Below are 106,384 nucleotides of genomic sequence, written 5' to 3'. Positions count from 1 at the left end.
ATGGTATTGTTGTTTATCTACGGAAGTATAATTTAATTAAAAGATGAAAAATATAATAATAACCGGCTCTTCAGGAATGTTAGGCAAAGCCGTATTACAAGAATGTATAGAAAATCCAAACATTGAAAAGATCCTCATTATTAATAGAACACCACTTGGTGTAAAACATGACAAGGTAGAGGAAATTGTTTTGAATGATTTTTCGAATATTGATACACTTAAAGAACAATTAAATGAATATGATGCATGTTTTTATTGCATGGGTGTTTCTGCTGTAGGAATGGATGAAGAAAAATATACCAAGATTACCTACAACGTTACAAAAGCATTTGTAGATATCCTCTACTCTGTCAACCCTAATATGATATTCAATTATATTTCAGGTGCTGGAACTGATACATCAGAAAAAGGAAATGTCATGTGGGCAAGGGTTAAAGGTAAAACCGAGAACTACATTTTACAAAAAGGCTTTAAAAAAGTATATATGTTTAGACCTGGTTTAATCATTCCTGAAAAAGGCACAAAATCTAGAACTGGATGGTTGAATATAACATACAAAATAATGAGTCCTTTGTTTCCTCTACTCAAGAAAATGAGTGGAGTAACCACATCAACAAATATTGGATTAGCTATGATAAATACTCTTTTCTTTGATGTTGAATCGAAATATCTTTCAAATAAAGATATTAATATAATAGCTCGTAAAAAAATGAGTTAAGATATTCTATTTTGGCACAACATTTGAGAAATAAAACCAATTAATAACCACAATTTCGGAATACAAAAACGCATACGATTTACTGTTTTAAGTGTTAAAAACAAAACATAAGTTACTGAAAATCAATACACATATTTTCAAAGTTGGTTTTCATAACCCTGAGGTCACGGGTTCAACTCCCGTCTTCGCTACAAGGTTTATAAAAATCGTAAAATTAGATTTTATGCGGGATTAGAGCAATTTAATCCCGCATTTTTTATGTCTAATTTATTGAAATTTTTGTACATTGAACACGATTTTGAACACGATTTGAAAAAAAAGAAAAGATACTCGGAACCTAAACTATATGACGCAAATGGAGATTTATCCAAGCGTTGGTATGTTTATTTTTCATTTAGAAAAATAATAGATAGCCCTTTGGAAAGATATCCTAACAACATTTATGCTCCGCAACATTTTGATAAAAAAGAACGTATTGAATGGTTGAAAACTATTCAGCGTAATTTATCGGTACTTTTAAAAGATGGTTTCAATCCTTATAATCCTGAAAACAAATTTAGTTTTGATGAAGAGCAACAAGGAAAATCGATTCAAGATGCTTTTGAATTTGCTCTTACCATTAAAAAAAACACTTTAGCTCTAACCTCTTATAAAGGACTTGAAGGAAGAATAAAACGCTTTGAAAAATGGTTAAATGAAAATGGATTTAAGAATCGATTAATTGATTCTGTGAATAAAAAGGTTGTAACTACTTATTTGAATGAAATTTTAATTGCTACTTCAGCTAAAAACAGGAACAATACTCGTGCCGATATTAGTACTATTTTTTCAACTTTAGAACAAAATGAAATTATAACACAAAACTTTGTTCAAAACATTCCTATACTTAAAACGAATCCTGAAAAGAACAAGTCCTATTCTAGTGCTGAAGAGTCAAAAATTTTTACGTATTTAGATAAAAACAACAAGTTATTGTCTTTATATGTAAAATTCATTTCTTACAATTTTTTAAGACCAGTGGAAGTGAATCGAATTACAATTGCTGATATCGATTTAAAGGATAAAATTTTAAAAATTAAAACCAAAACTGGATTTCAGTTAAAAAGAATTCCTCAACTCTTAATTGATGAGATTCCTGATTTATCTAACTACCCCAAAGACGCTTATTTATTTGGTAGAAAAGATTTTGGACAATATTGGGAAGCCAATGAAACTAGCCGAAGAAATGATTATTCAGATTATTTCTTAGAAGTGAAAAAGAAGTTTGGATTAAGTAAAGATTACGGATTATATAGTTTTAGACACACTTTTATAACCAAGCTCTACAATACTTTCATAAAGGAAATGACTCCAGAAGAAGCTGAATCAACCATTATGTCAATTACAGGACACACTACAAAAACTGCTTTACGTAAATATTTAAGAGAGATAAACGCTTATATTCCTGATGATTATTCGAAGTATTTGTAAATACTATAGTATAAATTAAACATGAATATAAATTTTATAAATAAAAAGATTATTTATTACTAAAAAAATATAAACATATTTTAATAAACTCTATTAATTTTTAAATATTGATAATAGATTTCTTTATTTTCAATAGGTGTTTTTCCTGAGTTCTTTCTTATCTTAATTTAATTAAATAATTTATATACGGAAATTAGTAAACCATTTAGTATATTTTTTAACCATAAAATATACTATTTAGCATATAATATATTATATTTGCGTAACACTACACATTGTGTAGTAAATAGCAAACAAAATACACTAGTGAAAACAGGAACTCAAACATATAATTATTTAGAAGAATATATAGACAGTGTAAGAGCTAAAGGAAGATATGCTTTCACACTTGAAGAACTAAAAGATAAATTAGAAGTAACAGATAAAGCAATTCTTCAAAGCCTATATAGACTTAAAGTAAAAAATAAGATTGTTCAAATACGTAAAGGTTTCTATACTATACTTCCAGCAGAATATTCGAGATATGGTGTAATTCCAAGTAACATGTATCTAGATGACATGATGGTATCGCTAAAGAAAAACTATTATTTGGGTTTAATTTCTGCAGCTGCAATTCACGGAGCATCACATCAACAAACAATGGAAACATTCGTAATTACAGAGAAGCCAGCTTTACGAGATATTAAAAATAAAAAGCTAAAAATAAATTTTTTAGTAAAAAATGAGTGGAACAAAGAAGATATTAAAAAAGTAAAAACGGAAGCCGGATATATAAATGTTTCTTCTCCAGAACTGACAGCTTTAGATTTACTTTACTATGTTGAAAAACTAGGAATGAATCGTGTGATTACTATTTTAAAAGAATTAGTAGAAGTAATAAAACCAAGTTCATTAGCAAAAACAGCTAAAAACTATTCACAAATTGCAGCCGTTCAACGATTGGGTTATTTATTAGAATATGAACTTGAAAATGAAAAACTGGGTCAAGTTGTTTATAATACAATAGCAGATAAAAAAGGAGTAAACATACCCTTAATGCCAGGGAAAAATAAAAAAGGAATTACTAATACCAAATGGCGTATTATAAACAATATTAAAATCGAGAGCGATTTATGATTCCAAAAAGATATATAGAAGAATGGCGTGAGTTTGCACCTTGGCCAGAGAACGGACAAGTTGAACAAGATCTTATCATTGAAAGAGCAATTGTAGAAATATTTGCTGACCCATTTTTAAATGAAAACCTAGCGTTTCGTGGTGGAACAGCCTTGCACAAACTATTTCTAAAGCCTCAAGCAAGATATTCAGAAGATATAGATTTAGTGCAAATAAAAACAGGTCCTATAAAACCTATTTTGGCAAGAATTAGAGAAGTCTTGGCACCATTCTTAGGTACAAAAAGAAATATTGAAACAAGTGTACATAACAACACGGCAACCTATCGCTTTGAAACGGAAATTCCACCAATAATACAGATGAGACTAAAAATTGAAATCAATTGTAGGGAACATTTCACTGTGTTAGGATTGCAACAAGTACCATTTGAAGTAAATAATGGTTGGTTTTCTGGAAAATGCATGATTAACACCTATCACGTTGAAGAACTATTAGGAACTAAATTAAGAGCATTATATCAAAGAAGAAAAGGAAGAGACCTCTTTGATTTAGATTTAGCAGTAACAAATCTTGAAATTGATGAAGGTAAGTTAATCCAATGCTATAAAGAATACATCAATTTTTCTGATGGAGTAAATCCAACGAGTAAAATGTTTGTAGCAAATATGGAAGAAAAAATGAAAGATGATGAATTTCGAAACGACATCTTTACGATTCTTAGACCAGATATTGAGTACCATAATGATGTAGCATATCAAAAAATAAATGAAAAAATAATTAGTAAAATTTAATAATCATCTCAGTAGTAGCCTTAACTACTAGTTTAAGTCGCATGATTTCTAAAATCATTTAGAGGATTAAAAATGAAAGAACTAAAAGAACAATATAATTTACCCACAGGATGGTCAGTTGCTACAATTGAGGAATTAATTGATGGGAAGGATGGTATATTCAAAGACGGTGATTGGATTGAAACCAAAGACCAAAACCCAGACGGAGAAGTTAGGTTAATTCAGCTAGCAGATATAGGAGATGGTTTTTTCAGAAATCGTTCCGATAGATATATGACAAAAGAAAGAGCTTTAGAGCTTAATTGTACATTTTTAAAGAAGGGTGATATCTTAGTAGCTAGAATGCCAGATCCATTAGGAAGAGCTTGTGTTTTCCCTTATACTGATGAAGAAAAATATGTTACAGTTGTTGATGTTGCCATAATAAGAACTGGACAAAACGGCGTAGATAGCCGATATCTTACTCATTTTATAAACTCCCCACAAATAAGAAAGCAAATAGAAAAAATGCAAACTGGTACAACCAGAAAAAGAATATCTAGAGGAAATTTATCAACTATAAAAATTCCTGTTCCTCCATTAAATGAACAAATTAGAATTGCATTAAAAATTGATGAACTTTTTAGTGCTTTAGATAATGAAATTGAAAACCTTAAGCTTATTCAAAATCAGCTCAATATATTTCGACAAGCATTACTAAAGCATGCTTTTGAGGGTAAATTAAGTGAGTTTTGGAGAAGTGAAAATAATATAAAACCAGCTAAAGAATTATTAAAAATAATCAAAGCTGAGAAATTGAGATTTTATGAAGAAGAATTAAACAATTGGAAAGTTAACTGTAAACATTGGAGTGATTTAGGTAAGTTAAACAAGAAACCTACTAAACCATCAAAGCTCAAGGAAAGTTTAAAAGTCGATAAGCAAGATGTGAGTGATTATAAGGTCTTGCCTGACAATTGGTTGTGGACTAGAATTGCTGATGTTGTATATAAAGTTGGAGATATCAATCATAAGATGCCGAAAAGTCAAAATTATGGAATACCTTATTTATCCACTGGAAATATTAATGAAAATGGAACTTTAAATTTCTCAAACACAAAGTTGATTTCCGAAGAAGACTATCTTGAATTATCAAAAAAAATAAAACCAAATTTAAATGATATTATTTTTCCAAGATATGGAACAATCGGAAAAAATGTTTTGGTTAATACAGATAAGAAATTTTTAATATCATATTCTTGTGCAATTATCAAAACAATTCCACACCTAATAAATCCAAAGTATTTGTATTTATATACACTTTCACCTGTTTTAAAAAGTGAAATAGAAAAATACATTGTACAAACAACACAAGCAAATATAGGTATCTCCTCTATTGAAAAATTTGTTTTTCCATTGTGCAATTTAAAAGAGCAAGAAAAAATTGTTTCGGAATTAGAAAAGGCTCTTTCTTTAATTGATAATCTTGAAAAAACAATAAATAATAGCCACATTAAATCTGAAATCTTAAAAAAAGTAATTTTAAAAATGGCATTTAATGGTAAATTAGTTAGCCAAAATTTAGAAGATCGACCAATAACTGAATTACTTACAAAGATTGTTTTGGAGAAAAAAAATAGATTGGAAGCATTAAGAAAACAAAAGAAGCAAACACCTAAAAAAAAAATAAAAATGGCTAAATCTTTAATTGAAATAATTGAAAGTGAGTTTAATCACGATGAATTTAATTATGATGAATTAAAGGCTAAAACTAATTTGCCTTATGATGAAATAAAGAAGCAATTATTCGCTCTTCTTGAGAAAGGGGATAAATTAAAATCTTTTTTTGATGAAAATGTTGAAACAATTAAATACCAAGTATTAAAATGAAATTAACTTCAATTAATATTTTTAATATTAAACATAGACCATTAATGAATGGAATATCCCTAAATTTTCCAAGTAATGGAGATAATTATATTAATACAAATTGTTTTATAGGAATTAATGGGTCAGGTAAATCTCAATTGCTTGAAACAATTGCCGAAATATTTTTGTACCTAGATAATTCTTGTAGATCTATAAATCCGGTTAAAAAGTTAACTTCACCAGCACTTTTTGAAATAGAATATTCATTAAACATTAAAGAAAATGATGTAAAAGTTAATGTTTTATATGATAATTATAAAAACAAACTTCCAAAATTTAAGATTACAGAAAATGGAAATGATAAGCTTGTAGATTCTGATGATTTAAATACTTATTTGCCTTCAAAGATAATTGGTTATACATCAGGATCTAATGAAACTATTAGCAATCCATTTTTGTCTTATTATGATGTCTATGCTGATTTCGTTGCTACTCGCGCATTTGGTGGTAGTAAAGAAGAGGATTATGAGCCACGATTCTATTTTATGGATTATAATACCAATTTAGGTATTGCAATCAGTAACTTAGTTTTTGATATTGATAAAAAAAACACAGATGCGAATAATCCTTTAACTAAAGTTAAGAAAGAACTTAATATTGAGAAGATAAAAAGTTTTCAAATAGTAATTCAAACTATGCAGCCAGCTGCTCCTAAATTAGTTTCTGATTCAGGAGAAACAGGGGTTATATTAACTACGGAATTAAAAAAATGGTTGAATGAACTAAAAAAATCTTCAACATGCTATGATTATTCTGTTAAATATAACAGGTATACTTTTGATTTTTTATTAGATAGTGCTTCAAAAGAAGCATTAGCATACTTCTTTAAAACTCCATATAATTTGTATAGTGCGCTTTATAAATTTGAAATTTTAAATAATTTAATTATTGATAAAGCTACAAGGAAAAGTATAGAATCGCAAAGAGCACAAAGAAAATTAACTGCAAAAATGCCTGAAGTACCTGACAAAGATAAGGTTCTGAAGTATTCTGAATTAAAATTAAGATTAACTAATGGACAGACTGTTGATTACTTGAGTTTAAGCGATGGAGAGCATCAATTTTTTAATGTTCTCGGCACACTTTTAATGATCAAAGATGAGAATGCACTTTTTCTTCTTGATGAGCCGGAAACGCATTTTAATCCAAAATGGAGAAGGTTATTTATTAGCAAGATAAATTCAATAACCCAAGGAAGAAAACAAGATCTATTCATTACATCTCACTCGCCTTTTATTATTTCTGATACATCTAAAGAGTTTGTTTATATTTTTAAAAGAAAATCTAAAGATGAGATTGAAGTTGAGTTTCCTAAACTAGAAACATTTGGTGCTTCATTTAATCATGTTTTAAAAATGGCTTTTGATTTAGATGATTCTATGTCAGAAGATTCTGCTCAATTCATAGAGATGCTTCTTAAAAGTGAAGATCCTAAAGAAATAGAAGAAGGAATAAATAAATTAGGAGACTCTCCTAAAATTATGACTCTTTACAGACGATTAGATATGCTTGAAAATAAATAAGATTATATGTTATTTCAATATACATACCCAGAAAATCACACTTTAGGTCATCTCAATGATTATTTGGTTCAATTTGTAAATTCCATACAAGAAACTAATGAAAATAATAATTTTGATTTAGAAGCGTATTTTCATCCTGATTTTGTTGATATTTTAAGAGAATCACCAACATTATTAGTAAAATTTGAATCTTTTTTCGATACTTTCAAATTGCTTCCTGAGGTTTCAAAAAATCAATTTTTAACAATTTTATCTGATTCTCAAGATATTGAAAGTTTATTTTTAAATGAAAATATTGATTGCAACATATACAAAACTATAAATATTGAAAATCTGATTGGGAATAATACATTTAAAGATTTAGCAGATTTTTTATTTACTTGTGTTAAATACGATCGATGGAATATTAAGGAGCATTATGAACTAATTTATAATGCTCTTGAATATAAAGTTTGTCCTTTTTGTGGCGTACATCCATTACATAAAACTTATAGAGAAGATTATGATCATTTAGCTCCAAAAGCAATTTATCCATTAGTATCTATTAATCCTAAAAATTTGGCACCAATGTGTCATGATTGTAATTCAAAAAATAAGGGCCCTAAAGATGTTCTTTATTTACCAAATGGAATTAGAAGAGCATTTATATACCCATATACCCATCATATAGCAGTAACAATAAATTTTGTAAATTCAATAATACCACAAACAGACAATGAAAACCCTAATGGGAAATGGTCAATATCTTTAAATCCAGATAACGATAATACTAAAAACTGGGATGATATTTTTAATATAAAAAAAAGATATCTAGTAGACTTTATAATTCCAAGTTATGAAACTTGGCTAAAAGATTTTGTAACTGACTGTATTGAAGATAAAATTGATCTAAATAATACCGATACTATAAAAATTGAATTACAAAGATTAGGCTTAAGATTTAGAAGAAAATGGTATGACCAAGCAAATATAATTAAAGGCCCATTATTTGAATATTTAGCTAATTGTGATAACCAGCTTTTTTATAATTCAATTAAGAAATTATACAATAGAATAGTAAATTCTACTAAATAATGAACATAGAGGTAATCAACGACATACGCATTAAAGAAGCTTCTTTAATAATTGATAAACTAGGAATCCCTAAAAAATTTGTTTGGAGTCAATATTATGTCATAGTGAATGATAAGGAATATCCGTTCAAATATTTAATTAGATTAGCATATCAATTAGCTACTAATGAAGAACTTGACTTTCAATCAAACAATATAACAAGAAAATATATTGAAGATTTAGGTTTTGAAATTAAATACTATGAAGGAGGGTATAACTTTTTTACAAAAGAAGAATTAGCATTTTACAACTCAATCGTTAATACAGACTATAGAAAAGCTAATTCCGAACATAAATATTATGGACAAAAATTATATCCAATAATTGCAAAAGCTAAATATTGGGCAGAACAATTGTTAATTGATGACTTTAAACTTCGCAAGGATGGTAATTGGTTAAATGGTCATGTAGCTAAAATAAAACCTTATTTCTGGCCAAGAATTTACAGTGGTGAGGATAAAGACATTTTTTTTAATGTCGAGGTTAATGGATCTAATAAATTTATTGGGTACAAACTTGATGGTTATTTTGAAACTACTAAGAGACTGCCAGATTATAAAATTAAATTATTACAAGAATATAAGGAAATAGTAAATTGGAGTTGGCCAAAAATTTCATTTGATAATATAGATGAATATAATTGGGATAAGCTTATTGAGGAGAGTAAAGCATACATAAATAAACATTTATCTAATCATAATCATTTAAAGAGAATTTTGTCTAAAGAATCTAAAATCTGTAGAATAACATGGAATAATAATGGTTGGATAAAGCCATCTGGTCTTTCAGGAAAATCAAAACACCCTAGTTTTGAAAAAGAGAATGGATTTGGGCACGAGGAATGGCTTTTTGATGGAAATAAAATAATTGATGGTTATAAATATGGATTTCTGGAGCCTATCCATAAATTTAGAACTAAATATCAAGCGAAACTTTTTGACCTTTTATTATATACTAGAGATTCTGATTCAAATCAAAACTATTGGGTAACAACACTAAAAGATGTAGAAGTTATTAATACTGAAGAATCTGAAAAAGTATTAGTTCATTACAAAAATGAAGGTTGGTATGATGAAATGAAATCAGATTTATATAATCTTAGTTTAGATTCAAAACAGTTAGACACATGGATTGACGAAGGAGCGCAGCAGTTATTTAATATTAAATTTAAAGCATCACAAATAAATGAAATACCTAATGATTTAATTTTAGTAGAAAATCCTAATGAAATTCCATCGAGTAGATATTTATTAATGGATTTTAAAAATGATATAACAGAAAAAATTAAACAAAACATCAAAACTAAATTTTCATTTGATAATTCAGGTAGTGAGGAAGCAGAACTTGAATCAAAAGGAAAAAGAAAGAAAAACAGAAAAGATATTGAATTAGAATTTAAACATAACCTTCTACAAAAAAAATTCCTACAATTTTTACAAAACAAATATGGTAAAAATGCAGTTAAAAGAGAATGTACAGCTTATGGAGCTTCGCGAATTGATATAACCAGAAAAACAAATACAGGTTTTGTTTTTTATGAAATAAAAACATATAATAGCTTGCGTTCTTCAATTAGAGAAGGTTTAGGGCAATTACTAGAGTATTGCTTATATCCTAATGTAAATGAAGCGGAAAGCATTGTGTTAGTTTCTCATGTAGAACCATCCACAGAATTAAAAGAATACTTAATTCACATTAAAAAATTTATTAACCTTCCTTTTTCTTATATTCATTTTGATTTAGATAAAGAGAAAATAATGTCAGAAATATAAAAATATGTCAACAAATAATTTAATAACTAAAATTTGGTCATTTTGTGATACATTACGAGATGATGGTTTAGGATACAATGATTATCTTGAGCAATTAACCTATTTGCTTTTTCTTAAAATGGCTGATGAGAATACAACAAAGTATAATCTACCTGCAATATGTGACTGGAAAAAATTAGTAGAAAATTCAAGGGGTGAATTGCTTGAACAGTATGAAGAAATATTAAAAACATTGGCTGAATCTGGTGGTATGCTTGAAAAAATATTTGCTGGTGCTCAAAATAAAATTCATGATTCCGTCAAGCTTAAAAAATTATTACTCTTAATTGACGAAGAAAATTGGTCTTCTACAAATGCAGATATTAAAGGGGAAATCTATGAATCGTTACTTCAAAAAAATGCAGAAAATAGCGGTGCTGGTCAGTATTTTACACCAAGACCAGTTATACAGGCAATGGTCGAATGTATAAAGCCTTTACCTATGGAAACAATTGCTGATCCATCATGCGGTACAGGAGGTTTCTTCTTAGGTGCACTAAACTATATACGTGAAAATAATAAGTTAACAGTGGATAAAGAAAATTTTCTAAAATTTGAAACATTTCATGGTTGGGAAATTGAAAAGGCAACGGCGAGGTTATGTTTAATGAATCTATATTTACATGGAATTGGAGACTTAAAAAAAACACCCGATATACAAGTTTCTGACAGCTTAAATCCGCGAAAAGTTGGTAAAGAAATTCCAAGAGTAAAAATTGTTCTTGCAAATCCACCTTTTGGTAGAAGTAGTAGCGATATACCAACAATAGACAAGAACCAAGCACAAAAAGATGGATATTTTTTACGTGAAGATTTTTGGGTTACAACCGGTAATAAACAATTAGCTTTTCTTCAGCATATTGTATCAATGTTAGAAGAAAACGGTAGAGCTGCAGTAGTATTGCCTGATAGTGTTCTTTTTGAAGGAGGAGCAGGTGAAATTATTCGAAAAAAAATGCTTGATGAGGTTAATTTACATACAATATTAAGATTACCAACAGGAATTTTTTATGCTCAAGGCGTCAAATCAAATGTTTTATTTTTTGAAAAAAAGAAAAATGTAAAAAAGAATGGAACATCTGAAGTTTGGTTTTATGATTATAGAACCAATATTCATCATACTCCAAAAAACAATCAAATTGCGTTTAAACATTTGAAAGAATTTATTGATTGTTATAATATTGGTTCAGAAAATAAACGTTCCGAGACATGGTCAACTGAAAATACAAAAGGGCGTTGGAGAAGATATTCTTATGATGAAATTATTGAGAGAGATAAAACTAATTTAGATATTTTTTGGCTGAAAGATGATAGTTTGATAGATATAGAAAATTTACCAGAACCAGAAATGTTATTAGAAGATATTATTGAAAATATTGAAAGCACTTTAGCAAATTTTAAAACCATTAAAGATTCTTTGATTTAAATAGTAATTCAAAATGTCAATTATAAAAAATAAATTCTATCATTTGTTTTGGAATAATCCATCATGTCAAAACTTGTTCTTACTTTCAAAAGAAGAACTATTAGAAACAAAAACTTTTGGTGAAGATAAATCTCCATTCACATTTTCAACCAATAGAATTATAGTTTCTAATGCACAAGATAATCAAAATGAATTTTTTGATACAATCAAAACTAGAAGTGAAATTTACAATGTAGAAATTGATAGTTTACTAAACGAGAAAATTGAATATTTTAAACCTCTTATAGAACAATTCTTTGACTCAAAATTTAAAAAGTCAATAGAAAGATTAATGCTTGATATTGAAAAAAAACCTTTAAAATTCTTATCATTTATTTTAAAAGTAGCAGCTGATGAAGAAAATAGAGAAGTTAAAACAATAGAATTCCTTCAAAAATATGGCTTTATCGGAAAAAATTTAAATTCTTTTAAAGAAATTGAGACTAGTATTGGAAATTCTTTAATTCCTAGTAAAAACAATGAATTAATAAATGAAAATACTATAAATACATTTTTTGAAGGAGTTAAATTTGTTAAAGAACTCTATGTAAATCATTCTTATAAAAATCTTTATAATACAAATCAAATTTTAATTAACACATTAAATTCTGAAGATAATTTCCAATCTAGAATTAAGCTTTTTGGAGAACTCTATGATTCAAAAATTATTGCACCTTCAAAAGACGATGCTTTTATTGAATGTTCACATTGTGATCCATTAACATATAGAGGTGTATTCCAATTAAGATTAAATCCAAAAAAACTGAAAGATTTAAAATGTCCTGTTTGTTCAAATGAACTTACCTATTTTGTACCTTATAAATTACACGAAGATATATACAAAATTGTAAAAAAACATGATGGCTTAATTCTTGATGCACTTCAAAATAAATTATATTTAAATGGAATTAAATATGAAATAAATAAAAAATTCTTAAATGATATTGAGGTTGATTGCATTTTTAGAGATGGTAATAGAATTTTTATAGTTGAAACTAAAATGTACAAACAGAACAATACAACCGAAAAAAAACTTATAAGTAAGATTAAAGAACATTTTAGTAAATTAATTAAAGATGTAGAACGTATTGAAAAAAATGAGGAATTTCTAGGATTAGAAATAGTTCCATTTTTAATTACAAACATCAATAATCAGAATATTTTAAGAGCTTCACAACAATATTTTAATTCAATTATTACAGAAAATAAATATTATGATAATGGCAATATAATCAACTTAAATTTGTTAAAAATTAAGTCATAAAATAGGGATAAATATCATTTTGTAAGTATTATTTATAATTTTATTAAATCCTTCCCAACTTCCTCAAAAGATATTCAGTTGCTTCCGCATCTGAGAGTAGCGGTTTCTTTTTCGGTTTTTTTGTAGTAGTAAAAGTAGCCGTAACAACACCTAACATTTTATACAGCCTTTCGACTTCCTGTTGAGGAAGAGCTTGTATAACGTTATATGCTGTTTCGGCTTTCATTGTAATTTATTTTCTTCTAAATTTTATGAATGGTTTTTTGTTTACTCTTTTTTGTTGATTTTCTCCCAAATTACTTTTTGGTTTTTGATTATTGTTTTGGTTGACTCGCTCAGTTGTTCTGAGAGTTTGTCTTGTCTTTTGTTGATTTTCTGTAATTCTTCCAGTACTTTGGAAAATAATTGAATGGTCTCTGTCTTGTTCATCAAATTTTGTTTTTAAAGTATTCCAGGATAGTTTTCTATTTACTTGACTTCCTTTGTAAGTCTTTCCGTTGTACTCAAAAGAAATACCAGATATTACACCTTGCTTGCTTGAATTGAATTTCACATTTATTTGTTTGCCCTTAAGTTGCTTTTCAAATTCACAAAGTGAAACATTATATTTTATAATTTCATTAATAATTCTTTGTAGCTCTAATCTTTCAGGTTCTTCACCGGTTCGTAAACATTTTTCAATTTCGCCTTTAGATAGCACATTAGATTCTTCTCTTTCTTCCAATACCGTTAAATTGTATTTTAATTCTAACTTTCTTATTAATGCTTCACTTCTTTTATAATCTTGACTATCACTCACCACATTACCTGAGAAAGCTACTCTATTAGCTACAATATGAATGTGCGCATGATCTTGATCGGTATGTTTGTAAATAATGTATTGATTATCATCAAAGCCCATACCTTCAAAGTAATCCTTGGCTAAATAGGTAAACTCTTGGTCCGAAAGTGTATCGGAATAGGGCAAACTTAGAGAAGTATGATAAACAGCTTTAGATAAATTTGGGCGCAATTGTCTAATTACATTTAATTCTTTAGTTTGCATTAGAACTGAGTTGGCAGCTAAGTTGGTATCTAAAACACACCCTTGTCCTTTATCTATTTTCTTTTGATTATAAGATAAAACACCATAAAAATCTTTTCCTTTTATTTGTTTACCAATCATCTATTCTAAAATTTTACTTTTTATTTGGTATAGCATTTCTTTTAATAGATTTAACTCTTTGTCCATATCATTTCTATCAATAGCATTTTGATTTGACTTTTTTGTTAATTGATTAATGTTATTCCCAATGCGACTTAATTCAACTAAAAATTCTCTATTAAGCGGTGAAATAGCTTGCTTTGGTAATTGCTTATTTAAAGACCTTCTCCTTACATATTGCACCACAGAAATACCATAAGTATTAGCCTGACTTTCAATAAATATTTGTTCGTCGAGAGTTAATCTTATATTGACTTGAAAAACTTTTAATGCTTTCACATCACTCTTTGGTCTTGCCATAATAATTACATTTTACTAGGTTTTTGATAGCGATAACATGAACTAAAAAACCCACTTAAATTCATTTCATTGAACAAATTTAAATGGGTTTAATTTTAAAATCTAAGGCTATCGTACAAGTAGAGTGTACGGTAGAATTTTCTAAACCTGTAATCTTTCGTAAAGTTGCACTATGTCTTCCCTAGCCTCTTTTCCATCAATATAAAAATCTGACATACAAGCTAACAGTTCAATCGCTTCCATATAATGACGAAAGCTATTCATATCATCACCATAGTATTTAAAAGCATTTTTAGGATGCGTTTCTTGAGGCGAATTAAACTTTGTTCTATCTCTATTCTTTTGATTAAACCGTTGTTTTGATATTTCTTCAATAACATTAAAATCTATATTTTTTGCTTCATAAGTGTTCAATTCAAAATATTCTTCTTGAAGAATTACTATTAAAGCTCTTCTTCTTGATAAATTGGATTTTATGGTAACCCCATTCAGTTTATTTGCAACTTCTTTTAAATCCTTAAAAAAAGATTGCAATTGATTATAGTTAAATGTTAAGTCCTCCCTTATAACACTATAATTCACTTTATCATATTTTTCAAGAATCTCAATTACTTCATTTAAAGTCATTATAATTTTGGCCCTCCTCTACCTTTATTTTTACCGTTAGCTAAATTCCAATTTAATGAATAGGTTTTACTTAATACTTTCTTATAAATTGCTAAATTTTTGACTAAATCTACGATTTTCTGCTTAGCAATTTTACTGATTAAACCATATTCCAAAGAACTACATCGTGTATCAATTAATTTTTGTTTAAGTGTAAAAGCAAGCAACATATTTTCTTGAAGAGAAAAACTATACTCATTTGCTTTAGTTAATTGCTCACCTATTTTCTTAAATGGTTGCTGTTCTTTTTTTAAAATATTTTGAATCTTTTGCAGATTAAGATTAGATTCATTTTCGTTAACAACTTCCTTTGTGAATTTTTGTAAAAATAGTTTCCCATATTCAAAACTTCTTAAAGGCATGTAATCTAATAAAACTATATCTGTAAATTCTAAGATATCATTGTTAGTTAAAATCTCTTTTAAATAATATTCCTTTCCTAGTATCGACTCTAAATAGCTTAATTTAAAATCTTCAAGATTTTCTAAAACTAATCTACCAAATTGCCGAGTCGTATTTACAATAGTATGCTTTTCATAAAGAATATATTTTTTGACTTCTTTATTTTTTTCTTTATCATCATGTTCATGATATTGAATGGCAAATAGTAATGAAATAATAGACTTTAATTCATCTGGAGTAAATTGAATCAAATTTTCATTGTCTTTATACTTGTTTAAAATATAACTATAAGTATAATGTGTATAATTTTTAAACTGTATTGCTTTGATAATCTTCTATTTTAAGTAAATCAAAAATAAATAAATATTTTAAAAAAAGAAATTGTCTAATTAGAATTTAATCTTCGTTTACGAGTAATAAACATAACATCTTATTTATCTTGAAGAGTTAAAAACTGTTGAATTTAAATTAAATATTAAAATAACAAAATTTAGATTTATCTTATAACCTTAAATAAAAAAATCAATTTTAATTTAACGGGGTGTGGGGTGTAACCCTGCCAAGCCATGAGACCGAAGGGAGCAGTTTTTGCTATCAAAAACATGGCTTGCTTCATGACAACCTAAAAATTATTATTTCTGAACAAATTATCAATTCTATTTTTAAAATGGAACAAAAAAAGACTTCATCATAGAAGTCCTTTTGATTTATTTAATATTGTTTTTACTTTTAAATTAGCTTGATATTGTTTCAATTACATCTAAAATTTCTTCAATTGATTCATCAGTAATTATACTTAAATCTAATTCATTTGCCAATCTCGAAATTTTCTTCAACAACATTTTTTCTACATCATCTCTTAAACCGCTTTTTTCAGGTTCATAAAGTTTGTATGCAAATTCTCTACCTAATTTTATTTCAAATAAATCTTCATCCTCTTGAAACTCTTGCTTAATAAAATCATCATTATACTTAAAATAATTTTCATTCAATGATAAAAAATATAATGCCATCATATCCTGCTCATCTAAACTATTTAAAAAATAATTTAAATAATTTATTACTTCGGGTAGCGTATCCAAATTAAAATCTCCTTGATGGTAATTTAAAGTTTCTAAAAGTGGATTAACATTTTCTGTATTTAATTTATTAAATCTTTTTGAAAAGTGAGTAAATGAAAAGTGGTAGAAAAAATCTTTTAGTAAGATTTGCTTGGCATACCGACACATTATTTCATTTACTTGCTTGGTAACAATTAATTTTTCATTGACAGAAATCATAAAATCTATTTTAATTAAACTAAAGTTTTTGGATTGGTATTTCTCGAATAAATTTCTAAATATTCATCTTCGGTAATTTGATTATCATAAACATATTCAAAATAAAATAGTTCTTCAAAATAGAGAGCAAAAAATCTTTTAATGTAAAAATTGACGTTGTCATTTTGAATATAAATAAATAATTGTTTAATAATCTCTTCTCTAATATTTTCAATATTACTAATACTAATACCATTATTATTAACTTTTGCTTGAAAGATTATTATATCAATATAGAGAGGATCAGCTATTATGATTTTAAAAGTGGAAAATCTATCTTCTTTTGAAAAATTATTCAAAATAATTTCGGTTTGCTTTCCAATATATTTTTCTATTATCCAACTGTCCTTTTCATAATTACTTCTCGTTTGCAAAAAATCTTTGCATATATCTGTTTTACCATTATCAAATACTGGTTTATCTGATTTTCCAAATAAAATTTGGTTAAGAAGAGGTTCTAATATTTGGTAATTGATTTTTTCAGTTTCTTTCATTGGAGATATATTGAAATTTATCATTTCAAATATAATAAAAAATGCAATACATACAATCCCTAAAATACAATCACTTATAAACTATGCATTTTGATGATTTTTGCATAATGCCTAGAGAAAGAAAAAATCCTATACCAGAAATTGTAGTTTTATTTGGAAAAAGAATAAAACAATTGAGAATTGAAAGAAAAATGTCTCAAATGGACGTGGGTGCTGCTCTTGGAATCGATAGAGAAAACATAAGAAAATATGAAAAAGGTTTACAAGAGCCTAAACTATCTACAATTGTTAAATTTGCCGAATTATTTGAGGTTGATTATAATAATTTAATTCAACCAAAAAAATGTAATGAACTTTAAACTAATAAAAGAACTGTTTATTCTTAAACAGTTCTTTTATTAGTTTAACTTAAATCGTATTTCTATGCAAAAATATTTTTGTATGTCTATACAGTATAAAACTTTAATTTTTAATAATCTTTATTGGCTTTTGAATACCATTGGCATAAACTAAAGCAAAATATACACCTTGATCAAGTCGGCTTAAATTAATTTCTACATTAGTATCATTTGTAATTTCATTATAAATTTCTTTCCCAAATACATCAATAATAACGATACGTTCAATGGAAACAATTGACTCAATAGTTAATTTATCTTTAATAGGATTTGGATAGACCTTAATAGATGTTTCAGTAGTAAACTTTTCATTACTTAAAACACTAGGACAAGACACAAGTAAAGGTAATATTGATGAAGTACCTGAGCCACCGTTTCCAAGTTGCCCATCAAAATTTGAACCCCACACATATAATTCACCATTATTGTTTATTGCTCCAGCACTTTCACCTCCAACGCTAACTAATTTCCAGTTATTTGCTGAACTTAGTTGAAAATCCCCAGAAGTTTGACCTGAAGATCCTAAACGATAACCTGCAGACCTTAAAGTACCATTATTTAATGGAATGTATACAAGGGTACTATTCCCTGTATCTAAATGCTTCACATATGCAGGATTGTTATTTAGTGGATCATTTGGATTTATCACTAAATTATTTTCATTCACATCAAAAGACCTTCGGTCACCCGTTGTTGTATACTTAACATTTGTACTAAAATTTTTTTTAGCTGGATATTGAATATTGTTTGTAATAACCGAACCAAATGGAACATCTAAAAAATTATCATGATTCCAACCCCAACACCAAACCGTTTTATCTGATTTAACAGCAACAGTTACTCTATCATGAGCTGATGCTTGAACCCAATCTGTATCCATATTTCTTTGTTCAGGAACTAAAACATTGATACCACTTGGAAACCCAATTAAAGCAAATCTTTCTGAACTTCCCCAACCCCATAAGGTTCCATTTTGTTTAATGCCAATTGAATGAGTAAATCCAGCTGTAACAGTTTTCCAGTCTGTATCAGATCCTACCTGAACAGGAGAATTTCTATTTAGTAATGTCCCGTCTCCTAACTGCCCTCTTTCATTATTTCCCCATGCCCATAATGTGCCATCTGTTTTTACACCTAGTGTAAAAGATGCAATAGGATTTATACTTGCAGAAATTTCTTTCCAATTAGTATCGGTTCCAATTTGAACTGGAGTCGACCTTTGACTATTGGTTCCTTCTCCAAGTTCGCCGTATGTATTCCTTCCCCATGCCCATAACGTACCATTTTCAGCTATTGCAAAAAAATTAGAATTGCCTGCCGTAATGGATTTCCAACATTGACTATATACACTTGAATAGATTCCTGCAATAAAGAATAAAATTAAGAATGTCTTTTTCATATCAATTAAGTTATTAAATTTTATAATAGCAGGTTTTGTTTTATAAAGTTACTAATTATTTTTTCCTCTTATTATTTAATTTCCTAAATTAATTGAATTACAGCTGAATAAATACTTTTAATTTACGGCACCCACAGTTTCAACAGTATTACTGCCAATTTCAGTAAGTTCTATAAAACTGCCTATTTTCATTTGATTAGTACCTCCTGGTGCTGTAGAAAAAGCTAATTGAGGAGTTAAAATACCTCCCGTAGTACATCTCAACACTCCTTCAAATTCAATGGTTGTGGTAACTGCTGTATTAGCAGCATTCAAAACTTTACTCCCTATTCCACTAACTTGAACATTTGAGACGGTAGTAGCTATTCCGTTTAATGTAGATGAAAAAAGTCTAGCTACATATTCCATAGATGTTATATTTAACCCTGATGCTACAAGCCATCCCATTGATGTAGCATGGCTTATGGTTCCATTTCCTACTAAGAATTTCCCTTTAAGAAAATAAGTCTTATTTGCCGATAAAGTAAATGCATCGCTTGAAGTTGGAAATGCGTTTTGTAACACATTTGAATTAGCAAGTGTAAAATTTGAAGACAGAACACCAATTAATTTTACTGGTCCAGATACTGATAAATCCCCACTACCTGTAATAGCTTGTCCATTAATCGTTTTAATATTAGTTCCACTTACTAAAACATCTTGCTTATTATTCAAGTCAGTTTCTAATCCTGTAACTTGGTTTTTAGTTATAACACCTGTTATTGATGAAGCTGTTCCATTTATATCTGTGACAACAATATTACCATTTAAATCAGGTGTGATATTATTTACTTGTTTTACAGGAGCAAAAGCTTCAACACTTTTTTTTGCGGTTTTAGGAGTCAAAAATTTATTATCAATTAGAGCATTTTGAGCCTCTGCATCAGAAGCTTTATCTTCTTCAATATTAAGTTTACTATCAATCAAATCTTCAAATTCTTCTTGAATTGGCCTTTTACCTGTTTCAAAATATGATTTTAATTCTCCTCTATTTTTTGTTGCCATAATTTATTTTTATTTATTTATCTTATATAAAATGTTCCTCCTACAATCATATCTCCAATTCCTCCAATATCTTTCCAGTTTTCTTCATTATAAACTGTTAAAATATTTTCTTCGCTACTCATCATACCTGCAGTATTTTCGGTAATAATTTTAAAATGATGATATATCGAATTATTTTCACTATCCAAGATAGATAATGTACTAGAATTTAAGTCTGTAAATTCCAATGGTAGATATGTGTCTTGGTCATTTGTTTCTAGTTCATATATTTTCACCCAATTGCCTTGTGAATTCATTTTGTATAAATGATATTTCCCTTTATAACAAGTTTTTTCCCAGTGAAGCACAATTCTTGTTAGGTCATTATTTGAATTTAAAGGTTCTGAATAATAATCTAAAATTGGAGAATTAGGTGTATAGTTCTCAACTAGGTTAGTAATAATCAATTTTGAAGCTTCAGATGGAGCGTAATCTATTACATTTATTAGTTCTTTATCATTATAACGAATTCTTCTAGAAACAGTTAATCTATAAAATAAAGGGTCGCCAAATGGTACTTCAGGCAAATCTGAAAAATCATCTTCAAAAATCCATTTACTTTCCTCTAATAAATTTTCAACTTCTAAATCAAGAATTTTAACTAATTCCATAGTTCTTATCGATAATGCATCGGATGGATTATCAGCTCTATAAATTGAAACTTTTGCTATATTTTGAGCTTTAGGATAAGCGTTAATTTGTAATTGTATGGAAGGCGTTACACCTAATACTCTGTTTTCTAAAACAGGAATAACTTTAATAATCTCAGGAGCGACTGGCGGTGCAGTATTTACTAAACTTATTGGGCCCAATACCTCACTATAATCACTGGTTTTCATTTGATTATTAATCTCTCTTACCGCATAAAAATATTTTGCATTAGAGGCTCCGTCAAGTCCAAAATCTGTAAATTGAGATTCATACTGGCCACCTTGAGGATCTATTCTACACATCATTGGTGCCATATCAAAATCAGATTCTGGGTCAAGCGTAGGTTGTAATAGATTTCCATTTCTATCTCTTACAACTTGCTTCTTAGGAATTGGTTTATAAGGAATTGGCTTTACATAATTATACAATACAGGAATTTCTGTTAAAGGAACAAAACAATTCATTAAAACATCTTTAAGAAAGTCTTTAATCTTTAATTCAGTATTCCTAACATCTCCATTAGATGTAAGCACTTCTGGAATAACTGTTTCATTAAGATTTATAATAGGGACAGAAATATGTTCAACTTGATTAGGTGAATTATTATAAAACACATTATGAGCATCAATAAAAGCATTAATACTATTAATAAAAGAAGGACTATCAGGTAATGGTAAAGTTCTTTCATCGAAAGTAGCAAAATTTCCAGTTGGATAATTAAAGCTCAATAAATCATTCCATCTATTTACATAAAAATTTTCTTCACCATTTAAGAAAATATTTTGCATCACCTCCTGAACTGTGTTTAATATAGGCAAGCCTGTTTCTACATTATAACCTAAAACATCTTTATTATAAATTGCAGATAAGAATTGAATATCACTCGCTCTATTAAATTGAACAGAATAAGGTTTATGAATTTGTTCTGGTGTCCCGTATTTTGTAGTAAAGGTATAAGATGATTTTCCAAAATAATCAGGACGCGTTGCATACATACCTCCTTTTGGTTTTTGTGGCTGAACAGGTTCTATTACTGCATTAGCAAACATTAATGCTGGAACTGACATTTTAGAAAAGAAATGTTCCGTATTATCATAGGGAAACTCATTTGGAAAATCCCAACTTCTTAATCCAAAAACAGTATAACGCACCTCATCATCTCCTTGAGGCATTACACTATCTTTATTTAACCCTAAATTATCATCTTTATATAAATACACTTTATAACCAGGATAATAATTAGTCATTTGATTAATTGAACTAACTTCATCAGCCATTAATTTTCCTTTGTAGGTATCCAAATCACTTAAATTATTTGGAAAAGCTAAATCATCAATATAAAGAACTAAATCATCAGTTGTGGAGCCAATGTGTTCTGTTTTAATTACTTTAAATTCTTTTCTTAGACCATTATTATCAGACAATGTATGTAATCTAACCATCCCATTATACCACTCAACGGAATTACTACCAGGATTACTTTCAAGATAATACTGAGAATGTTGTTGAAGTTTAAGCCCTGGGAAAGTAATTTTATACAATCCTAAATGTTTAAGTATGAAATTGCCATTTACATCAGTATCATATTGACCATCTCCATCCTCATCAATTTTTTCCATTATTTTTTCTATAATGGCATTTTGATAGATTCCTCTAAATTTTTGTATGTGAGTTTCTGTACTACAATCTATATTTTTTATAATTATATCGTCTTCTCGGTGGATTATATTTTGATCAATGTTTACACTAAAACCTGAATTAGTTGGTATTCCCCAATTAGATTGATTTTGCATATTTTCAACAATCACAAACATACTTCCAATTTCTGGAACTAAAACTTCAGTTTCTGGATTAGAAAAAGAACCTATATTCAAAATAGCTCCGCTTGCATCTGCTTTAAAAACAGTAAATTTTGGATATAAGCCAGAATTATCAATTTCATGAATAACATATTCTATATTGTTAACTAACATAATACTTCCAATATAATTACTTTCTGTTCCATTTTGTATTATCGGAATCAAACTTTCATTGTATGTCGGAGGTATTGTTTGTGGTATGATACTATCATTTATTCCAGAGCTATAAATTGGAAATGGCTCAGTATCCAACTCAATTAACAAAGGGTTGCTATTATCTGAAAGAAATTTAATTTTTCCAGAAACACTATTAGGCGCTTGATCTTTAAAGAAAATTTGTATTTTTTCTGCAAATAATTCTTTACTATTTTCAGTTTCAAAATAAGTTGGGATAATTTCTCCATCTATTTTTTGATGATAATCAATTAATTCTTGTGCATAGTTATAATCAAAAGTTAAACGAACTAATGTTTTATCTAAATTTGCATTTTGCGTGAATAACCCCTGCTCTTCAGAAGATGTTAAAAACAGAGGAATTTCTTTTTGAATTAAAGTTGCTGTTATATTTGTTGGAGGTAATAATTCATTAATAGTTGGCAATACAGTTTCAACAAGATGAACAACTGAACTAAGAGCGCTTCTACTGAACCAATTTATTCCATAAGATGAATAGTTTAACTTTCCATTTTGTTTAATTGCATGAGTGAATAATGGCTTACCTTCCTCAGGTATTACTAACTCAACTGTTTCATTTTTTAATTCAGAAGCTACTCCACTAGTATCAATATTAAAATAGTTTGGATGGTGTGACAACTCAGGTTTAATCCAATTAATATCTCCTGCATTTCTATACTCTAAACCAGCAAAAACAGCTTCTGTATATTCTGAAGCTATAAATTCATTAGAAATGTAATAGAATGGAGCATCAGCTAATTCATCAATTTCATATTCTGGAAAAAGTGTATAATATTTTGTTTTACCATCCTGAGAATAGCCTTCAGCGGTAACTAAATTGATTTGCTCACTTTCATTAAATTCTTCTTCGTTTTCATCTACATCAGAATTGTCATAACTATTTGGAAAAAAGATTCCTGGAACAGGTTCTTTTAAATCTACTGGGATAGGTAGACGTTGATCTTCTAGAGAAGTTGGTAATGAGCAATATAAATGTTGTACTTCTCGTGCTCCTAAACCGTCATGTAAATCTCCAAAAGTAACATATTCAGAAAGATACATATATTCACCCTCAAATACCATTGGATTTAAATCCAAGGTTCCTAATCCTAACATTCTAGCAACATGATAATCTAAAGAGCCTAACTTAAGAACTTCTAAAAAAGGTATTACGATTCCTGTATCTTCTGTAGGTGTATCTGGAATATATGGGTCATATTCAGGTTCATTTGGGTCGTTATTTGGATAAGTAAGATTACAAGCGTCTACATCATTACTATCTACAAAAGGGAATATTTCTTCTGCTGTAGGGTTGCTAAAACTATCACTCAATTCTATATATTTTTCAACTGAAAAAAGAATTCTTTCAAGTTCTGGAATACTTTCTGAATTCCATTTTGTATGATAATTTTCAACATTTACGAATGCTTGGTCATTATATCGCAACCATTTTTTTAAACAATCTGCTTTTGGCTCTAATCTTTGATAGGCTACATTCGTTTCTTTAGTTAATGCGTATTTTCCAAGAAAATTCCATTTCCTAAGTTTTTTAGTATTCGTTATAAAATCAGCATAAAATTCAAATTGTAGTACTACAATATGTGCACCACTACTACTAAATCGAATACTTCTTATGTTTTCAGAAAGTAATGGGTTATCATTCAGTTCTGCTACTGTATATTGCTTTCTTAAAGATGCTACTTTTGGAGATGAAATAGTATTTTCTGATACAGAAAGTACTTCAGTCTTTACAAAATTATTGCTGTTTAAAATTTGAAATACTGGTGTAATTTTGAAACTTAATACTCTTTTAGTTTCTACCTCAAGAACACTATCACCATAATTTTTGATAAACTGTAATGTATTACTAATTGGATTTAAACTAGCTCTAACCAGATTGTATTTATCAATATCTCTGAAATGAACATGAAAAACTTTACCATTAATCTTGTAAATCCAGTTTTTTCTATTAACGAATTCATTTACTTGAAGAGGTGCATTTCTAAAATCAAGTCTTGTAATGTAAGGAACATATTTTGCTCTATAAATTTTTACATAATCCTCATTTTTGTTAAAATGATGTGTTGTAGTAGCATAATTTGCTTTTGGCAAATGGTTAGACAATGCATCTTTAAACGCCCATCTTAAATGAATCCCTTCTGTACTATCTTGACCTTTAGAACCTGCTGATTGCAAATATAAATTTCCAGATTGAATAGAAGAATGGTCTGATAATTCTAAAACATTTTCGCAATTACAATTGCCTAATTGCGATAGATAATCAAAAATAAATTCAACTGAACTTAGAGCATCATAATAATAATCTTCAATACCATCATCACCAATAAAATTATTATAAATTGTTATGGCTTTTATTTGAAACCGCAATTGTTCTTCAAGACTATATTGAGGAAAGTTACTGTTAATTTGCAATAAAGTTTCTATAAATTGTCTAAAACAATTTTGAAATAAACTCAACTTTTCAATATAGTTAGAATTACTGTTCTTAACTTCATCAACACATTGATTAAATGCCCCTTGTAATTTATTATGTTCAGCACAAATCGCATCATCTTTTATACATGTTTCTAAGTCAGGATCGAGATTAGAGCTACATATTTTTTCTGGCTCAATAGAATTGTCAAAGACATGGAAATCTTCTATGACATCTGTTCGATAAGAAATTAAATTTGTATCTAACAATCTGTTAACAACATTAAAAGTATTAGAACTATTTAAAGTATAATTTAACAAAACGGTTATACATGTTGACAATTCCAAATTTGAATCAAATAATAATACTCCGTCAGAACTTGGATAAATAAAAATGGGATTAATTTCTGACTTTACAAGTCTTTTTACACCATAATAATCATTATTAATTTTAAACGTCTTTGACCAAATAATCTGTAAACGAGAAAAATCATTAATGTTTATTTTATGTATTACTGAACCTTGCTCTTCATTAGTCCCTCTAAAAACATTAAGATAAAGCTCATTATCAACGATAATCATATTAGAAGAACCAGATATACGCGTATTTGGGATCTCTGTAATATAATTTTGATTCGTTCCATCTAAACAAAGTAAGAGTATTTCTCCCGATCCTTTACTACCAGATATAAAATACCTATTTCTTGTATAATCTAATAAATCATTGGATACAATTACTACATCATGGCTATAAAAATCAGAATTTTCATTATTTCCAATATGAATTTCCTTATCAATTTTTACTGTTAAATTATAATTTAAGTCTAGTAGATGAGTATTTCCACCTTTATGATCAAATACAATTAATAAACCTTCTTCATATGATTTTACAGAATTTAAAATCATTTCTGATGCACTTCCTGAGTAATAATAATTCTGATTCACTACATTAATTTCATTATCAAACTCCAAAACCATTAATTGCTTTAAACTCATACCTCCATAAGTTACTTCTGGACCTCCATATAATCCTGAAAAAGCAAGGTAAAAATTATTGTTTATTTTAGATTCTACTAAAAAAGCTCCTGATGTGCCTATTAAATCTATTTTATGTACCGCTAATAATACTCCATTACTATTAATCTTTACAATATAATCATCAATATTATTTGTTCCATAAATTACATATTCTATCTGTTGAGAAGAATTTATAGATTGTATAATCTCTTTAAAAACAATATTATTCCATTCTGAGTGAAAATATTCTTTCTTCCAAACAACACTTCCATCTGTTCTAGATTTAAGAACAGTGGGATAAGTTGCAGAATTACCTACAGAATAATTAAAAAGTTGATTACTTTCTAAAAATTCTTTAGCAGATTGGATTAGTAAATCTGAATTATTATATCTGTTTACAAATGACATACTTTTTCTTATTATATATTTAATAAATCAATAGGTAAAATAACTTCCGCCATAACGGGATAATTGATCACTGCATCATCTCCGGGTTCCATATCTCTATAAACCTTGTATTGAAACTTCAAACTAATGTTTTCTGAAATAGCTTTTTCAGAATTCATAATGATAGCTTGCGAGTGGTCTTTAGAGAATAGAATCATATAAGTGCTATTCACATTTCCGTCTGTCATTACCTGAATAGTGTCTTTTATAACCTCCTGTCTAAATTTAGGGTTATTAAATGGTTCAGGATTTCTAACAATCAAAGCTATATTAACTCCAGTGTTACTATCTTTAATGACATTTACTTCAGTTCCAACCGCTTCATTCCATGGTTTTAAACCTAAAACACCTTCAAAAACACAATCAAACGGATGTTGATAATAATTTCTTAAAGTTGCAATTATTTCTGGGGTAAACCCTGTTAAAGGCAATATATTATTTGGATTATTCCAATTCCAGATAGTTGTATAACTAGCTTCAATTTCATCTTGAGTAAATGATTTTTCAAAATTAAAAATAGCATCACGTTGCACCAGATCCCCTTCAAACTCTCTTTCCATAAAATAACTCTCCACCTGTTCTTTAAAGTCTTTATAGCGCGAAGTTTTAAATACGAATTTATGAACTTCTCTTGTTTCTTCAACACTTGCAGTAGCATCAAAATCTCCATTATGATTGACATCAAACAAATTATTTACAATTGCTGTATAAAGTTTATTAGGCTTCAAATGCTTTGGATATATCTTCACATATTCTGATGCTGGTTTTGTAATAGTAACTTGTCCTATACAATTTTGTGCTTCCATTAAATTAAAGTAGTGGCTAATTGCAAATGGCACTTGTGGATTTTCTTCAGGATTCCAAGTCTCATCAGATTGAGGAATATGAATGTATTCTGTATCATTTGGGTCATAATCCAAATAAGGTGGATTCTCAATCGAAATATCTTCCACTGGATCTTTTATCACAATCTTTAATCTTCCAGCGAAACTATTGTCTGTTGAAGGTGCGTTTTTATAAGACTCCCATTTATGGAAGAAATGAGTAGCATAAGCTTTACTAAAGAACAACTGAATTTGTGTAGTACTAGCAATTTGTCCATTTATCATTGAGATCTGATCATCATAAAATAATGGTTTTGAACTTAACAAATTACCATCAGCATTTGGGTAAGATCGATTATAATCTATATATTGTTTTAAAGTAGTTAACGAGTATTTATCTGGATGCGCAACAACTCTTAATCTTTCCGAACTATTTGGTTTTAAAATGAATTCTCCAGTTACGGCATCTTTTAAAAATCCTGTAGTATCTTCAAAAATAAAACCGTTAGTATTACTTATGTATAAACTATTGTCTTCATTTTCTAAACCATTGCTACTAACTATAAAATAATTAGTATCGTCTTTTAATAATTGATCTCCATTTTTCAATTTAACATCACCGTAAGTGGATTTATCATGAGTATGGAAATAGCCAACTGGTCCAGCTGTAGTAAAACCATAAGTATAGGGATAGGACTCGATATGACTGCCATTATCTACATTGTCTTTCAATACAAAATGGATATAATAACTTGTATCGGGTCTCCATATTGGCTGAATATATTTTGTTATGCCATCTATTGCAGCTAATGCATCTTCTCTAATATCTTGTTGTGAAGGAATATTTATATTATATTCATAATCTTCAAGAGATATCCAACAAACTTGATGAATCAATGTAAACTCTTTAGGGGAGCATTTACAAATACAATCTCCAACCTCTTCCAGATAATTAAGTATAGAAACCACAGCATTCCATGCCAGTCCATAATTCTGAATGTTTTTTATATTTAAAAATTGGGTGATTAATTGTAATTCATTACTAAGACTTACTGGTAAATTAAAAATAGTATTAGAAGAGTTAATTTGTTCTTGTATTTGCAAATAACATAACGATACTGATTCAAAATTAGCTACATTTATAAGAGAAGGACTAATTAAGCAATTTTGATATATACTTAAAACGCTATTATAAATTAGACAAACTTTAATGTCTCCTCCCTCACATTCTTTTACTTTACAGTATTTTTTTATTTCAGAGGATACATTATTTGATTCACAAATTGATTCCTTTAAACCATATTCATATGCTTTGGTTGTTACACCTTGTAATTTGATTAAATTAACATTAGTAATAGCAACTAAAGGAGCATTTAATACATTTGTCTTACAACTTTGTAAGTGAGAGTTAGTGTGGACTACCAACGAACCTTCAGTTTGATTAAAACAGTTTAATGTGATAAAATTACTAACTCTGTTAAAGGTGAAATTTCTTATACCATTTGTACCGCTATTAAAATGTATTTCCTTACTCCAAATTATATCAAAACTAAAAGTTATTTTGTGTAAAATTCCATTATAATCATTATTTTGAAGTAAATAAAAACCGTCATTACTTAATTGAATGGAAGAATTATGATGCTGAGTTGCCGGAAACTGATACGAATTATAAGTACCTTCACCATTTACTAGTAATGCAAAAATACCATCTTGTTTATTATCATAACCCGATAATAAATAAGCTCCATCATCAGTAACTTTAATATCATGTATGGTTGTGTAACGTTTATCAATTTTTAAAGAAGATATATATTTTAAATCATGATTTAATTTTATAATACTACCAATAGAATCTTCATAATCTCCTAGCATGTATCTACCTACTAAAACAAAACCATCACTATCTTCACAGATAGCACTCACAATAAACTCCTCATTTTCAATTACTAACAAATTAGCTTTAATCAATTCTCCAGTAGAATCAATAGTTGCTACAAAAGGTTCTTTTTGGGTATCAATTTGATTTCTATCTGAAATTGTTAAATAGAATTGGAACGCAACTTTTGAAGGTGCAATATGAACATAGACATCTTCATCTTTCCAATTAATATCTTTACACCAAATGATTTCACCATTTTCATAATCAAAGTTTAATAAATAATGTTGTTTACCTATAGCAGCATGGACCACATACTGAAACTTATTCGTACTATTATCTTTAATTTGGATGATACGCTTAAAGGTTAATTTTTCTTCTGTATTATCTGGTAAAACATAGGTTCTTTCCCAAAGGACAGTGCCATCTAAAGCCAATTTACTAATTAGACCTTTTTGTTCAGTTGTTCCAATAGCATAAATAAATTGCGTAGTATTTTCGGTAAATTCTTTAGAATAATAGTAATTCAATAAATCTTTTTTAGAATATCTATTTATAAATGATTTAGCATCTCCTCCTCCACTGGCTCCACACAATATTTGTTCCAATTCAGATTCTAAAGACGCAGTTGAAAGTATTTCACCTTCTATTATACCAAGAGCAATCAAATTATTATCATTTTCAATGGTAGCAATTTGGTTGTTAAGTAACGTTATTTGTGAATTAATATTCTCATCAAAAATAGGTTCAATTACGATTCGTGAAATAGGTCTCCAATTTTCATTTATAGGCTCCCACTCATCTTGAAGGTTTATTGTATAATTATATTTTATTTCATCTTGTAAATCTTCAGCAAACAATATCATTTCATAGGGTTCGTTTATATTAGAAACTGCTGGATTTGGGTTTCCATAAACCACATTAAATAACACATCATTTTCTGGACTTTGAATTACAGCATAGAATTTCACTTTTACTCCATTACTAAAATTACTCAATTTTAATGCTGTCATTATAGTGGGCTGAGGTAATACAATTTCCAAACTATTCCAATTATTAAACCCTAATGATTTAGAAAAATTATAGGGGTTTACTTCATCTGTTATATAAGTATAATCTTCATCAGGATTAGGAGTAATCAGTTGAAAAGATACATCATTTGAAAAAAGTGGGGTATTCACATCACCGCAAAAATATTTAGCGTTTAAAGGCTTAAATAAAAAATTAGCACATTTTAGTTCTCTTTCTTCTGATTGACAAAACAATGTTGACGCAGAAACTCCATATTGTTCAGGCACGTACCAACCTGGCTCACCTTGTTCAGTATAAGAAAACGGAGTTGTTGCAAGTAATCGCACCGCATTATAAACACCATCTATTTTTTGAAACTGTCCTATTTTTAAATTAGCTATACTAGGGTCATTAGGATACAAAGCTTCATAAGGATGATAATTTTCCCATAAATTCTTAGTTTCATTCCAAAATTTTATTTCTAAATGCTCGATGGTGTATTGATGTTTTACTTGTCTAATACTCCTACCTTTAATCGTGCTTACAGGCGGAATTAAATCCAAATAATTTGCTGGTGCATTAGTAATACCGCCGATTAATTTTCGAACAGAATTATTAGGATCTTGCACATTACCTGGTAACAAACCTTTTTGCGTTTTTATATCAATGTAAGTATCTAAAGGAATAATGTGTTCTAAGATTAATTCATTTGGTGCTCCAATTGGAGGTGAGCTCAAATACCCTAGTAAGAATGGCTCATTAGTCAACATACTTATCCCTTGAACCAATTCTGGTATAGCTGAGACATTAGATATATTAATTAATGGATTAATTGGAGATCGGTCTACATTTTTATCAAAATTCCAAACTACTTCAAGGTTACCACTAAATTTAAATAAAGTAATACGTTTACCAAATATCTTAATTCCAACTTTTACTCTAAAATAGAATTTACCATAGATTAAGAATGGTTTAGGTGCTTCTACTCCAAATAAAATTCCAATATCTAAACTTAAAGTAACAAATAATACTCTTATTCTTGCGCTTACTCCTGCCATTAAATAAGCTCCCATTTGTGGTCGTTCAAAACTCACTTTTCCTCCAACCTCTATAAAGGCATGAGCTTGTACTTTTATAACTCCATAATTTCTATTAAAATTGAATTCTCCTCTTGCCCCAGCTTCAATACCTTTTGCCGAAAGCATAACATAACTCTTAATAGTAAGTAAGGTTAAAATTCTAGCTGTAATAGGATTAACATTTGTACCAATATTAACATACCACGGCTTCTGATTTTTAAAGAAGAAACCAGCTTGAACCTCAGCCTGTACTGTTAGTATTTTCCCATTACCAGGTAATTTATAGTCTGCACCAAACCCAATTTCCAATGAATCATCACCTACTGCTACAAAAGCAAAAAACGGAGGGTCTTGAGTACTATCTAGACCTAAACGAGCCGCAAGAATATTTGCCCTTCCATCAATCATAAATAAAGATGGAATGGAGAATAATGCCATTGCTTTTATACTAAAAGTATAACCATCATCGGCCGATGTTCCTAAAGTAGCTCCTGCTCCTAATGAAACTAGTGTATTATAATTGACGCTTCTATCTGGTCCACTAAATTTTCGAACATTAATTCCTGTTCTCGGTGATTTATAATATTCATACCAAGTGTTAGTAGAAGTTAATCCTATAGCTTCTTTTTCCGCAACATAACGATATCCTAATAATCCTCTAAATCCATATACTGCAAAGGAACCCAATGGAATAGGAACTGTTGGTTCTATTTCGCAATCTATCATAAAAGCAGGATATTTTGGCATCAACTTCATTTCTGCTTTTCCTGCAAGTTTTGCTTTAGGAATTTGTAAGGTAATACCTCCTGCATATTCTTTAGAAACCCCAGGTTCAGGTATAGTTACCCATCCATTAATTTTAGCTAGAGAGCCTGAATTAGCAGGAATTACTAAATCTAAATATAAAGTCTGAATGTGTAAATAAGGATGAGGTTTATCCTCTAAATCATCAACGCAATAGTAATACTTAACTCCGTCTCCTCTTACTTCTATTCCTAGTGGGTCGATACTAACACCACCATCAAAACCAAAATAGTTAAATTTGCGCATTACACCATTAACCTCTTTTTGATGAGAACCATAGTGAATAGCAGAAACGGTAATCTCTACAGGTCCTAATGGTAAAACTATTGGATTTATAAGTTGTACGGAACCTCCTTTAAATTCTATAGATCCATCATTATAAATACGCAATCGCTCTATCTCAATAGGTCCTAATTGCAAAGTCTCTTTTAAAAATCCCTCAAATTGTAAAGTTCCTGAGGTACCAATATAAAAATCATTATCCTCTTTACCTAATTCTACACTTTTCATGCGATAGGTAAAAACATCAGGAAACTCAATAGGATAAGGAGGTTGTGCAGATGCCGTTAAATTAAAATCACCGTCATCGCTTAAATGACCATCTACACCTATTTTTACAGTAGTAGGATAAGGAATTACTTGACCATTCTCATTTAAACTATTTTCTGGATAAACAAATTTTTTAATTTCTAAAGCCCCTTTTATATGGGAAGATATAACCTTATTTTGTTTAAAAATGATATCGAATTTACTAAAACCTATTTTGAAACCAGTAGTTTCTGATCCAATTATAAACCAGAAGTAATCGTTTTCTGTTATTGGGTTACCCAAAACAACTGCTTCCAATCCTATAATTCCAGATATTCCACCTGTTCCTACTAACAATCTTTTCCCTGTTAGTTTTAATGTTTGCTGAATGGAATTATCCTTTGAAAACCATTTTTTTGGTAAATAAATATCAATTTTATCACTGTAGAACCCCATAAAATCATCTGGTCTTCCATCCGCTTCAGCTTCTATGATATTATTTTCTTTACTTAGGTCTAATTTAAGATTTTGAATATTGATAATTAATCCAGTATTTCCTATTTGAGCAGGGACAATGGTGTTTAAAACTAATTCCATATTGTAACCAAATCCCTTTTCAGTATCGGCATAGAATAAAGCTTCTGCAAAAGTAAAAAGCACTTTTGGATACCCATTTGCATCTGCTGGTATTACAGACAGTCCTCTTGTGCTATTTGGACTTGCAACATCACTAGGATTATATGGATTTATACCATTTTCATCATATACTGGTTGTAGTAAACTTCTTGGAAATTCTACTCCAGCTATAAGTGTTAGTGTTGCTCTAAATTTTGGTATTAAAATATCTTTGATAAACGCGTCTAAATCATCAGGTATAAAGCTTTTGAAGAAAAGTTTAACTCTATTTAATGTAGTATTCAAATCATCATCTAGTAGATAAACACCAAAAGCAGTTAAAGAAGCATATTGATTACCTCCTTGAGTATATATTTCTTGAACAATTTCTGTGAGAGTTGTGTTATTTGTTGGTGGTGGTAAAACAATAGTTGTTTCTTCATTTATATCTATTACAAACTGTTGCAAAGGTGTAATATTTGCATCTGATGGAGTAACAAATACATTTATAAAGTTTGCTAGTACTTGTTCTTCTGATATATTTAGAACTAACAATGCCATTTCAAATAACTCTTGGGGTGCGAATGAAAAGGAGTCAATATTAAAAGCGCGTAAATAGCCTAATACTTTCCATTGGTACTCCACTGTAATAGGGAAAGAAGAAATGCTAAAATCATTTCCAGTTACATCTGGATTTAATACTAATGAAATTCCTGTACCTGGTAATTCTATAGCTAATCTTTTTGGAGAAACAATATTCAAGCTATAAAACGCAGCATCTCCTCTAGGACTTTTAGTATATTGTAAATCTTTATAGTGAATTTTACCTAACAACCCCACTAAACCTTCTTTTATGAAACCTAATATTTCTGGAATATCTTCTTCATTCAAAATTGTGGATAAAGTAGGATAATATCTTTTTGTTACGGCAACAGAAGGTGTTTGTGTATTTGGCATATTTCGAAAATTAATTGCTTCTAAAATCTTATTAAGATTCATTTTGTAAAAATCACATGAATATCATATTAAGATTCATTTGTAAATTTAACGCCAAATTCATTGCCAGTCAATCCGTATTTACACGGAATTTTGCGTTACGTGTAAACACGTAATATTTATATAAAACACTTTTTTTATGGTGAATTACTATTCTCTTAAATAGATGAAATACTACTAAACAAAAACCGCAAAGTCAAAAGAGGTTTGCGGTTTCGTATTGTTTTAAAGTTATAAACTTAGTTTTTTAGAATTTCCCTTAAAATTTTCGCAATATTATTAGCATCATCCTTACCTCTGTGATGAGTACCTTCTAATGGAATTCCTAATTCTTGAAGTGAGGCGTCCATACCTAATTCATAAGGTAATTTCTGTTTTAAAGCAAAAAGCGTTTTTACATTAATATGTGATGGACTAAATGGATAACCTTTGCCTAAATCGGTACATTGTCTTTGAAATTGTTTCAAATCATACGCGCCATAACTAGCCCACGCTCTACTTTGAGTATCATATTCTTTTTTAAGAATGCGAAGTGCTTCTTGAAAAGTTACTCCTTCTTTTTCTATCATTTCTGATGTTATTGTTGTAAGCTGTGTACAAAATGAACTTATAACTGAACGTTCTGGTTTAACAAAAACACCTCTGTTATTTGTTATCTCTCCAGTATTTACATCTAACAAACATACCCCTATTTCAATAATATCATTCTCCATTCCTTCTGGGTTTTTACCTTCCCAACAGGTGGCTTCTATATCTACTACTACTATTTTATCTAATAATTTTGCCATGATTTATAATTGCATGGGAGGAACCAGAGGTTCTGGATTTGTAAAATATGCTAAAATTTCTGGTGTCATAAAAGGTAATCTTTCATAATATGTACCGTAAAATAAATTTATATTAGTAAAATTTCCTTCTGCAACATTATGAGAAACATTAATAGTTAAATTTCCATCTCTAAAATCAAAAAATATTTCATCATCTTCTTCATAAACAAAATCCAACTCTTCTTCAACATTTACCACATGTTTACCTTCTAAATAATAAACTTTACGAATATGATTCGGATTTTCTTCAGATTTATAGACTATTCTCCTTTTATTTGAATCAAATACATCTATACTAATCAATGATCCTAAAACTCCATTTTTATATTCATAAAACCTCCAAACTGTATAACCATTTATTATTTCTAAATCTTTTGCAATAGTATATGTTAAATTACCATCTAGTTTACCCAGTTCAGTATTTAAATCTTCATCTGGATATATATATATATATATAATTTCCACCTCTTTGTCCCAATAAACAATAGAGCTTTTAATACGATTATTCTCAAAAGCAATTTCTTTATAATCATCTAATTGACTTGCTTGTTGTGGCGTAATTAAAATTCCGTCAGTATTTTTAAATTCTTTATATGTACTCATTTTCTTTTGTGCATAAATTAGTTAATATTTTAAAGACATTACTGGATCAACATCATAAGGAGATCCTTTGATAATAATTGAAAATCCAATTTCAGTTTCATCAGCACTGTTTTTTGGATAAAAAATATGCGTTCCATCGTCTCTTTTTACTGCTTGTTTTAGATTATCTAAAAAACCATCTGGTTTAATATAATCTTTTCTAATCATTCCCTTATTAATTCCTTTTTTCACATTTATTAAAATTATATCAACTTCCTCATTTATCATTTTTGAGTTCCATGTAGGATTTTCTAATCTTAATTGTTTCCTATAATCTTTTTCAAGTCCTTTTAAATAATTATTAGCTTGATTTTTTGATATATATATTCTACCATCAAAATCATCTGGTTTAATAATATTACCATCTCTTGTTAAAACTGGAACATCATTTACATTAGGATCTAAATCATGTGATTTAAATTGTACCGAACCTTGAACTTCATACTTTGCATTAGAAATCCCTCTTTTTTTACAAAAATCATCTAAAAAAACTTTTGCTTTCTGCGAGAATAATTTATAGTCCTGTAAATTGTAAAAACCTGTTACAAATCCTCTTTTTAAAATTACATTTGCGTAATAATTAATAATAATTCTTGATTCAGTAAATGTATAACCTTTAATAATTTTTCCCACAAGCTGTCCAGTAACTGGGTCTATTATTTTTTGATCAACTCTACATGCAAATGTAACAAAGTCTTCTATTATTTTTTGATCATTTATTCCATTTTGAATAAAATCTTGTATAATTATTTTTAAATTATTTTCATCAAAATTTAAATTAAAAAACTTCTTATTAAATACACCATTACCATTACTAATTCGATTTAAAATCTTCGGTTGGATTTTATCATAAATTTTATCTACTTGAACTAATAGGTCAGCTGCATAATTTAAATACTTACTTTTCCCTAAATCAGTAATTTTTTCTGCTGTCTCATCTATAATTTGTTGACTAGCCCCCGAAGTGTTAGTGTTTTCTAGTTTATCAATCAAATTACTTTTTATCGTTACATTATCAACTCCACCTCCAGCTTTTTCAATAACTCTAGCAGCTTGTTTTTTTAATGCTAAAGAAGCTATTGTATCACCAGCTGAAATAGACAAAGTTGCTAATTGAAAAATCATGATAAAGGTATGCATATTTTGGCAAAACCTATAATCATCCCACACTTGCGCATTTTCAGGAGTATCAGGCACTGTAGGTAGTGTACAACTTACAAAACTGGCAAAAAATCCTATAACACCAGAAGAAAATTCTACTCCACCTAAAATTACTCTAAAACCAGTTTTTGTGAATAGTCCTACTTGCCCTTCAGCTAAAGCCGCCCATCTTAAATGACGTAATTTTGATAAATTTCCAATTCCTGAAAAAGTTAAAATCCCATCTATTAAATACCCTAGCATATTTTCAGTATCACTCTGATCTCCAGCATCGTCTATATATTTCAACACAAAAATTGGGATAAATGAATTGATTGTGTTACCATTAATTTCAGTTTCCTCTCCTGTGGTTGTCAACAAAGGCGCTTTTGTATCTAAATTTGTATTAATTAGAGTCACTGGCTGATATATATCATAAGTACCATATTTTATATATTCCTTTTTTAGAATATAATTTTGTTCATCCCATATATCTTTGTAAGCAATTATCTTATTTTTTTCAAAAGAAAACATAAAATTATCTCTAAACATCCCTAACTCTTTTGTAGATTCATAAGGTATAACAATAGGTGATGCGTCTTCATAAGCCACTGAAAAATCTATTATACCAAATTCATTGATTGTTTTTCTGTAAGCTATTTCACTAGTATAATAAAACAGACAACCTACATTCGCAGGATTATTTTCATTATCAAATTTGGCTAATGAATCATCTGAATAATCTAATATTTTAGACCCTAATGTATTCGCTCGTATATTATTACTAATATAGTCATAAGGATTATATTTACTAAACTGCCATAAAAAATACAGTCCTTGGACAAAAGCTCCTCTAGTATTGTTGGGTTTATAATTAGTTTTAAAAACCCAATTTGTTATTCCTACTATACCTTCTGTTATATTAAAGGATTGATTTAAATTTTTATATATTACCTCATAAAGAGTTATTGATTCTTTGAATATTATTCCATCTTTTTTATCTTTTAGTAACTCTTGAAGAAAATAATCGACAGCTGATTCACCACTTTGGTCAACTTGAAGGTCATTAGAACCAAATGAGTAGGTAAGATTCACTATAAAGTTTTGAATGGCAGTTTCTGATAAATAACCTCTTTTACCAATAGTATCATAAAAAGCACTTTTATGTTCAATTATCTCATCTACAATTAAAAATTCATCTGCAATAAAATGGAGCATCTTAATCTTCTTTTCGATTGCTACATTTTGTAGTACTAAAGGATGCAAACTTGAAGCCAAAGCAATAGTCTTAATTATATCAGAACCGTCACTAATATAATTTAGATAATTTGATACTGAACTATAATAATTCTTTAAATCACTGTAATAGCCAATATAATAATTCCTTATGGCTTGATAATCGGTAGGATTAATAATTAATGACAGCTCCCATTTGTCTTTTTGATGTTGTTTTAAACTGTCATCAAAATCATTAGAATTAAAGGCATCATAAATCTTCTCATCAATGTTATTAATCAATTGTGTTATATTTGCAATTGTATTAATTAATTCAAAATCATCTATATTAGAATTAATAATGTTGTTTACAAAAAAATTATAAGCAGTTAATGTAATTGCTCCCGTTTGAGTTATAGAATTGAAATTACAAAAGGAATTTGAAGGATTTATTGCGAAAATAGCAATATTAATTTCATCATTAGTAAAAAAATGATTTTCAGAATACAACAATTTGTATTCATTCCAACAATAAGTGTTATTTGAAATCAAGTCTTGGCCCACATAAGAAACAACTCTTTTTTTTAAGACAATTTCATCTCCATAATTTGCATAATCCCAATCTTTAAACTTAATGATTTTTGATTTGTCTTTAATAATTTCCGCTTTATAATCTAAATATTTTTCTTTTTCGTAATATCCTTCTTCAATTCCATCAAAATCGACAAAATGATGAAAAACTATATTTGTATCTTTTGTTTTAAAAGATGCTAAATGACCAGATGAATAAAAATGTAATTGGACAATATTTTCTGTTGTTACAACATCTCCATTTTTTAAAATTGTAGCTTGTTTCATAAGTTTTATATTAAATCTAAAGAGATATTTTTATTTTTAGTAAATGGTATACTTTCACTATACTTTTTTGATGCATACATCCTATCATCAATACTATATAATCTAACATCTTCATTTAAACAAAACAAAAACAATTCGCCTGTAGCATTTTCAGCTATCACATCCAAAGTGTATGATTTGTATTGAACATCTTCTATCGAAAGGAAATAATCTTCCTCATTTTCTAATAGGTTTCTAAAATAAATTTTAGGATTTATTAAATTGTTAGACCCAATTATAGCAATTAATTGTTGGTATTCCTCTTTCGTTATTCCTAAAATCTTTTTTGCTGGTAGTTTTCCTTGTTCTTGTTCTAAAATTACTCCTGTAATTGTACTTCCTGAATCGGTAAATAATACAGTTGAAAATGAAAAAGGTTTTTTAGGCTGGTAATAATTATTTTGCTCTTTACTATAACTAATCGTTTTTGCTGTATTTCCTTCTTTTAAAGACGTATTGTTTTTAATATAAGTACTTTCGTCAAAATCAGAATCTACTAACAACGTTTCAAAAGTTACCCTTTGCAAATCGCTATCTTCATCAATTTTAATAAAATCTTCTATTTTTTTTACTTTTACAGCCGCTACATCAGTTTTTTTAAGCGCATTAGGAAAATGAATCAGTTGCAATTCTTCTTCTATTACTGAAGGCAATTCGTTTTCATTTTTAGTAGCTATAAATGACTTAGCATTTAATAATCCGAAAATGTCGTCTATGTCTTTTAAATAAAAGATAGAAGGTACAATAGGATCCGCATTAGGATCTATGGGTGGAGCAACGTATTCAGAAACGGTTAATTGTTTACCTTCATAAATGAGTTGTACTATAGATGCTATAACTTCTGTACCTGATTTTTCAAATTGAAAACCAATTGGTTGTGTATAATTATAATCGATAGTTGTAGTAGAATCTTCAGAAGCTGGTTGCAACAAGTTTGTATTTCTTACAAAGTTGTTTTCATGACTAGTTTGTAGGTTGCCTAACTTTACATATAATGCAGCTTCACTATAATTATCAGTAGTAAGTTGTATATAAAGGTTTTCATTATTAGCTACTTTATGTATAGGCCAACTTGCCTGACCAAAGATAGTTTCTGTTCCATTAGCTAAAGTAGTGCCAATTTTTATATTGTTTGCATTGTCTTCAGAATACCTATAATTTTCATAAAAGTTATAACTTCTTTGTCGGTTTGCTTGCAAATAAATGTATTGCGTATTTTTGGTATAAAAACTTGTGAGTAAACCAAAGATAGTGTCTTTAGTGGTTAAAGGTGTTGCCGTTTCATCTACATATATTTTTCCGCTTCCGTTAGCATGTAAACCATAGAATGCTACTAAATCAATAAATTTTGTACAAACTTCTTTGAGTAATTTTTCTTGAAAAGGAGTTGTAGCGCTGGCAAGATCTAACATAAAATCTGTAGCTCTTGCATAGTTTAAATCGAATTTAAAAGGAGTTGGATCGTTTTCAATGTAATATTCTCCAGAATTTAGAACAATATCAATTCCTAATTCTCCTGTAATGTCTCCTAAATACATACCTCTTTTTACCATAGGTAACTCAAAGGCTTTTTCTGTTGGTTCAGTAGCTTCTCCAGTTACATTATCTACTACTGTTTCAGATAATTTGTAAAAAAAAGTGTTTATTAAAACAGATAAATCGGTTTGAGGGTTTGTTGTTGTGGGAAAACCTATAAAATTAGCCGCAAAAGTGGGCTTGGGTTGGTTTGTATTTTCAGTACTATAAAACTGATTGAATTCTTTCCAAATGTGTTTTATAAATTCTGTACCATTATTTTCATCTCCTACAATGACATCATTGGCTACAAAATCACTCTTATTTAGTCCTCTATATATGATATATTTAATTCCTAAATCTTTAATAGGTTGTGTAAAAGGCTTTAGAATAAGATTCACTTTGCTCGTATTTCCTATTTGTGGTTGTACCAAAACCTGACCTTGGCACAAAGCATATACTTTCTTGCTTCCAGTAAAAGTAATTTTTGAAGTAGTTCGAAATTGTGTTGGGTTAACCGCTCCAAAACTGTTACTTTCAGAAATGGTTACGGCTCCAGAAGTGGTTTGCAAAACAAAATGTGAAACGGGTTGAATGACAGCTCTTACATTAGTACCTTGATTGGAAGTGGTTAAATTTTGCCCTTGTGTATTGGAAATTACTTCTGCCATGAATTGAATTTTAAAGATTAGTAAATTTAACTCCTATTATGATTCCTGTCAATCCGTATTTACACGGAATTTTGCGTTACGTGTAAACACGTAATCCATAAAAATAAAGCATAAAAAAACCACCAAAAGGTGGTTTAAAATAAGAAAAACTATTTAATGGAATTTACTTTTTAGTTTTAATGCTTTGTAAAAAATTTAGAGCAATATAAGTTACTCTTATAATTTATAGATTTGACTTTAATCGCTTATCAAATAAAACAGTTATTTAATTGTTACCTTTTCATTAGTAGCTATATAATCTTTAAATAGTAATTAAACCATTTTTAATTGCAAAGATAATGACACCAATGAAATTTTTAGCACCTACTTTAGTCATTATTCTTTTTCTATGCGACTCAATCGTTCTATAATTCAAGCATAATTTGTCTGCAATTTCACCAGTATTATATTCCTTACTAATTAAATCTACAATTTCAATCTCTCTTTCTGAAAGTATTTTTTCTCTACTTTTCTTTAAGTGATCAATATTTAACATTTCGCCTTTAATAACCATTGCCTCTCTTATAACATTAGAAAATTTCATATCAAAATAGAAATCTTCATTGTAAACTCTATTTATAGCAAGATGTAAAGATGTAAAATCTGTATCTTTTGTAAGGTAACCATTAGCTCCTGCTAAAAAGACTTTTTTTATACTTTCTTTTGTTTCACGTTGTGATAAAATAATAATTTTAATTTGAGAATATTTTTCTTTGAGCTTTATACTGGTTTCATATCCATCCATTGTAGGCATTTGCAAGTCTAACAATACCACATCAGGGTGTATTGCATCCGTTGCCAAAATTTTTAAAAACTCTAATCCATTAGCTGCCTGAGTAATTACTTGAAAATCCTTACTTACTTCTAATAGATTTTTAAGTCCTTCTCTAACTATTTGATGATCGTCTACGATTGCTATTTTAATCATGAGGGGCTATTTGGTTTAATATTGAAGTAATTTTTAGAACATCATAAAAAATTTATTGTATGAATTTTATTGCAATTTTCGTGCCTTTATTTAATTTAGTAGGTAAAAAAATCATTTTTTTCAAACGATTATAAAAAGTCTTTGAATAGGCTTACTTTTTTATGTATGTTTATTTTGAACTAAAACAATTCCTTTATAAAAGGCATAAATAAGATTGTTCTTTAACACTTTAAAACATAATAATTTTTATCGATAAGCCCTAAAACTCCCATTAGTTACAGAAACCGAAGTTCCATTACCATCATCTCCAGTAAAAGTAAAAGTTCCTTTAATATACTCTTCATTTATTTCAGTCACAACTATTGTGCCACTAGTAGCTGTGTAGGTATCATTTCCAACCCATAATTCTGCATTGTGAAGGGTTTCCAAATTGCTACTTGTAGGGGTTTCATCTGTAATTTCATGACTACCCAGTGATGGATTAGTTGGCATCCATAAAGAAATACGATTGTAAACGGTATTAATTTCTTTTTCACCCATTATGTGTTTTTGAAGCGATGTAATGGTTGTAGGTTCAAAATCATAACTTACATTATTAAATGTATATCGGATGTAAAGTGCATCATCGCCATTGTTAGAGGAATCATCAGAAGAACAAGATGCGATAGTTAGCGAAATTAAAATCAAAAAAAATTGGGATACTTTTTTCATGGAAAAGATAATTTATTATAAATAGTTCTTTCCAAAACTATCTGTTTTATAATTAAAAATCAATGAGTATTTATACCTAATTTGATATTTTAAAAAGTCTATAATAGTTATTAAAATCATTAATTATTCTTAATCTGTATGCTCTCTATATCTTTAATTGATAAATTTAATTCTTTAAACAAAAGGTTTTGATTGATAAATTTTAAAATTTTTAATTTCTTATCATGATTAAGTTGAATACCATCTTTATCGATTTCACTTAAAATAGAATACTTTAATAAAATAGCATTAACTTCTTGTAATGGTATACCCATTTTTAAAATAGGTAATTCATTAAATGTGATTTTTTCTACTAATTTGTTATTCTTTTGAAAAGATCTGAAATACCTTCTAAAATAGGAAACTAATTCTTCACCACCTGATTCTATTAGTTCAACTATTTTTAGCAAGGTATTATCTAAACCTGTTATATAATTATCAACGTTTTTACTGGTAGCCGTACAGTTTTTAAAATTTATTTTTTCATTATATACTTTACTAATCTTACAAGTATTATCGAAAAAAGTATTGCTATTAAAATGACAATTTAGAAACCAATTATAGTTATCTATTACACTATTTGTAAAATAGAAGTCGGAAAAATCTAATTGTAAGTTTAACACTTCGGGTATATCTATCAAATAAAAATTATCTATCGCAAAAAAATTATTTTCTTCATAATTTTCATCTGAAAATAATTCTATAAGTATTGTTCTTGAATTTATTTTAATAGGTTTTAATTCATTTATAAATATAAATAAATTACTAATAGCTTTATTAATTAACAAATTAGAATTAACAGGCAAAGTGTTCATTTCATTTATCAATGTTTTGAAATAAGGAAGTAATTGTTTCCAAGTTAATTCACTTTTCTCAATTTTATTTTTCAACCCCACATATATAGCTGAATTATAGATTAATCCAGTTGATATCATACTCAAAAACGAGTCGGTCAACGCAAAAGAGTTAGGGTTAATTATTTTGGAATACAATGCATTAATACGAAAAACATGATTGTAAAAATCAAATCGGAATAAATATCTATCTCTATTTGTAGTAAAGAAAGGGTTGTCTTTTAAACTATCTTCAATATTCTTAAGCATAAAAGGAGCATTAATTTTTTTAAGTAAAAAATCAAAATCTTCTAATTGAAAATAGCCATTTTTCTCAATAGCTAATAAGCTCAGTAATTTTACATATTCATCGGTTTTCAATTTAAAGCCATGCTTCTCTTTTTTTGCAATTTCTCTACTAATGATCTTATAAAAAAGATAATCATTACTATATTTTTTTATTAATATTTCAGAATCATAGTTGTATTGAAGTAAATCATAATCAAAATCAGTATCAACTATTGTAGAAATTACTTCTAATATAAATGGAGAATAAATGTATTCTTTTTCATCATCTTCAAAATGCTCAAAAAAATGATGTAACAATTTTAAAGAATCCTTTACTTTTTTCACATTGTAATTAAAGTTTTTATTAAAATATTGTTCCGCTAATTCTTTATTAAATTTCAATAATTTATAATAATTGTGTTTTTGAAATAAGGCATCTTGTGATTTTATTAATTCATCAATATACACATCTCTACAACTGATTATTAATTTCCCTTTTCCTAAAGTTTCTTCTAATTGATTTAAATCGATTATAAAATCAAGCAAGCTAAAATTTGGCAAAGTTGAAATAATTTCATCTATTCCATCAATTATTACGGTTATATTTCCAAATGCAAAATTTGATTTTAAAGTATTCACTTCAACTCCTCCAAATTGAATATTTGAAATCTCAAAAATAGTTTGCAAGGTAAATTTTGAAGTTTCAACATTTCCTCTTTTTTGAATAAAATCTACATAAGTCTCTGTATTTAAAAATATAACCAAATGATTATCAAAATTTTGTAAAACCTCATCATGTATTTTTTCACAAACGGTTGTTTTTCCATCACCTCCACCACCAGTAATAAATGAAACTGTTGTTTCTTCATTTTTAAGCCAATTTATGATATCATCTAACGTTTCATCATCTTCTTCTAATCTAAAAATAGGTGAAATAAACACCTCTTCTAGTAACCTATTTTCAATATCTTTTCGAATGTTTTTTAAACATTTATCGTAAAAGTACTCATCTATAAAATATACTTTATTCTTTGGAAATTTTTCTTGAATAAATCGTAAACGTAAATTTGTTTTTTGATTATAATCTTTTGGCAATAATACCGTTAAATTAGTGGAATATCCTTTAGAATATAATTTTTCAAATCTACTTAAAACATCATTTCTCTTATAATCATGACTAAATATCAAAAAATTAATAACCGAATTATCATATGTAAAATTATACAAACAAAAACTATCATTATTGTTTTCTAAACTTTTAAACGAATGTGTTGGAAACAAGCTTCTTAGTACATTTTCTATATCTTTAAAACTGTATTTTAAATTTTGTTTAGGTTTAAGATAGTCTGAAACTAACTTTTCAATTTTACTTACATTTAAAAGAGAAACTGTTCTTGGGTTTTTATATTTCTTGTCAAAAATTTTATAACTATAATTTGTGAAATTTAGTAAAATTGGATGAATTTCATTTTCTTTTAAATACTTAAAAATCCTACATGAAGGTTTTTGGGAATCTAGATTCTTTTTAATGAAGTTTTGGGAGACTATTACTATTGCATTTTTAATAAAGCCTAACAAACTAGTTTCTTTTAAAACCACGATATTATCAACAAAAGGAGATTTCTTCTCTTTTGCTTTTTTCAAAAGCAAATAATTAGTTGTCACAACGTTATAACCTAACTTTGAAATTATTTGTGATAACTCAAAAGCGTTATCCATTTCTTCATCATCAAAACTTAAAGCGATATATTCTAAAGAAGTGTTTGAATAAATATCGATATCAAATAAAACGGATTCGATTTTTTTGTTAACTTCAAATACTTTTACTTTATCACCTTCATTATATAAGTATTCATAAAGGCTAGACAAATCGATAATATTCTGGTCAAAATCAAAATTAAAACGATTATCAATAATTTGTAATATTTCTTTCTTAGTATTATTGTTAATTCTTTTTTTAGGACTTAAAATTAAAAAAAATAACTCGTCAGCTTTTTCATAATGCTTATACTTAAGCACCTGATTTATGGTATGTTTAATTTTTTCTGGCGAAAAAGTAGAACTTATTTGAAACATCACCTTGTTTTCAAAATCAATGCCATCTATCCCTGGAAAATTTTTATCAATTGAATTTGAATTTATTAACTTGAAATTGTAAATTAAATTAAGAATATCTAACAATGGACTTTCTAAAAGAATATTTAAACTTTGATCATTTACACTATTTTCTAATTCAATTTTGTTTCTAATTAATCCTAAATTAGTAGATAGTTTATCATTAAGATTACGCAGTGTTGTCATTAAATAAGTTTTGAATCAACTATTAAAGATTAATTGATAATTAATTAACAAACCTATCATTTAGAATTAAAAAAATCAATGAGTGTTTATACTTAATTTAAGAATGAGAATTATATAAGAAATACATTTTCAATCCTCTTCATTCTTTTTTTGGAAATAGTATTCAATAACAACTGAATATAAATCCCTAAGTATTTTTAAAATTTACAAAGAATATAAAATTGCACATTAAAAATCAACCATTAACTAAAATTATCTAAAGTAATAGCGTTAATTTTTAAAGCAAACAAGATGACTCCAATAAAATTTTTGGCACGAGTTTTTTCCATTATACGCTTTCTATGGTTTTCAACTGTTCGAGTGCTAATACACAACTTATTTGCTATTTCTTTACTACTCATTTCAACACAAGCCATATTAATAATTTCAATCTCTCTATCAGACAAATAAATTGATTCAGAAAAATCTAATGTATAACCCTCTCTTCTTTCCCATAAAATTGCATCTTTAATAACAATCCCTAATTCATCATCAAAATAATAATCATTTTCTATTATTTTTTCAATAGCATTTTCTAAAAGATTTGGAGAAGAATTTTTACTAAAAAATCCGTTCGCACCACATGTCATGACATGATGTATCACTTCTTTTGAATTGAGTTGCGAAACAATCAAAATTTTAATTTCTGGCTGTATACTTTTCAATATTTTACATAACTCAAAACCATTTATTATAGGCATTTGAATATCTAACAAAATAATATCTACATCATTTTCTTTTATATATTCTAAAAATGCTAGCCCATCATTTGTATCATAAACAACATTGAAATTTGTTGAAAAAGACAATAGTGTAGATAAACTTTTTCTAAAAAGTTCATGATCATCAATTAAAGCTATTTTAATCATAAAAATACGTAAATAAAAATCTTGATCAATAACTATTTGTCTCCCAATACTTAACTTTAATAAATATTATCATATAAATTTAATCCAATAAGAAAACTAAATTAATACTATTAAAATGCATGTTATTTTCTACAGTAATCTAATTAATTAGAAAAGCTCAACTCATTAATAAAAAGAGTTTAATCTTAAAAAAACGCTTTCTCTTGAAATATATTATACTTTAAATATTAAAGAGACAAAGCAATTTATGATAAAAAATGATAAAATACTTTATTTTAACTTATATTAACATCACCATTAAAATGACGCATTTGTTAGCCTCTGTTTAATATCATTTATGACATTTTTACCTATTATTGAGTAAAAATACTCATTGCACAAAACTTTAGTTAAGTCTAATTTTATAAAAAAAAACGTTTATGTTAAACTTACTGCAAAATTTATATACTGAGGAGCATAGTTTCAAAGAGGCTTCATTCGATTTCACGACAAAAGATGGTGATATTTTAGGATCTGATAAAATAAGTGGTCTTGAAATTAGACTATCTCATGTTATAATTAAAGACAATAAGACTGCTAAAATTTTTCCTTTCCCAGGATTGGCAAAAATCTATTTTTTAACATTAGTAGTTTCTGACGCTAAAAACCAAATCATAAATTTAGATTTGAAGGGTTTTGAAAAAGTAGATGATGGCGATGCGTTATCTATTGATAAATCTATTTTTTATTGGAAACAAGAAAAAAAGGAAAAAGCGCCTTCACAGGTTCATGTAATGACTTCCATTATAAAATCAAAACAAAGTTTGAGAGATGTTGCTAAAATAATGGAGAACATAAAAAACGATAACGATTATAAAGATTTATCCGATAAATTACTCACAATTATTAAAGAGGCTAATGAATTTTCTAATATTATTAATTTAATCAGTTCGGTTTCTTCAATAGTTGGTAAATATCTTGGTAAAGTTGATGACAAACCATTTTTAACCTGGTATCAAAGCTTTACAGATATTAATGGTGATTGGGACAAATTAGGAAAAACATACAAGCATGCGGAGAATAAATATGCCGCAATGGATTTATCTATAACTATTAGAGATAAGGCTAGGAAATAATAAGGGATTAAAGTTTAAAAAAAGCACAACCTAACATTCATAAAAATATTTATATCTTATTTTATTATTCAATATTGTAGTTTTTTTTTGATTATATAAACAATAAGTATTATACTAAAAATACTATAATAGTAAGACACTTTAAATTAAGTATAAATACGCATTGACAAGTAAACTCATTATTGATAATTTTAAAAAAAATAGAAAGATGAGTGAAAAACCAATTATCAACTGTCATACCCATATTTTTACTGGGGATAACATCCCTCCTTATATTGGCAAAAAATTTATGCCTTTTATTTTATACAAAATTTTAACAGTGCCTTTAGTTATAAGAATTTGTAAATTTTGGTTTACAAATAAATATAGCCCCTATAAATTTAATTTTAGCTTTGAAAATAGCAATTTAAAAAAGAATTTAGTTAAGCTAAAACTTCTATGGCAGCGTATTAGAGTTTTAAGAGCTATAGTGGATGTAGTAAGCTTTATAATAGTCCTGTTTTCTACTTACCTCCTATTTAAGTATTTTTTTAAAGAAATTGAGTTTTGTGAAAAATTACTTATAAAACTTTATAATATTCAATTTTTAGAATTTTTAAAAAATGATGCTTTACAAATAAGTATCATTTTATTTACATTAATTGCTATACCGTATGGTAGAAAAATGGGGTTAATAATACTACGTAATTCTAAAAAGTTATCTCTCATTTTTATCAACGAAGATCAGCTGAAGTTTATTACCCGCTACGTGAGTATAGGTCGATTTGCCTATTATCAAGAACAAAATGCAATTTTTAAACGACTTACAAAACAATATCCTAAAAACACTCAATTTGTTGTACTTCCTATGGATATGGAATTTATGGACGCAGGTAAAATTAAACCAATAGGTAATTACCAAACTCAAATGGAAAAACTAAAAGAAATAAAATTAAAAAACCCAACGATTATACATCCTTTTATTTTTGTTGATCCACGGAGAGAAAGTGTTGGTTATAAAGATTTTTTTAAATGGAAAAACCTCAACGGCAAAGTTATTTTAGAAGATTGCTTTATAAAAGAATACATCGAAAAAGCAAATTTTGCAGGTTTTAAAATTTATCCAGCATTGGGGTATTTTCCTTTCGATGAAAAATTATTACCCTTATGGAAATATGCGGCAGATAATAATCTACCTATTATGACTCATTGTATTAGAGGAACCATTTTTTACAGAGGCAATAAGAAAAAAGAATGGTACTATCATCCTATAATTAAAGATGCTAAATTGCCCAATGAATATATGCTATTAGCTAAAAGCAAAAACATTGAATATTCTCTAGACTTCACACATCCTTTAAATTATTTATGCTTACTTAATCCTATTTTGCTTAAAGAATGGATAAAAAAATGCAACAAACCAGAACTCTTGAATTTATTTGGATATTCTGAAGAAACAGATACAATTAGTTCTGATTTGAGTAATTTAAAAATCTGTTTTGGACACTATGGAGGAGATGATGAATGGAAAAAATTTATGGAAAGAGATAGGGATAATTATTCTCACAAAATGACAGATAATTCTAAAGGAATCACATTTATTAATACAAAAAAAGACAAACTTGGTTATGGTAGATTAATGGATATTTGGAAAAATGCTGATTGGTACTCTATCATTTCAAGTTTAATCATGCAATATCCAAATGTATATGCAGATTTAAGTTATATTATACATGAAGAAGAAATTGTACCATTATTAAAACAAACCTTAAGTAATCCCGCTTTAAAAGAAAAAATATTATTTGGCACCGATTTTTATGTCGTTCGTAATCATAATTCAGAAAAAGAATTATTAGCCAAAACTAAATCAAATCTATCTACTAAACAATTCAACTTAATTGCAAGAGAAAATCCAATAATCTTTTTAAGACGCGACTAATTCATAATTATGATATATAAAATTAAACCTAACGATAATTTGACGAAAATTGCAAAAAAATTCAATTCTACCGTTGAATTAATAATGGCATTCAATCCAGAAATAAAAAATCAGAATCACATCTATGTCAATCAAATCATAAAAATTCCTAATCTAGAAGATGTGCCTGGAGAAATTATAATTAATGAAATATTAAATGCTAGCTATTTTATAAATAGAGCAAAATCTGCAATTGGAAAAGGAATAAAATATAAACTAGGTTCTGGAGGCATGAAACCAGAATTGATTTTACCAACCGCAAACAAACAATGTGACTGTAGTGGTTTTATTTGTTGGGTTTTCAAAATTTCGAGAAAAACTGATATCCCTTTTTACCAAAAATTTGGTGGTTGGATTTTTACTGATTCAATGGAAGCTGATATAAAAAGTATGTCGGGAATTTTCAATAAAATTGAAACACCCGAAATAGGATGTATAGTAGTTTATGGAGCTGGAAATAAAATTGGACATGTAGGCATTGTTTCAGAAGTAAAGAATGGAAAAATGACGAAAGTAATACATTGTAGTTCTGGAAACAATAAAAGATTCGGAGATGCTATACAAGAGACATCACCTGCAGTTTTCAATAGACCAGATATACTTTGGGGAAGATTTACTGACTTAATCTAAAATTTTAATTAAAAATTTAGATATATTAATTACTTTTGAAATAATAATTAATCCAGTTCTAATCTTGAACATAAAATTGAACACGATTTTATTGAAATTAAAATTTTAAAGTCTCCAAAACACCAGTAAAACAGGTGATTTTAGAAAGACTTCTAAATTCATAACCCTGAGGTCACGGGTTCAACTCCCGTCTTCGCTACGGAAATTAAATCCCTAGACAGTAATTGTTTAGGATTTTTTTGAATTAATCTATTGCTATAAAATATCAATTTTAAAATTACAATCAGTTTTATGTTCTTTATCGCTACAAAAAATGTATCATTCAACTTCTGAAACTGTAGATTTTAAGTTTGTACCAGACTGGAAATCATTTCGCCTGTATTCAATAAGATTATTAGTACAAAAACTAATTACTATTAAAAACTTTTTTGGAGATAAGGTTTCTCTTTATAACATTTTAAAAAAGAAGTTTATTCAAGATTTACTTGCCAAACTAGAGGAATAATTACATCGCACAACATCGGCTATAAATCATGACTTGGTCTGCACATTTTTCCTAATTTTCTCGGTAAATTCGAAATTAAATTCTATATTTGAAATAGCTCGGTGTGCGGTTTTCGTCATAATTTTATAACCGAGAATCGTTATGTGCAACCGCTCATCTGATTTCAGAGAAATGAAAAGTATCTTATTTTTAATATTATTCTTCCTGACAAATATCTTTTATGGACAAGAAATAACTTTAGATTCGCTATTAGTGGAAAAAATAGCTACATTAAAAAGCTCAAAAATTGACACAATTGGAATTATAGAAAGAAAATGCGAAAGTATGATTTCACCGAAATGCGGAAATGTAAACTTTTATCTTCTATGGAAAAATAAAGGACGAACCTTTATTCAAAAAATCAATAAATGTGAAACTGAAAGTATTAAAATTGACTCTACAAATTATTTTTTTACTTTCTATTATGAAAATAAACAGAAAATAGAACAAGAAGAACTTAAAATGTATAAAACAGAAGATAGTGGATTTTCAATGACTGACCACTATTGTGAAAGTATAATTACATTTTTTGAAAACGATAATAAATTAAATAAAACAATAAACAGTTACCTATTAGAGATTGGAGAAGAAAAAAATATAAACTTCAAATTTAATAACAACCTAAAAATTGTCGAACTTGATAAAAACACAAGAAAGTTACTTAAAAGATTATTTAATTGATAAATGGCGGCATCTAACAGACGTTTGGCAAGATTGCGAATTTTGTAAGACGAAAAATAAAAACATTAACTAATGGAATGGAATAACGGAGCAATTGCATTACTACTAATAATGTTTCTTATACCTGTTGGCATAATGTATTTCATATTGAAATTGATTATCAAACACACATTGCCTTTAAATATATTTTTCCACAAACAAAAACGTCGAAGAAAATACATTTACTTAATTCTTGAAATTGGATTAATTATTCTTGCAGTTGGATTTACAGTCGTAATTTTAAGTTCTATATATTATTTGCGTGGAGGAAGTGGACTGTTAGAATAAAGCCTAACCTAGACTAAAACTTAAGTAATCAAAGATCCGAGAAGAAAAGCATGTGACACTATGAAAAGAAAAAACTGCCTACAACAACCATTTGGCGCGATTGGGGTTTTAGGGAGGATTTAAAGTTGAAAAAATACTAATACCAAACTGAGCGATCCGAACTGAAACAAGCCAAACTGGACGAAATTTGAATTAAAACTCAACGCAAAATTGTTAAAAACAAACTAAACGTGAACCGCTTTTCGAACAACCTAAAGTGGATTTTTTTGTAATTAACTGATATTATCAAGAAATTGAAGAACGTCATTCTACATCTTTTAAGTATATTTTTATGAATAATTAAAAAAGGTATATTTGAGAAATAGAATTTAAAATTTGTTATACTTAGTACACTAAAAAGTTAAATTTGTGTGATTTGCAACCTATACAAACGAGTTACAATTATTGTAAACCAAAACAATAAAAGAACAAAATGGACATTCAAGAACAAATAAAGAATTACATTGCTTCCCAACCTGAAACAAAACGTTCAGACATTGAAGTTTTACATAAACGTATACTTAAAGTATTTCCAAAAGGTAAATTGTGGTATTTAGACGGTACGAACGAAAAAGGGAAAATTGTTACCAATCCTAATATTGGCTATGGTCTTCTGACAATAAATTATACTGACGGTAAAACCAAAGAATTTTACCAAGTTGGTATTAGCACAAACACGACAGGAATATCAGTTTATATTATGGGTATTCAAGATAAAAAGTATTTAGCTACAACCTATGGTAAAACAATAGGTAAAGCAAGCGTAACTGGCTATTGTATTAAGTTCAAAACACTTAAAGACATCAATATTGATATACTTGAAACTGCAATTAGAGACAGTGTTAAGCAGACCTCTTAATAGTATAACAACAACAAACTATTAACATAGGGTTTACATTTTTTAGGCTAACCCGCAAAAGTTGGAGTTTTATGCTTCCATTAAACGTATACAAGTTTTTAAATTAAAGTGCATTACAAACCTAAAAGGAAAAGGATATATTTGAGAAATAAAAAAAGTGACAATAAATTTCGCATATATGAACAAAATTAGATAAATCGACGAAAATTTATTTTGCATACATACAAATTGTGAAAAATCGTGGTCGTAACTTCATAACTAACTCTATACCGCACTGTTACCCATATTTTGAAAAATGAAAAAACGTCATAAAATAATTAGTTTACTTTCTTTTTTCATCAAAAGCTATGGACAAGTTAAAATTGACACCATAAGATTCCATAATATTCCATAATATTCACACTAAAACAATTGAATCAATTGATTCATTAGAAATAAAAATTATCAATATTCTTACCAAACCAAAATTTTATATTTTAACAAAAGAAGGAAATCCTGAAACTATAGCAATAAAAATTACGAATTTTTTGGAGTGTTCCAATTTTCTAGTTGAAATTAAGAATAAAAGAACCATAGTCTACCAAAAGAAAATGAAGATTGTAAAGAAATAGATTCGCCTGATTTTATTGCAACTAAATGGAAATATGAATTACATGAGAATATGTTTATTGATAAAGAATACAAATAAAAACCACTCATTTTACTGAGTGGTTAAATTGAATTATGTCCAATCAATATTTAAAATTGAAAATACAATCCAAATTCGTGCGTGCCATTATCATATTTATTAATATCGCTCAAATTAGATTCATAAGCGTAACCTAATTTTAGTCGGTTTTTAATCGTAATATAAAAAAGTCCACCTATAGCTCTATCTACTCTATAGTTTGCTCCCAAATCAAACTTTTCGAAAAATTGAAAAGTAGCAGTCGCATCAGCAATTATTTCTCTTTCAGAGAAACGTACTAAAGTAGATGGAATCAATTTTAAATTATGACTCAAATTGAAATAATATCCTCCAGAAAGATAGAGTTCTGCTTTATTATTGGCTTGTGTTGCTACACCATTTTCATCAGCAACTCGATCGGTTTCAAAAAGTCTTGGAACTGATAATGATCCAAAATAATTTTCATTTTTTAAATAAAAACCAATACCTATATTGGGATTAAAATACTGAGTATCTTGAGAAAGATGAGGATCGGCTGGTAAATTTAATTTTCCAAAATCGATACTTACAAAGGAGCCACCTGCCTGTAATCCAAACAATAAGTTGGTTTCCTTTCCTATTGAAATGCCATAAGAGAAACTAGCAAATAAAGACGTGTTGCTTTCTATAAAAACTTTGTCTGCAATAACAACTGTCCCTATTTTTATTCTTTCGCTTAAAGGTATACCTAAACTAATGCTTTGCGTTTCGGGTGCATTATCTATCCCTAAAAACTGACTTCTAAAATTAGTTGTAATAGCTACTTTTTCTTCATTACCAAAAGCTGCTGGATTAAAAAAATGAGTGTTGTAGCGGTATAAGGAATACGTTGGTTCTATTTGAGCGTTAACGCCCATGGTTAGTAAAAAAACCAACAAGAATAAATAAAATGTATATAGTTTCATATGTTTTTATATAATAATTTAGTAATTAATGTACAACCAGCCTTTAATAAACAAAGAACCATCTCCAAAAATGTTGATTACAAAATAATATGAACCAACAGGTAGTAATTCTCCACTATTTTGTTTTAATCCTCTCCAATCGTTTTGGTAATCAATTGCATTAAAAACAGCTACTCCATTTCTATCAAACACTTCAATCTTTGCTTTGGGGAAATTGGTAATATTTTCTATGATCCAAGTATCGTTTTCACCATCATCATTTGGTGAAATACCTAAATTCGGAGTTACATCTGGATTTTGTTCAGCATCACAAGAATCGGCTATACCATCTAAATCTAAATCAAATCCAGTAAAAGAAACATAAGCATCTCCTGTACTACTATTTCCATTAACATCAATTACGGTAAGGGTAACTAATTGCGCTTCGTCTAATCTAGGGCAAGTAAAAGTTGCTATACTTAGTTGGAAACTTTCTATACCACAATCATCATAACTACCATTGTTTATCATTTCTGGAGTAATTATGGCTGTACCTGAAGCATCTAAAACCATACTAATATCTTGTGTAAATACAATAGGAGCATTATTATCTTCTACGGTAACAAGAGCAGTAGCACTACTACTGTTTCCACTTGCATCAGTTATAGTAAGAGTAACTAAAACTGGAGTTTCCACATCTACACAACTAAACGTATCTCTATCTAAAACCAATAGAGCAACTGAACAATTATCATAACTTCCATTATTAATCATTGCTGGAGTAATCGTTGCATTTCCAGAATTATCTAGAGACACTGTAATATCTTGCGTTATAGCAGTTGGGTTTTCTGTATCCTCAACCGTAACTATTTGAGTACAAGTGACCGTATTTCCAGCATTGTCTGTGGCAGTCCAAGTTACAGTTGTATTTCCAATAGGAAAAGCAGTTGGCGCATCGTTAGTTATCGTTGGCACTCCACAATTATCTGTAGCTGTTGGAGTACCAATGGAAGCTGTTGAAGTACATGAACCGATATCAGTACTTATAGTAATTGCAGAAGGACAACTTACAACTGGGTTTTCGGTATCTTCAACTGTAACTATTTGAGTACAAGTGGCCGTGTTTCCTGAATTGTCTGTAGCTGTCCAAGTTACAGTTGTATTTCCAATAGGAAAAGCAGTTGGTGCATCGTTAGTTATCGTTGGCACTCCACAATTATCTGTAGCTGTTGGAGTACCAAGGGAAGCTGATGAAGTACATGAACCGATATCAGTACTTATGGTAATTGCAGAAGGACAACTTATAACTGGGTTTTCGGTATCTTCAACTGTAACTATTTGAGTACAAGTGGCCGTGTTTCCTGCATTATCAGTGGCAGTCCAAGTTACAGTTGTATTTCCAATAGGAAAAGCAGTTGGTGCATCGTTAGTTATCGTTGGCACACCACAATTATCTGTAGCTGTTGGAGTACCAAGGGAAGCTGTTGAAGTACATGAACCTGTGTCTGTATTGATTGTAATAGCAGACAGACAACTTATAACTGGGTTTTCGGTATCTTCAACTGTAATTTGTTGCGTGCAAGTAACTGTATCTCCCGAAGTATTTGATACCGTCCAAGTTATTGTAGTATTACCCAAAGAATAAACACCTGAAGCGTTATTAGAATTAGTAACATCATTGGTAGCATATAATCCACAAGAAACCGTACCCGTTGTCCAAGCTGTACTGGTATCACAATTGATTAACGTGCCATCATAACCATTTCCTGATGCATCAATAGCATTGGAACTACCTGTAATTTCATTCATTTTATAATACGTAATTAAATTGGGACTTGTTTCAGAAACACAAGTGTTCATATTGTCTACAATATCTGCATCGCTTCTTTGTAAATCCCAGATTCTTATTTCGTCAATTTTACCTCCAAAAACTTGACTTCCATCAGTTTTACTTCCGATAGTCATTCGATTTGAAGTTCCTAAGCTACTACTACCTCCACTAATGGTAGCTCTAGGAGAACCATTAATAAGAACGCTAATTGTTTTCGAAGTAGCATTCCATCGAAAAGCAGTATGTACCCATTGATTTAAAGGAAGTACATAAGTAGTATTTACACTATACACTACACCATTACTATGTACAAAAACATAAAATACACCAGAAGAATTAACCAAAGAACTTACAAAATTTGTATTATTAAATTGAGCAAAAATTAACCTCGTACTTGCTCCCGAGGAAGTTCTGTTTACCCACATTTCGACCGTAAAATCATTGGTACTAATGCTATTAAATAAACTAGGAAGCGGTGCGGTAACATAATCGTTAACTCCGTCTAATTGGATGGCATTTCCATTGGATGCCCCATCAAAATCAGGAAGTGATACAGAAGCATTACAGGAGCCTGTGTCATTATTAACCACTACATTTACAGGAGCAGCAACAACCTTGACATAAGCTGTTTTAGTAATTGTTTTGGAGCAACCATCTACATCCAAAGCCGTTAAACTTACATTATAGTCTCCAGGAGTTACATAGGTATGGGTTGGGTTTTGTTGATTGCTAATTGGTGTTCCGTCTCCAAAATCCCAAGTCCATGTAGCAACAGCAGAAGCAGAATTAGATAAATTTGTAAAAGCAACACTACTATTAGATAGAATTAGTGTGTGATCTACTTCGAATGCTAAATTTGGACCAGTAACCTCAACCATATTAGTAAAAGTAGCTGTATCTGAATTTCCAAAACCGTCTGTTATTAGTAGCGAAACAGTATAAACTCCACTATTTTCATAGGTGTGTGAAGGATTCTGGTTAGTTGAAGTATTTCCATCTCCAAAATCCCAAGACCAACTCACTAAAGGAGCTCCATTGGCTGTAGAAGCATCTGAAAAATTCATAGTAAAAGGGCCACAGCCTGTTTGCTGAGATCCGCCAATTATAGCATTTGGTATAGAAATTTTAATCTCATCTACTTTCGTGATTATATCAGAAGTACCATTAGTTGTATTATCAGCTTTTAGAGAAACCGTATAAGCTCCAGTTGTGGTATAAGTATGAATTGGATTCATGCTGGTAGAAGTGGAACCATCTCCAAAATTCCACAACCAAGTGTCTGCTGAAGTAGACTGATTGGTAAAAAAAACAGTATGTGGCACACTATTTCCTAAAGCAGGATACGCCGAAAATTCTGAAACAGGAGAAGTTTGAGCATACAACAAACTAATTCCTAAAACAAAAAATAATCCTGCGATTAAAGTAATTTTTATTTTCATGAGTAAAAAAGTTTAATAACACAAAACTATACTCATCGTTATTTTTATAAAATACGTAACGAAAGCAAAAATTACGTAGGTTACGTATAGTAAACAAATAAAAGACCTTAAACAATTATTCTTGTTAAGGTCTTTTTCGTTTGATTATTGGGAACTTAAATAAAAATAGTATAGTAAAAAATTATATTTTTTGCCATTCTCCTGCGCCTCCTGCGCCAGCAATTCCTAACTTACCTGTTGGTATACCTCTAAAATCGCCTATGGGTGTTCCGTCTTTTCTAAAAAAGACTACTACTACTACACCTGCACCAGCTTCTCCAGCAGTAACCCCTGCGGAAGTTGTGTTTGCCCAAAGACCATCCCAATTAGTATAGCCAGTAGACAATATACCATTCAAATTATCAATATCGATTATACCTGCACCATACACTCTATGTTCCCATTTATGAGGGTATTTTTTAGTGTCTTTTGGTACGCATTTTAATCTACCATCGAAACCTAATAGTTTTAAGTCTAATGTAGCATCTATAGGAACTAATAATTTACTTCTTTCGAGCATATAATTATCTACTTTCCCTGCCGTCATCGACGTACTTAATGTTTTTCTCAAAAGTGCATCACTTGCTTCTGCTACTTCTGGTTTTTGTTTTAAATCGTTCATATTATTTGTTTTTAAATTACACTTGTTTTTATCATGTATCAAAACTTTTTTACCATTCAAACAGCTTGCAATTTTCAATTGAAATTTATGTCGACATGTTGCAGAATTAATTTTTAGTACTTCAAATTGAATAAAAAAACAATTGGAAATAAAAATATAATTTTACTTACTGATTTAAATTGGTAAAAATGTATTTTAATGATAATGCAATTTCAGTTTTTTAAAAACACTATAAAATACGTAGGTAAAGCAATTAATTCGTAGTTTACGTAGGAAGAAGTTTTTTATATAAACTATCTTGTTAGATAAATAATCTATTTATAACGATTTAATAATTTCTTTGTAATCGTTTGCCCATTGTGTTAAGGTATCTTGAGAAGGTTCTAGTTCTAATTTTCCTATAATATTAGCCCTATGTTTTTCAATGGTTCTTTTAGATACTTTTAAAGTTTCACAAATTTCTGCAGAATTTTTACCTTGGGCAATAAGTCGAATGATGGTTCTTTCTGAAGGGGTTAATAAAGCTACTTTTCGAAGTTCATTATCTACAGTATGTTTAATATCTTCTTGAAATGAAGAGCTAAAATAGAACTCATCAAATAAAACAGCTTCGATACAAGCTTCGATTTCTTCTAAATTGTCTTCTTTTAGCAAGTAGCCATGTGTTCCCACTTTTTTAGCTTGTACAATAAACCCTTTCTCTTTGTGATAAGTCATTACAATAAACTTCGTGTCTAATTCTAGATTAGAGCAGTTTTTGATTACTTCAAAACCATTAAAAAAAGGCATTTCTATGTCTAGCATAGCAATTTTGGGTTTATGTAATGCGATCATTTCGACAGCTGCTGCCCCATTATTTGCGGTAGCAACAATGGTATAACCTGCATTTTCAAGTTCTTCTGTTAATCCTTTTAACATAATAGGATGATCGTCTGCAACGATAATAGAAACCGCTTTTTTATTCATTTTAATTATTGGTTAAAAATATAGCAAAATACAATTTCTATTTTAAACAGGAAATGTTAACTGAGTTATTGTACCTTCGTTAAGGGTTGAATTAATATTGAGTTTACCAATGATAATTTTACTTCTTTCAATTAAAGATTTCATTCCAAGACTTTTAGATATTTTTATTTGCTGTTCAAAATCGAAGCCTTTACCGTTATCTTCGATGTTAATTTTAATAGATGATTTTACTTTATGTATGTCTATAGTAACCGATGTAGCTTGAGCATGCTTTATGATATTGGTTAATACCTCTTGAATAATTCGGTAAACATGTAAGGACTTATCTTTATCTAAAAATGAATCGATTGGTTCTATATCTACCGTAAAAAAGAGATCGGTATTGGCATCTATGGTATGAATTAAATCGTTAATTCCAGCCGTAAACCCTAAGCGTTCTAATACTACTGGATGCAATCCTTGAGAAATAGATCGTATACTTTGTAAAGCATCTTTAGCTAAAACTTCCATACTCGGATCATTACTGTTTTTTGATTTACGAGTTAAGAGCATTAATTGTTGCCCTACACTATCATGCAGTTCCAAAGCCACTCGAGTACGCTCTTCTTCTTGTGCTATAATAATATCTTGCGTAAACTTTTCTTGCGCTTTTTGCTCACTTTTAGCAAAATTACGTGAACGAAGAATATATAAGAACCCAAAAATACTAACTAAGCCTAAACCCCCAAACAACCCCCATTGTTGCATAATTTTATTTTTAGAATCTAATAATGCAATATTCGCTTTTTGATTTTCAATCGTTAAGTCTCTTTTTTTAGTTTCATACAAGGTCTGATAATAAGCTAATACTCTAATTTTTTGTATATTTTCGATAGAATCTTTTATATGAGTAAAGTTTTTATAATGTAATAATGCTTCCTTATCGTTACCAACTTTCTCATAAGCTTTGGCTAAGAATTTTTCTGCTTCTTGAATTTCTTCATATTGTTTACCTTGTTTTTTTAATTCAAGATATTGTTTACCATAATGTATAGCTTGAGGAAATTTATTTTGGGCAAATAAAACCTGTTTTTTTGCTTCCAAATAAAAGGCATCGTTATAATTATTTGTAAACGCTTCCCTGTTCTTTTCTAAAGCAGTAAGAAGGTTTGCCGCTTTTTCCAAACTATCGTTTTCTGCATAAGCAACCGTTAAAGTGGCTTTAAATATGGGTTCAAAATAATCTTTGTACTTTGATTTTTCATTGCTTTTTAGTGCTAATTTTAAATTAGAAATACGTTCATTTTGTAAACCTTCTTTATTATCATCAGCAGCCATATTAAAATAAATTAAGCCTAAATTATTATATGATTTCAGCTTTCTTGCAAGGTCAATTTGTTCTTTTCTTTCTTTTTTGGATTCTTTGTAAAATCCGCTTTTACTATATAAAATAGACATTGACATTTTAGCATCTATCCAACTTAATGTATCATTTTCTCTTTGAAAATAAGTAATTGCTTCTTTAAGATTTAGAGATGCTTTACCAAAATCTCCTTTGTCTACATAAATTACTCCTTTCCTAAATTTAATTTCACCAATACGTTTCGAGTTATATTTCTGAGCACTAACCAAAGCTTGATTATAAATTTTAATAGCTTGATCAAAATCGCCTATTTGGTAATAAAAATTAGCAACATAAGTGTAATATTCTTCTACTATATCTAAATTAGATGCTTGTTGAAGTACCGTATTTGTCGAAGCAATTAAGGACTTACCTTCATCGAAATTTTGACTGTTATAGCTTATTAATTCTAAAAGATGTGTCGCTTGCTTAACTACGATATTAATAGAATCTAATTCTTTAGCATACGCAATAGTCACTTTAAAAATGGAGTCGTTCTCTTCAGAAGTATGATAATAAATATAAGTAGCCAAACTATCTAATAAGGTAAGCCGATGACTTCCATTTGAATTTTTAATCTCTTTTTCTAGAGCGTGAATCTTTTTGTCAGTTTCACTTACTTGTGCCAAACAAGGTGTAACCAAAAGAAATAGGATGGCAATAAAACTAGATTTCATTATGTATTATTATTTTCTTAATTGAACAAAAATGACATTTTTATATTTCCCTGAATAAAAATCATTTGAATAATTCATAATCACTAATTAAAATGTTATAAATGCCTTTTATTCATTGATTTTGTAAAGATATTTTATTTTTTAATAAAAAAACCACTCCTAATGGAGTGGTTCATGTCAAATTTTCATGTTTGTTATTTTATATTCAATTGGATCTAATGTAAATTAAGGCAGCTACCATTAAAATACAAGATAAAAATAAGCCTATTTCGTTGAGAGTGATATTTCTGTTTTTCATAAGTGTTGATTTTAAAGAAAGAAATGCTATAGATTCATATCCTTTCTTGATTAAATATAGTGTTTTCTTCATAGTTGTTTTGTTTGTTTTTCATGTGTTTCTTCTATGGAATAGTCCCGACTCGATTCCAAATCATAATCTTACTAAATAATCCTGTTAAGATTCTTAATCGCATTGTGTTATCATCTATTAATTTTAGTAAAGCTTCAAATTCTGAACCTTCAGATTCGTCTAGAAATGTACCTCCATACAATTTGGTAGGTGTTTTTTTTACCATTTGTATTAAGATAACTTTTCCTAAAGTTTCCTTATTTTCACTTGCCTTTACTTTAGCATAATAGTACGCTTCTTGTTTATAAATTTCAACTTTTAGTTTGCCTTCATTGGTTTGCCAATCGCCTACAAATTGATCTTGTCCTATGGCATGACCAAAGAATAAAAACAAGAAAAATAATAATAGTATGTTTTTTTTCATGATTTCTAAGTTTATGTAGATTGTTTATATTTTGAAATATTCGTTTCAGAATTATATCTAAACTGTTAAATTTCAGTACTTTTTTAATATATTAATCTGAAATAATCATTCCAAAAAAGCTTATAAAAAAAGAGAGAATTCTCTATGCTAATTTGAAACATTCGTTCCAAAAAAATTATAAAAAAAACATTATTTTGTAATGTTTTTAATTAAAAAAGCGGCCATTTTTTTAATTTTTATAGGATCTCTATGCAAAATATACGCTTGTTTCCATCCTGTAAAAGAGGTCATTATATATTCAGCTAATAATCCTGGATCTTCTGTATCGTCTAGTGCCCCTTCTTGCATTGCTTTTTGAACAACTTCAGTCATAAAACCAATAAAAACGTCATTCTTTTTTGTTAATAAATTGCGTACTGCTACATCTTCTGAAGCCATTTCAAATATAGACTTTACTCCTAAACAACTCTTTTCAATATCAACAATAGAAGCTACTTTATCATTAATAATATTAATTAAAGCTTGCATGGCTGATTTTTCTTGTGCTACTTTCTGACGTAACTCACAAATACTTGCTTCAAAATAGGTACTTATACATTTCATAAACAATTGGTGTTTATCTCCAATTGTATTGTACAAACTACTTCTATTAATTTGCATAGCATCTACAAGGTCTTGCATTGATGTTGCATTATAGCCTTTTTCCCAAAAGACATTCATTGCTTTTTCAATTTTTTCAACTTCATTAAATTCTACACAGCGAGCCATATATTCCTAGATTATGTAACAAAGATATGTCTTTTTTTGAAACAACTATTTCAGAATGACACTTTTAACATAATTTTTAATTAAAAACAATAAGAAAATGCTCTTGTTACTTATCCTATAACTTCAAAACAAATCACAAGAGCAATTCTTATCTTACATTATTCCCATCCACCTCCTAAGGAACGATATAATTCGACATTTGAAGACAATCTTTCTCTTTTAAGTGAGGCTAATTCTAATTCTGCCTGTAATAAATTTCCTTGTGCTACAATAACCTCTATATAATTAGCTAAACCACTTTTAAATAATAAGTTTGCATTATCAACTGCTTTTTTAAGTGTTGTTGCTCTTTCATCTGCTAATATATATTGTTCCTTACTTTTTTCAACTCTTATTAAAGCATTAGAAACTTCGTTTACAGCTATTAACAAAGTTTGTCTAAACTGAATTACAGCTTGCTCTCTTTGCTCTTTTGCTATTTTATATTGGGTTTGTATATTTTTACGATTTAAGAGTGGTGCAGTTAAACCACCAGCAACTGATCCAAACAATGAAGCAGGAACGGTAAACCAATTACTAGATTCAAACGAACTTACTCCTGTAGAAGCTGTAATATTTAACGAAGGGTAAAAATATGCTTTGGCTATACCTACATTAGCATTTGCCGCTTGCAAGGCTAATTCTGCACTTTTTACATCTGGTCTTTGACTTAATAATTGTGCAGGAATACCTGCTACTAAATTCTCACTTACATTTAAGTCGTTCAATCTAATGGTTCTTTGTTTTGATTCTGGGAACCTTCCTGTTAAAACACTAATTGCATTTTCCTGTATTTGAATATTTTGTTCTAATTCTGGGATTAATTTAGCTGCTATTAAACGTTGTGCTTCTGTTTGTTGTTTGGCTAATAAGGTTACTTGTCCAGCTTCATACTGAAGATTTACTATGAAAAGTATACTATCATTAAGTGCCAATGTTTTTTGGGCCACTTCTAATTGAGCATCTAGCATTAATAAGTCATAGAACGTTTTAGAAACAGTAGCTACTACTGCAGTTTGCGTTGCTTTTTTAGCCTCTGTAGTTTGTAAATACAATGCCAGTGATTTCTTTTTTTGATTTCTGAATTTACCCCAGATATCTGCTTCCCAAGACAAATTTAACCCAGCATTAAAATCTTCAATATGGTTTTTACCTAAAAACAAAGCCGTACTAATTCCGTTCAAGCTGTTTTCAGAAAGTCGGGTTGTTGATGCATTAGCATACGCATTAATCTGCGGAACAGAATTCCATTTAGATTGCTTTAACTGCAAATTAGCTATGTTAATGTTCCTGTCTGCCATTTGCAAATCATTGTTCCTTACAATAGCATCTTCAATTAAACTTACTAGATCTTGTGCTTCAAAAAAATCTTTCCATTTTATAGATGCAATAGACGTAGTGTCTAGAATGGTAACATTCCTATAATGTTCAGGAACGGCTATTTGTGTTTCTTTGTTTTGAGCCTTCATACTAAAAACGAGTATGAGTAAGATTAGGCTATATAGATGATTATTTTTCATTTCTTTTATAATGTATTTAAATCCAAAAATTACTTTTTCTCATTTTCTTCATTATGAAGTACTGCCAGTGGTTTTCCTGAAACTAACTCATGTAAATATTGGAATACGATAAATAATACAGGGATAATAAAAATTCCTAAAATTACACCCGAAACCATACCTCCTGCTGCACCTATACTAATAGAGTGATTTCCTAATGCAGAAGGACCAGTTGCTCGCATCATAGGAATAAGTCCTACAACAAATGCAAAAGAAGTCATGATAATAGGTCGTAAACGAAGTTTTGCAGCTTCTAATGAAGAGGCTAAGAGCGATTTACCCGATCGCCTTCTCTGAATAGCATATTCAATAATAAGAATGGCGTTTTTAGCAAGTAATCCGATAAGCATAATTAAAGCCACTTGAACATAGATATTATTTTCTATTCCTGTTGTTCCAATAGCTAAAAAGACTCCAAATATTCCTGTCGGAATAGACAACAATACAGCTGCGGGTAGAATATAACTTTCATATTGTGCAGCTAATAAAAAGAATACAAATAAAAGACTTAATCCAAAAATAACAGCAGATTGTCCTGAAGAAGTAATTTCTTCTTTAGTAAGTCCAGAAAATTCAATTGTATATCCTTTAGGCAATTTTGTTTCAGCCACTTCTTGTACAGCTTGTATCGCAGCTCCTGAGCTAAAACCTGGTGCAGCTATAGCATTGACACTTATCGAATTAAAAAGATTATACCTCGAAGCTGTTTCTGGTCCATTTACTGGTTTTAATTTGACTAAAGTTGAAACAGGAACGCTTTCACCTTGTCTGTTTTTAACATAAATACTTCTTAATGTTTCTGGATTGTTTCTGGCATTAGCATCAGCTTGAACAACTACTCTATAATATTTCCCAAATCGATTAAAATCTGAAGCCTGAGCACTACCAAAATAAGCTTGCATGGTTTGCAATATATCCCTTACATTCACTCCTAATTGTTCTGCTTTAACATCGTCTACTTCCATTTCTAATTGAGGATAATCGGCTTTAAAACTAGTAAAAGCAAATGCTATTTCCGGACGTTGCATCAGTTCTCCAATAAACATAGTACTAATACCACTAAACTTACTGATGCTTTGTCCGGTTTTATCTTTTAAAACAATATCTAGACCATCTACATTATTAAATCCAGGAACTGTTGGAAAAGTAAATACAAAAAAGTTAGCTCCTTTTATTGTACCTAATTTTTGTCGCACTTCGTTCATTATATCATTAATATCCTCTATAGCTCCTCTCTCTTTTGCAGGTTTTAATAAGATAAAAATAACACCTGCAGAAGGACTACTAGATTGCGTTAGTAAATTAAACCCAGAAAGAATATTCAGTGTTTTTTTAGACTGCATATCATCTAATTTTACTTCAACTTCTTCCATTACCGATTGAGTTCTTTCAAGAGAAGTTCCCGCAGGCATTGACATAGAGATTGCTATAAATCCTTGGTCTTCAGAAGGTATAAATCCTGTAGGGGTTGTTTTTACCATGTATACAGTGGCAAGAATTACTACGGTTAAACCTCCTAAACTAAGCCATTTGAATTTTATTAAAAAACGAAGACTATTAACATATTTATTCGTCAATTTTGTAAACCCAGTATTAAATCCAATAAAGAATCTCTCTTTAAAATTTTTAGGCTTTTCATCATGATTATGGGTATCATCATTATGAGCATCTTTCAAAAATAATGCCGCTAAAGCTGGACTTAAAGTTAGTGCATTTACGGCTGAAATAACAATAGCTATCGCTAATGTAAACGCAAACTGTCTGTAAAAAACACCTGTTGAACCTTCCATAAAGCCTACAGGCAGGAATACAGCCGACATGACTAAGGTAATAGAGATAATGGCTCCAGTTATCTCACTCATAGCCGAAGTAGTGGCTGCTTTTGCCGATAATTTCCTACTATGCATCTTCTCGTGAACTGCTTCGACCACTACAATGGCATCATCAACCACAATTCCAATTGCGAGTACTAATGCAAATAAAGTTAAAAGGTTTACAGAGAAGCCAAATATTCCCATAAAAAAGAACGTTCCTAAAATAGATACTGGTACAGCAATAGCTGGTATGAGTGTAGCTCTAAAATCTTGAAGAAATAAAAATACTACTATAAAGACCAAAATGAAAGCTTCTATTAAAGTAGATTTTACTTGAGCAATTGATAAATCTAAAGAATCTTTTGTGTTATATAAAATTAAATGTTTAACATCTTTAGGGAAATCTTTTGAAGCTTTTTCCATCATTTCTTTAATAGCAATCTGAACATCACTTGAATTTGAACCGGGTAACTGATAAATAGCGATATTTAAACCTGCTTTTCCATCTATACGAGTACTACTTCCGTACGTATAAGAACCAAATTCAATACGAGCTACATCTTTCAATCGTAACACAGAACCGTCTGCATTAGAACGAATAACAATATTTTCGTATTCAGCTGGCGTATTTAATTTCCCTTTGTATTTGATTACATATTCAAAAGCTTCTTTACTACTTTCTCCAAAACGCCCTGGTGCGGCTTCAAGGTTTTTATCCTGAATAGCTCCCATTACTTCCTGAGGCGTTAGATTATAGCTAGCCATTTTGGCAGGATTTAGCCAAACTCTCATGGAATAATCTTTACTTCCTCCAAAGATTAGAGCCTGTCCAACACCTGGGATTCTTTTTAAATCGGGTATAATATTTATTTGAGCATAATTAGCTAAGAAAGTTTGATCGTATTGTTTCTCGTTTTCGGTTAATAAATCGACCACCATCAACAAACTATTTTGCTGTTTTGTGGTAGATATTCCCGCTTGAACTACTTCGGCTGGTAATTGGCTTGTAGCTTGAGATACTCTATTTTGAACATTAACAGCTGCTCGATCTGGATCGGTTCCTAATTTAAAGTTTACAGTAATAACTAATGAACCATCATTACTAGCGGTTGAGCTCATATAGCTCATGTTTTCCACACCGTTTATAGATTCTTCCAAAGAAGGTGCAACAGAACGTAAAACCGTTTCTGCATTGGCACCAGGATATAAAGCAACAACCTGAACTGCAGGCGGTGCAATATCTGGAAATTGTTGCAACGGAAGTGTGTTTAATCCTATTGCTCCAAGGATCACTATAAGTATAGCAATTACTGTTGACAGTACGGGTCTGTCAATAAATTTTTGTAACATATTTTTAGTATCTAGTTTTTAAATTATAGTTTAGCTACTGGTTTGTCTGATTTTTCAGGGATTACAGTGGCACCATCAGGTAGGTTTTCAAAACCTTTCAATACAATTCTATCTCCCGATTTTATACCTTCCTTAACCAAATAATTTGTACCACTTTTTCCAGATATTGAAATAGGCTGTCTAATGGCCTTATTTTTATCATCTAATAGAAATACAAACAGTTTATCCTGAACTTCAATGGTAGCTTCTTGTGGAATTACTATAGTGTTCTTGTGCGACATACTTATTTTTACTTTTCCTGTGTTTCCCGATTTTAATAAGCCTTTTTCATTAGGAAATTTTGCTCTTAAAGTAATAGCACCTGTAGTCTTATCAAACTGACCGTCAATCATATCGATTTTTCCACTTTCTGCATAAATTGAATTATCTGAAAGTACTAAACTTACTGGTGGAATATTTTTTAATTTTTCAGTAATAGTATTTCCTTCACTTATCGATTTAAAGCTTATAAAATCATTTTCTCCTAAAGAAAAGTATGCGTAAATTTCTTTTGTATCTGAAAGTCGGGTTAGAGCTTCTGGATCAAGCGGACTAATAAGACTTCCTTGCTTTCTTGGAAATCTCCCTATATAGCCATTTACTGGAGCTTTAATTAATGTATAGTCTAAATTAATCTGCGCATTGGCAAGAATTGCTCTAGCACGTTGCACATTAGCTTTGGCAATACTCAAATTAGATTGTGCTGTTTTTAATTGATATTCTGAAACTACTTTATTTTGTACTAAAGGGGTTAATTTATCAACTTCCATTTGCGCATTTATTGCGGCTGCTTCTGCTGCATTTAAACTTGCCTGAGCATTGTTATATTCCTGACGATACGAGTTATCATTAATTTTAAATAAAGGTTGTCCTTGTTTTACATAAGCCCCTTCATCAATAAATATTTTGTCTAAAGTTCCACTTACTTGTGGTCTAATCTCTACATCTGTTTTTCCTTGTATTGCTACAGGATATTCTGTTTCTGTAGTGGCTGAGCTGTAAGCAATATTTAAAACAGGTAATGTAGGTGCTGCGTTTGCAGGTGCTTCTGCATTTTTATCATTACAACTTATTAAAAATAAAGCTATTATGCTTATAGTAGTCATTGCTTTCATAAAAGAGTTTTGGTTTAATTTGTTATTTGTTTGATTTGTTTTTTCTGAAATAAACGTTTCAAAATTCATACTGACTGTCATTAAATTTAATTGTTGGTAAAATGCTTAATTTGAAATAAACGTTTCAAAATTTAAGCTAAATTTGATTTTTATGATTAATAATTATTATTTAATATGAAATAATCGTTCCAGAAAAGGAACAAAAAAAAGCTACTTTTTAATATTTTTAATTAAATAAGCTGCCATTCTCTTTATCTTGATTGGATCTCTATGGAGAATGAATGCTTGTTTCCAACCTGTGAAAGAGGTCATTATATATTCTGCCATCAAAGCAGCATCTTCAGAAGAATTCATTTCTCCTTCATCTATAGCCTTTTGTACAACTTCTGTTATAAAATCGATATAGATTTCATTGTTTCTACTTAGTAAATTTCGAACATCGTTATTATCTGGAGCTAATTCAAAAATAGATTTAATACCCAAGCACCCTTTTTCACAATCTACAATCCATGCTGCTTTATCATTAATAATATTGATGAGAGCTTGCATGCCCGATTTTTCTTGAGCAACTTTTTGTTTAATCTCGCACATTGCCTTATCAAAATAGTGACTATTACATTTCATAAACAACTGATGTTTGTCTCCTATAGTATTGTATAAACTACTTCTATTGATTTGCATCGCATCTACAAGGTCTTGCATTGATGTAGCATTGTAGCCTTTTTCCCAAAAGACATTCATTGCTTTTTCAATTTTTTCAACTTCGTTAAATTCTATGCAGCGAGCCATTTTTTAAAAATTATGATGGCAAAGATATATCTTTTTTTGAAATGAATGTTCCAGAATTATTTTTTTTACCTATTTTTTTTCTGATAGTACTATAAAGAAAATTTATAATTTATATTTCTATGGTTAATAATTATTTTCCTCCTAAGTTATAAATCTTCTGAATCTGCTTTAGCTTTTGTTCGAAATTAATTTGTAAGTCAATTAGTTTACCCGATTTAATATCGAAAACCCAACCGTGAACAACAGGAAAACCGTTATTTAAATAATGTCTTTGCAACACAGCCGTTTTAATTACATTTAAACATTGTTCTTCTACATTAATTTCTACCAATCTTTTATAACGTTCAGTTTCATCTGAAATGGCATCTAACTCTTCTTCATGCAAGCGATACACGTCTCTAATATTACGCAACCAAGGGTTTAAAACTCCTAAGTCTTTGGCTTCCATAGCGGCTTTTACACCTCCACAAAAATAGTGTCCGCAAACGACTACATGTTTTACTTTTAAATATTCTATTGCATATTCAATTACGGAAGCCGAATTATTATCATTATTAGGTACTAAATTTGCAATATTTCGGTGCACAAACATTTGTCCGGGTGCAACTCCTGTCATTTCTTCAGCGGTAACGCGACTATCACTACAACCGATATATAAGATTTCAGGAGATTGTCCTTCAGCTAAGTATTTAAAAAAGGATTCATTAGTTGCTTTTTTACTGCTAATCCATTCTTGATTGTTCTGAAATATTTGATCGTATAATTCCATAGTATTGTTTATTTCCACCAAGGGGTGTGATTTTGATTCGTTATAGTCTGTATTGTTCCTAATTTGGGTAAATTATAATTACATTCTTCTTTTATGGTAGCTGTTATAAAACGCTCTACTGGGTCAGTCCAAGTATGTTGTGCCAAAGCAAACCCTGCCCAATGTACAGGCATCATGTTATGAACCTTCGCATCAATTGCTGCTTGAACCGTTTCTTCTGGAAACATGTGTATCTGACTCCAATTTTCATTGTACTGACCGCATTCCATAAAAGCAAAGTCAAAAGGTCCTAAGCGTTTTCCTATTGCTTCAAAATGAGGTCCGTAACCGCTATCTCCACTAAACCAAATATTTTCAGTAGCTGTTTTAAGTACCCAACCGCCCCATAAAGATTTGGCTCTATCGGTTAAACCACGACCTGAAAAATGACGTGTAGGTGTAAATGTAATTTTTATATCTTGAAAAGAAACTTCTTGCCACCAATCAAACTCCGTAATAATTTCTGGATTGATATTCCACTTAACCAAATGTCTTTTGACTCCTAAAGCCACATAAAATTGTTTTGCTTTAGAATGTAACTTTTGAATACTATCATAATCCAGATGATCGTAATGGTCGTGTGATAATAGTACTAAATCTATTTCTGGTAATTGATCTATAATAGCTAATGTATTTTCCGAAAAACGCTTGATTGGAAAAGGAGCAATCGGTGCTGCGTTACTGCCTAACATCGGATCAATTAAGATGTTTTTCCCTTTTATTCTCAATAACACTACTGAATGTCCGTACCAAATGTAACGCACCTCATTATCATTGGTTACAAATGCTTCTTTATCAAAAGGCTGTATTGGTAGGGGTTGTGAAGGTTCGCGGTCTTTCTTTTCACAAAATTGTTTGTATAGTAACTTGGGTAACGTTCGAATGGAAATAGCCATAGAAGTGGGTTCGCTATTTACAAATTTCTCTCCATCCCATTGTGGAGATTGCTCGTACTGTTGTATATCGGCTTTGGTAGGTTTAGCACCAAATTGTTTGCGCATGAATTGTATTTTATTAGTCTGTTCTAAGAAAAAACTAAGATATAAATTAATCTTGTTCCCATTCTCAACTTTAGCTTAATTTTAAGGTTTGTTTTTAAGTTCTAAGTTCTAAGTTGTAGGTTGTAAGTTTACAGTCTCAGTATTCAGAACCTTTTTCCGAATCACTAAGTACTAACAACTAACAACTAACAACTAAGTACTAAAAATAGTAATCATTACTTAACCTTAAAATCATTGTAACTTAATATAATTCTTTCTTATTTGTAGGTTAATTTAATCTCAAAAAATGTTGGGTCGTTTTTTATTACTGCTTTTATTAACCACCTCTACGCTGTTTTCCCAAAATGACTGGGTTGAAACACAACTAAAAAATAAGAAAAAGGGTCTAGATCTTGCCATAAAAAATAAAAACAACCCTGATATAGCGCTAAAAATGCTCGAATTAGGCACTATCTACAATCAATATGGTCTGTATGCTAATGCCTTATCGTATTATCAAGAAGCGTTAAAACATATACAAACGAATAAAAAAGATACTTTATTTGTTCAAATTAATAATGCCATTGGAAAGGTTAATCATGCCATGCATAAATACGAGCAAGCACAACCATTTTTACTGGAAGCATTAGCAATTGCAAAACAAATAAAATACACCAAAGGACAATCCTTAGCTTTTAGCTTATTAGGTGAAAACGCAGAAAAAAGAGGAGAATATGAAACCGCTTTGGACTTTGAAAATAAGAGTCTGTTTCTTTTGAACACGAAAAACGATGCGAAAGAAGTTGCAGTTGTTCATGAAAATATTGGTAGTATCTATGAAGATCTGGAACAGTTTGATAAAGCCTATACCTATTTTAATAATGCGTACCAACTCCTAAAAGGGTCACAATCTAGACAAGAAGCTAATGTTTTGAATAATCTTGGTGATGTGTATCGAAAAAAAGGAAAGGTAAAAACAGGTATTCCATTTACCAATCTATCTATAAATTTAGCTAAAAAACTAAATGATAATCATCTACTAGAAAGCGGTCATAAAGATTTAGCCAAAGCTTATGCCCTACTTGCTGAGTATGAAAAAGCATATGAACACAAACTCATCGCAGACGATTACAATCAAAAAGCTGTGACCAATGAAAATAAAAACTTAGTCAATCTCTTGCAAGCGGATTATAAAATCAATCAGAAAGAAAACCAAATAAAAATTCTACAAGAACAAAATAAAGTCAACAAAGCCAATCAGAAAACCATACTCATTTTAACATTATCGCTCCTATTTGCTGTGGTTGTGATGTATATTTATTACCAAAAGAAGAGAAAAGCTTCCCTCAAAATCCAAAATTACAAGCAACAAACCTTAAAAGCCGAATTAGAAAAAAAAGAAATAGAAGAAAAAAATTTACAACGCGATTTAGAATTAAAAACAGCCACACTATCTCGTTACAGCTTGCATATTGCACAAAAAAACAAAATGTTATCGGAACTTTCAACTAAATTGAAAAATAGTATGGGTCGAAAAAACGAACTGCTGGAAGTTAAAATAAAAGAAATTTCTAACGAAATTGATTTTGTATTGCAACAAGAAAATGAATGGGAAGAATTTACTGTTTTCTTTGAAGAAATACATCCCGATTTCATTAAAAAACTCTCTCAAGTAGCCACCGAAAGTCTCTCTCCTGCCGAATTAAAACTAGGTATTTTACTACGACTCAATTTGTCTTCCAAAGAAATTGCAGCCATCCTTCGGGTAACACCCGATAGTGTGCGAGTAGCAAGACATCGTTTTAGAAAAAAACTACCTATCAATTCTAAAGCAGAATTAATTACTTTCTTACTCGAATTGTAAGAAAAAAACACCCTTTTTTTCTTAGGGTTAGTTTAATGTAAATAAAGTGTTATTGTTGCCTTGTTGTAACTTAAAAAAAAGATATTGTTGCCTCTTTGTTGCCTTGCTTAAAAACGAATAATCCCTTATGGATACTACATTTGTCAGAAATGTAAAATTAAAAAAAATGAGAAAACTGTGCTTTGTAAAAAGGCTATTTGTAACGTTGTTCTTAACCTTAATAACGTGTACTGCAACGGCTCAAAAAGGAAGTATTACAGGTACTATCGTAGATGAAAATAATTTCTACTTACCTGGTGCAACTGTTCTTATTGCTTCCTTAAATAAAGGAGCAACAACCGACTTCGATGGTAAATTTTCTATGCTTTCTATTCCTGCTGGAAATTACCAACTCCAAATTTCATTCTTAGGTTATGAAGATATGGAACAAGAGGTAACTGTGATAGAAAATCAAACGACAACATTCGCCATTGCTCTAAAACCAAAAAGTGTAACACTTAACGAAGTGGAACTAATATCGTATGGCTTAAGCGGACAGGCTAAGGCTTTAAATACTCAGAAAAACAACATCAATATCACGAATGTGGTTTCCACTGATCAAATTGGTAAATTCCCAGATGCCAATATTGGTGATGCTGTAAAACGTATTTCTGGTGTAACTATGCAAGTAGACCAAGGAGAAGCGCGAAATATTATTGTTAGGGGTTTATCTCCTCAATTAAATTCGGTAACCTTAAATGGAAGTAGAATACCTTCTGCAGAAGGCGATAACAGAAACGTACAAATGGACTTAATTCCTTCGGATATGATTCAGACGATTGAGTTAACCAAAGCAGTTACTCCTGACATGGACGGTGATGCTTTAGGTGGTTCGGTAAACTTAGTCACAGCAACGGCACCTCAACAATTCAGATTATCAAGTACATTGGGTTCTGGAATAAGTTTTATTACAAACAAACGCATTTTAAACGGTTCGGTACTTATTGGTGACCGCACCAAAGACAAAAAACTAGGATGGATGGTTGCCGCTTCTATCAACGACACCGATTTTGGTTCAGACAATATTGAAGCCGAATGGAGTGATGAATTTGAATATTATACAGGTGTTGACGATGTAGATGGTGACCCTATTTTAGAAGAAGTTCCTGTAAATCCATATACGAAAGCTTTTGAAACGAGAAAATACTTAGTACAACGAGTACGTAGAAGCTTTTCAGCAAACTTGGATTACCAAATTAACCCAAATCATAATTTGTATTTTAAATCAATGTACAATTGGCGTGATGACCGCGAAAACAGATACCGTACCTCTTATGAAATGCTAGATGCAGAAGATATTGAAGCGGGTGATTTTACCATTACAAATGGTATTCCATCTCGTTTTCCTGCGGAAGTAGCCAAAGAAACCAAAGGTGGAATTGATAATAACAGAAATAAAAACCGCCGCTTGGAAGACCAAAGAATGCAAAATTACTCTTTAGGTGGGAAGCATTTTTTAGGCAAAGTAAAAGCCGATTGGATGGTTTCTTATGCCAAAGCTTCAGAGGAAAGAAAAAACGAACGCTATGCTAAATACGAAACAGAATATACGGTACTAAATGACTTTTCTGATAGTAAATTCCCTATGCTATATGCTGAAAATCCTGCTGATGCTCGTGCATTTGATACTTTCGAATTTGATGAAATTACTGAAGAATATCAATATACAGAAGAAGAAGATGTCAATTTCTTTACTCATTTTGAACTACCTGCGTCTCTTTTTGGTACCACAAACGGAACGATTAAATTAGGTGCTAGAGGTCGTTTTAAAAAGAAAAGTAGAGACAACAACTTCTTTGAATACGACTTAGAAAGTGCGTATCCTACCATGAATTTAACGGGTTTAAAAGACCTATCTAATGACGATTTTTTAGCAGGTGAAAAATATAATTTAGGAGGTTATATTGATGCTAACTGGCTAGGTGCTTTGGCATTAGTTAATGGTGAACCCGTACCTTCTGAATATTTAAGAGCTAATTTTAATGTAACTGAAAATGTATGGGCCGGTTATGTAATGGCCACTCAAAACATTACTGATAAGTTACAAACATTGGTAGGAGTACGTGTAGAAGCTACTAATTTAAAAGCAACTGGTAATCAAATTGAAGACGAAGACGATTTAGTAGGAACAGTAACTAAAGAACATTCATATACTAATGTGTTACCTGGTGTCCATTTCAAATATGCACCAAACAACAATACGGTTTTCCGTTTGGCATGGACGAATACTTTAGCCAGACCTAATTATGTAGATTTAATCCCTACTATTGATGTGGTTTCTGGTGATGAAGAAATTTTTATTGGTAATCCCGATTTAAAAGCCACTACTTCGATGAACTTTGATCTTATTGGAGAATACTATTTTAAAAGTGTTGGTTTGCTTTCTGGTGGTTTATTCTTTAAAAAAATTAATGATTTTGTGTACCAATACCAAGCAGAAACTACGTCAGATGTATATGGTGCAGGAACAACAGGGTATCGTGTTTACCAACCTTTAAATGGTGATGATGCTACTATTTTTGGTGCTGAATTTGCGTTCCAAAGACAATTAGATTTCTTACCTGGTTTTGCTAAAAACTTTAGTTTCTATCTCAACTATACGTTCTTAACTTCTAAAGCGACTGGAATACGCAACGAAGATGGTGAAGAACGTGATGATTTAGATTTGCCTAATACGGCTCCAAACTTATTAAATGCCTCTTTAGGCTACGCGAATAAGTATTTTAATGCGCGTTTTTCAACTAATTTTTCTGATGCTTATATCGATGAAATTGGGGGAAATAGCTTTGAAGATCGTTATTATGACCAACAAGTATTTTTAGACTTTAATATTGGCGTAAGCTTGTCAAAAAAACTAAGTTTGTATGGCGAATTAAAGAACATTACAAACCAACCGTTACGCTACTATCAATCGGTACGAACTAGAACACAACAAGCCGAATTTTATGGACAACGATTAACTTTTGGTCTTAAATATGACTTGTATTAGTCGAATTAAGAAGTTAGAAGTTAGAAAACGAATCTGGTGTGTAGCTACTAATTTTTCGTCAGTTCGAGTGTCCCGATTGTCATCGGGATGTATCGAGAATAAGAAAAATTAGTAGCGAAACAAAACTTCTCGATACGCTTCGCACTCGAAGTGACGTGTATCGAGAACCGAATTCGTCAGTTCGTGTGTCCCGATGACAATCGAGATGTATCGAGAATAAAAAAATTAGTAGCGAAACAAACTTCTCGATACGCTTCGCACTCGAAGTGACATGTATCGAGAACCGTTTTTCGTCAGTTCGAGTGTCCCGATGTCAATCGGGATGTATCGAGAATAAGAAAAATTAGTAGCGAAACAAAACTTCTCGATACGCTTCGCACTCGAAGTGACGTGTATCGAGAACCGAATTCGTCAGTTCGAGTGTCCCGATGACAATCGGGATGTATCGAGAATAAGAAAAATTAGTAGCGAAACAAAACTTCTCGATATGCTTCGCACTCGAAGTGACGTGTATCGAGAACCGAATTCGTCAGTTCGAGTGTCCCGATGATAATCGGGATGTATCGAGAATAAGAAAAATTAGTAGCTAACGAACCTATACCATCAATATAAAAAACACGTAGTATTAAAATATTATTTAAAAAAATGAAATCTATTTTTTACAGCATCCTCTTACTGGCAGTATGCAGTTGCCAACAAAACACAAACATTGTAACCTTACCACCCGATGTCATTACAGAAACCACGCTAAACGATACTGATGATCCAGCAATTTGGGTCAACCCATCCGATGCTTCCCAAAGTATTATTTTTGGTACCGATAAAGAAACTAATGGTGGTATTTATGCGTTCGACTTACAAGGAAAAATTATAGAAGCCAAAACCATTCGCAATATAGAACGACCAAACAATATTGATCTAACCTATAATTTTAAGCTTACTGATTCAACTAAAACCGATATTATTGCTTTTACGGAAAGAGAAAAGAACCAAGTACGCGTGTTTTCGGTACCCGATATGCAACCTTTAGACAATGGTGGCTTTAAAGTATTTACCGATGCCACCCAACCCGATTTTAAAGCTCCTATGGGAATTGCCATTTATCATGCACCTGTGAGCAACAAAGTGTATCTCATTGTAGGCAGAAAAACAGGACCAAAAGAAAATTATTTGTACCAATACGAATTGGTTTCCAGTCCTTCAGGAGTAGAATTAAATCTGGTGCGTAAGTTTGGTAAATTTAGTGGTAAAAAAGAAATTGAAGCCATAGCAGTAGACAATGAGATGGGCTTTATTTATTATTCGGATGAGCAACACGGGGTGCGCAAATACTATGCAGAACCAGAAAAAGGCAATGCGGAGATTAGCTTGTTTGGTGTTTCCGATTTTGAAAGTGATATTGAAGGGATTGCTATTGCAAAAACGGGAACCGAAACAGGGTATCTTATTGTTTCAGACCAACAACGTGGGCTTTTTAATGTATATAACCGTAAAACCAATGCATTTATAACAGCAGTAAACCTAACCACGCTTGAAACCGATGGTTGTGATGTGGTAACAACCAGTTTAGGAACATCTTTTCCTAATGGTATTTTTGTAGCTATGAACGATGCTAAAAACTTTTATGTCTATGATTTTGGTAAACTGGAAAAAGCCATTTTAAACAGTACCCAAAAGAAATAGTATCATTTGTTGTGTATTTTTTTAAAAACTGTCTGGTAGTTCTATCAGGTGGTTTTTTTTATGGTTGGTGGTTGTTGGTTGTCTGTTGTGGGTTGGGGTTCATAAGTTAGCAACTAACTCCTAATTCTTAATTCATAATTCTTAATTCATAACCGCTTTATGACTTAAAAATAGCCCGAAAGGGGTATTGATTTACAACATAAGGATATCTATTTTTACCTAGTAATCATCTTAAATACAATATCTTACCCCTAAAGAGACAAAAAAAGCAAAACACTTGCAATAAGGTGTAGTCTAAAAAGTGATTCGATAATAAATAATACGAACTAAAACCAAAACAACATGAAAAAAGCACTACTACTCATTGTTCTTCTTTTAACTGGATCACATTTCTATGCTCAAGATTATAACTTTGAAAAAAAGGAATTAAAAAAACAATTAAAAACCGAGTTAAAAAAAGAACTAAATTCAAGAGATACATCAAAAATTAAGGAAATAAGAAAAAAACTGTCTCATGTAGAAATTAAAGAAAATAGCAATTTTATTGATACCACTAAAATTATTGTTTATAATTTTGAAAATAAAAAATATACTAAATCAAATGTAACTCCTATTGTAGGTGAGCCTCTAGTCTTTAAAATTGAAAATATAAATAGATTGGCTTATGATGTAACTATCAAATCGAAAGATATAGCTATAGTTGATGAATACTTTGATGATGAAATTAAAACAGCTATTAGACACACTAATGATGTAACGGCTAAACTATTACCTATTGAAGAGAAAAACATTAATCATCCTAGAATTACAAGTACGGAAGCTCCTATAAATCAAGATAGTACATATAATTTGAACTTACAACAATGGAATGATAAAATTATTGAAATAAATAAAGATATATCTGATATTAAAATTGATATCATAAAGGAAGAAAACAAAATAGATGAAAAGTTAGAAAGCATTAAAAATGACTCTATAGACTTCATTAAAAGTAATAATGAAATACTTCTCAAACAAATTAGTAATAATAAACTTGAATTGTTAAAAGCAAAGAATGAAATCAAAATAAAAAAAATAAATATACTAGAACATCAAATAGAAATCAAAAAGTTAGAAGGTAAAATTAATACTTTAGAAGGTAAATCTAGAACAATTACAAAGACTTTCTACGTTTTAAAAGAACATTATACCACTATCTTGAATCAATATTTAGTTCTAAAAAATATTGAAACTGAATATCAAAACTTTAAACAATTAGCATTAAATCCTCTTTTAAATCATCAAACCTATTTAAAGAAAGCAGATGAAGATACTTTTTTCATTAAAAAATTAAACGATTATAATGGAAGCGTAAAACGCTTCAATGAACTTGTAAACTCATTTAATAATGATTTTTATGCTGCTATGCATGATTTACCTAATACATTTAATGATATAGATTACATTAGATATACATTTCAACAAATTAAAGATGAGGTAGATAAAATTAAAAATAACGCCGACGTGTTAGACTTAAACACAAAAATTTTAAAAGTAAAGGCAATTGATGCCGTCTTGAGAAACCCAAAAGCATATGAAATATTATCTGCACCTATACAACCTTTTGAAGACTATGTTACTTTTGATGTTAATCTAAAACATAGAGATTCTAATAAATTATCTGAATATGATGACAATAGAGAGTTTACCTATATGGAATACACTCGTGGTGGTGTTAGATTTGATTTCAGTACAGGAGTAGTATTCAATTTTGGAGGTAATAATACAGATTATGAAATAAAAAACACTACAATAATAGAAAATAACATAGAAGTTGATAAAAAAGAAATTGTCCTTACTAATAAAAATGACTATACTCCAATGCTTGCGGGTATGTTTCATACAAGCTTCAGGAATAACGGTATTTTGTCTTTTGGGTTAACCTTAGGAGCATCTATAAATGTAGAAACTTTTGAATTAAATTCCTTATTTCCTGGTGTAAGTATATTAATTGGAAAAAAACAAAAGCTTATTATAACTGGAGGTCCAGCTTTTAGACAAGTAAATGTTTTAAAAAATAGATACAAAGATAAAACGTACTATGATATTGATGAACTTACAGAAGTTTCAAATGAAGATTTAACTGCCAAACAATTTAAAATAGGTGCTTTTGTAGGAATTACTTATAATTTAACTCAAAAACAACGAGGCAAGTTTAAGATTAACTAAAAATACAAATTCTCCTAACATAAAACCGCAAAACAAAAGTTTTACGGTTTTTTTGTGCTTTTAGTATATCTTAATTGATTTTAAAAAAAGCAACTCATTAATACGCAGTATAATTATATCCTGAAGCTCCTCCAGAATATTTAAACACAAAATTATAGCCGTAAACTCTTACATTATCAAAGAAAGAATATCCTACACTTGCCGGAACAATGGTATACATACTTGAAAATTGTAAACTTCTAACGGTGTAATTTGTATATAAATTAGAGATATAATATGGTGATGTAGGCTTACCAGATGAATTAGGTAACGGGTACACACTTCCGTCTTGTACGGTTCCATAACCGGCTCCTGGATAAATAATCCAATAATCGTAAGACCAGTTGGCGGCACAACCCCAAATAGGATTATAGTCATTTCTGGTATTCCAACTTCCAAATTTCTTTTGTTCTGCTCTGGCTTCCCAATAAAAAGTTTGACTTAAAGAAGTAGTCGTAAAACTCGATGTAAAAATTACTTTTCCATAATATCGGTAATTGCTCCCTTTGGCTGGATCAGTAATCCATCTGTTGCTACTTGTTCCTGTTCCTTTATTAAAATTGTATTGTCCGTTTAATTTGGAAAACAAGTCTTCTGCTATACTCGATTTGCGAAGTAAATTCATGGTATTTCTATCATACACTAAGGTTTCGTCTCCTGAAAAAACCAATAACTCTTCTCCTACCATTACTTTTCCTTCTTCATTGATTACATTTAAAAGGGCATGATTTTTAACCGCTAATTCGGTAGCAATGGCACCATCATTTTCAATATTCCTAATAATCGTTCCTTGATCTAAATATTTTTTATACAGTGCTGTATGCTCATAATGATAACCCAAAGACTCATACTCTTCGGTAGAAAGGTTTGGATTTAATCCTTTAAAAAAAGCTTCCTGATGTTGTACTTCTGCTTCATTAATTTTTCTATCGATACTTGCTAGAGAAAGAAAATGATGCTCGGTTTCCCATTGGTCTATTTGTGTTGTTGAAGAAGAAGCTAATTGCGTATTTACGGCTACTAATTGTTCGTAGTCGTTAAATAACAACACCCCGTTTTGGTTTTGCACTCTTGCTTCAGTTTGTTCGATTGTGGCTGTTGCTGGTTCGTCTATTTCATGTTCACAACTTGCGAACGACAAGATGCATGCGGTAATGAAAATGCTTTTTACCATTTGTTTTTTCATGTTTATTTTGGTTTAATGACCCTACTCTATTGAGGCTTTTCGGGATCTGCCTTTTGATATATCTATCAATAGTATCCCGATTTAATTTTCATTACCCAAAAATGGTATTAAAAAGAAGTTTTTTTTAAAACTCATGAAAGAAAGAACCTGCAAGCGGTAACAAGGCTTGTTATAAAGATTATTTTTGGAGACATATTTGCCATAACAAAAATACAAACTTGTTTGAAAAATACAATTCTATTTGTATTTACACCATCCTACTCACAGTTATATCAAAAAAGAAAAATAACATCCACAAGAATACTGCCAAAAAGGATAAAAAACACCTTATGAACTGTTTTGACGTATACTGACTGGTTTTGACTGGTTTTGACGTATTTTGATGTCTTTAAACCCCTTAAATAAGGCCTTTGTTCGGAGATGGTTCGGTAAACCTTCGGTCAAGTAGCAGTAAACCGGTACTTTCTCCGAACAAAGCCTTTAGCAAACTGCTTTAAAACTAACATAAAAGGTGGTGGTTGGTTGTCGGTTGATAGTTGTGGGTTGTCGGTTGATAGTTGTGGGTTAATCATTAACTAAATAACTAATTAGTAATTACTAATTACTAACTCCTAATTACTAACTCCTAATTACTAATCACTAGTTACTAAATACGGTTTCCCGTAAACTTGTTTTCTTTATGCTTTTTATCTTTGTAAAAACAGGTAGAAATGCGTATTGGCTATACCAATAATTTTTGCTAAGTTTGAAGGTTAACATTATAAATGAATGAAATTCAACGAAGATTCGAGGGTAAAAATCCCAGCTTTATTACATTTAATGCGTTTGGGATATCAGTATATTCCTTTGAATGAACAACATAGAATTGAAAGCAATAATGTTTTTACTTCTATTTTCATTCCTAAGATTTCAGCTTTAAATGGAATAACAGAACAAGAAGCACAACGAATTTTAGATGAAATCAATCTAGAGTTGGATTATGAAGACTTGGGAAAAAAGTTTTATGAACGATTGACTTCGACTTCTGGAGTTAAATTGATAGATTTTGAAAATTTCAACAATAACGAATTTCACGTTACAACCGAATTAACTTGTAAATCGGGAGATGAGGAGTTTCGACCAGATATTACGGTTTTAATTAATGGAATGCCTTTGGCTTTTATTGAAGTGAAAAAACCTCACAATCAAGAAGGCGTTATCAAAGAAAGAACAAGAATTAATGAGCGTTTCAAAAACAAACACTTTAGACGTTTTGCTAATATTACACAGTTATTAGTATTCTCTAACAATATGGAATATGAAGATGGTATTGTAGAACCAATTTTTGGAGGCTTCTACGCTACACCTGCTTATGAAAACGTTCAATTCAATTATTTCAGAGAAGATTTAGATTATCCAGTGCAACAAAAGTTGAAGGATATTGACGAAAAAACAGAAAACGAACTTTTGAAAGATAACAATTTGATTGTTATCAAAAATAGTCCAGAATACATTACCAATAAACAATCGAATACCCCAACGAATCGAATTTTAACTTCTCTGTTTAGTAAAGAACGTTTGAAATTTATTTTACAATATTCCATTGTTTATGTTGAAGAAGAAGTAACAGGAAAAGTGGCGTATCAAAAGCATATCATGCGTTATCCTCAATTATTTGCTACACAAGCCATTGCAAATAAAATTGATGCAGGACAAAATAAAGGGATTATTTGGCACACACAAGGTTCGGGAAAAACGGCTTTGGCGTATTATAATGTTAAACATTTAACGGATTATTATGCCAAGAAACAAGTAATTCCAAAATTCTATTTTATAGTTGACCGATTGGATTTAATAATTCAAGCTTCAAGCGAATTCGCTAATAGAGGTTTGAAAGTAAAACAAGTCAATTCAAAACGAGATTTTATTGCCGACTTAAAAGTTGTGGGTGCCATTCATAATGATAGCGGAGTTCCAGAAATTACAGTAGTAAATATTCAGAAATTTTCAGAAGATGCTGTTGCAATAAAGGATATTAGTTATGATATAAACATACAGCGTGTTTATTTCTTAGACGAAGCGCACAGAAGTTATAATCCTAAAGGAAATTATTTAGCGAATCTGATTAATTCAGACCGTTCAGCTGTAATTATTGCCTTAACAGGTACACCATTGTTAAAAGAAGTTGCAAAAGAGTATGATTCTAAAATGCTGTTTGGTAATTATTTTCATAAATATTACTACAACATGTCAATTGCTGATGGGTATACTCTACGTTTGATTCGTGAACAAATTGAAGGCAACTTCAAAATGGAAATGAAAGAAATAATGGATCAAATTAAAGTGTTGCAAGGCGATATTAGCACACGTCAGATTTATGCCCATTCAAAATTCGCGCAACCCTTACTAGATTATATTGTTACTGATTTAATTAAATTTAGACGGGAAAAACAAGATACTTCTTTAGGTGGAATGGTAGTGTGTGATTCAGCGAATCAAGCGAAAGAATTGTTTCGTTTGTTTGAGGAAAAATTTGGAGAACAAGAAACTGATGCTAGTATTTTAATGGCCGCCGAACCACCTGTAAAATATGGTAATCACGAGGAACCAAAATTAACAGCTGCTTTAATCTTACATGATGAAAACGACAAAGCCATTCGTAAAGAATTAATATCCACCTACAAAAAAGGAAAAGTTGATTTGTTGTTTGTTTACAACATGTTGCTGACAGGTTTTGATGCCAAACGATTAAAGAAATTGTATTTAGCTCGTGTTATTCAAGACCACAATTTATTACAAACTTTAACTCGTGTTAATCGACCCTATAAAAAATATCAATACGGTTATGTAGTTGATTTTGCTGATATATCCAAAGCGTTTGACCGAACAAATAAAATGTATTTTGATGAATTGCAAGAGCAGCTAGGCGATGAAATGGAATTGTATTCCCATTTGTTTAAATCGGAAGAGGAAATCCAACAGGAAATTCAGGAGATAAAAGAAACGCTTTTCCATTACGATACACAAAACAGAGAATTATTTTCACAACAAATAGCCCAACTTACCGATAAAAATGAGTTGTTGCGCTTGATTAAAGCCTTGCGTACTGCAAAAGAATTGAAAAACATAATTGCAATCAATAATTATGAAGCTTTAGGTGGTATAGCTGATTTTGATATTTGGAATCGCTTATTATTAGAAGCACAAAGCCGATTAGACAACTTAAATTTTGTAGAAAGCATTGGTAATGAAGAAGCTTCAGCTAATTTATTAAACACCGCTTTGGAAGATGTCATCTTTCAATTTATCAAAGTTGATGAAAGCGAGTTAGTATTAGCAGATGAGTTTAAAAATATATTACGCAAAACAAGGGAATCACTTCAAAATAATTTTGACCAAATCGACCCACAATTTGTAAGTTTGCGTGAAGAACTAGAACGTATTTTCAAAAAGAAAAATCTGAGTGAAGTTACGCAAGCCGACATGATTGAAAACATGCATTTGCTTCAAAAGATATACGACCAAGCCAAAGAATTGAATCGTAAAAATGCATTGTTAAAAGCAAAGTATATTAATGACGAAAAATACACACGTATTCATAAGCGATTGAGTGAAAAAGGAACACTTAACGCTAAAGAAATGCAATTGCATAAGGCGTTAATGCAAGTAAAAGAGCAAGTAGATACCAAATTAGAAGGACAAGAAGACCTTATGAATAATGAACCATACTTTAAACGATATTTATTGCAATTGGTGATTCAGGAATTTAAGAAAAAGGAAAACATTCCGTTGGATTTTTCAACTACTGAAACCATTAATAATTTAATAGTAAACGAATATTTACAACAGTATCAGTATAGGTGACTTCGATAGTCGAATCGTTTGATTTGGCTTCGACAGGTTCAGCTACCTAGATAAGAATAGAAATGAAAAGGTGACTTCGACAAGCTCAGTCACCAAAACGACAGGGTCAGGTTCTGAAAAATATAATCGGTACCTTCGACAAGCTCAGGCTCCGATTGAATATAGAACGTTATACCGGAGGCTGAGCTTGTCGAAGCCATAGGAAACAAATAGTATATGAAAGGTTATATGTATATTTTGTTATGTGCTAATGGGAGTTATTACACGGGTAGCACTATTGATTTAGAGCGTAGATTGGAACAGCATCAAATGGGCGAAGGAGCTAATCATACTAAAAAACATTTGCCTGTTGAATTAGTATATTATGAAGAATATGACCGAATTGATATAGCTTTTAATAGAGAGAAGCAAATTCAAGGATGGAGTCGAAAAAAGAAGGAAGCCTTGATTGAGAATAAAGCAAAAGATTTGCCTTTGTTGTCTCGGAATTATACGCAATATGGGGTTTCGACAGGCTCAGACTTAGAAAAAATATAATCGGAGCCTTCGACAAGCTCAGGCTCCGATTCGATTCGACAGGATAAGGCTTCGATTGAATAAAAAATGTTGTACCGGAGGCTGAGCTTGTCGAAGCCGTAGGAAAGGGATAATCAATAATCGGTAACTTCGACAGGCTCAGTCACCAAAATGACAGGCTCAGTCACCAAAATGACAGGCTCAGTCACCAAAATGACAGGCTCAGTCACCAAAATGACAGGCTCAGATACCGATAAGAAATGAGAACGTAATACCGGAGGCTGAAGGTTTCTGAGCTTGTCGAAGAAAAGAAGCCGTAGGAAACAAGAATTAATTAAAAAAATAAAACAAAATTATATAATGACGCAGGATATTAACTTCATGACCAAAACAAAAGCACTTATTGACAACTTAAAAAGTGTGTGTGCGAATTATGGCTTGGGAAATGATGGAAACGAATTTAAAATTATTACTCAAGTATTTTTATACAAGTTCTTAAATGACAAGTTTCGCTACGCGGTGAAACGAGAAAAACCAGAATTAGACGAAGCGGAGAATTTTTCAAAAGCTTTATTAGATTTAAGTGATGATGAATACCAATTCTTAATTGCAAGTTTAGACCCCAATATTCCTCGTTTACGTCCTGAGCATTTGATTTCGCATTTATTTGTGAAACAAAATGATAGTGATTTTGCCAAAACCTTTGATGATACCTTACGTCAGATTTCGATTGAAAATGCTGAAGTATTCTCAGTAAAATCGTTCTCAGGAGCAAAAGACACTTTGTTTGATGAATTAACACAGTTTATTTCGGATAGTTCGCAACGTGATGCTTTTGCGAAAGCGTTAATTAATAAATTATTTGAATTTAGTTTCGAAGAAATGTTTGAGCAGAAATACGATTTCTTTGCTACGATTTTTGAATACTTAATTAAAGATTACAATACTGACTCTGGTGGAAAGTATGCCGAGTATTATACCCCTCATGCAGTAGCACGTATTATGGCACAAATTATGGTACCAAACCCTGTAAAAGGAGTTAAAGTATATGACCCAAGTGCGGGTTCGGGGACGCTTTTAATGAGTATAGCCCATCAAATTGGAGAAGAAAATTGTACTATTTACTCGGAAGATATTTCTCAGAAATCGAGTAATATGTTGCGTTTAAATTTGGTGTTGAACAACTTGACGCATTCGATTCCGAATATCATTAAGACTAATACCATAGCACAACCGACTTATTTAGATTCTAAGTTTGATTATATCGTATCAAATCCTCCGTTTAAATTGGATTTCTCAGATTTTCATGCCGATTTAGATAAAGATGCGTTCAAAAAACGATTCTTTGCAGGGATTCCCAATATCCCAAAATCTAAAAAAGAATCGATGGCCATTTATTTGTTGTTCATTCAACACATTATGTTTAGTTTGAGTGATACAGGTAAAGCGGCTATTGTATTGCCAACAGGATTTATCACTGCTCAAAGTGGTATTGAAAAGAAAATTAGAGAACGTTTGATTACCAATGGTTGGTTGCGTGGTGTGGTGAGTATGCCTTCTAATATTTTTGCGAGTACTGGCACCAATGTTTCCGTATTGTTTTTAGACAAAGAAGCCGATAGCGAACATATTGTTTTGTTAGATGCTTCTAAATTAGGCGAAACCGTAAAAGAAGGCAAAAACCAACGAACCGTTTTAACCCCAACCGAAGAACAACTCATTATTGATACATTTAATAACAAACAAGCGGTAGAAGATTTGTCTGTTGTAGTAACCAAAAAGGAAATTGAGGCTAAAAATTATTCGTTTTCCGCTGGACAATATTTTGAAGTGAAAATTGAGTATGTGGATATAACCGCTGATGAATTTGCTACTAAAATGAAAACCTTTGAAAGTAATTTAGCCAATTTGTTTGTGGAAAGTAAAGAGTTGGAAATGGAAATTCAGAATAATTTGAAAGGGTTGAGATATGAGTAATAATTTAAATTTTATAATAGCAGATAAAGTTTACTCAAAAATTACTGATGGAACACATGATAGTCCTAAGCAAAGGGAAGTAGGTAAACCTTTAATTACATCGAAGCATATAAAAGGAAGAAATATTGACTTTGAATCTGCTTACTTAATATCTGAGGCAGACTTCAATAAGATAAATGAAAGAAGTCAAGTTCATAAATGGGATGTTATTGTGAGTATGATAGGTGAATATTGTGGGTACTGCTATATAGAAAGGAATGAAAATATAAACTACGCTGTAAAAAATGTAGGATTATACAAAACAGGATCAAAATTAGAAGCAGAGTGGTTATACTACTATTTGATTTCTCCAATAGGTAAAGCAATTTTGAATTCTGTTAAATCAGGTTCTTCGCAACCTTATTTAACATTGGGAGGATTGAGGAAATTACCTATTTTACAACCTGTTAATAAAGAGTCCAAAGTTAAAATAGTTAAAGTTCTCTCTGATTTAGATGCTAAAATTGAGTTGAACAATAAAATCAATAGTGAGTTAGAAGCTATGGCTAAGACTTTGTATGATTATTGGTTTGTGCAGTTTGATTTTCCAGTACCAGACACTGAGCCTGTCGAAGTGTCGGGACTTCGACAAGCTCAGTCCCCATCTCAAGCTCAGTCTCCAAAAAAAGGGTATAAATCTTCTGGTGGTAAAATGGTTTGGAATGAAGCGTTGAAGAGAGAAATTCCTGAGGGATGGGAGGTGAAAGAGTTAGAATGGTATATAAATAATGATAAAAGCGGAGATTGGGGAAAAGAAAATGAAGAAGGAAATTATACACAACGTGTTTATTGTGTAAGAGGTGCAGACATCAATGGCTTAAATGGAAAGGGAGAATTAAAAACTCCAGAACGCTACATTTTAGAAAAGAATTTATTTAAAACATTAGATTCACACGATTTGATTGTTGAAATTTCAGGTGGTAGTCCTACACAATCCACAGGAAGACTTGCCTATATCACTGAACAAACGTTAGAACGATTTGACGCACCAATTATTTGCTCTAACTTTTGTAAAGCTGTTACTTTAAAAGAAGATAAGTATTTCTTCAATTTTGTAATGGAATGGAATGCTATTTATGATGCTGGTGTTTTATTTGGTTTTGAAGGAAAAACAAGTGGAATTAAAAATCTACTTTTTGAGTCATTTGTAACTTCATTTAAAACAGTTGTTCCTCCAATTGAATTAGCAGAGAAATTCTATGATTTTATGTCACCATTACAAGTTAAAAAAGAAAAGAACCTAAAAGAAAACCAAGAACTCGCTTCGTTGCGTGATTGGTTGTTACCTATGTTGATGAATGGGCAGGTTACGGTGGGTGATGAGATCCTTCGACAGGCTCAGGATGACAAGTTGGGGATGGTTGCGGAGAGTGGTAATGAATATAAAAAATAAATAAAAATGTCAGCTATATCCATTAACTCTCAGAACTTTTATATAAATCTTGAAAAAGATAGACTTAGTAATTATCCAGTTTTTACTGACTTTGAAGTAATTATTGATAACATTATAGTAACTTGGCAATACAGAATAATAAAAAATGTAACTTTTAAAGAAAGAGTTATAATAAGAGATTGTGAGATTAATTCTGGAATAAAGTTTAGCAATTGCAAATTTGAAAAAGGGGTTATATTCTATAATGTGAAGTCAACAAATTATGATAGTACTTATAATGCACAAAATGAAAGTGTATGCTTTGAAAATTCAGAAGCAACATTAATAGCTTTCGAAAATAATTGTTTTCTAGATAGAAGTTTAACTTTTAAAAAAGAATGTAAAATTGAAAAATTGGATATTACTAATTTCGAAAACAGAAATGCAGGTATTTCAATTAGAAATTCAAATGTAAATTATCTAAGCATAAGTAATTCAAAAACTAAAATTAATTTATCAAATTCTATTTTTCAAAAATCCACTAGATTCGAAACAATAATTGGTGATGTTTCCTTTGTAAAAAATGAGTTTCAAGAGGATATAATGATTTGGAATTTAGAATGTCCATTTGGACTTACATTGAATTACAATCTTTTTAAAGATCGTTTTAAAGTTGATGCTTCTAGAATTAAAGCTTTAACTATTTTTGGTGATACTTTTGAGAAAAAAGCAGAATTTGAAAATAGAGACACTTCACCTAATAATTTAAATATAAATACTTATTTAAACAAAATTTATATTTCACAAGCTAAATTTAATGAAGGCATTGATTTTAATGGATTAGGAAAAAGTTTAGATGAATTAGATTTAGTCATTACACCTGAACTTAAAGGAGTTTTAAACTTTGATAATTGGATTGTTGAAAAAGCTATAATTTCAGGAATCAATCAAAATTTAAAATTACTTTTTAAAAATATTAAGTTCAGATTTTTGTTTATAAATGATTTTACCAATTTTAGTGATATTAGTTTTGATAGATGTAAAGGAAATGGTAATGAAGCAATTTTAAATCTAATTAACAGTGATTTAGGTTCAACTAGGTTTAATGAGTTTGATTTAAAAAGTTTTAAAATTTTAAGATTAAACAATGTTTCAATAGATAAAATTAGAGCTTCAAATGTGAATTGGTTTGAAGATAACCAAGTCGAGATAGAAGTTGACCAGCAAACGGAAAGTGAAAAAGCAAAAAGAAAGAGAGAAATCTACAGGCAACTTAAACAAGCTCTTAAAAATCAAGGTAATCAAATAGATAGTTTAATTTTTCAAGCCAGAGAATTAAGATGCTTGAGGGGTGAATTTAAAAAATCTGAAAAATATAGTTTTGGAGAAAGAGTTATTATGATGGTTAGCCAATCAAATAATTATGGGTTAAATTGGTTAAAACCTGTTTTGATTACTTTTTTTACAACTCTTTCTTTGTATATGATAATTGTACCTGGATTTTCTGATGAAATTTTATTTTCACCATCTTTTACTAAACAAGACTTTTGGTTTACCTACGAAATCTATAGTAATAAATTAGTTACTTTTTGGAATTTATTTAATCCTGTTAGGAGATATGACCTAACTTACGGAGAAAAGATTCAGACTAATTGGATTTATTTTTTAGACTTAATTCATAGAATTTTTTTAGGTATTATGATTTTTCAGATAATTAAGGCTTTTAGGAAGTATGTGTCTAATTAATAAAAAATAATATGAAAGAAAACATAAAAAAAATACCAGCCAATACTAATGAACTTACATTGTATTGTTACCTTGGAGAAGCTTTGATAAAAACTCAAATGCTTGAACAAGCTCTAAGTTATTCAATCATTATTAAAATGAATCCTGAAGAAACAAAAGAAAAAGCTGATGAATTTTTAAAAAAGCAGCAACGTTTTACTTTGGGACAGGCAATAAAAATTACCAATAAAGAAACTCTTTATAATTCGACTCTGCAAAACAAATTAGACTCATTTTTAGAACATAGAAATTGGTTAGTTCATAACGTTTTGATTGGAAATGAAGAAGATTTTAATGCAGGAAAAATTAAAGAAGAAATGTTTGAAAAAATCAAATCTATTTCAGACAAAGCAGAAGAAATTAAACGTTTAATTGAGTATGATATGATCGACTTTTGTTCTTCTAAAGGAAAAGATATGACAAATATCAAAGAGCTATTAGTATTACAAGATAAAGGAATAAGAGTTAGAAAATAGTAATTACAAATTATAGTTATCTATTTTATAAGCATTTGAGAGATATTACTAATCAGAATGGAGAATTTAAAAATATGATTAAAGCAAATTTTAGCAATTATCTTCTATTAATATAAAATTATGTTAGAAAAAATAAAACAATACTTAAATACTGAATATGCTCAAAACATAATAAATGAGCAAGAATTCTTTTTTCAAAAAGGTCAAGATGCTTTAATTCATTGGCTCGATTATCCAGTTAGTGCATTACTTGAAAAAGAATTGTTAGCTATGGCTGGGGATTATGAAGCAATCCAAAAGAAAGCAACTACAGATTCTCAATTCAATCAAATTTTAAAACTGCTTTTTGAAATAACTTCTTACTGCGATACAAAAGCTAAAGGCAAAAACCTATACAATCAATACGATGATAAGCGAACATTAGCAATGGCTTATGTTCGAATGAATCATTGGATTGAAAAACTAATCCTATTTAAGTTTAATCGAACTTTAGTTCCAATTGGTTCACTTTTAAATGCTTTTAATTATTTATTAGATCCTGGAAATAACGCTACTATTTTAAGTGAAAATCATAGAGAAATGATTTCAAAAAAGGTATTAGATAAAGATTATAACCCATCTAATTTTATTGAAGAACTTAAAGATTATTTTTCTGAATTTGGATTAACTACCATTAATCAAAACAATTACACTTATTTGCTTTCTTGCATTATATATTTTATTAAGAAGGATTGGTTAAATGATATCATTGGTTTAATGGCTGCTGATAATACAGATTGGAAAGATGATTTGATAAATGACATGGAGGAAGATGATTATGCTATTTTATGGAATAGTAAAACTCCCACTGGAACAAATGAAACCATCAAAATGTTGCGAAATAAAATTAATAATGGAGAGTTTTTTAAGTTATTTTATGCTGTTCATGGTCATGTTCAATATGCGGCTGAAATAATTGATTTTGTGGTGAATGAGAGTGAATATAAAGATAAAAACTGGGTTTCAAATTTCAATAAAATTGCATGGATAAAAAATAATTATAAAGAATATGCGGATAACAATAAATCAGCAAGTATAGTTTTTCTGGCAAGAAATTTTAATAAAATAGAACCATTACCCTTAAATAGTTTTGAAGTATACAAAAGTTATTCATATCCAAGACAAGATAATTTAACTCCAATTGTATCTGAATTAGATATGATAGTAATACCACCAACAACAATTATACCATTAACATCAACTTCTGATATGGACATTAACAAATCATTTCTATTAAACCAAATCCTATACGGTCCTCCAGGAACAGGAAAGACCTATAATACCATAAATAAAGCCTTATCTATTATAGAAAACAAATCAGAAGAAGAACTTCAATTAGAAAGTAGAAAAGAAATTAAAGATCGTTTTGATGGGTATTTAAATACAGGACAAATTGTATTCTCTACGTTTCATCAAAGTATGTCTTATGAAGATTTTATTGAAGGAATTAAGCCAATAATTGATGAAGATGAAAATGAAAACAAACAGGTTTTATATGATATTGTAAATGGCTTATTTAAACAAATTGTAGAAAGAGCAAAAAAAGAAAAAACAGAAACTAATGAAATAATTGAAGCATATAGTTTTGATGATGCATGGAATGATTTAGTTGATGAATCAAAAAAACAATTGGAAGAAAATGCTCCTTTACAACTTTCTATACAAACACCTCATCTCGGTTTGAAAGTAGTTGAAGTTACTGAAAAAGGAAACTTGAAATTAAAACCTATTTACTCTGAACAAGCAAAAGAATATTTAGTTTCCTACGAAAGAACTAAAAAGTTGCAACATGCTTTTCCTGACCTATCTGTAATTAAAAATATAAACAAAGAATTTAGAGCTGTAGTAGGAGGTTTGAATTCTACAGCATACTGGTCTGCTCTTAATTATATTAATTCTAAAATTAGTAATCAATCAAAAGTTTCTGATACAAAAATTAAAACTACTAAAGTTCCTCATGTTTTAATCATTGATGAAATTAATCGTGGTAATGTGTCCCAAATCTTTGGAGAGTTAATTACTCTAATTGAAGAAAGCAAACGTTTAGGTAACGACGAAGCTTTAGAAGTAACTTTACCTTATAGTAAAGAGAAATTTGGAGTACCTCCTAATTTGTATATCATTGGTACCATGAACACCGCAGATCGAAGTGTAGAAGCTTTAGACACCGCTTTGAGACGACGTTTTTGTTTTGAGGAAATGATGCCAAAACCTGAATTATTAAGTCCTTCGGCTATGTATTGTAATCTATTATGGCAATATAAAAACGTGGATTGGGATGCATCTCCATTCAAAGAAAAAGAAGATCTCTTTTTTGATTTAGTAGGTCGTCCTTCCACAATTGATGAAAAGAAAAAGGAAATTTGGGAAGAAATGAAGTCCGCTAATAATCGAAATGAATTGGATTATTTTAAAGCGTTTGACTTTAATCTTGATTTAGGGGTACTCCTAAAAACCATTAACCAACGCATTGAAATATTGCTGGACCGTGACCATACCATAGGGCATTCTTATTTTATCAATGTTATTTCTTTAGAAGATTTAAAAAATACTTTTAAAAATAATATCATTCCCTTATTACAAGAATATTTTTATGGCGATTATGAAAAGATAGGTTTAGTATTAGGGAAAGGATTCTTTGAGGAAATAAAAAAATATGATGCTAAAATATTTGCTTCTTTTGAAACACATAACTATCCTGAAAGTGTAACTATTTTAAGATTGAAAACAATTGATACCGATTTTGATATAATTGAAGCGATTGAAATTCTTTTAAATAAAAAAAAGGAAGAAAAAGTAGTTACTAATGAATAGTATTCAAGTTTTTGAGCATAGCTTTCTTCCCATTGAAAAAGGAAAATTGGAACAGCGTCATTTTGTGGCTTTGTCTCAACTGAATGCCTTGCACAATGATAAGTATTTTGATATACGGCATAATGGTATTAAATTTAAGCAGTATGTAGGTGTTATTCAGGTCAACGGTTTAACCATTGAAATTTTACCCAAAATAGACAATGATGGGAAAGATGAAAGTGTTTGGCAAAAAGCTTTGATTGAAATGCTACGGATAACTCGAAAACTAAAAGTGCAGCAAGTAGACGAAGCCCATGTTAAAAAACAACAAATTCATCTGTTAGATATTTATTTTGAATGGTTTTTAAATGAAGTACAACTCCTACTCCATCAAGGATTAATCAAGAAGTACTATAAAGAAACTTCTAATGTGAAAGCCTTAAAAGGAAAATTAGAGTTTGCCAAACACATTAGTCATAATTTAGTTCATAAAGAACGATTTTATACTACGCATCAAGTATATGATAAAGACCATTTGATACATCAAATTTTAGGGCAGGCTTTGGAAATTGTAGCTTCTCTTTCTAAAGGAAACTATTTATACAGTTCTTGTAAAACAGTACAATTGAATTTTCCAGAAGTGAAAACCATACAAGCGAATGAGCAGACGTTTTCAAAAATACCCAACACTAGAAAAACAGCTCCTTATGCAACGGTTTTAAAAATTGCCCGACTTATTATTTTAAACTATGCGCCTAATGTACAACACGGAAGTGAAAAAATGATAGCCTTACTTTTTGATATGAATGCCCTTTGGGAAGAATATATTTTAGTTCGTTTACAACAAGCTAATAAAGGACTTCGTATTTTAGGACAAAGAAGAAAAGCATTTTGGGAAGGCATTGCTTTAAAACCCGATATAGTTATTCAAAAAGATGAAGAAACAACGTATATTCTTGATACCAAATGGAAGAATATAGCTTATACTAAGCCTTCTACACAAGATTTACGACAAATGTTTGTTTATAATGAGTATTGGTGTTCTAAAAAAGCGATGTTGTTGTACCCTAGTACTGAACATGTTTTTAATGGTTTTAAAGAATTTAACGATAGACAGCAAAAATGTGGATTGGGTCAAGTTTCAATTTTTAAAGAAGATTCTTCTGAATTAGACGATACCATTGGTACAACAATACTAGAATGGTTTGAGAAAGATTGAGATTCATCCTGCGTCGGAATGACAAGACGATAGTAGTTAGAAAAATGAAAAACTAAAAAACAGTACCTATTTCCCGTAACAAATCCTTGCTTTTAGCGTCTTATAGGCATCATCAATCAAAAAATAGGAATCATGCGTTATGTTTTAGCTTTCTTTTTTCCTTGGCTCAGTTTAATGTTGCAAGGAAAACTTCTTTCGGGTATTGTGTGTTTGATTTTGCAACTCACGATTATTGGTTGGATTCCCGCTTTTTTATGGGCAGTAACCGCTTTAAATCGTATGTATGCCGACAGACGAACGAATAAGATTATCCGTGAAATGCGTAGAGCCTAGTTTTATAGGAATTAGGGGTTAGGAATTGGGAATTAGGGGTTCGTCTTGTTGGTCTTCTCTTTTGCCTTTAAGACATTAAGACTTTATCCTTTCCACTTTTAAAAAAAATCATTATATTTATTCAATCGCCTTAAATTGTTCTACTTATGAAATTAATCTACACGCTTACCATATTTGTTTTGGTATCTACCCAGTCTTTTGCTCAAAATTTTAAGGAGCTTGTTACTTACTCTTTTGCTACTCCTGAAGATTATGTAAAAGCAGAACCTAAAGTTTTAGAAGCTGTAAACTATCTTTTTACAACACCTATTGTTAAAGATGATTTGAATCGCATGATTGCCAACCAGTTTATTTTTAAATGGATGGAAGGCACCGAATATACTTTTAATGTGAGTGTTGAAACCACAGAACTTACCGATGGAAACACCAATTTGTTTGGTATGTTTTTAGCCGGTATGTCGAAAATAGTACTTACTCATAAAGACCAGTCACTAACGGATACCGAAATTAATGAGCAGGTGACCCAAATGATTGTCGCATACTGTAAAGTGCCTTCTAACAATGCTAAACCAACGAAGAAAATTAAGAAATTGATGAAGGGGGAAAACTAAAAACTAAAAATTAAAAACTAAAAATTAAAAACTAAAAACTGAAAATTAAAAATTGGCTTTCAGTTAGTTAGACAAATAGCAATATAAAAACCATATTTTTATTGTGTTAAAAAATGGAAAAAACGGTTTTGCTTTTTGGATTATCTAAAAAAAGATAGCATATTTGTTATAGTTAAATACCTTGCTTTTCTTGTAAAAGAAAAAGATGATGTTTCGTCATCAAGTAGAAATTGTATTTCACACATCACTACATACTATCTTTAGGGTGAGAATACGCACTAGTAGTGCATTTTCGGTTCCTTCTCCGAGAGATAAAATGCACTACTAGTGCGTATTCTCTGGAGTTGATAGATATAGTCCTTAGAAAATACGAAGGATTTAACGAAGTCCTATTTTTAAATCTATTAAAAATAGGACTTTTCATTTTTAACACGTTAAATATGTCTGAACAACTTACAAGACAACAGCTTTATGACCGTATCAAATCGAGTTCTAAAGACAGTTATATTCTAGAAGAAATGAAACGTTTGGGTTTTTGGAAATCCAAAGGGCAACCTACTCTCGAAGAAACGCTAATAGAAAAAGAAGCCTCGCTACAACAGGAGTTGAGTACTTTAGTAGCTAAAGAACGTAAGTTTCAAAATCAAGAATTGTTGCTGAAAGAAATTCATAAGCAACGCATGCAAAAAGCAAAGGCAAAGCGTGAGGAAACCAAAGAAAAAAGAGCAAAAGAAAAACAAGAGAAAGCCGCACGATGGGAAGCTTTAAGAACGACTGAAATTATCTATCTGGGGGAAGGTGTTTCTAAAGGCTTACAACCTACTGCTAGTAATGGTACGCTTTTAGCACAATATAATCTTCCGTATTTTGATACGGTTGCCCAACTTGCCGATGCCATGGGTATTTCTACTAAGATGCTAACCTATTGGGCCTATCATAGACCAGTAAGTCTTACCTCTCACTATTATACTTTTGAAATTGCCAAAAAATCGGGTGGCAAAAGAAAAATTGCAGCACCTAAAAAGGGATTAAAAAAACTACAAAACTGGATTCTAACTTCCATTCTATCTAAAATAGCACTTCAAGATGAGGTGCATGGTTTTACAAGTAAGCGTTCAATTGTAAGTAATGCGCAACCACACATAGGTAAAGCGGTGGTGGTGAATATAGATTTAAAAGATTTTTTCCCTAGTGTGCATTATAAAAGAGTGAAAGGTTTATTTTCTACGTTAGGCTATTCTGAACAAATAGCTTCTATTTTGGCTTTGCTATGTACACAAGCTGAAACAAAACAGGTTACATTAGATAATGTCTTGTATTATGTACAACAAGGAAACCGAGTCCTTCCTCAAGGTTCGCCTGCAAGTCCGGCCATTAGTAATTTAATTGCGTATAAATTAGACAAGCGTATGAAAGGTTTGGCTAAACGATATGGTTTTACCTACACGCGTTATGCCGATGATCTTACTTTTTCATCTCATACCGCTACGGATAAAGACATTGCTGCCCTACTCCATTTTGCTAAAAAAATTAGTACTAGTGAAGACTTTACCGTTCATCCTGATAAAGTACATGTAATGAAGCAATCGCGACAACAAAAGGTAACAGGCGTAGTTGTTAATGAAAAACCAAACATCGACCGCAATAGATTAAGACAATTTAGAGCTTTATTGCATCAGATTAAAAACAAGGGATGGCAAGATAAACAGTGGGGAAAATCCAATAATGTATATGCCGCTATTGAAGGCTACATTTTGTTTGTACATATGGTTGCTCCTGAAAAAGCTCTTGTGTTTCGCAAGCAATTAGAAGACATTGTGGCTATACATGGCACACCTCCTCCTACAGAAGTACAACCCGTACCTCAACCGGTTACAGAAGAGAAAACCATTGTTCCTGAAAATAATAGCAAGGCAAATGAAGAAGACACAACAAACTGGTGGACTACCTTTTAAAGGGTGTACGCTATCAATATCTTATACTATAAAAAATAACGAAAATTAAACTATATATGAAACTCATTCAACAATGTAAATTATTTTTCCGTGAAGGCAATTCAGATAAAGTTTATGAAATAGATTTATGTGAACTAACTAATGGGGAATATGTAGTTAACTTTCGTTATGGTAGACGAGGCAATGCTTTAAAAGAAGGTACTAAAACGCCTGCTAGTGTAGCCTTAGCTGATGCAGAAAAAATATTTGGTAAACTTGAATATGAAAAAAGAGCCAAAGGATATCAAACGGAAGCTGAAGTAACTATTGCGCTTCCTATTTTGGAACATATTGATACTACCTCAACGGAAGGACGCATTTTATTGCGTTTACAAGATGCTCTAGAAGGCACAAACTCTTTTAAAACGTCTTGGAAAACATCTCGTGTGATTTGGAAAGCAGGTGAACTAGGGATTGAAAAAGCGATACCTTATATTTTAAAGTTAGCCCACAAAGGAGATACTTTTCAATTGTATGCTTCTGTTTGGGCATTATTACAATTGAAGGCAAAGGAAGCCGTTCTGTTTTTTAAAACCACTGCCTTACAACTGAAATTAAAAGACCATGTGCGTTGGTTCGCTTATGAAGCTTTGTTCCAATTAACCGAAGAGGAAGCTATTTTGAATGAAATGAAAGCCAAATGTTTCTCTTTGCTACCTGAAACCTTACAAGAGGTAATTACGGAAGGAAATACGGCTGCCATTTTTTCATTTTATACCATACAAGTAGAACAAGACATTGCTTTAGAAGGTTTTGTTCCTTTTTATTTGTTGCATTCGTTTAATCTGCAATGGTCTGAAGGCATACAAACACTTTTACAAACAATTCCTTTCCGCCCTCCTTATTTTAAAACCATTCGTAGTTTATACAAATTGGCTCAGGTGCGCCAAGATTATAAAACGTTAGCCTTGCTTTCTTATCGCTTAGAAAAGGAAAAACCTATGTTTTCTAGAACTGCCTCTTTAGATCCAGATGGGTATCCTACACATCAATATATTGCCAGTTTAAACAAAAGGGTAAATGTAGGGAAAGAATTGCGAGGTGCTACTAGTGCTATTGGTTTTTCAAATCATACGAAGTTCTATTTTCAACAAAATAGCATGAGTTATCTTACCCAATTAGGAGAAAAAACAGATGGGAAAACGTATCTTTCTCTTGCGGTTCAACAATTGCTACAATATACCATGGACGATTATACTGCAAAATATACAGAAACACCTTCCTATGGACAGTATTTATATGATGTAAGACAGTATCTTTTTACCACTATTGAATATGCAGCCTGCTCAAAATGTTATTTATTGTCTGGTATTTTGTATGGTAATGACCCAAATCGAACGGTAACTAATAAACTAGAACTCATTCACAATAAAACTTATGAAATTAGTGACCGTTGGTATTATAATGCAGCAGATGTAAGACCTTATAATGGTACGGCACAAAACACAGATAAAAAGGAAGAAAAAGGATTGCTTAGTACTTTAAAAAGTTTCTTCAGCAAGAAGGAACCTGTAGCTCCTGCTCCTATAACAACTCCTACTCCAGAACCTGAAAAGGTGGAAGTAACCAGAAAAGAGCTTTTTCCAGAACATTGGGATGCTTATCCACAAGCGTATGTTCAATTATTAATGGATGCAAAAATGGATATCATCCATCAATTTGCGATAGAAGGCTTACAAGTTCACCCTGATTATGAAGCTATCAAAGTCAAGTTTTCGTTGGAACATGTGGTTCGTCTTTTACAGCATTCTTTTGAAATACCACAGCGTTTTGGTTACGAATTATTAACCACTCGTAAAGAGGAGTTTACTAAAAACAATTCTTTATTACTTCGTTTATTAGAGGTTACGCACCAACCTACCTTGGATTGGGCAAAAGAACAAGTTGAAAATAACAAGACTACTTATTTTAAAGAAGCAGATGCGCTAATTGCGCTTATTCTAAATTCGCAAGCCACGTTACACGATTGGATTATAACCTTACTTAACACTCTAACTGTAAACGATGCTACAGCTAAAACAGTAGTTGAAAAAACGATTGAGTCGCTTATTGTATTTGAAAATACACCTACAAATAATGTGTTAGCAAAACACGTTATCCAACGTTTAAAAGTGATTGCTGGTAACCAACTTGCTTTGGTTCACCCAAAAATTGTAAGTTATTTATTAGAAGCTTCTTTACCTATGAATGCGCTTTTGGCTAGTGAAATTATCGCCTTAAAAGCAGCACAAGAAACCATTCCAGTCTCGCTTTGTGTCGATTTTGCACAGCATACCTTACCTGAAGTGCAAGCTATTGGTATGGAGTTATTACTAAAAGTTCCTCCTACAGAAGTGGCTAAACATTGGAACACTATTTTGTTATTACTTACACACTCTAATAAAACTATTGTAGCTACCGTTGTACAATTAGGATTACAGGATTATTTAGCTTCCCAATTACAAAGTACTTGGATTCAACTAGTACACGTTTTAATTAGCAAACCTCAATTTGAAGGAAGTCACGCTTATATTTTATCTCTATTAGAACCTTATGAAACGCATTTAGATCAATTGGAACCTAATTATTTGTTACCAATGCTTTTTGCTAATTACAGAGATATTCAGGTGGCAGCCGCTTCGTGGTTGTATCGTTATTCGAGAACTTCTGAATTTACCTGGAGACAAATTTTAGCTTTGGCAGATAGCGAACTGCTAGTAGTTCGTCAATGGGTATGGCAATTTTACACGAATCATGTGGCCAAAGTAAAATCTGAAAAGGAGAAAGCGCTTAGTTTAGTAGATGCCAAATGGGAAGACAGCAGACAATTTGCATTTGAATTTTTCAGTACACAATTTGAAGCTTCAGATTGGACAACAGAAACATTAATTAGTTTGGTTGATTCGGTAAGACCCGATGTGATGCAGTTTGGAAAGCAATTAGTGATGCGTTATTTTAGTGATGCACAAGGACATCAGTATTTAATTCAACTGTCGCAACATCCAAGTGAAGTGATTCAATTATATGTTTCCAATTTATTGAAAGAATATGCTAGTCAGCAACCCGAACGAATCGTTGCTTTAGATTATTATTTCCGTTCGGTATTGTTTCGGGTGCATAAAGGAAGGATTACCAAAGAACGTGTTCTCGACTTTTTAACTACTGAAGCATTACAAAACGAAGTTATTGCACAGTATGTTAATGGCTTATTTTCTTATTTATCTGCCACAACCGCTTTGCAAGATAAAGCCCGATTTATTTTGGCTTTAAGCCAAATACAAGATCAGTATCCTCATTTGGATTCTTGTTTAATATTAAATTCTTAGACTGTCATGATTTTTGATTATAAATACAAAGGAAATTCTAAAGTTGCCACTGATACTAATTCGGTAGGCATACAATTTGCACCGGATGTTCAAAGAGATCCTACCTTCTTTGTAGGGAAATTACATAAGAAATTGACTTTTAGAGAAGCTATTTCAGCGTTGCATGATGTGGTGGTGTCTGATTTGCGTTTTGTTCCCAAAGACCGTGAAGCTTATATGCAATGGTTAAAAGAACAAGAGTCTATTTGGCTTTCCGATTATATTGCTGAAAATCAATTAGAGGTAACACGCGAGCGAATTGCTCAAATAAAAGAGGAATTACAAACGGTTTATAAAGAGAAAGACAGAATATTAGGTCCTTTTAACAAAGCTAAAAAGGCCTATTTTGATTATTTATATCAAAAAGATAGAGACGCTTGGTTTGTTTTGGACCCCGTGATTACTGTACATCCTGATGAAGTTTTTTTTGAATGTTTTAGCCAAGATGAATCTTCATATGGGAAATTGAGTTGTAATTATAATGTTTTTACGCAAATAGATACTTTTGCTTGCGGTACCACTAATATTGATTATTCGCAATCGCTTTATAATGAGTTCCAAAAAATTAGAGATTATAAAGAAACTTCCTTTGCTATTGATCCTAGTGGTTTTGAAACACGCACTACGAATGAAGAAGAATACAAAGAAGTAAAAATTGATTTACCAGACTCTTGGGTAAGAGGTTTTTTACAGGTAAGTTCTGCCATGACATTGCCAGCAGTTACCTTTGATTTGCACCCGCAAGATATGTATCTTTTATGTTCTTATTTAAGACGTTTTAAAGAACAAAAAGGACCAAGAGCTTTGCGTTTCATTTTAAAACCAGGGCAACCCGTACAGGTTTTATTTGAACCTTGGCACGAGATTTTTACTTTTTACCGTTCTCCTTATACTGGTTCACAAGAACAAACCATCCGCATTTGGGGAAGGCGTCGTTTACACATCTTAGAGCGTTTGCTACCTATTGCTAATCGTTTTACAGTTCATCTTTTAGGAAATGGATTACCTTCTTTCTTTATTGCCGATTTAGGAGATATGACTTTTACGTTAGGATTATCGGGATGGACAGCCAACGATTGGAGTCAATCTGGGAATTTTGACCTGATGGCACCCAGAACTACAGTCGATCAAAAAACCCAGGAACAAATTTTTAATACTTTGAAAAAAGACTGGCTAGGTACTCCAGATGCTATTGCAAAGAATTTAGGACTTACAACAGACGTAGTGGCATCTTCTTTAGCTGCTTATACACAAGCTGGAAGAGTGGTTTATGATTTACATAAAAGAATGTACAGAGTTCGTGAACTTTCTCAAAAACCCTTACCGATGGCATCCTTACGTTTTGCAAGTGAACAAGAAGAAAAAGCCAATCGATTACTTCAGGAACACCCTTTTTCTGTGAAAGTAGAAGTAAAAGACGCTATTTTACATCTTGCCGCTAAAATAAAAGAGCAACGAGCTACTTTTCAAACTGAAGCACAAATTGATAAAGACAACCGAATGATTAGTGGTTCTTGTAGTTGTCATTATTTCTTAGCCAACGGATTACGAAAAGGACCTTGTGAACATCTTTTAGCGTTGCGAATGGAAATGAATAAATTAAAAGAAAAGTCTAAAGTCTAAATTTGTAAGGTATACATTATAGCTTTTCGACTAAATTTAACAAATTAGTCTCCAAATAACTAGCTACAGCATCTTCATGATGGTTACCGATTATTTCTAAATGAGGCAATTTATCTTTTAAGGTTTGTTGCGCATTATTCATGATAAGTCCTTTGTAGGCTTGGGATAACATTTTTTCATCATTAAAACCGTCTCCAAAACAAACTGTTTGCTGAAACGTACTGTTTTCTTTTTCTAGAATTTTTGCAATGGCATAGCTTTTATCAATGCTTTTATCCATTAATTCAAGACAGATAGGCAAACTAAAACAAGTTTCAAAAGATGATGGTTGTTGGTCTCTAATCTGTTGGTCTAACTGTACTAATTTATGATGATCTTCATCTACAAAAAGAAGTTTTATTCCACTTAAATCAGAAACTTGTTTGAAATCTACAATTTGTGGCGGATAATGTAATTCTTTTTGAAAACTGTTGAGCTTTTCGTTTTGTTTATTGGTTAACCAATACTCCTCTTTAAACAAAACAGTAGTAATCGTTGCATCAATATCGAGTGAGAGTATACTTTGAATGGCTTCGCTTTGGATATCAAAAGCATAATATAACGCCTTGTCTGGTGTGTGAATTCGGGCACCGTTTGAAGTTACCAAATAGACTGGTATTTCTAAATGATCTGTAATTTGCATAGCGTCTTTATGATGACGTCCTGTAGCTACTACAATGGTATATCCTTGTTTGTATAATTCTTGAAAAATTGTTTTGGTGTAGTCTGAAATTGCGTGTGCTGCATTGAGTAATGTACCGTCTAAATCGGTTACAATTACTTTCACATTCTGGTTTTCGTTCATAGTATATTGCATCCTTTGGGAGCAACAAAGGTACTACTTATTTGAGGAAAAATCTTTCAGATATAGAGAATTAGTAATTTGTTAACTATTAAGCCCTACATTTTTAAAAAACTGGATACTATTCCAAAATAGCTTCAAAAATTTAGTAATACAATAAAAATCCCATGGTGGTACAAAGCCCATACTGTTTTTCATATAAAGTTTCTACTAAAGTAATCACGTCGTCATATTCTTGACATAAGGCAAAATAGATATTATCTAACACCGTACTTAAAACAGGAACGCGCTTACTATACCCAGAAATGGCTTTGGCTCCGGTAACATCTAAAAAGTATTGAGCTCCTTCTTCATCTAAGTCTAATCGCATGAGATTAGCAAAATGAATAATCTTCCCTGTGAGTTTGCCTTCAAAAAACTCAGCTATTTCTTCCAAAGTATAATAATAATCATCTAATTCAATGCGATTGCCTTCTCCATCGAAAACCAAATATAAAATTGAGTAATCTTTAAAGTTTCTATCTTCATAAAGTAGTAAACTTAAACTTTCTTCTAATCCTTCAATAGTATCGCAAGTTTTATAAATATTAGTAATTCCATATTGAAAAGCTAAATTTTCCAATGCTGGTAATATGGCTGTTGGACGTGGGTTGTCTACATCTGAAACACCTTCCAAGCAATAAATATATTTTTCTGAATGCATAAATTAGTGCGTAACTTCTTGTTTTTTATAAATGAATTCGCCCAAAAAGCAAATGCCTATTAATCCTAACGAAACCAAAATTCCTGTAAGATTACTTTGTGCTTGTTGGATAATTAATACAACTGCTGCCAAACTACATAATACACATCCAATAACAGCAATGTATGGGTTTCCGTTAATTACTTGAGCTTTGCGAAAAGCTACCCAGTTGACTATCGCAAAGATGAGTAAAAAGCCAACACTTCCATCTGTAGAAATACTTTCTAAGTTTAATGTATTGGTTAAAACCAATGTAATACAAGCGGTTATCAACAAACCAATGGGTTGATTCCACAATTTACTAGTTAAATGATGCGGCAATTCATCGTCTTCTGCAATTTCATAACTCACTCTTGTACCTCCATATAAAGAAGCATTAATTGCTG

Annotated in this window: 69 protein-coding genes and 1 pseudogene; 33 read left to right on the top strand and 37 right to left on the bottom strand. The window is 30.2% G+C overall.

Going from position 1 to position 106,384, the window contains the following annotated elements:
• Positions 1–43 precede the first annotated feature (43 nt).
• The 10 genes from CX675_RS14510 to CX675_RS14465 all read left to right on the top strand — a co-directional run bounded on the left by CX675_RS14510 (position 44) and on the right by CX675_RS14465 (position 13,179).
• Complete coding sequence (locus CX675_RS14510; protein ID WP_130735968.1) at positions 44–718, top strand: NAD-dependent epimerase/dehydratase family protein; 675 nt, start codon at positions 44–46, stop codon at positions 716–718.
• A gap of 258 nt (positions 719–976) precedes the next feature.
• Positions 977–2,188: a tyrosine-type recombinase/integrase gene (locus CX675_RS14505; protein ID WP_130735967.1), complete on the top strand. Its 1,212-nt coding sequence runs from the start codon at positions 977–979 to the stop codon at positions 2,186–2,188.
• Positions 2,189–2,494: 306 nt separating this feature from the next.
• Positions 2,495–3,304 carry a type IV toxin-antitoxin system AbiEi family antitoxin gene (locus CX675_RS14500; RefSeq protein ID WP_130735966.1) on the top strand — a complete coding sequence of 270 codons (810 nt, stop codon included), beginning with the start codon at positions 2,495–2,497 and terminating at the stop codon, positions 3,302–3,304.
• The gene (locus tag CX675_RS14495; protein WP_130735965.1) at positions 3,301–4,095 is read left to right on the top strand and encodes a nucleotidyl transferase AbiEii/AbiGii toxin family protein; all 795 of its coding nucleotides are present in this window, start codon (positions 3,301–3,303) and stop codon (positions 4,093–4,095) included. The genes CX675_RS14500 and CX675_RS14495 overlap by 4 nt, the downstream gene beginning before the upstream one ends.
• A gap of 72 nt (positions 4,096–4,167) precedes the next feature.
• Entirely contained in the window at positions 4,168–5,964 is a 1,797-nt protein-coding gene (locus tag CX675_RS14490) for a restriction endonuclease subunit S (RefSeq protein WP_130735964.1), read from the top strand.
• Positions 5,965–6,008: 44 nt separating this feature from the next.
• Positions 6,009–7,526 (top strand): restriction system-associated AAA family ATPase, encoded by a 1,518-nt coding sequence (locus CX675_RS14485; protein ID WP_240723648.1) that lies wholly within the window; start codon positions 6,009–6,011, stop codon positions 7,524–7,526.
• A 6-nt stretch (positions 7,527–7,532) separates the two neighbouring features.
• Positions 7,533–8,600 (top strand): hypothetical protein, encoded by a 1,068-nt coding sequence (locus CX675_RS14480; protein WP_130735962.1) that lies wholly within the window; start codon positions 7,533–7,535, stop codon positions 8,598–8,600.
• Positions 8,600–10,411, top strand: a complete 1,812-nt coding sequence (locus CX675_RS14475; RefSeq protein ID WP_130735961.1) for a hypothetical protein — start codon at positions 8,600–8,602, stop codon at positions 10,409–10,411. Before CX675_RS14480 ends, CX675_RS14475 begins: the two co-directional genes overlap by 1 nt.
• Before the next feature lie 4 nt (positions 10,412–10,415).
• On the top strand, positions 10,416–11,876 hold the full coding sequence (locus CX675_RS14470; RefSeq protein WP_130735960.1) for a class I SAM-dependent DNA methyltransferase: 1,461 nt from the start codon (positions 10,416–10,418) through the stop codon (positions 11,874–11,876).
• Between the two features lie 13 nt (positions 11,877–11,889).
• On the top strand, positions 11,890–13,179 hold the full coding sequence (locus CX675_RS14465) for a hypothetical protein (RefSeq protein WP_130735959.1): 1,290 nt from the start codon (positions 11,890–11,892) through the stop codon (positions 13,177–13,179).
• Positions 13,180–13,222: 43 nt separating this feature from the next.
• On the opposite strand, the gene CX675_RS14460 is transcribed toward CX675_RS14465, so the two are convergent.
• The 7 genes from CX675_RS14460 to CX675_RS14430 form a co-directional block, all read right to left on the bottom strand.
• Complete coding sequence (locus CX675_RS14460) at positions 13,223–13,405, bottom strand: hypothetical protein (RefSeq protein WP_130735958.1); 183 nt, start codon at positions 13,403–13,405, stop codon at positions 13,223–13,225.
• Between the two features lie 6 nt (positions 13,406–13,411).
• The gene (locus tag CX675_RS14455; protein WP_130735957.1) at positions 13,412–14,344 is read right to left on the bottom strand and encodes a relaxase/mobilization nuclease domain-containing protein; all 933 of its coding nucleotides are present in this window, start codon (positions 14,342–14,344) and stop codon (positions 13,412–13,414) included.
• Complete coding sequence (gene mobC, locus CX675_RS14450; RefSeq protein ID WP_130735956.1) at positions 14,345–14,683, bottom strand: plasmid mobilization relaxosome protein MobC; 339 nt, start codon at positions 14,681–14,683, stop codon at positions 14,345–14,347.
• Positions 14,684–14,824: 141 nt separating this feature from the next.
• On the bottom strand, positions 14,825–15,310 hold the full coding sequence (locus tag CX675_RS14445; RefSeq protein WP_130735955.1) for a hypothetical protein: 486 nt from the start codon (positions 15,308–15,310) through the stop codon (positions 14,825–14,827).
• Positions 15,310–16,002 (bottom strand): hypothetical protein, encoded by a 693-nt coding sequence (locus tag CX675_RS14440; RefSeq protein WP_130735954.1) that lies wholly within the window; start codon positions 16,000–16,002, stop codon positions 15,310–15,312. The genes CX675_RS14445 and CX675_RS14440 overlap by 1 nt, the downstream gene beginning before the upstream one ends.
• A 483-nt stretch (positions 16,003–16,485) precedes the next feature.
• A complete protein-coding gene (locus tag CX675_RS14435) occupies positions 16,486–17,031 on the bottom strand; it encodes a hypothetical protein (protein WP_130735953.1) in 546 nt (181 codons plus the stop codon).
• A gap of 14 nt (positions 17,032–17,045) precedes the next feature.
• Complete coding sequence (locus tag CX675_RS14430; protein WP_130735952.1) at positions 17,046–17,564, bottom strand: hypothetical protein; 519 nt, start codon at positions 17,562–17,564, stop codon at positions 17,046–17,048.
• A gap of 107 nt (positions 17,565–17,671) precedes the next feature.
• Between CX675_RS14430 and CX675_RS14425 the strand changes: the two genes are divergently transcribed.
• Positions 17,672–17,923, top strand: a complete 252-nt coding sequence (locus tag CX675_RS14425; RefSeq protein WP_165396058.1) for a helix-turn-helix domain-containing protein — start codon at positions 17,672–17,674, stop codon at positions 17,921–17,923.
• A 103-nt stretch (positions 17,924–18,026) separates the two neighbouring features.
• Here the strand turns inward: CX675_RS14425 and CX675_RS14420 are convergent, their stop codons facing one another.
• The 12 genes from CX675_RS14420 to CX675_RS14365 all read right to left on the bottom strand — a co-directional run bounded on the left by CX675_RS14420 (position 18,027) and on the right by CX675_RS14365 (position 47,712).
• Positions 18,027–19,361 carry a T9SS type A sorting domain-containing protein gene (locus CX675_RS14420; protein WP_130735950.1) on the bottom strand — a complete coding sequence of 445 codons (1,335 nt, stop codon included), beginning with the start codon at positions 19,359–19,361 and terminating at the stop codon, positions 18,027–18,029.
• 117 nt (positions 19,362–19,478) lie between these two features.
• Complete coding sequence (locus CX675_RS14415) at positions 19,479–20,405, bottom strand: hypothetical protein (protein WP_130735949.1); 927 nt, start codon at positions 20,403–20,405, stop codon at positions 19,479–19,481.
• Between the two features lie 17 nt (positions 20,406–20,422).
• Positions 20,423–26,986, bottom strand: coding sequence for a hypothetical protein (locus tag CX675_RS14410; RefSeq protein WP_130735948.1), 6,564 nt, complete (start codon positions 26,984–26,986; stop codon positions 20,423–20,425).
• Positions 26,987–26,997: 11 nt separating this feature from the next.
• On the bottom strand, positions 26,998–34,761 hold the full coding sequence (locus CX675_RS14405) for a hypothetical protein (protein WP_130735947.1): 7,764 nt from the start codon (positions 34,759–34,761) through the stop codon (positions 26,998–27,000).
• Between the two features lie 236 nt (positions 34,762–34,997).
• Positions 34,998–35,546 (bottom strand): 3'-5' exonuclease, encoded by a 549-nt coding sequence (locus CX675_RS14400; protein WP_130735946.1) that lies wholly within the window; start codon positions 35,544–35,546, stop codon positions 34,998–35,000.
• A 3-nt stretch (positions 35,547–35,549) separates the two neighbouring features.
• Complete coding sequence (locus CX675_RS14395) at positions 35,550–36,188, bottom strand: hypothetical protein (RefSeq protein WP_130735945.1); 639 nt, start codon at positions 36,186–36,188, stop codon at positions 35,550–35,552.
• Positions 36,189–36,209: 21 nt separating this feature from the next.
• Positions 36,210–39,440 (bottom strand): hypothetical protein, encoded by a 3,231-nt coding sequence (locus CX675_RS14390; protein WP_130735944.1) that lies wholly within the window; start codon positions 39,438–39,440, stop codon positions 36,210–36,212.
• A 5-nt stretch (positions 39,441–39,445) separates the two neighbouring features.
• Entirely contained in the window at positions 39,446–41,665 is a 2,220-nt protein-coding gene (locus CX675_RS14385) for a hypothetical protein (RefSeq protein WP_130735943.1), read from the bottom strand.
• A 301-nt stretch (positions 41,666–41,966) separates the two neighbouring features.
• A complete protein-coding gene (locus CX675_RS14380) occupies positions 41,967–42,632 on the bottom strand; it encodes a response regulator transcription factor (protein WP_130735942.1) in 666 nt (221 codons plus the stop codon).
• A gap of 246 nt (positions 42,633–42,878) precedes the next feature.
• Positions 42,879–43,343: a hypothetical protein gene (locus CX675_RS14375; RefSeq protein ID WP_130735941.1), complete on the bottom strand. Its 465-nt coding sequence runs from the start codon at positions 43,341–43,343 to the stop codon at positions 42,879–42,881.
• Positions 43,344–43,462: 119 nt separating this feature from the next.
• Positions 43,463–46,804 (bottom strand): SMEK domain-containing protein, encoded by a 3,342-nt coding sequence (locus CX675_RS14370; protein ID WP_130735940.1) that lies wholly within the window; start codon positions 46,802–46,804, stop codon positions 43,463–43,465.
• Between the two features lie 242 nt (positions 46,805–47,046).
• The gene (locus CX675_RS14365; RefSeq protein WP_130735939.1) at positions 47,047–47,712 is read right to left on the bottom strand and encodes a response regulator transcription factor; all 666 of its coding nucleotides are present in this window, start codon (positions 47,710–47,712) and stop codon (positions 47,047–47,049) included.
• Between the two features lie 419 nt (positions 47,713–48,131).
• Here CX675_RS14365 and CX675_RS14360 point away from each other — a divergent pair, with 419 nt between their 5' ends.
• The 5 genes from CX675_RS14360 to CX675_RS14335 all read left to right on the top strand — a co-directional run bounded on the left by CX675_RS14360 (position 48,132) and on the right by CX675_RS14335 (position 53,864).
• Entirely contained in the window at positions 48,132–48,827 is a 696-nt protein-coding gene (locus tag CX675_RS14360; RefSeq protein WP_130735938.1) for a hypothetical protein, read from the top strand.
• Between the two features lie 664 nt (positions 48,828–49,491).
• Positions 49,492–50,745 (top strand): amidohydrolase family protein, encoded by a 1,254-nt coding sequence (locus tag CX675_RS14355; RefSeq protein ID WP_165396057.1) that lies wholly within the window; start codon positions 49,492–49,494, stop codon positions 50,743–50,745.
• Between the two features lie 9 nt (positions 50,746–50,754).
• On the top strand, positions 50,755–51,414 hold the full coding sequence (locus tag CX675_RS14350) for a LysM peptidoglycan-binding domain-containing protein (protein WP_130735936.1): 660 nt from the start codon (positions 50,755–50,757) through the stop codon (positions 51,412–51,414).
• A 757-nt stretch (positions 51,415–52,171) separates the two neighbouring features.
• Positions 52,172–52,639 carry a hypothetical protein gene (locus tag CX675_RS14340; RefSeq protein ID WP_130735934.1) on the top strand — a complete coding sequence of 156 codons (468 nt, stop codon included), beginning with the start codon at positions 52,172–52,174 and terminating at the stop codon, positions 52,637–52,639.
• Between the two features lie 799 nt (positions 52,640–53,438).
• The gene (locus tag CX675_RS14335; protein WP_130735933.1) at positions 53,439–53,864 is read left to right on the top strand and encodes a DUF1801 domain-containing protein; all 426 of its coding nucleotides are present in this window, start codon (positions 53,439–53,441) and stop codon (positions 53,862–53,864) included.
• Positions 53,865–54,602: 738 nt separating this feature from the next.
• Here the strand turns inward: CX675_RS14335 and CX675_RS14330 are convergent.
• The 14 genes from CX675_RS14330 to CX675_RS14270 form a co-directional block, all read right to left on the bottom strand.
• Entirely contained in the window at positions 54,603–55,475 is an 873-nt protein-coding gene (locus CX675_RS14330; RefSeq protein WP_130735932.1) for a type IX secretion system membrane protein PorP/SprF, read from the bottom strand.
• Between the two features lie 18 nt (positions 55,476–55,493).
• Entirely contained in the window at positions 55,494–58,724 is a 3,231-nt protein-coding gene (locus tag CX675_RS14325) for a PKD domain-containing protein (RefSeq protein WP_130735931.1), read from the bottom strand.
• A gap of 181 nt (positions 58,725–58,905) precedes the next feature.
• Entirely contained in the window at positions 58,906–59,385 is a 480-nt protein-coding gene (locus CX675_RS14320; RefSeq protein WP_130735930.1) for a hypothetical protein, read from the bottom strand.
• A 318-nt stretch (positions 59,386–59,703) separates the two neighbouring features.
• Entirely contained in the window at positions 59,704–60,351 is a 648-nt protein-coding gene (locus CX675_RS14315; protein ID WP_130735929.1) for a response regulator transcription factor, read from the bottom strand.
• Positions 60,352–60,393: 42 nt separating this feature from the next.
• A complete protein-coding gene (locus tag CX675_RS14310; RefSeq protein WP_130735928.1) occupies positions 60,394–62,409 on the bottom strand; it encodes a sensor histidine kinase in 2,016 nt (671 codons plus the stop codon).
• A gap of 205 nt (positions 62,410–62,614) precedes the next feature.
• Positions 62,615–62,779 carry a hypothetical protein gene (locus CX675_RS19880; protein WP_165396056.1) on the bottom strand — a complete coding sequence of 55 codons (165 nt, stop codon included), beginning with the start codon at positions 62,777–62,779 and terminating at the stop codon, positions 62,615–62,617.
• 31 nt (positions 62,780–62,810) lie between these two features.
• Positions 62,811–63,182: a DUF2147 domain-containing protein gene (locus CX675_RS14305; RefSeq protein ID WP_130735927.1), complete on the bottom strand. Its 372-nt coding sequence runs from the start codon at positions 63,180–63,182 to the stop codon at positions 62,811–62,813.
• Positions 63,183–63,371: 189 nt separating this feature from the next.
• A complete protein-coding gene (locus tag CX675_RS14300; protein WP_130735926.1) occupies positions 63,372–63,950 on the bottom strand; it encodes a TetR/AcrR family transcriptional regulator in 579 nt (192 codons plus the stop codon).
• Between the two features lie 158 nt (positions 63,951–64,108).
• Positions 64,109–65,509: an efflux transporter outer membrane subunit gene (locus CX675_RS14295; protein ID WP_130735925.1), complete on the bottom strand. Its 1,401-nt coding sequence runs from the start codon at positions 65,507–65,509 to the stop codon at positions 64,109–64,111.
• A gap of 29 nt (positions 65,510–65,538) precedes the next feature.
• The gene (locus CX675_RS14290; RefSeq protein WP_130735924.1) at positions 65,539–68,712 is read right to left on the bottom strand and encodes an efflux RND transporter permease subunit; all 3,174 of its coding nucleotides are present in this window, start codon (positions 68,710–68,712) and stop codon (positions 65,539–65,541) included.
• A gap of 23 nt (positions 68,713–68,735) precedes the next feature.
• The gene (locus CX675_RS14285; RefSeq protein ID WP_240723647.1) at positions 68,736–69,947 is read right to left on the bottom strand and encodes an efflux RND transporter periplasmic adaptor subunit; all 1,212 of its coding nucleotides are present in this window, start codon (positions 69,945–69,947) and stop codon (positions 68,736–68,738) included.
• Between the two features lie 129 nt (positions 69,948–70,076).
• Positions 70,077–70,655, bottom strand: a complete 579-nt coding sequence (locus CX675_RS14280) for a TetR/AcrR family transcriptional regulator (protein ID WP_130735923.1) — start codon at positions 70,653–70,655, stop codon at positions 70,077–70,079.
• A gap of 130 nt (positions 70,656–70,785) precedes the next feature.
• Positions 70,786–71,424, bottom strand: coding sequence for a carbonic anhydrase (locus CX675_RS14275; RefSeq protein ID WP_130735922.1), 639 nt, complete (start codon positions 71,422–71,424; stop codon positions 70,786–70,788).
• An 8-nt stretch (positions 71,425–71,432) separates the two neighbouring features.
• Positions 71,433–72,464, bottom strand: coding sequence for an MBL fold metallo-hydrolase (locus tag CX675_RS14270; protein ID WP_130735921.1), 1,032 nt, complete (start codon positions 72,462–72,464; stop codon positions 71,433–71,435).
• Between the two features lie 286 nt (positions 72,465–72,750).
• Here CX675_RS14270 and CX675_RS14265 point away from each other — a divergent pair, with 286 nt between their 5' ends.
• From CX675_RS14265 to CX675_RS14250, 4 genes are all read left to right on the top strand, one after another.
• Positions 72,751–74,307 (top strand): tetratricopeptide repeat protein, encoded by a 1,557-nt coding sequence (locus CX675_RS14265; RefSeq protein WP_130735920.1) that lies wholly within the window; start codon positions 72,751–72,753, stop codon positions 74,305–74,307.
• Positions 74,308–74,473: 166 nt separating this feature from the next.
• Entirely contained in the window at positions 74,474–77,335 is a 2,862-nt protein-coding gene (locus CX675_RS14260; protein WP_130735919.1) for a TonB-dependent receptor, read from the top strand.
• A gap of 645 nt (positions 77,336–77,980) precedes the next feature.
• Positions 77,981–79,018 (top strand): phytase, encoded by a 1,038-nt coding sequence (locus tag CX675_RS14255; protein ID WP_130735918.1) that lies wholly within the window; start codon positions 77,981–77,983, stop codon positions 79,016–79,018.
• 342 nt (positions 79,019–79,360) lie between these two features.
• Positions 79,361–81,226: a hypothetical protein gene (locus tag CX675_RS14250; RefSeq protein WP_130735917.1), complete on the top strand. Its 1,866-nt coding sequence runs from the start codon at positions 79,361–79,363 to the stop codon at positions 81,224–81,226.
• Positions 81,227–81,323: 97 nt separating this feature from the next.
• Here the strand turns inward: CX675_RS14250 and CX675_RS14245 are convergent, their stop codons facing one another.
• Entirely contained in the window at positions 81,324–82,451 is a 1,128-nt protein-coding gene (locus tag CX675_RS14245; RefSeq protein WP_130735916.1) for a hypothetical protein, read from the bottom strand.
• Between the two features lie 768 nt (positions 82,452–83,219).
• On the opposite strand from CX675_RS14245, the gene CX675_RS14240 reads away from it, so the two are divergent.
• From CX675_RS14240 to CX675_RS14180, 13 genes are all read left to right on the top strand, one after another.
• Complete coding sequence (locus CX675_RS14240) at positions 83,220–86,294, top strand: type I restriction endonuclease (protein WP_130735915.1); 3,075 nt, start codon at positions 83,220–83,222, stop codon at positions 86,292–86,294.
• A 216-nt stretch (positions 86,295–86,510) separates the two neighbouring features.
• The gene (locus CX675_RS14235) at positions 86,511–86,831 is read left to right on the top strand and encodes a GIY-YIG nuclease family protein (protein WP_130735914.1); all 321 of its coding nucleotides are present in this window, start codon (positions 86,511–86,513) and stop codon (positions 86,829–86,831) included.
• 339 nt (positions 86,832–87,170) lie between these two features.
• Positions 87,171–88,787 carry a class I SAM-dependent DNA methyltransferase gene (locus CX675_RS14230; protein ID WP_130735913.1) on the top strand — a complete coding sequence of 539 codons (1,617 nt, stop codon included), beginning with the start codon at positions 87,171–87,173 and terminating at the stop codon, positions 88,785–88,787.
• Entirely contained in the window at positions 88,780–90,219 is a 1,440-nt protein-coding gene (locus tag CX675_RS14225; RefSeq protein WP_130735912.1) for a restriction endonuclease subunit S, read from the top strand. Before CX675_RS14230 ends, CX675_RS14225 begins: the two co-directional genes overlap by 8 nt.
• Before the next feature lie 6 nt (positions 90,220–90,225).
• Positions 90,226–91,944 carry a hypothetical protein gene (locus tag CX675_RS14220; RefSeq protein WP_130735911.1) on the top strand — a complete coding sequence of 573 codons (1,719 nt, stop codon included), beginning with the start codon at positions 90,226–90,228 and terminating at the stop codon, positions 91,942–91,944.
• Positions 91,945–91,955: 11 nt separating this feature from the next.
• Positions 91,956–92,459, top strand: a complete 504-nt coding sequence (locus CX675_RS14215) for a hypothetical protein (protein ID WP_130735910.1) — start codon at positions 91,956–91,958, stop codon at positions 92,457–92,459.
• Positions 92,460–92,579: 120 nt separating this feature from the next.
• Positions 92,580–95,312 carry an AAA family ATPase gene (locus CX675_RS20015; protein WP_240723646.1) on the top strand — a complete coding sequence of 911 codons (2,733 nt, stop codon included), beginning with the start codon at positions 92,580–92,582 and terminating at the stop codon, positions 95,310–95,312.
• Positions 95,305–96,510 (top strand): McrC family protein, encoded by a 1,206-nt coding sequence (locus CX675_RS14205; protein WP_130735909.1) that lies wholly within the window; start codon positions 95,305–95,307, stop codon positions 96,508–96,510. The genes CX675_RS20015 and CX675_RS14205 overlap by 8 nt, the downstream gene beginning before the upstream one ends.
• A 132-nt stretch (positions 96,511–96,642) precedes the next feature.
• Positions 96,643–96,843 carry a YqaE/Pmp3 family membrane protein gene (locus tag CX675_RS14200; protein WP_130735908.1) on the top strand — a complete coding sequence of 67 codons (201 nt, stop codon included), beginning with the start codon at positions 96,643–96,645 and terminating at the stop codon, positions 96,841–96,843.
• Positions 96,844–96,989: 146 nt separating this feature from the next.
• Complete coding sequence (locus CX675_RS14195) at positions 96,990–97,454, top strand: hypothetical protein (protein WP_130735907.1); 465 nt, start codon at positions 96,990–96,992, stop codon at positions 97,452–97,454.
• 440 nt (positions 97,455–97,894) lie between these two features.
• Positions 97,895–99,409, top strand: a complete 1,515-nt coding sequence (locus CX675_RS14190) for a reverse transcriptase family protein (RefSeq protein WP_130735906.1) — start codon at positions 97,895–97,897, stop codon at positions 99,407–99,409.
• Positions 99,410–99,465: 56 nt separating this feature from the next.
• Positions 99,466–102,753: a WGR domain-containing protein gene (locus tag CX675_RS14185; protein ID WP_130735905.1), complete on the top strand. Its 3,288-nt coding sequence runs from the start codon at positions 99,466–99,468 to the stop codon at positions 102,751–102,753.
• Positions 102,754–102,759: 6 nt separating this feature from the next.
• Positions 102,760–104,415, top strand: coding sequence for an SWIM zinc finger family protein (locus CX675_RS14180; protein WP_130735904.1), 1,656 nt, complete (start codon positions 102,760–102,762; stop codon positions 104,413–104,415).
• Between the two features lie 16 nt (positions 104,416–104,431).
• On the opposite strand, the gene CX675_RS14175 is transcribed toward CX675_RS14180, so the two are convergent.
• The 3 genes and pseudogenes from CX675_RS14175 to CX675_RS20170 form a co-directional block, all read right to left on the bottom strand.
• Positions 104,432–105,259 carry a Cof-type HAD-IIB family hydrolase gene (locus CX675_RS14175; protein WP_130735903.1) on the bottom strand — a complete coding sequence of 276 codons (828 nt, stop codon included), beginning with the start codon at positions 105,257–105,259 and terminating at the stop codon, positions 104,432–104,434.
• Between the two features lie 142 nt (positions 105,260–105,401).
• Entirely contained in the window at positions 105,402–105,959 is a 558-nt protein-coding gene (locus CX675_RS14170) for a DUF6642 family protein (RefSeq protein WP_130735902.1), read from the bottom strand.
• A gap of 3 nt (positions 105,960–105,962) precedes the next feature.
• Positions 105,963–106,384, bottom strand: a pseudogene (locus CX675_RS20170) (amino acid transporter); the annotation flags it as partial.

It is taken from the genome of Flavobacterium sp. J27 (genome assembly GCF_004303025.1).
Lineage (GTDB): Bacteria > Bacteroidota > Bacteroidia > Flavobacteriales > Flavobacteriaceae > Flavobacterium.
Note: the sequence above shows the minus strand (reverse complement) of the source record. Positions and strands in the feature narration are given on the sequence as shown.

Bases quoted from the DNA above. Each gene is read 5' to 3' on its own strand.
- mobC (WP_130735956.1), bottom strand. From the start codon at position 14,683: ATGGCAAGACCAAAGAGTGATGTGAAAGCATTAAAAGTTTTTCAAGTC.
- CX675_RS14195 (WP_130735907.1), top strand. From the start codon at position 96,990: ATGAAATTAATCTACACGCTTACCATATTTGTTTTGGTATCTACCCAG.
- CX675_RS14390 (WP_130735944.1), bottom strand. From the start codon at position 39,440: ATGAAACAAGCTACAATTTTAAAAAATGGAGATGTTGTAACAACAGAA.
- CX675_RS14230 (WP_130735913.1), top strand. From the start codon at position 87,171: ATGACGCAGGATATTAACTTCATGACCAAAACAAAAGCACTTATTGAC.
- CX675_RS14425 (WP_165396058.1), top strand. From the start codon at position 17,672: ATGCCTAGAGAAAGAAAAAATCCTATACCAGAAATTGTAGTTTTATTT.
- CX675_RS14285 (WP_240723647.1), bottom strand. From the start codon at position 69,947: ATGACAGTCAGTATGAATTTTGAAACGTTTATTTCAGAAAAAACAAAT.
- CX675_RS14445 (WP_130735955.1), bottom strand. From the start codon at position 15,310: ATGACTTTAAATGAAGTAATTGAGATTCTTGAAAAATATGATAAAGTG.
- CX675_RS14415 (WP_130735949.1), bottom strand. From the start codon at position 20,405: ATGGCAACAAAAAATAGAGGAGAATTAAAATCATATTTTGAAACAGGT.
- CX675_RS14455 (WP_130735957.1), bottom strand. From the start codon at position 14,344: ATGATTGGTAAACAAATAAAAGGAAAAGATTTTTATGGTGTTTTATCT.
- CX675_RS14185 (WP_130735905.1), top strand. From the start codon at position 99,466: ATGAAACTCATTCAACAATGTAAATTATTTTTCCGTGAAGGCAATTCA.
- CX675_RS14380 (WP_130735942.1), bottom strand. From the start codon at position 42,632: ATGATTAAAATAGCAATCGTAGACGATCATCAAATAGTTAGAGAAGGA.
- CX675_RS14495 (WP_130735965.1), top strand. From the start codon at position 3,301: ATGATTCCAAAAAGATATATAGAAGAATGGCGTGAGTTTGCACCTTGG.
- CX675_RS14485 (WP_240723648.1), top strand. From the start codon at position 6,009: ATGAATGGAATATCCCTAAATTTTCCAAGTAATGGAGATAATTATATT.
- CX675_RS14465 (WP_130735959.1), top strand. From the start codon at position 11,890: ATGTCAATTATAAAAAATAAATTCTATCATTTGTTTTGGAATAATCCA.
- CX675_RS14250 (WP_130735917.1), top strand. From the start codon at position 79,361: ATGAAAAAAGCACTACTACTCATTGTTCTTCTTTTAACTGGATCACAT.
- CX675_RS14360 (WP_130735938.1), top strand. From the start codon at position 48,132: ATGTTAAACTTACTGCAAAATTTATATACTGAGGAGCATAGTTTCAAA.
- CX675_RS14410 (WP_130735948.1), bottom strand. From the start codon at position 26,986: ATGTCATTTGTAAACAGATATAATAATTCAGATTTACTAATCCAATCT.
- CX675_RS14315 (WP_130735929.1), bottom strand. From the start codon at position 60,351: ATGAATAAAAAAGCGGTTTCTATTATCGTTGCAGACGATCATCCTATT.
- CX675_RS14290 (WP_130735924.1), bottom strand. From the start codon at position 68,712: ATGTTACAAAAATTTATTGACAGACCCGTACTGTCAACAGTAATTGCT.
- CX675_RS14235 (WP_130735914.1), top strand. From the start codon at position 86,511: ATGAAAGGTTATATGTATATTTTGTTATGTGCTAATGGGAGTTATTAC.
- CX675_RS14355 (WP_165396057.1), top strand. From the start codon at position 49,492: ATGGGGTTAATAATACTACGTAATTCTAAAAAGTTATCTCTCATTTTT.
- CX675_RS14275 (WP_130735922.1), bottom strand. From the start codon at position 71,424: ATGGAATTATACGATCAAATATTTCAGAACAATCAAGAATGGATTAGC.
- CX675_RS14300 (WP_130735926.1), bottom strand. From the start codon at position 63,950: ATGGCTCGCTGTGTAGAATTTAATGAAGTTGAAAAAATTGAAAAAGCA.
- CX675_RS14175 (WP_130735903.1), bottom strand. From the start codon at position 105,259: ATGAACGAAAACCAGAATGTGAAAGTAATTGTAACCGATTTAGACGGT.
- CX675_RS14255 (WP_130735918.1), top strand. From the start codon at position 77,981: ATGAAATCTATTTTTTACAGCATCCTCTTACTGGCAGTATGCAGTTGC.
- CX675_RS19880 (WP_165396056.1), bottom strand. From the start codon at position 62,779: ATGAAGAAAACACTATATTTAATCAAGAAAGGATATGAATCTATAGCA.
- CX675_RS14260 (WP_130735919.1), top strand. From the start codon at position 74,474: ATGAGAAAACTGTGCTTTGTAAAAAGGCTATTTGTAACGTTGTTCTTA.
- CX675_RS14405 (WP_130735947.1), bottom strand. From the start codon at position 34,761: ATGAATCTTAATAAGATTTTAGAAGCAATTAATTTTCGAAATATGCCA.
- CX675_RS14470 (WP_130735960.1), top strand. From the start codon at position 10,416: ATGTCAACAAATAATTTAATAACTAAAATTTGGTCATTTTGTGATACA.
- CX675_RS14460 (WP_130735958.1), bottom strand. From the start codon at position 13,405: ATGAAAGCCGAAACAGCATATAACGTTATACAAGCTCTTCCTCAACAG.
- CX675_RS14375 (WP_130735941.1), bottom strand. From the start codon at position 43,343: ATGAAAAAAGTATCCCAATTTTTTTTGATTTTAATTTCGCTAACTATC.
- CX675_RS14350 (WP_130735936.1), top strand. From the start codon at position 50,755: ATGATATATAAAATTAAACCTAACGATAATTTGACGAAAATTGCAAAA.
- CX675_RS14475 (WP_130735961.1), top strand. From the start codon at position 8,600: ATGAACATAGAGGTAATCAACGACATACGCATTAAAGAAGCTTCTTTA.
- CX675_RS14270 (WP_130735921.1), bottom strand. From the start codon at position 72,464: ATGCGCAAACAATTTGGTGCTAAACCTACCAAAGCCGATATACAACAG.
- CX675_RS14245 (WP_130735916.1), bottom strand. From the start codon at position 82,451: ATGAAAAAACAAATGGTAAAAAGCATTTTCATTACCGCATGCATCTTG.
- CX675_RS14220 (WP_130735911.1), top strand. From the start codon at position 90,226: ATGTCAGCTATATCCATTAACTCTCAGAACTTTTATATAAATCTTGAA.
- CX675_RS14480 (WP_130735962.1), top strand. From the start codon at position 7,533: ATGTTATTTCAATATACATACCCAGAAAATCACACTTTAGGTCATCTC.
- CX675_RS14510 (WP_130735968.1), top strand. From the start codon at position 44: ATGAAAAATATAATAATAACCGGCTCTTCAGGAATGTTAGGCAAAGCC.
- CX675_RS14305 (WP_130735927.1), bottom strand. From the start codon at position 63,182: ATGAAAAAAAACATACTATTATTATTTTTCTTGTTTTTATTCTTTGGT.
- CX675_RS14490 (WP_130735964.1), top strand. From the start codon at position 4,168: ATGAAAGAACTAAAAGAACAATATAATTTACCCACAGGATGGTCAGTT.
- CX675_RS14430 (WP_130735952.1), bottom strand. From the start codon at position 17,564: ATGAAAGAAACTGAAAAAATCAATTACCAAATATTAGAACCTCTTCTT.
- CX675_RS14295 (WP_130735925.1), bottom strand. From the start codon at position 65,509: ATGAAAAATAATCATCTATATAGCCTAATCTTACTCATACTCGTTTTT.
- CX675_RS14325 (WP_130735931.1), bottom strand. From the start codon at position 58,724: ATGAAAATAAAAATTACTTTAATCGCAGGATTATTTTTTGTTTTAGGA.
- CX675_RS14265 (WP_130735920.1), top strand. From the start codon at position 72,751: ATGTTGGGTCGTTTTTTATTACTGCTTTTATTAACCACCTCTACGCTG.
- CX675_RS14505 (WP_130735967.1), top strand. From the start codon at position 977: ATGTCTAATTTATTGAAATTTTTGTACATTGAACACGATTTTGAACAC.
- CX675_RS14435 (WP_130735953.1), bottom strand. From the start codon at position 17,031: ATGATTTCTGTCAATGAAAAATTAATTGTTACCAAGCAAGTAAATGAA.
- CX675_RS20015 (WP_240723646.1), top strand. From the start codon at position 92,580: ATGTTAGAAAAAATAAAACAATACTTAAATACTGAATATGCTCAAAAC.
- CX675_RS14370 (WP_130735940.1), bottom strand. From the start codon at position 46,804: ATGACAACACTGCGTAATCTTAATGATAAACTATCTACTAATTTAGGA.
- CX675_RS14385 (WP_130735943.1), bottom strand. From the start codon at position 41,665: ATGGCAGAAGTAATTTCCAATACACAAGGGCAAAATTTAACCACTTCC.
- CX675_RS14190 (WP_130735906.1), top strand. From the start codon at position 97,895: ATGTCTGAACAACTTACAAGACAACAGCTTTATGACCGTATCAAATCG.
- CX675_RS14240 (WP_130735915.1), top strand. From the start codon at position 83,220: ATGAAATTCAACGAAGATTCGAGGGTAAAAATCCCAGCTTTATTACAT.
- CX675_RS14335 (WP_130735933.1), top strand. From the start codon at position 53,439: ATGGACATTCAAGAACAAATAAAGAATTACATTGCTTCCCAACCTGAA.
- CX675_RS14330 (WP_130735932.1), bottom strand. From the start codon at position 55,475: ATGAAACTATATACATTTTATTTATTCTTGTTGGTTTTTTTACTAACC.
- CX675_RS14280 (WP_130735923.1), bottom strand. From the start codon at position 70,655: ATGGCTCGCTGCATAGAATTTAACGAAGTTGAAAAAATTGAAAAAGCA.
- CX675_RS14170 (WP_130735902.1), bottom strand. From the start codon at position 105,959: ATGCATTCAGAAAAATATATTTATTGCTTGGAAGGTGTTTCAGATGTA.
- CX675_RS14215 (WP_130735910.1), top strand. From the start codon at position 91,956: ATGAAAGAAAACATAAAAAAAATACCAGCCAATACTAATGAACTTACA.
- CX675_RS14225 (WP_130735912.1), top strand. From the start codon at position 88,780: ATGAGTAATAATTTAAATTTTATAATAGCAGATAAAGTTTACTCAAAA.
- CX675_RS14205 (WP_130735909.1), top strand. From the start codon at position 95,305: ATGAATAGTATTCAAGTTTTTGAGCATAGCTTTCTTCCCATTGAAAAA.
- CX675_RS14180 (WP_130735904.1), top strand. From the start codon at position 102,760: ATGATTTTTGATTATAAATACAAAGGAAATTCTAAAGTTGCCACTGAT.
- CX675_RS14310 (WP_130735928.1), bottom strand. From the start codon at position 62,409: ATGAAATCTAGTTTTATTGCCATCCTATTTCTTTTGGTTACACCTTGT.
- CX675_RS14420 (WP_130735950.1), bottom strand. From the start codon at position 19,361: ATGAAAAAGACATTCTTAATTTTATTCTTTATTGCAGGAATCTATTCA.
- CX675_RS14365 (WP_130735939.1), bottom strand. From the start codon at position 47,712: ATGATTAAAATAGCTTTAATTGATGATCATGAACTTTTTAGAAAAAGT.
- CX675_RS14395 (WP_130735945.1), bottom strand. From the start codon at position 36,188: ATGAGTACATATAAAGAATTTAAAAATACTGACGGAATTTTAATTACG.
- CX675_RS14400 (WP_130735946.1), bottom strand. From the start codon at position 35,546: ATGGCAAAATTATTAGATAAAATAGTAGTAGTAGATATAGAAGCCACC.
- CX675_RS14200 (WP_130735908.1), top strand. From the start codon at position 96,643: ATGCGTTATGTTTTAGCTTTCTTTTTTCCTTGGCTCAGTTTAATGTTG.
- CX675_RS14320 (WP_130735930.1), bottom strand. From the start codon at position 59,385: ATGAACGATTTAAAACAAAAACCAGAAGTAGCAGAAGCAAGTGATGCA.